This is a genomic window from Cyclobacterium plantarum, assembly GCF_011290685.1.
GTDB classification, from domain to species: Bacteria; Bacteroidota; Bacteroidia; order Cytophagales; family Cyclobacteriaceae; genus Cyclobacterium; species Cyclobacterium plantarum.
Genome location: NZ_JAANYN010000017.1, coordinates 1 through 91434 on the forward strand (window position 1 = coordinate 1; position 91434 = coordinate 91434).

Consider the following 91434-nt stretch of genomic DNA (forward strand, 5'->3'; position numbering starts at 1 on the left):
TTTTCGGGGTTTTTGAATTAAATTACCTCTATTTAATTCATTGTATATCAGTTTTTTAGGGATTCAGAAAGAAGCCCAAAGTAAGCATATATGGTCTGTAAACAAAAAAAGCAATCCAAATGGATTGCTTTCTGCTACTGATGTCAATGTTATGTTATGCGTTTACTACCTTCACATTCACTGCATTCAGACCTTTTCTTCCTTCTTTAAGATCGAAGGATACATCATCGTCTTCTCTGATTTCGTCTATAAGTCCAGAGACATGCACAAAATACTCTTTAGATGATTCGTCATCAATAATAAAACCGAATCCTTTGGACTCATTAAAAAATTTTACTTTTCCTGTGTTCATAATTGTAATTAATTGATTGTATTAATGGCAGTAAAGGTAAGGAAACTTTTTGCAAATAAAACAGTTATTAAAATTATTTTTTTGATTTTAAAGACTTCTTGAAAAGCAATTTTAACTTAATAATGCTCAAAATCAATAAATAGATTTTTTCCTATTTTTTATTTCATTAAATAAACTCCTTGTTCCTTACATTTATTTATTTCATCGGCTGGCCAAATTCCTGATTGCACTTCGCCGATATGCTTTTTTCTCAAAAGAAACATACAGGTTCTGGATTGACCGATCCCTCCTCCTATGCTTTGTGGGAGTTCTCCGTTTAATAATTTTTTATGAAAAAACAGATTTTTTCTTTTTTCTTCACCTGAAAGCGCCAGCTGCCTTTCCAAAGTGTCCGCATCCACCCGAACCCCCATGGAGGAAAGCTCAAAAGAATTTTTTAAAATGGGATTCCACACCAGAATATCCCCATTTAACCCCTTAAACCCTTCGGAATTGTAACTGCTCCAGTCATCATAATCAGGGGCCCTGCCATCGTGCTTTTCCCCATTGCTAAGTACATCTCCGATACCAATCAGAAAAACTGCTCCATGAGCTTTACAAGCCTGGTATTCCCTTTCCTTGGGGGTTAAATCCGGATATTGTTGCAAGAGTTCTTCTGCCTGAATAAAGGTAATTTTCTCAGGAAGCTGGGGGGAAATGTCCGGAAATGCGGCAAAGATAGATTTCTCCAGTTCCCTGAAGATACCATATATACTTTCTACCGTGGATTTTAAATAGTCCAGATTTCTTTGGGATGCTGTTATTTTTTGTTCCCAGTCCCATTGGTCTACATACAAGGAGTGCAGTGGAGAATAGTCTTCATCGGGTCTCAGGGCCCGCATGTCAGTTAAGATCCCCTCTCCGTCTTTTGCTTCCAATTCTGCCAATTGCCATCTTTTCCATTTGGCAAGAGACTGAACGACTACTGCAGAGGCATCCGACTGATTTTTGATAGGAAACCTGACAGGTCTTTCTGTACCGTTAAGATCGTCGTTGATTCCTGTCCCGTCCAATATGGCCAGTGGGCAGGAAATTTTTAACAAATTCAACCTTTCAGACATCATGACCGGAAATCGGGTTTTGATCAGGTCTATGGCTCTTTCTGTTTCTCTTCTATTCAATATGCATTTGTATTTCAGCTCACTGGATGCTGCCATTTTTTTCTAATTTTTCTTTTGACAAACTTAAAATCGGCGCAATATAAAAGAAAAGAATTGATTCCGGGACATGCCCTGCCCGATTCAGGTTTCTATGGTAGAAAGTTTATGTAGACGGGTTTGTGAATTTCAAAACGGTGGTCTGTGTTGGTCAGCATCCCGCTTTCAGGGTCCCTACTGAAAGCCAAAAGGGTATTGGAGTTTTGGTTCCCCACCACCAGGAATTTACCGTCCGGGGTAATGTTAAAGTTTCTTGGTGCATTGCCACCAGAGGAAATGGTTTGAATGTGCTTTAGTTTCCCCTGATCAACGATTTGAAAACCAATAATTTCATTTGCTTCTCCACGATTAGAGGCATAAAGGAATTTATCATATATCCTGACTTCAGCGGCGCCGACAGTACCGGTAAAACCTTGTTCAAGCAGGCTTTGGGTCTCTACATGTTCCAGGAATCCATCATCATAGCGGTAAACGCCTATTTCTGCAGTAATTTCATGGATCAAGTATAAGGTTTCACCAGCTGCGTCAAACACCATGTGTCGGGGACCTGCTCCTGGCTTTACCTGCAAACGGAAATGTGGGTCTTCAACCAATGGTTTTTCCTCATTGGGGTTAAAATTATATACCACTACCTCATCTGTCCCCAGATCGGCAACCAAAAGCCTGCCATCCTGAGGATGAAAAACAACCGCATGTACATGAGGTTGCTTTTGTCGGTTGGGATTTATACTGTTCCCTTTGTGGTTGACCACCTGAACGGCAGGTTGCAGCCTTCCCTCTGCTTCCACCGGAATAACTGAAAAGTTACCTTCCGAATAGTTTGCTGCAACAACAAATTTTTCTGATGGATCCAGGCTGAGGTAGCATGGAGCATCACCTGCAGCCGACACGGTGTTGATTTTGGAAATGTGGCCCTCATTCAATGCAAAAGAACTTACCTTTCCCCCCTCATCCCCGGCGGTTTCCTCTACTGAAAAAACCAGGTTTTGGGATTTATTGGCAATTACAAATGAAGGATTTTCAGGATCAGTCGCTGAAGAAAGTAAAATGAAGCCATTTTTCCCGGGATTAAACTCAAGCAGGTGAATCCCTTGTTCAGGAGTATCAGTATAGGTGCCTAACAAAAACAAATAGGAATCGGACATGTCGTTGGTTATTGTTTGGGATTTCCGGGTATTTGACTGACCACAGGCCATGGCTATCAATACCACAACTATCATTTTATTTATTTTCATCCTTCTTTTGGTCGTTATCACTTGAAAGTTCATGGCTTTTGGGGTGGTATTTGCCTTTCAGATCATCCAATTTTGACCCGGACCATAATTTTACTCCTGTAAAATAGGATGCCCTGCCAATCATATGGGCACCCACCGGGGCGGTAAGCAACATAAACAGGATAATGGCCATTACCCGGGAATAAATTCCGAATTCGTTGAAATAAATTCCTGCCGCCAGAAGCAGTAACCCAATCCCCAGGGTGGCGGCTTTGGTAGTGACCGAAATCCTCAGGTACAGATCTGGCATCCGTACTACTCCCACAGCTGCCAGTAATATAAAAACAGCTCCCAATGTACTCAGTCCCATGATTAAATAGTCATTCATTTTTTTCTCTTTTTTCAAGGTAATAGGAAAAAGCCACCGTTCCCAAAAAGGCGATTAATGCCATGATCATGGCAATATCCAGGAATGCCGGTTGGTCGGTATGTATGCTGTAAATGGTAATAATGCCTATTCCCGTGGTCAGCAAGAGGTCCAGTGACACCACCCTGTCAGAAAGTGTGGGACCAATAATAAACCGAATAAATATCAAAAGGGTAGATCCGGCCAAAACCGGTAAAATCACATAATATAGATAATCGTATACACTCATCTCAAAATCTCCAATAACTTGCGTTCGAATCCATTTTTTATATCTGCTATAAACTCTTCCCTGTCGTGTACATACATGGCATGCACGTAAAGCACCTCTCTATCATCTGATACATCCAGGCTCAGGGTTCCTGGTGTAAGAGTAATCAAATTGGCTAGCAGGGTGATCTCCAGATCTGTTTTTGCAGTAAGCGGTATTTGTATGATCCCGGGTTTCATGTAAAAACTGGGGGTGACCACATCATAGGCCACCTGAAGATTGGCCTTAATCAGTTCGTATAAAAAGAAAAAGACGAAGGCAATTAGTTTAGGGCCTCGGTAGAAATATTTGTTTTCTTCCCTTTCTTTGGAAATGAGCCACATCAGGAAAAAGCTCAGGATGAATCCAAAAACAAAATTTATGAACGAGAATGTTCCTGTCACCGCAAGCCATATGAAGGAGAGCAGGAGATTGCTTAGAAACCTGGTTTTTATCATTTTCCTTAGATTTAAATTCCCAAAACGGCTTGAATATATGGAGCTGGATCCATCAGATTTTCCGCTATTGTCATTGACAGGCGCATGATCCATTCTGCACCGAAACCAATGCCTAAAGAGATTACCGATAAAAAAGCAATTGAACCAATCATGGCTTTCTTTTTCAATGGTTTTAATTCTTCAAAGTATTTGATGTGTTTTTTCCTTGGCAATTCGGCTCCATCTTTCCAAAAAACGGCTGCCCATAATTTGGCTATGATGAATAAGGTAAGGAAACTTCCCAATATTATAAAGGCAATCATTAAAATATTTGAGCTTGCTATGGCACCCTTGATGAGCAGCAATTTTCCCCAGAAGCCGGAAAGTGGCGGTATCCCTACCAAAGAAAACAAAGGGATGGCCATCAACAGGCTCAACAGGGGCTGTTCTTTGTAAAACCCACCCAGTAATCGCATGGAGTAGGTGCCTTTAAATTTGAATATCAAGCCACTGACCATAAACAGGTTGGTTTTGACCATGATGTCATGAACCAGATAAAACACCGCCCCGGCTATGGCAATGGTACTGTAAATACCCAGACCGGCCAGCATAAAGCCAATATGGCAAATGATCAGGTAACTGAATACTTTCCGCATATTATTTTGGATCAATGCTCCCAGTCCTCCGGTAAGAATGGTCAACATGGCCATGATGGAAATTACCCAGGTAAGGAATTCATCCGGGATAAAGATCAGGGTGAACACCCGCAATAGGGCATATACACCCACCTTGGTTAATAAGCCCCCAAAAATAGCTGAAATGGCAGGTGGCGGCGTATGATAGGAAGCCGGGAGCCAAAAATATAATGGAAAAACTGCAGATTTGATCCCAAAACCTATCAGGAAGAGTATGGCTGTCACATTTACCAGTCCGCGATTTTCAACGGCTGCAACCTGAATCGAAAGATCTGCCATGTTCAAACTTCCCGTCAAACCATACAAAATGGCGATAGCGGTAAGGAAGATGACAGAAGCCAGCAAATTCATGGTGACATACTTGATGGCCCCCTCTATCTGGGCTTTTTCCCCTCCTATGGTGAGCAGTACAAAGGAAGAAATGATAATGATTTCAAACCAAACGTAAAGGTTGAAAATATCACCGGTAAGGAAGGCACCGCTTAAACCCATGATCAAAAGATGCAGAATAGGAAAATATCCGAATTTTATCCTTGCATTCCGTATACTCCCGACGGAAAACACACTGACAGCCAGTCCCGCAATTGCCGTTAGCAGCACCAGCAGTGCGCTAAAAGTATCGGCCACAAAAGTGATTCCGAAAGGGGCAACCCAACCTCCTGCCTGCATGGCCTGAATCCCCTCCTGATTTACTTTTAAAAGCAAAAGCAGGCTGATTAGCAAGGCAATCAGGGATCCGATCACAGAGATCAGCTTTTGAAGGTTTTTTCTGTTCCAGGAAAACATCAGAACCACTGCCACAAAAAGCTGGAAAATTACCGGTAAAACAATGTAGGGGTTGCTCATAAATCTTCGTCGGTTGCGTTCATTTCGTCCAGATCGTCTGTTTTAACTACTTTATAGGCTCTTTTAATGAGAATGATAGCGAATGCCTGCAGGCCAAAACTAATGACAATAGCGGTCAGAATAAGGGCCTGTGGAACAGGGTCAGCATATATTTCTCCCAGCATCTTCTCGGTATCGGCAATGATGGGGGGCTCTCCTTTTACAATTTTACCCAATAAAAAAATAAGCAGGTTGGCACCATTTCCGAGCAGGATCAAACCTATGATCAATTTCACAAGGCTCCTTCTGAGCATCATGTAAATGCCGGCCGCGTACAATAGTCCTATGATGATTACGAGTAAAATCTCCATGCTTACAAGCCTTCAGATATGGTGAAAATAATCGTGAGTGTCACTCCTATGACCACCAGGTACACTCCTGTATCAAAAAACAAAGCCGTACCAACCGAGCCAATCACAGGCACGGATTGCTTCATCCAAAGACCTGTCATAAAAGTATCCCCGAAAGCCAGAGGCAGGGATCCTGCCGTCAGGGCCAGCAACAATCCCACAGGCATGAGAAATCCGGGGTGAAATTTTATAATATTTTTGGTCTTATCTATCCCATTGGCAAAAGAATGAATCACGAAGGCGATAGCAGCCATCAGCCCGCCTACAAATCCTCCACCTGGAAGATAATGGCCTCTCAATAAAATAAACACTGAAAACAGTAACAGCAAAGGGAGCAGGTAAGCTGATGCAGTTTTAAATATAATTGTTTTCATATACTATTCTTTTTCTGTACTTCTTAGGTGTAATTTCAACAAGCCAAATACGCCAATGGCCGCTATGGCCAAAACAGTGATTTCGACCATGGTATCAAAACCCCTGAAATCAACCAATATAACATTCACAACATTCTTTCCTTTTCCAAGGATATAGGCATTTTCTGCGTAATACTGACTGGTCTCTTTGCTCACCGTCTCGTTCATCACTTCCAGGGTAAGGATACTGATAAGCGTTCCAAATGCCAGAGAAAGCAGACCATCCCGGACCCTGTCTCTGGTATCCGATAATTTTAAATATTTAGGTAAATTATACAGCACCAAAACAAATAAGATAACTGTCAGGGTATCAATGGAAAATTGAGTCATGGCCAGGTCAGGAGCTGAATAAAAAAGGAAGATGAGGCAAAATGAGTAACCCACCACTCCCATGGAAGCTACGGCCACAAGTCTGGACTTGGAAAATACCGTGAATAAAATGGCTACTGCCATAATTATTAAAACCACTGCCTCATAAAAAGTAACGGCTGTCATGGTGCTTGTATCTACATATAAGGTAATGCCGGTAAAAAGGCGGTAGGCCAGCATTAGCGAAATAAAACTCAAAATGGTAATCAAGTAGTATCGAAGGTAGCCATTTTGAAAAAATCTTGTCCATCCGCTACTGAATGTGGCAAATCCACTAGAGATCAACCTTACAATGGACTCCGGGGAAATGCCCTCAAATGCAGTGACTTTGGACAATAAGTTTTCGGATGGTTTTAAAATAAAGTAGAGTGCAGTTCCTGAACCTATAGTAATTACACTCAGGAGAAGAATCAAATTAAACCCATGCCACAACTGCAGGTGAAAATCGGGCTCTGTCCCCGTGAGACCAGCCACCACCGGTTGAATCAGGCTACTTTCCAATAAAAAAGGTGCCAATCCAAACAAAATACATAATATCCCAAGAATTAATGGGGGTGCATACATGGCAGGACCGGGAAGATGTAGGTGTTGGAATCGTTCAGGTAACTTTCCAAGAAAAGGCTTAATTCCTGCCAGGAAACCGGCAAACAATAGGGCTACATTGGTGATGATGGCAAGGATGGTCAGTGGCCATGCCAGATCACCCATACCCAGCGTGGCTGCATAAATCAGGTCTTTGCCAACAAAACCAAAAGAGGGAGGTATACCGGCATTTGAAATGGCCGCAAGCAGGGCAGCAATCCCCACCGGGAGCATGACCTTATTCAAACCCCCTAGCTGGCTCACATCCCGGGTTCCCGTTTCATGGTCAATAATTCCTGTCACCAGGAAAAGAGTGGCTTTGTACAAGGCGTGTACCAGAATAAAAACAGCAGCTGCCAAAAGGGCGGCAGAAGTCCCCAGGCCAATTAGAAACACCAATATTCCTAAAGCTGAAATGGTGGAATAGGCAAGGATTCCCTTCAAGTCCAGTCGGAACAAGGCATGAATGGCTGCATAAACCATGGTAATAGCCCCCACAATAATCAATGGGCCATTCCACCATTCGTGATTTCCCAACACCGGAGTGAAACGAGCCAGTAGATAAATCCCTGCCTTCACCATGGTGGCAGAGTGCAGGTAGGTGGAAACCGGGGTAGGTGCCTTCATGGCTCCGGGCAACCAAAAATGAAAAGGAAACTGGGCGGATTTGGTAAAGGCAGCCAAAAAAAGGAACAGCAGAATCCAACCATATAAGTTGTTTCCCTGAATGACTTCAGAAAGGGAGGACATGGCGGAAATCTGATTGAGCTGAGTGACATGACCTAGCCCTACCATAGCCGCCAAAAGGAATAAACCTCCAATACCGGTAATGGCCAATGCGGTAAGAGCGGATTTCCGGGAAGCCTCGCTGTCGTTATTGAAACCTATCAGAAAAAAGGAACTGATACTGGTGAGTTCCCAAAAGATAAATAAGGTGTAAATATTGTCCGATAATACCAGGCCAAGCATGGAAGCCATAAACATGGACAAGTAGGCATAAAAACGATCCAGAAAATGGTGTCCTTTCAGGTAAGCCGAAGTATAAATAAAAACCAGAGTTCCAATACCACTGATCAGCAGAACAAACAACATGGACAAGCCATCCAGGTAGAAATCAAGATTGACCCCAATGGAGGGGACCCACTGATAACTGATCCTTACGTGTCCATTATCCTGAATTTCAGGCAAGATAGAGAGAAAAAATACAAAAATCGAAAGCGGTAACAATGCCGCCCAAAGTGTGGATTTTGATTTTAGCCTACCCATGATCAGGGGGATTACCAAAGCAAAAACAAATCCAGAAATTACTGCGATTAACATCAGCGGTTGATTAAAATGTTGGTTTTCGAAAGCCTAAAATACAAAAAAATATTCGATTGGCGGGGAAGCCTTTGCCTGAATCCATGAGTGGGTCGCATGAGATAGACAATAAGATCCTGACAATAAGGAAAATAAATCCGTAATCTATTTTTGATATTGAAATTATGCCCTATAAATAATGCATAGAAGGAAAAAAATGTGCATTTTTGGATAATTGGAAAGATTAAAATTAATCCCATCAACCATGGCAAACATCTACGAAACTGAAGTTGCTAAGCGCTTTACCATCTATAACAGTCTGTTCTTAGATCTGCCCTTTGACCAGATATACAGAACAGGTACCTTGTTACCAATCTTATCTGAAGCATGTCAAAGCGGCTTTAAGAAAAACAAAACACCCAAAGAAATCATCCATCAGTTTTTCGAGGAACTCATGTCCGAGAAACCTGAGAAAGACAGACATGACCTCCTGTTCAAAATGGTTCAATACATTGAACGACAGGTAGTATTGTTTGATTCTATTGAAGATGCGGCTTTCGAAAAATTCAATGATATCAAGGGAAAGGGAACCATGAGCTCCCTGATTTCCCGCGCAGAAACTGACCATAAAAGGGAAGAGCTGATACAAAAACTGCAGAATTTTTCGGTCCGCCTTACTTTGACAGCGCACCCCACCCAATTTTACCCGGGAAATGTGCTGGCTATTATTACAGACCTGGAACAAGCAATCCGAAAGAATGATTTGGGCGACATTGATTTGTTGTTGAGGCAGCTGGGAAAAACACCCTTTATCAATAAGGAAAAGCCTTCTCCCTATGAGGAAGCTGTCAGCCTTACCTGGTTTTTAGAATATGTCTTTTATCCCGGTATTTCTGATATCATGATTCGGATGCTGAATCAATTGAATATTCCGCTGCATGACTGGGAAAACCCCAATTTGCTGAAAGTAGGCTTTTGGCCAGGGGGAGACAGGGATGGCAATCCCTATGTGACCCACGATATAACCAAAAAAGTGGCCGATAAGCTCCAAAACAGCATTCTGAAATGTTATTACAGAGACATTCGAAAAGTAAGAAGGAGATTGACATTCTATAATGTCGAAAGCCACCTTATCAAAGCGGAGAAAGGTATTTACAACACCCTTTTTGGAGGGCAGGGAGAAGTTTTTCAATCAAAAAATGATTTGCTGGATATACTTTACCAGGCAAGAAAAGGGATCATTGAAGATCATGGAGGCCTGTCTTTGGAACTTTTGGATGAATTCATTTTAAAAGTAAGGGTCTTTGGTTTCCACTTCGCAAGTATGGATGTCCGGCAGGACAGTAGAAAACATGATAGCCTTTGGGATGCCATTATCAGCAAAAGTGAAGGGGAACAAGCACTTGAAACCTACCATAAGGGCACAGAAGAAAGTAAGATAGAGAAAGTGTTGGCCACTGAAAAATTACCAGCTACTGCCTCTCTTGAGGATGATTTCCATAAAGAGATGCTTGAAAGCATCGCTTCCATCGCCTACATCCAAAAAAGCAATGGTCCTATGGGATGTCACCGGTACATTATATCCAATAATCAGTCGGCCCTTCATGTACTGGAAGTGTTTCAGCTTAATAAACTGATTTTAGCTAAAGACGGGGACCTGTTTCTGGATATTGTCCCCTTATTTGAAACTATCGATGACCTGGCTGCCGCTCCGGTTGTAATGAAATCTTTGTACCACAATAAAACATACAGGGACCATTTGCACAAGAGGGGCAACAAACAGACCATCATGCTGGGCTTTTCGGATGGGACAAAAGATGGAGGATACATCCGGGCCAACTGGTCCATTTTGCGGGCCAAAGAGGAATTGACTCTGGTTGCCAGAGAAGAAGGAATCGATGTGGTTTTCTTTGATGGTAGAGGGGGGCCTCCGGCACGTGGTGGTGGAAATACCCACAATTTTTATGCTTCCCTGGGACCAAACGTGGAAAACAGAGAAATCCAGATTACCATTCAGGGCCAAACCATCAGCTCTAATTATGGTAAACCTGTGAGTTGTGCCTATAACCTGGAGCAGCTACTCAGTGCCGGAATGGAAAGTCACCTGTATCCTTCCAGCGAAAACAGCCTTACCAAAAAACAAAAAGCCCTGATTGATGAAATGGCAGATATTAGCTACCAGGAATACAAGGAGCTAAAGAATCATCCTCAATTTGTGCCTTACCTGGAAAAGGTGACCCCACTGAAATTCTTCGGTATGACAAATATCGGATCAAGGCCGGTAAAGCGAAGCAAAGGGGGAAGCATGAAATTTGAAGACCTAAGGGCCATACCTTTTGTAGGTGCCTGGGCGCAGATGAAACAAAATATTCCCGGATTCTTTGGTGTGGGTAAGGCAATCGAAGAAATGGAGAAGAGGGGCAAATTGCAAGAAGTACAGCAATTGTATAAGGATTCCCTGTTTTTCAAATCCCTTTTAGGCAATTCCATGCAGTCCCTGGCCAAAGCCTTTTATCCTGCAACGGCTTATTTAAAGGAAGATGCCCAATTTGGGGGATTCTGGGAACTCATGTATGGTGAATACCAAAGGGCTTACGAACAAATCCTTAAAGTAGCTGGCATGAGCAACCTATTGGAGGACAGTCCATTGAGCAGAGAATCTATAGGGATTCGGGAAAAAATTGTATTGCCACTGATCACCATTCAGCAATATGCGATACAGACTATCCTGGAAAAAGGCAAGGAAGATGCTGACTTGCAGAAATTGATCCTTAGAACCATGTTTGGCATCATCAACGCCGCAAGAAATGCAGCCTGATGCCTGCCTCAGCAATAACAAAAAAGCCTTCGAAAGTAATTTCGAAGGCTTTTTTGTTATTAACCAATTCATGTATATGTTGAACGAACAGAACAAAAGGGTCAATAAAAAATTAGTCGCGAAAAATGAACATTGGTTTTTTTACAGATATAGAGCGGGTAATCGGGTTCGAACCGACGGCCTTCAGCTTGGGAAGCTGACGCTCTGCCAACTGAGCTACACCCGCTTGTCTGAATATAAAAATAAAACTTTTTTTTATTATTGTTTTGTGGAAGACGCTCTTTTTTTAAAAAAATTGAGTGGATCCATTTTGAATTCTAACTTATAATTATGCTACAGGTTACTTGTGCTGTCATCTGCAATGCTCAAAATGAAATCCTTGCCGTGCAACGCTCCGAAAAGATGCGAATGCCCCTGAAATGGGAATTCCCGGGAGGAAAACTCGAGGCAGGGGAAACAGAAGCGGAAGGCCTTAGCCGGGAAATCCGGGAAGAATTGGCCCTGAATATCCAACCGGAGATCAGAATGCAACCAGTTCACCATGATTATGGCGCATTTACCATTTGCCTGATACCTTATTGGGCCAGGATCGGGAAGGAGGAGGTAAAACTGAAAGAACATCTTGCCTATCGCTGGATACTTCCCAAAAACCTGCCGGGATTAGATTGGGCTGCCGCAGACCTCCCTGTGGTGCAACAAATTCTGAACAGCAAGCCCTGGTTTTTTTGAAGGAAAATACGTATCTTTTTGAAGTTCAAAACCTTTTTACAAACCAATACCTGAAAAATGGATCCCTACACCTCCTTTCAAGTCCCTACCGGGGATCGACCTAAGTATACCGGTAAAAAACTGGTCATGCTTTCCCCTGATGCCAGCATGAAAAATATTGATGCCGAAGCGTCGGGAGCGGCCTTGCGGTTGGCGCCTTCCAGTGCCTACAAAAGCCACGAAGAAGACTATATAAAAGCCTTTGAGGAGGGTGATGGGATAGTTTTCGAGAAATTTCGAATTGCCGTTATCAATGCCAACCACGAAGAACAAATCAAATCTCTGCTGTATGCCCGCAGAAGTTTTCAATATGAGGAACCCGAACGTTACCTTTATGCCCTTGATGGGCCCCGCAGCAGTAATTTTGGCGTATTGCTCTGGCAAATGCTTTGCCGTTTATTTGGCATAAAGAAAGATCCGCCTGAAATTGATCCGGATCCCGCTCCAAAAGATCCTCTGCCCGAAAGTCCTCCCGTTTTTGAAAACACCGGGGAGGCCTATTGGGGACTGCATGCCTTGGACACTTTAGCAAATTCTTTTACCGGCAAGGGAGTAAAGCTCGCAGTACTGGATACAGGAATGTACCTGGCCCATCCGGATTTTGCATCCAGGCAAATGGTGACCAAGTCTTTTATCCGGGGGGAATCTGTGGATGATATAAATGGACACGGAACACACTGCGCGGGTATTGCTGTCGGAGGCACCAGGGGCGAAAGCGGTATACGCTATGGTACTGCATCGGAAGCAAACTTATATGTAGGCAAGGTCCTTTCCAATGCAGGGGTAGGAAGCGATAGCGGCATCCTTGCTGGTATGGAATGGGCGGTGGAGGAAGGATGCCGGGTGATATCCATGTCCCTTGGTGCCTCTGTGGAGGAAGACAGCAACTATTCCAATATTTACAACGAGCTTGCCGGCATGGCCATGGATATGGGCACATTGATTATCGGTGCGGCAGGAAACGACAGCCGCCGATCTCAGGGAAGGATCAGTGCAGTAAACCATCCGGCCAATTGTCCCAATATCCTGGCAGTAGGTGCATTGGACCGGCGTTCGGAAATAGCCGACTTTTCTTGTGGCGGACTGAATCCAAATGGGGGACTGGTGGATATAGCTGGTCCGGGTGTGGAAGTTTTCAGCTCATGGAAAACTCCTCAGGAATATGCTATTCTTAGTGGTACCAGTATGGCTACCCCATTTGTGGCAGGGGTGGCAGCGCAGCTGTTGGAAGCCTTTCCGGAGGCCACAGCCCGTGAGGTTTGGGACAAACTCGTAGACCAAGCCAGACCTTTACCTTTGCCTGTCAGGGATGTGGGTGCCGGGCTGGTTCAATCTCCTAAATAAAAGAGGACAACTAAAATGAAAAGAAACTTTATTGCCTCCATTGAGCCCGGATCAGCAACTCATATCGAACAAATAGCTGAGAACCTGCGACAGAAAGGCTGTACCATAAACCGCATTTTAAAACTTGCCGGTGTGATCAGCGGCTCTAGCTCGGGAAAGGAGAAAGACCTGCAGGAGCTCAAAGTACAGGGTATTCGTTATATAGAAGAAGACCGTGAAGTCCGGGCTCTGGGAGGAAAGGATTAGTGATGTGGTACGGCCAGTTGGCTGAAAAATAGGATCATTTTTTTTATTAGATACAATTTTTGGAAAAGGAAAAATGACAATAAAGGGAAAAAATTAAAACTCATTCCTGTCAATTTTACCGTATATGCTTCCCTTTTTTTAAACCATATAAGACATATAAGGGAAAATTAGGCTCAGACTACGCCCAGAAAATAATCTGTGGAAATCTGTGCCTGTCTGTATCATACCCATTATATTCAAAGGATTACACGGATAAAATCAAAAAAATACTTATATGCTCTTCTATTCCTTATATGGTTCCTCTTTTTTTTACCATATAAGTCATATAAGGGAATTTTAGGCTTAGACTAGGCCCAGAAAATCATCTGTGGAAATCCGTGACCGCCTGTGTTAAACCCATATATTCAACGGATTTCACGGATAAAATCAAAAAAAACACTTATATGCTCTTCTATTCCTTATATGGTTCCTCATTTTTTTACCATATAAGACATATAAGGGAATATTAGGCTTAGACTACACATAGAAAATAATCTGTGGAAATCTGTGACCGCCTGTGTTAAACCATATATTCAACGGATTTCACGGATAAAATCAAAAAAAACACTTATATGTTCTTCTATTCCTTATATGGTTCCATTTTTTTTTACCCATATAAGTCATAAAAGGGAATATAAGGTTTAGATCTACAACCAGTAAAAATTCTATGAAAATCTGCCTTTTCTGTGGCGAATCCATCTTGACCAATACGGATAGGCTCATAATATAACCTTAAATGTCCTTCTATCCCTTAAATGGTTCCCCCTTTTTTTAAGCAAAGGAGGGCAATGTGGTGATAAAAAAGTTGCCTTACAAAGCCAAGTAATATTACCCGGAATTTTTGAAAATCTATTGAAAGCCGGTCACATACATACATTGCCAATAACATTTTAGCAGGTTGTATTTGTTTTGAGAATCCCGGATATTTGAGGTGATTGACAAAAAAAAACAGGTTAACGCAGGTGCCAGGACATGTTGGTACCCGATACAAAAACATTTGATCAGGCCAATCCCTGGCAGAGAAGGCACCGACAAAAAACGAAAAAAGGCAAACAGAAAATAATGAATATAAAAACTTTTCTGTATCTGATGGCGGGGGTATTCCTTTGTGTAAGCTTGCTGAGCGGAACCAGCCCAAAGGAAGTACCCAAACGAGGCAGGGTCACGGTATACCCAAACAGGCTGCTAAATTGGAATGATTTCATGATGGTGGATCTAATCCGTGGAAAAAGCACCATCAACGCCATTTGTCTCAGTTCCTGTGAAGTTGAAATACTAGATATCATCCGGGATAAGGAACATGTAGAATTAGCGATCAATGCCAAAATCAATCTTCAGAAAGAACTTACCCAGGTTACCCATGATTTTCTGGCACGTTCGGACCAGACTAAAAAAAAACAAGTCCTGCACCATGAAAACGGTCATTTTATTATTGCCCAGATTATAGGGTACCGTATCGTCAGAGATGTGAATGGCTTTAAGTTTGACCCCAAACGGTACAAATACCAGCTTAACGACATCATTAGGAATAACTTTAAAGATTGGAAAAGATTAGATTCGCAATATGATGCCCAAACAACGAAACCCACCAATAAGGAGATGCAGGACCGATGGGACAGATTTTTGCAGTCAGAAATGACCGCCCTTACAAAAGAAGTATATCATTGAGCTTATGAAGAGAATTGCAGAGAGAAAAAAACAGGAAAACATCGTTGAGTATATTCTTTATTTATACCGGATGGAGGACCTGATTCGTGCCTACAAATTTGATATCCGGGAGATCGAAAAGTATGTTCTCGGCCATGAGCGCATCAATGAAAGGGACCGGATAGAAAACCGGGATTGGCTGGAAAAGATGGCAAAGGCCATGGCTGATTTGGGAATCAAAGAGAAGGGTCATTTACCAGAAGCGCAAGGTTGGGTGGATGAATTGGCCAAAATCCACTGGGAATTAATCAAAGAGGACCCTGACTATTTTGCCATTTATAAAAAGACCCAAATGCATTTGCTATTATTGATTTCAGAAGCTGGAGATCAAAATCCAGGGCATGAAGTTCAGCTATTTATCAATACACTCTATGGCTTATTGCTTAGCAAATTAAGCGGGAAAAATGCACCTGAGGACATCCTGGAAGCTGCTGCGAAATTTGGAGATGCCCTGGCATATCTCAATGCGGTATTAATGAAAAGAAAGGCGAATACCTATTTAAATTAATCGGTTATGTCCAGGTATTCATAGACACTATGGTAGCAATTTTTTTCCTGTACATGATCTAAAAATGACTGGTAAAAAGGGTGATTGCCAATAGTGGCACTATCCCCTATAATGATTAATTTTCTCTTGGCCCTTGTGATTGCTACATTCATTCTTCGTGTATCGGCTAAAAAACCGATTTCTCCCCGTGAATTAGACCTGGTCAAACTGATAAGAATGATATCCTTTTCCTGCCCCTGAAATCCATCAACGGTACTTATCGTCATATTTTCTCCTAGCTGCCTTAAATATACCCAGGAATCATCCAAGTTTACCATGTCCCTGAGCAAGCTTACCTGCGCCCTGTAAGGAGCTATAACGCCTATTTTCCAGGGCTCATTTTCGGCATTGACCAGTCCCATTCTTTTCAGCAGATCTTTCAGTAGCCTGAGCACCATCAGTGCTTCTTCTTTATTGCTAATGCTAAAGGTTTCCTTGTCCTGGTACTCCATAAAACCACTTCCTGCTGTATCTATGTACTCCATCACACTTTCACCAGGTTTGAGGAAATGTGTATCCGTATTGGGAGCAGCTAACAAGGCTCCATTGTAAAACATTTTGTTGGAAAAGCTCATTATCGTTTCCGGCATCCGGTATTGCAGGGTTAACATCGTTGAGCAGTTGGAATTGTTGGAAATGGCCTTTTCAAAAAGTGTTTTCTGAAGGCCCCTGGCAGCCTCCCTTGATTTAATGGTAGGCGGAAGCTGGCAATGATCCCCGGCCATGACCACTTTTTCTGCATGTAGAAGTGGAATCCATGAAGCAGGTTCAAGTCCCTGAGCAGCCTCATCCAAAAAAACCACAGGAAAAATCCTACCTTTCAATAAGGAGGAGGCTGCTCCCACCAAAGTGCAGGCAATAACCTGGCTGCTTTCTAAAACAGCATGCACCATGTAATCATATAGGTGCCTGGCTTCCCCAAAACACCGGTTGGCTTCATTCATCTCCATTTTCCTCTTCTCCCTTTCGGATGGTCCAAAATGTCTTTTAAATTTTTTGGCATTTCTTCTGGCCTCCTCACCTGCTTTTTTTAATTTTTTGTAATCCTTATAGGCTGGGTGGGCAAGAACTCTTGCATCCAGCGTTTGTTGAATTATTCTATCATCTACCCTGGCAGGATGTCCCATCCTGAGTACATGTATCCCCTCTTCCAGAAGCTTTTCCACCAATAAATCCACAGCGGCATTGCTGGGCGCACAAACCATAACCTGTGAATACTGCTGGAGGGATGTACCAATGGCACGAACAAGTGTGGTGGTCTTGCCCGTTCCGGGAGGTCCATGTACGATCGCCAGGTCCTGAGCTCTATGAATTAAAGACAAAGCCTGGTTCTGACTTTCGTTTAGACCTGGCTCATGCATTTCAATCCTTTCGGATACAGCAGCATTTTTCTCCTCCAATAAAACATCCCTGAGGTATGCAAGGCGGTTGTTGTCGGCCAGGAGCACCTTTTCCATCGTGGAAGTCATCAATTTATAGGAAGTTTCATCAAACATCAGGTCCAGGCCCAATTTCCCATCATGAATCCAATCTGGCAGGTTTTCGGTATGGAGGCTTATGGTCATCTGATTTCTATTGACAGCGTTTACCACCCCGTTTACAAAACTGGCCCGAAGCTTGTGTTCATTATTGTTGGAAAAAAGCGAAATGGATTTCCCGGATTGAAAACTGTGGTTTTCCAATACTTCATGAACATTGATTTCAACAATCAGCTGATCTGAAAAGGCCCATCTTACTTTCACCAAATTCACTGGATACCAACACATTCCGGCTGCAATCTTCTCCTTAATGGATTTGCTGTAAGTCAAGTCTTGAAATTGTTTGCGATCCGCTTCCCATTCCTGTTGTAAAAGTTTGCTGGTATATGCTATTTCTTCTTTTATATTTGCCATTTGTATTTTCTTTTTCACAGGGCCAAGATTAGGAAAAACATTTCTATTTACTATCAAAACAGCCTAAAGACCGCATGAATTTTCTTGCACATGCTTATTTATCATTTGATCGACCTAAGGTACTGGTTGGGAATTTTATAGGAGACTTTGTTCGGGGCAATCTGGAGCAGCAATTCGAAAAGGAAATCGTGACTGGTGTATTGCTTCACCGGGAAATCGACTCCTTTACAGATAGCCATCCCCTGGTAAAAGAAGCCCAAACCTTACTCAAACCGGTTTTTAAACGATATGCTACTGTTATTACAGATATGTATTTCGATTATTTTCTTGCAAAAAACTGGCATCAATATGATGAGCGAAGTATAGAAAACTTTGCGCAATGGGTTTATGGGGTGATAAGTGCTCACAAAGAAATTCTTCCGGAAAAATTTCAATACCCCTTTAAATACATGCAAAAAGAAAATTGGCTGGTGGCATACGGGACAATGGAAGGACTTCAACGCTCCTTTACCGGATTGTCTTATCGTACAGCTTTTGATTCAAAAATGGAAAAAGCCCCGGAATTCCTTAAATTGCATCAGGACAAATTCGAAAATTATTTCAACCCCTTTTTCCAGGAATTAATTTTATTTTCAAAAACCAGATTAGATCAAATATCTCAAAAAAATGGTAAGTTGTAAACCAAAGAAAAGCACCTTTTTTGTACTTGGGCTGGTTGTGGTGCTTCTTTTTGCAGGCTTGAGCTATCTGTTATTCGATTTTTATTCCAGCAGGGAATTTCCCTTTCTGTTTTACCTTATAGGAAGTTCCATTATTACGGTGGTTTTATTATTGGTGTTGGTAAAAATGATGGCAGGATTTAAATTTCTGGCAGCAGGAAAAGACAAAGTCGAAATCTGGCTTCCGCTTAAAGGCCAAAGAAGGAAATATGACGTTGCGGACATTTTGGCCTGGCAGGAAGAGGAGGTAAAGGCTAACCAAAGGATTTTCAAACAACTGGTATTGGTATTTTCAGATAAATACTCCTTCTCCATCAGTAACCATGAACACCTGGGCTATGATGATTTAAAGAAGTATTTGGTTAAAAAAGCAGTTAAAAAACGGGTTAAAAGTTAAAAAAAATTGAATTGGCCTATCAAGCCTGCCAATCGAAACCATCCATCTCTTCAAGGCATGCTTTTAACAATTTAATACTTGCTGCGACGTCAGATTTATGAGCCATTTCAATCACCTGATGCAGGTGCCTGGTAGGAATAGAAATGGCTCCGGCAATCGCCCCATTTTTGCCCATTCTTTGCACACTGGCAGTATCTGTTCCTCCTGCGGTTAGTATTTCTGTCTGGAAAGGAATATTGCTATTGGAGGCCACTTTTTTCATAAAGGCCACCATTCTATAATCGCAAATGGCCGAGGAATCCATAATTTTTATAGCTGTCCCTTTGCCCAGTTCGGTAATTTTTTCATGTTCAGATGCCCCCGGTAAATCGAAGGCGATGGTGGTATCAAGTGCAATGCCAAAATCCGGATTTATGTGGTGTGCAGACACCTGAGCACCTCTCAAGCCCACCTCTTCCTGAACAGTAAAAGTAGCGTAGACATCATAAGCAGGAGATTTTAACTCCCTTAAAGTCTCCAACAAAATAAATACCGCAATCCTGTTGTCGATGGACTTACAATTGACGCAGTCACCCATTTCAATCAATGCCCTTTCTCTGGTAATGGGATCTCCTACCTGCACCCATTTTTCCACCTCTGATTTATTCATCCCCAAATCAATGAAATAATCAGTAAGTTTAGGTAGCTTGGTTTTTTCTTCTGCTGTCATTACGTGAATGGGCTTACTTCCCATCACTCCGATCAGATCTTTCTTTCCATGGATGATCACCCGCTGTGCGGTTAGGGTTTTGGGGTCAAATCCTCCCAAGGGGTGAAATCTTAAAAACCCATTTTCATCAATATGCGTAACGATAAAACCAATTTCGTCCATATGGGCAGCCACCATTACCCTTTTGTTATCCGGATTTCTTATGCCTTTTTTGACGGCGACTACATTGCCCAAATTATCGACATTAATTTCATCTACAAGGTCCCTGGCTTTCATCACCACGAAGTCCCGTATTTTTTTTTCAAAACCCGGAGCTCCGGGTAACTCGCAAATTTGCTTTAGCAGTTCTATGTTGATCATAAAAATGTCATTGAGTATTGGACTCTACTACTTATAAGCCCTGATTACTTTGCCTTCCATATAGTTGACAAAAGCCATATTTACCACGCGCATACCGCCATCCGTGGGGAAATCTCCTGTAAAATACCAGTCACCCCTGTGCGCTGGGCAAGACAGCTGCAGATTTTGTACCGTCTGGTAAATCACATGCACATCAGCTTCTATCTTTTCGGATGTGATAATCTGTGCGATTTTATTGGATATTTCCTGATCTGTAAAAGGAGCATAAATTTCCTTTACAAAATTGACTTGTGCATCCGGTTCTGCAATGCATTTGTCATACACTTCCTCCAACACATGTTCCATTTCCCTTTCCCTTAGCAAAGCCACAGCAGCCCTGAACGCAATGAATTCTTTCATTCGCGACATGTCAATCCCGTAGCAATCTGGAAATCTGATTTGAGGAGCAGAAGAAACGATGATGATCCTCTTCGGTTTTAACTTATCCAAAGTGGTCAGGATACTTTTCTCTAAGGTAGTTCCCCTCACAATACTGTCATCAATCACTACTATCGTATCCACTCCCGAACGAATTACCTCGTAAGTGGTGTCATAAACGTTTGAGACCATCACATCTCTGTCAGAGTCATTGGTAATGAAAGTTCTCAATTTGACGTCTTTGCTTACCAGCTTCTCCACTCTTGGTCTGAAATTCAGCAGGTCTTCCAGGTCTTCCAGGTGGGGTTTTCCTTCGATTAATATTTCCCTCCTCTTAGCACTAAGGTAATCCTCCAGTCCTTCTATCATCCCATAATAGGCAGTCTCCGCTGTATTAGGGATGTAGGAAAAAACGGTGTTTTTTAAATCAAAATCAATGGCTTTCAATATCTGGGGAACCAGAGCCCTGCCTAAATTTTTTCTTTCCTTGTAAATATCCGGGTCAGTGCCTCTGGAGAAATAAATCCGTTCAAAACTGCAGGACTTTTTCTCCCTGGGAGGAATGATTTCATGTTCGCCAAAAGACCCGTCTTTGTTAAAAATCAATGCATTACCTGGTTGAATTTCTTTTATTTGCTGATAATCTATGTTAAAAGCGGTTTTAATGGGTGGTTTCTCAGAGGCCACCACAATAATTTCATCATCGGCATAATAGTAGGCCGGACGTATCCCAGTAGGGTCCCTGACCACAAATCCCGCTCCATTGCCAATCAATCCCGCCATGGCATAACCCCCATCGAAATCCCGGCAACTCCTTCTCAGGATCCTGGCGACATCCAACTCTTGTTCGATGACTTCGGTAATCTCTTTGTTGGTAAAATGGCCTTTATACTTGTCAAAAATACGTTGGTTTTCTTCATCCAAAAAGTGCCCGATTTTTTCCATTACGGTGACGGTATCCGTTTTTTCTTTGGGATGCTGCCCTAATTTCACCAGGTTATCGAAAAGTTCTTCCACATTGGTCATGTTGAAATTTCCAGCCATAACCAGATTGCGACTTCTCCAATTATTTTGTTTTAAAAAAGGATGGCAGGTTTCTATGCTATTTTGCCCATGTGTACCATACCGAAGGTGTCCCAGCCAAACTTCACCTGTAAATGCGGCATTTTCCTTAATCCATTCCGCATCCAACAGTTTTTCGTCAGTCCCTAATTTTTTTACCTTTTTGTATTTCTTGTTTATTTTTTGAAATATTTTAGCAACTGCTTCCGATTCTACAGACCTATACCTACTGATATATCGTGTTCCGGGACGGGTATTGATTTTAATGTTTGCCAAACCTGCTCCGTCCTGGCCCCTATTAACCTGCTTTTGCATCAACACATATAACCTGTTGGCGGCATAAAAAGGTGTATGGTACTTATCAATGTAGTATTGTAACGGTTTCCTCAGCCGGATTAGCGCAATCCCACATTCGTGTTTGATCTCGTCACTCATAAGTATTAACGGGGTAAATTAAGAAACAAAGTTAAGTTTTTTTTCAGGAATAAAACCCTGAATCCCACCAAACTTAACAAAGGAAACAAAAAAAAATGCTGGATTTTGACGGATAGATAAAAGGAAGAAAATCGCCAAAAGCTATTCCCATAATGGGTACTTTTGAAGTTTGATTTGTTTGCCAAAGAATAATTTGGTTGTTTCCTCAAATGAAACAGTGTAATCGGAAACGAGAAAACGGTCCTCCATTCCGGAAACTTTCTTCGCCAATAACTGATGATATCCCAAAAATGAAGCTACAGACCTGGCAACCGTTTCAGAGGCATCAATAAGATCTATTTTTTCTTCATAAAAAGCCTGAATTTGTTTCTTTATAAGGGGGTAATGTGTGCAACCCAATACCAGGGCTTGAATATTCTTTAAGGCCGGCTGCGAGAGATAAGAAGCGATGATTTCCTTACTGATGTTCTCATTATGAAAACCTTCCTCAATCATGGGAGCCAATAAAGGGGTGGCCAGGGATTTAAGAACAATACCCACATCCAAATCATTAATTTTTTGTAAATAAACCCCTGAACTAATGGTTTGTTTTGTACCAATAAGCCCTACTCGCTGACCAGCATGTACCTCTCTGAGATAATTTACTACCGGATCAATGACGTTGAAGACATGTGCTTTCGTGGCCACATAGGCTTTAACCAATTCAAATGCTGCTGCTGAGGCCGAATTACAGGCAATTAATATCAATTTGCAGTTTTCCTTGATCAAAACATCTGCAATTTTGACTGAATAGGCCTGAATAGCTGCTGTACTTTTATCTCCGTAAGGTAAATGAGCCGTGTCTCCGAAATAAATGAGCTGCTCATCGGGCAAAAGTTTTTTAACCTCTTTTGCTACCGTTAACCCTCCGATCCCACTATCAAAAATCCCTATAGGTGCCTGTGCTTTTATGCCCATTTGTAACAATTCTTATGAAACAAAAAAAAGATTTTTTCGGAAATAACAAACAAAAACCCCCGGATTCACGCACCCGGGGGAATGCAAGCGAAGCGTTTAAAGTTAATAATGATAACAAAGTTAATAAAGTTTTCTGAAGCTGCAATAGTTACCCATTGTCCGCAATCTGGGTATTTACTACCCAATCCTTTGTAAGATTTAGGTCAAGAGTTTCTTTTAAAATGATGGCACAATTACTGCATATAAATCTTTAGAAAGGATAGGATTATGAAAGGAAGAATAAATTCAAAGGCGAAAATAAGCGGAGTTTCCGGATTGGTGATTCTTGCATTCATGTTGTATTTCAATATTTCGGACAAAAAATTAGATGCGGATATGAACAACCATTTTTTAAAAACCAACGTTTATGAACCTGTAGATTCCGATACGGTTTTCATTGCGGCAACAGATTTACCGAGCACGGTAAAACATGTCATTCAAACAGATAGCCTTATCAATAATTTAAAAATCACAACAGTTAAAAAAATATCCCAAAAAAACGACGATTATTATGATGTCTGCTTTTTGGACACGGATGACTTGAACATCATGGTCATGTACGATGAGGACGGAGGAGTAATTCTTCAGTAAATAAATCAAAAATTACAGCTAAGCCAACGATTACCAGAAAGCACTGATTGTAAAATCGGTGCTTTTATTTTATATTTAATTCATGATCACTTGTTTGGATAAAAATGTATGACAAAAATTCTCCTTATAGAAGACGACCTTACTTACTCAAAAATCATTAAAAACTTTTTGGAAAAAAACGGGTATGAAGTTTTGAGCAGTACAAAAGTTAAGGATGGATTGGGTCATATGGAAAAACACAAAATAGCACTTACCATCACGGATTACCGGCTTCCTGACGGTACTGGTATGGATGTACTTGACAAAATCATCCATGAATATCCCGAGACCCCCGTAATCTTGATCACCAATTATTCCGACATCCGTACAGCGGTCAAGTCCATGAAGATGGGTGCTTTCGAATACATTACCAAACCCATCAACCCTGATGAATTATTGCTAACGGTAAAGCAAGCACTTAAAAAAAACACAACTGATAAAACTTCATTTAAAAAAACCGAAAAGGATAAAAGTAAAAGGCCTTCCCCAGAATTGGACTACCAGATCGGACAAAGCAAGGAGGCGCTGCAAATCGAAAACCACATCGAACTTGTAGCTCCTACAGATTTAAGCATTATAGTCCTTGGAGAAAGTGGTACGGGAAAAGAATATATTTCCAAAAGGATCCACCAAAAGTCCAAAAGAGCCAACGGCCCCTTCGTTGCCGTGGATTGTGGTGCCTTATCCAAGGAATTGGCGGGCAGTGAACTTTTCGGCCATGTCAAGGGGGCCTTCACAGGAGCAATAGACCATAAGACAGGGCATTTTGAAAATGCCACCGGTGGAACCATTTTATTGGATGAAATTGGCAATCTGAGTTATGACATCCAAATCAAATTGCTTCGTGCCATTCAGGAAAGACGGATACGCAAAATCGGGGGCAATATGGACATACCCATAGATGTCAGGATTATAGCTGCCACCAACGATGATTTACAGGAGCTTGCCAGGTCAGGGCATTTCAGAGAGGATTTATTTCACAGACTGAATGAATTTAGCCTTAAAGCCCAACCTTTGAGAGAAAGAAAAGAAGATCTTCCTTTTTTTGCCCGCTTATTTTTGGAAAAAAGCAATGCCAGTCTTGATAAAAATGTTGCAGGTTTCAGCCCGGAGACAGAAAAAATCATGTTGGACTACCATTGGCCAGGAAACCTCAGAGAGTTGAAAAACATTGTACGAAGAGCAGTTTTGCTTACAGGTGAAGGTTTGGTTCAACCTGAGGTAATTCCCACAGAATTATTGGATAGCGAACCTTTACAACCGGCAGACATCCATTCTGCCAAAGACCTGAAATCCTCTTTTGAGGAGCAGGAAAAATTATTGATTATCAAAACCCTGGAAGAATTGAAATTTAACAAATCCAAAACAGCAAAAGTATTGAATATGGATAGGAAAACACTTTATAATAAACTTGAAAAATACGGACTGGATTAATCGGCTATAGCATATCCAAATCTTTCAGCCAGTTCTTCCAGCAAACCATTTATTTTCTCGGTTAGCAACCAAACCTTTTCCTGAATACCATCTTCCAGTCCCTGTTTCAGATCACATTCTATCGCTTTTGCAAGGCTTCGCTCTTTGAACTTCAATTGACCCAATCTACTGGAAAGCTGGTGGGCTATGGCTTGCACCTTCTGAAAATCACCTTCATCCGCTGCTTTATTGATCCGTATCAGGTCCAGCCCAGTCTGTGTATAGAATCCTTCAAGGATTTCTTTCAGCAATTCTTCATCACCCATGCAAAACTTCTTTATTTCTGTAAGGTCAAAATTCCCCGAAACCTTTTCCGGTAATTTTGCCTGCTGTGAAACAGTGGATTCTTCGGGCTTTACGGGAGTTGTCCCCCTTTTAAAGGATTTGATATGTGAGGTGATTTTTTCTACCAATTCAGCCTCATCAAATGGCTTCATTACCAAACCATCAAAACCAAATTTGATTAAATTTTCCTGCTCCCTGGCAAATACATTGGCTGTCATGGCCAAAATAGGAACATCATCATATTTTTGATTGGCTCTAAGCAGATCAAATACCTGATAGCCATCCACCTCTGGCATTTGAATATCCAATAAAATCAGATCGAAGGGTTCTTCTTTAAAGTTGCTTTTGAAATCCACCCCCCCGGAATGGGTGACAATATCTGCGCCTAACCTGCTTAGCATCAGCTTGACAAACTTCAATCCCATTTGGTCATCATCAACCAATAATATCCGAAGCCCCTCAATACGTTCAAGTTTGGCCGCAGGAATAGGTGATTCCTCCTTTTTATCCAGCAAGGTGGAAGGCAATGAAACGGTTATTGCTGTCCCCTTTCCCTGTTCGCTTCTAACGTTTACTTTTCCACCCTGCAGATCAACAAGTCTTTTGATGATGGCCATTCCAAGACCCGTTCCTCCAAATTTCCTGGAAACACTTCCATCTCCCTGATTAAATTCCTTGAATAAATTTCGCTGCAGGTCTGTTGACATTCCCATACCCGTATCTATTACCTGCAAAATAAGGTTTCCCTTATCCTCAAAATAAACCCTTACCAACACCTTGCCCTTCTCGGTAAATTTAACTGCGTTGGACAGCAGGTTATTCATGATTTGGTTAATCCTCAAATCATCGCCCAATAAAAACTTATTCACTGGCAAGAGGATCGAAAAGTCAAGTTTAATGCCTTTTTGCTGTGCTTTCTGCTTATAAAAAGAATGGAGATTCCTGAAGAAAATATCGGGATTAATGATCCCCTTTTGTATTTTTATTTTCCCTGCTTCTAATTTTGAAAAATCAAGAATATCATTGACTATCCCTAATAGTGTGCCTGACGCTAATTTAATCATACGTACATATTCCTGTTGGTCCGGATCAAGGGAGGTTTTGGAAATGGCATCATTGTACCCTTGAATAACATGCAATGGATTTCTGATTTCATGGCTCATACTTGCCAGAAAGTCCTGCTTGGTTTTGGCAAGGTTATCCGATTTTTTCTTGGCTTCGGAGAGCTTTGTCTGATAAGATTCTGATTTCTTTATCTCTTTAATGATACTAAAAATAAAGCCTGAAGAACCAATCACCCCTACAATAATCAGTAAGCCCAGCAATAATGAAAGCTTATAAGTAAGTTGATAAGCCGATGCATTTTCTGCTTTGGATTTTTGCAGGGCTTCGTGCTGCAATGAGGTGACAATATGCTGAATATTGATAATAAGGTTTCGGTTTTTCTCATTCAGTTCCTGTTCAAGCGTACTTAGCCGGGAACGAAGATATTTCTCTTCATTATTGATATCCAGTACCATTTGCCGTACTGCATAAATGATGGAGTCAGAACTGGAGAGTGAATTCGTGTCTTCCTGATCTATTCTATTTAGATTTAGCCGAAGCATACCCAGAATTTTTTCCATATCCTCCTTTCCTGCTCCGGCGAGGGCATCTCCAAAATCTTCTTGCCTATTGGATGGAAGAGGTTTTACCTCAGTTTTGGAACCTTTCTCATTGGAAGGAGGATTGATACCTATTCGAATCTTCCCCAAACTTTGGAGCCTGCTAAGTTCCTCTTTTCTTTTTATTTTTCTTTCAATGTTATTTAGGGCTTCTTTACTGAAATTCCTGTTGTAAAGGTTGGTTTTAACGTCTTTTAACCCCTTGTAAACCACCATCAATTCATTAACACTGTAATTGATCCGTTTTATCTGACCCAATTCAACCGTGTCAGCAGCCAATTTCTCCAAGTCCCGTATTTCCTCCTGGATTCGATTGTAGTAATTCAGGTTTTGACTGGTATCTTCTTCTACAAAAACACTGCGGGATTTATCAAGTTGATAGATGTCGGCCAATAATTGATTCAGGTTTCTGAGTTTTTTATTGGGTTCTGAAAGTGACTCGACAGATTCGAGTAATTGATTTACACTGTTATAAGTAATGACCCCGGCTCCCACAATCAGGCATATGGCCAGAAAAAAACCCAGGATTACTTTTATTCTCGCATTGAATCTCATAAATACCGGTATGTTACAAAGTTTCTGACACCCTTGGTCGAACTTAAGGCCATAAATGTAACCATAATTTACAGGTTTTTACATTTAACATGCTGTAGATGAAGTAGATTTATCGCCCCCTAATTTCCGCAATGATACTATGAAAGCCTTAACTTCAAAATAATATCTGGAAAATTTCAATCATTTTCCAAAGATACCTGATGAGTAAGGGATTCAAAGACATGATAAACTGCATAATAGGTGACAGGAACTGAGACAACCAAACCTATGCCAAAAATTAATGCCCCGGCAATATTGATCAATGCCAGAAAAAGTCCAAAGGTGAAAAATTTCAACCATTGTTTGTGGATGATTTTCCGGCTGTACCCCAGGGATTCCCAAAAATCCAAGCCAAAGAAAATACTTATTAAAACCCCAAACATAAAAGCTACCAAAAGGTATATTCCTGGCAAAATCAAGGCAAAAATGCCCAGAACTGTAATAAACTGCCCTACAACCCATACCAAAACTACAGGTATATAATAACCGAAACCTTTGAAAAAATCCGGGTATTTTACAGGCTCATGAAGGCTAACCTTGTTGGCCACTAAATAAAATCCGGCAAATAGTGGCCCTGCCAGGAAAAAAGAAAATACAAACAAAAAATCCGGAGCATAAAGCATAAATAAAAACTGAATCGATAGAATAAGCAAGGTGAATGAAACCGAATAAATGCTTACCATTTGGAACGTTTCCCAACCTTTGGAAAAAGCTTCTTTGATGTCAAATTCGTAATTTCCGTCCGTTAAAAGATCCAGGTGTTTTTTATCCATTGTGCGATTTACTAATAAACCAAAATTACCTGGTAATAGCTTCTAAGATGTCGTGTTTGGTAATTATATGTACCCGATGCCCCTCGTCCCTGACCAAAACGGCTTTTTCCTTTTCCACCATAGAGGAGAGTACATCAAGCGTACTGTCCAGCGCAACAAAATGCATAGAGTCTTCCATCACCTGATCCACTGTGGAATCTTTGATTTCGGGATTTTCAATTATTTTTAAAAGTAATTTATTATCCGTTAGGCAACCTACCACCTGACCATCCTCCATTACAGGAATCTGGGAAACACTTTTTTCATTCATTATGGCTATCGCATCCCTGACTTTATCCATTTTTCGAACTACTACAAGCTGATACGCCTCGTTTCTGGCATTTACAATATCCCTTGCAGAACGATAGGTTTTATTTTCCATAAATCCATGATTTCTCATCCACTCATCATTATAGACTTTACCGAGATACCTGGTACCATGATCGGGCAGCAATATCACCATTACATCCCCTTTCTTCAGATTTTCTTTGGCGTATTCCAAAGCTCCATGAACGGCGGAACCGCAGGACCAGCCGACAAATAACCCTTCCTCTCTGGATAGCCGACGGGTCATTACCGCTGCATCTTTGTCTGTTACCTTGATGAAATGATCTATGACAGAAAAATCTACGTTCTTTGGTAAAATATCTTCGCCAATACCTTCGGTCAGATAAGGATAAATTTCATTTTCATCAAATTCTCCTGTCTCCTTGTATTTCTTAAATACAGAACCATAGGTGTCTACGCCCACTGACACAAGTCCGTCAAACTGTTCTTTGAGGTATTTTGCAGTGCCTGACATGGATCCACCAGTACCTACTCCCGCAACAAAATGGGTCACCGTTCCGGCTGTATCCCTCCAGATTTCAGGCCCGGTGGTTTCATAATGCGCCTTCCAGTTGGAAAGGTTATCGTATTGATTGGGGTAAAATGAGTTGGGAATATCCTTATTAAGTTTCCTTGCTACCGCATAATAGGACCGGGGATCATCTGGTGAAACATTCGTTGGACAAACGATCACCTCCGCTCCCACAGCTTTCAAAATATCAATCTTTTCTTTGGACTGCTTGTCCGCCATGGTAAAGATACACTTGTATCCTTTTGCAATCCCTGCCAATGCCAGACCCATTCCTGTATTTCCGCTGGTGCCTTCAATGATTGTTCCACCGGGTTTCAAAACACCAGCTTTTTCAGCATCCTCTACCATCTTAATAGCCATCCGGTCTTTCATTGAATTTCCCGGGTTGAAATATTCAACTTTTACCAATACATCACCGGCGATCCCTTTGTTCAATTTGTTGAGCCGTACCAATGGTGTATTACCAATCGTATCAATAATGGAATTATATATCATCTGTTCTTTTTAAAGCAATTTAACAAAAAATAGGATAAACATCGAAGGAAACCCTATTTCCTAAAGATGTATAGCTGATAACCAACCCATTACTATTTCATCTTTATTATCTGTCAATAATCTTATTAAGGCGGTAATAACCTTTCCCCTACCAAATGTCATGACGGTGGGCGGGGAATCTCTCCTGATTGACATTCATCCCCCGGCTTGTCATTTGCCCAATGCACGATTAATCATAGTTCATTTAACACCGGCCAAAAGGTAAAGAACTGCCATCCTTATCGCAACCCCATTTTCTACTTGCTGTAAAATGATTGCATTATCCGAATCTGCCACATCCGAATTAAGTTCCACTCCTCTATTGATGGGGCCGGGGTGCATGATGACAATTTCTTTATCCAGCTGGTTCAATAGCTTTTTATTTATTCCAAAATAAAGCGAGTACTCCCTCAGAGAGGGGAAATATTTTATTTGTTGTCTTTCTAATTGAATGCGGAGAACATTCGCCACATCACACCACTGCAGTGCCTTAAATACATCCTGCTCAACTTTCACCCCCAGATCGCCGATATGCCTGGGCATGAGGGTCACTGGCCCGCAAACCATTACCTCTGCCCCTAATTTCTGAAGGCAAAAAATATTGGAAAGTGCCACCCTTGAATGAAGAATGTCACCAATAATGGCTACTTTTTTTCCTGCGACCTCCCCTAATTTCTCCCGAATGGAAAAAGCATCCAGCAAGGCCTGGGTGGGATGTTCGTGTGTTCCATCACCCGCATTGATAATATTGGCCCGGATATGTCTGGATAAAAAATGAGGTGCCCCGGGGCTTGAATGCCTCATGACTACCATATCCACTTTCATGGCCAATATATTATTCACGGTATCGATCAGGGTTTCTCCCTTCTTTACAGAACTGCTGCCAGAAGCAAAATTCACCACATCTGCAGAGAGTCTTTTTTCAGCCAACTCGAAGGACAATTTTGTCCGCGTGGAATTCTCAAAAAAAACATTGGCAATGGTAATGTCTCTCAGGGAAGGCACCTTTTTTATCGGGCGATTTAAAACCTCTTTAAAATTATCTGCCGTTTCAAAAATTAGTTGGATGTCTGTTTCGGTGAGTCCTTTGATCCCTAATAAATGTCTGGTGCTGAGCTGCTGCATGGGTATTATTTACTTTCTTTTTCAGTGATCCATATGGCATCTTCAGGAAAACCCTGAGACTGCCATTCTACACTTACATATTGGCTTTCAAGGGTATTGACCTGCCTCCCATAGTAATTAGGCCTGATCGGAAAATCCCTGGTATATTTTCTATCAATCAATACCATTAACTCTACCTTTAATGGCCTGCCGTATGCAATCATGGCATCCATTGCTGCCCTAACGGATCTTCCTTTATACAATACATCATCTACCAAAATCACTTTCTTGTTTTCAATTAAAAAATCTATTCTGGTCTCGTTGGCCTTTAGGGGAAGGTCCCGGCGCCGGAAATCATCCCTGTGGAAAGTAGCATCCAAATATCCATATTTCAGGTTCAACTGGCGGATTTCCCGCATGCGCTGAACGATCCTGTCCAACACCATGGCTCCTCTGGGCTGAAGACCTAAAAGCACCGTATTATCAAAATCATCGTGGTTTTCGATCAATTGGTGACAAAACCTGCTGATGATAATGGATATCTGGGTCTGATCAAGAACAAGTCTTTTTTGCATGATTTAACTTTGGGGCAAATATATAAATAATTTGTTTGGGCAAAACCGACCTAAATGAAATCATCGACTTTTATTTTAGTGAAAAAATTTACCTCCCTGCTTGTTGCTTTTCCATCCTTGTCCTGATAGCGGATCCGCTGCTTTCCGCTCAATAAATAATAGTTGTCATACCACCAAAGCAGTTGAAGACTGTCTTCTCTGGTGTCAGCAATCCTTTCATTCTCATTGATGAGTTCTATTTCAAAGGGTTCGTTCTCCATGACGACTTCCCCTCTTTTTATTTGGCTGAGGAGAATTTCCGTTTCATCCAAATACATGTAAAAGAGGTTATCCCCACTAAAACTCATTTCACCAAACTTAACCGGCTGATTTTTGCTGGCATTGTCCAGGTTTAGGGAATTGTCCCAAATGATGTTTCCATCCTCATCCAATAAAATAAATTGCGCTGCCAAATATTTGTACTGATTGGTTACCTGGTTGCTTCTGAACCTGGGATCCATCCACAATGGGTTGTACATGCCTCCGTAGCCACCCATCATGGGGTTTAAACGATAAAAGTTACTGGCATACATGCCATCCCTGGGTACATACCGGGAAGTTGAAGAAATAAAATGATCGTTGTAAATCAAATAATACCCATTTGAAGCATTGATTTCCCTGGTCACCACTACATTACTGATGGGAATATTTTTTCCCCGGTTAAGTCTTCTTTCAACTTTTCTCAACCTCCTTTCCCTGGTCTTTTCTGGTAAATAATTATAAAAATTTTCAAAATCAGAAACAGAATAAAACTTGTTTTCATACTCCCCAAACTGATTGATTTTGGAAAAATACAATCCCTGATAAGCTTCCTTCTTTCTTAGGCCATATGGGCCAATAAGGGCCTGCTTGTAGTTATAGGAAGATGTCAGTAACCCTTCAACTATTTCCATCGAAGGATCTTTAAGATCATCTATTTTGACTTCTCTCAATTTGTTGCCATTGGTGTCGAAAGTTAGAATGGATACAATTTTTTTCTTGTAAAAATCCCGTCTGCTCACTACTACATCAAAAACGTTGAGGTCAGGGTCTTTTCTCATCTGTAAAATTTTAGCATCCTTTTCAAAAAGACCCGGAACTGTGACCACCTCCTTACTGGGAATATCCAAAATCTGTATCACCGGCCTGAAATCATACTTACCCATGAAAACAGCTTTTTTATTGAATACCAAAAAATCCTGAAGCTCCATTTCCAAAATACTGGTGAGCAACATTTTATTCACAGCATGGTTTTTTAGATTAATTTCAAAAATGGCTTTTTCAGGATTATACTGGGAACCCTTATTGAACAAAACATATAGAAAATCCTCATCCAAATCAAAACCTAACAATTCATAAAAATCCTCCAACTCAATTTCCCTGGCAGAATCACCTTCTAGCTGGAAATCAGATGTCAGGTATTCAAAAATATTTTTCGTACCATAAGCAGTTTCAGACTTCATCCTAAATGCTACCATTCCCTGCTCCCTGGGCAGCACAAAGAAATCGTCCGCTGACCAATTGGTTTCAACCTCCATTCTTTGGGTAAATTGAACCTGACTGAATGCAGCAACAAAAAAGAAGAATAAGGCCAAAGACAATACCAAGGTTTTGTTAATCATATCTGGAGCGTTTTAATGATTTTTTTTATACCGATTATAGGGAAAGGCCAGCAATGCCTCAACAGACTATTTCCCATTACCAGGAAATAACCCGTGAATAATTTAGGGGAAAATAATCGACCAACAGGAATGCCGAAACCTGTAATTGGTATTTTCCACAACTGTCCATTAATTCCATCCTGACCTGAAAAGGAAGACCGGAAAATTTTCGACGATTTTGAGCCGTTATTCCCCATCTTATCAGCACAAACAATATTCCAAGTGGCTAAATTCATATGATTAAGTAAATTCTCCCCGGCATTCCTCTTTCCAGCCTGACCTCTTTCTTTATTTTTAACAATTGAATACCAATCTTTACCTATTTTATCTTTTCCGGGGATTATTCTCAGGTTGCTCATTGCCTCCATAAGATAAGGCGAATGATTTTATTTTAAAACAAATATTATGGACATTTGTCGTGTATTCACAAGATCGTAACCTACCTTGGATAACAAAAAAATTGTAAGTGTTTTAAAACAGACCATGCAGCTCATGGAGTTGCATGAAGAAAATGCTTTTAAAATAAGGGGCTACCAATCGGCCATCAACAGTATCGAGAGAGAAGGTAAACCTTTAGCTGACCTTGACACGAACCAACTTCAGGAATTTCCCGGGATCGGAAAAAGCCTTGCAGAAACCATTGAGAGCATCCGGCAATCCGGCACCCATCCTCAATTAGAAAAACTCCTGAAAGAAACTCCAGATGGCATCCTTGAAATAATGGAAATCAAGGGACTGGGCCCGAAAAAAATTAAAATACTTTGGAGAGAGCTGGAAATCACCTCCACCCATGAACTCATGGAAGCCTGCCAGTCAGGACAGGTGGCAAAAATCAAAGGTTTTGGCGAAAAAACGCAGGAAAGCATCATTCAGGCATTGGAATATAAGGCTTCCAATAAGGGCAAATGGTTATATGCGGATATAGAGGCCATTGCTGAGGACCTGCAAAAATTAATGGAAAAGATTGCGGATAAGGTATGGGTTGCGGCAGTCGGCCCCTATGGAAGGATGTCAGAAATCGTGGATGGTATTTCATTCCTGATTGGAACGGATCAGATGGAATCTGCATTAAAAAAAATCGCTGCCTTTGATGGATTGGTGGAGGAGCCCCTCTTGTCAAGCCCCTACAGGTGGCATGGCCATTGGAAGGAAGGAAACATACCTGTGACCATTTTTTTGACCGAAAAGGCAAACTTCCTGCGGCAAAAATTGCTTAAGACTTCCAGTCCGGACCATTTGCTGACTCCTTTGGAGGATGGTCATTCCCTTGGGCAACATTTTTACCAGTCAAGCTATACTACCGAGGAGGATGCCTATGAAAAGGCGGGTTTTTCGTATATCCCCCCTTCCTTGCGGGAAGGAAATGGGGAGCTTGATTGGATAAAGTCTCATTCTATTGGTGAATTATTGACCGAAAATGACCTTACAGGCCCCCTTCATAATCATTCTACCTACAGTGATGGCAGGCATAGCTTGAAGGAAATGGCTGAATACTGCAAGGAAGCGGGTTATGGGTATCTGGGAATTGCAGACCACAGCAAATCTGCATTCTATGCAAACGGTCTGGATGAGGATAGAATTTTACAGCAACATAAGGAGATTGATGCCATAAATGAATCCCTTGCCCCCTTTCGCATTTTCAAGGGTATAGAAAGCGATATTCTTATCGATGGGAACCTGGATTATTCTCCTGAGGTACTGGCTTCCTTCGACTATATTGTAGCTTCCATCCACTCGGGCCTGAATATGGATATAAAAAAAGCCACTGCCAGACTGGTAAAGGCCATTCAAAACCCATATACGACCATCCTGGGACACCCCACCGGGAGGCTATTGCTGCGCCGGGAAGGTTATCCCATTGATCATCGGGCTGTGATTGATGCCTGTGCCGAACACGAAGTAGTGATTGAAATCAATGCCAACCCCTGGCGACTGGACCTGGACTGGCGTTGGGTGAGGTATGCCATGGAAAAGGGTGTAATGCTGTCTATAAACCCAGATGCACATGAGAAAAAAGGGGTTGCCGATATGAAATATGGGGTGATCACAGGAAGAAAAGGAGGCCTTACAAAAACCATGACACTGAACACAAAAACCACGGAGGAACTATCTCAATATTTTGAAAACCGAAAAAGAAAAATCCAATGAACTGGAAAGAAATGAACGTAGATAGCCTGCTTCAAAAATCCTTTCTTTTTGGGTTAGCCGGTATAGTCTGTTGCATGATCCCGTTGGTTGTAATTGCCATGCAATGGAATGTAATCGCTTATAACAACCTTTTTACTGGCCTTGGTCTGGCTTTACAATTGTTTGGACTAAGTTTATCTGTACTTGTATTAAGGAGACGGAACATAGGTGAAATACAAAAAGAAAAGGCTAAAAAAATGGTTTTGGTCCTTGCAGTGGCCTTGTTGTTCTTTATTTTGGTGTGATGACAAAAAATTTCACCATGCCCATCTTTTTGATCTGTTGTTGTTTGGTCCTTGGCTGTGAGGAAAATTCCGTGGATATTGAATGGAAAGAAGGAGATATCTTATTCCAAAATGGGGATTGCGGAGATTTTTGTACTGCCATCAGAAAAGTCACCACTGCCTATGAGGGCCGGCATTTTTCTCACAATGGGCTACTTTTAAAAGAAAAAGGTCAATGGATGGTAATCGAGGCCATCCGGGAGGGAGTAAGCCTCACTCCCCTGGACACCTTTTTATTCCGTCACACAACACCATCAGGAAATCCAAGCGTGCACGTGGGCAGGTTAAAAAGCCCCAACAGAAAATTAATCCCTCTAGCCCTAAAGCATGCCAAATCATTGATAGGCAAACCTTATGACATGGCCTTTGACATGGAAAATGATGCGTATTATTGTTCGGAACTGATTCATTTGGCCTTTAAAAAAGCCAATAGGGGAAAAGGGATATTCCAAACCCCGCCCATGACCTTTAATGATCCAGAAACAGGTCAGGTATTTCCTGTTTGGAAAAAGCATTTTGAAGGTTTATCCCGGCCTGTTCCCGAGGGGGAGCCCGGACTTAATCCTGGTGGCATGACCCGGGATTCAGCGATCGAAATGATATTTAATTTAGAATCCCCGTAAGTAAGATTTTTCGAAAATGTTGGAGTAAATCCCTTAAAACCTTAACTTGATCTTAAGAGCAAACAAATTTCAATCTAGCCCAATATGAACCGAAGATCCTCATTTAAAAAAATATTGTCTGTAGCAGCAGCAGGGTTTGTAAGCCCAGAGATCCTTGCTTCCAACCAGTTTTCATTATTAAATAAAAAAGCTGACACTTCAGGCCCGCTTTATCTTTTTACAAAAGTCCTTCAATGGCTGCCGCTTGGCGAAATCCCGGATACTGTAAAATCCTTGGGTTTTGATGGGATTGACCTGCCGGTGCGAAAAAATGGTTTTTTCGATAAAGATGAAATCAAGAGCAAGTTACCTGGTATAGTCAGTGCCAGTGAAAACCTTAAACTCAGCAGGCCAGTCCTTACCACAGACATGAATGTCTACCAAATGAATGAAATGGATGAGTTTTTGAGGATGCTGGCAGGGGAAGGGATCCGGGATTATAGAATGGGATACCTTTCCTTCACTTCAAAAGACATCCTCGAAGAACTGAAGACCTTGAATGTTTCCATGCGAAAATTGGCTGATTTACATGAAAAACATGGCGTTAATGGTCATTACCAAAACCATGCCGGCAAAAGAGTGGGGGGTTCTGTGTGGGAAATCCACCACCTGTTGGATGGTATTCAGCCCGAGCATATTGGTATTCAATTTGACTTGCGACACGCTACCGTTGAAGGATATCAGTCTCATGAAAACGCCTACCGGCTGATTGCTGATAAAATCCGAAGTTTCGATCTGAAAGATTTTGTCTGGGGAAATCCGGAAGGAAAAGGGGATAAGCCTGTAAATGTACCCATGGGTGAAGGGCATGTCAATTTTAACTTACTTAAAGACCATCCGGGTTTCAAGGGAAAGCTTCCCAAAATCCTTCATGTAGAATACGACCTGGGAGGTGCAGAACATGGTAACAGCAAGCCCAGCGCATCAAAATCAACCATTCTATCTGCCATTAAGAAAGATGTTAACGTATGCCTTTCCCTGATGTCCTGAGATGCAATTTAGCTTAGTGCTTTGTTCAGTAATTCTTTTGCTTCCGGAGAATGCGGCATGGATAAAGCCTTTTCTTTCCCTTTAACGGACATTTTGTTCCAGGTTTTTTGGAGTATTCCCACAAGCTTTGGTTCCTCATGCTCATGTTTATGGATAAACTCCTTAAAATAATACTTCAAAAAAACCAGGCAAATCACATCCTCCAAGGCCTGTGTTCCGGGGTCGGTTTTTAATCTTCTTTTGTTTAACAAGTCATCTACTTTTTTTATATCCTCTTCAGTATAACCATTTTGCTCCATGATTTTCCCGGCCATTTCTCCATGGAACTGCTTGAGCTTGGTTCTCCAGAGCAGGTATCCTTTTCTGTCCATGGGGTAATCCTCCCTGGGAATAGCCCATCGCTTGATATGCTGGCATCTGGCAGCCAGGCGAAGTAGTTCATCCGAATCCGGGTAGGTTTCCATCAGCATTTCAGACATCCGGATACCATATATCAATTCTTTGGGAAAAGATTGCCCATTTACCAATTCCTGATGGGGGTCCTCTCTATTAATGGCATCAAAGTCTTCAAGGGTTTTTTTAAACCTGGCTTCCGTGCTTTTACTCATAGTTTTTATTGTTTTCAAAATAAATGTAGCAAAATAAAGTGAAATAGTACACCCCGTCTCTTTGACGCACGTTATCTAACGCTCGACGGCACTAGGTCACTCAAGCCATTTTTCAAACTCAAAACCCAGTCCCAGGGTCCTATATGGTGCTTTCCTCCCCCCAACCTACATTGAAGAGCAGGTTAAATCAGACTTTCCCGTGCATCTTTAAGAAATTTGTTTAATTTTGCACCAATTTAGCCAAATGTAAACCACTTGAAAAAACCTCAGCATGCCAAAAGACAGTAGCATCAAACATGTTCTTATCATCGGAAGCGGCCCAATAATCATCGGACAGGCCTGTGAATTTGACTATGCAGGATCACAAGCTGCCAGATCCCTAAGGGAGGAAGGCATAATAGTAACCCTGATCAATTCAAATCCTGCCACCATCATGACCGATCCGGTAACAGCAGACAATGTTTATCTGTTGCCACTTGAAAAAAAATCCATTGTACAAATTTTAAAGGAGCATCCGGACATAGACTGTGTGCTACCTACTATGGGAGGTCAGACCGCTCTAAACCTGGCCATTGATTGTGACAAAGCAGGTATTTGGGAAAGATTCAACACCAGAATGATTGGTGTGGACATAGATGCCATTGACACTGCAGAAAACCGGGAAAAATTTAAAGCCCTATTGGGTAAACTCGATATCAATGTCTGTATTGGGAGAACGGCTACTTCATTTTTGCAAGGTAAAGAGATCGCACAGGAAATTGGGTTTCCGCTCGTAATTCGACCTTCCTATACTTTGGGAGGAACCGGCGGAGGTTTTGTAGACGGTCCGGATAGTTTCGAGGAGGCGCTGAGTGCAGGATTAAAGGCCTCCCCCACCCATGAGGTACTTGTAGAACAAAGCATTTTGGGCTGGAAGGAATATGAGCTTGAGGTTTTGCGTGACAATATTGGCAATATGGTCGTCATCTGTTCCATTGAGAACTTTGACCCAATGGGGGTACATACAGGAGACTCCATTACAGTTGCCCCTGCAATGACGCTTCCCGATACGGTTTATCAGAAAATGAGAAACATGGCCATCCGCATGATGAATGGCATAGGGAATTTTGCTGGTGGATGTAATGTGCAATTTGCGGTAAGCCCCGATAATCAAACCATTATTGGAGTAGAGATCAACCCAAGGGTATCCCGATCTTCTGCTTTGGCTTCTAAGGCAACAGGATACCCGATTGCTAAGGTTGCAGCCAAGCTAGCTGTAGGTTATAACCTGGACGAGCTGAAAAATAGTATCACAGGCAACACCTCTGCCTATTTTGAGCCTGCCATAGATTATGTAATCGTCAAAATCCCAAGATGGAATTTTGATAAATTTAAAGGTTCTAACCGGAAGCTCGGACTTTCCATGAAAGCTGTTGGAGAAGTCATGGGAATTGGTAGGAATTTTCAGGAAGCCCTGCAAAAGGCCTGTCAATCTCTTGAAATTAAGAGGAATGGACTTGGAGCAGATGGCAAAGAGCTCAAAAATCAGGATGAAATATTGTACAGTCTGGCCAACCCCAGTTGGAACAGGTTGTTTCATATTTACGATGCCTTCAAATTGGGGATTTCATTCCGGACCATACAAGACCTGACCAAAATTGATAAATGGTTCCTCAAGCAAATTGAAGAATTGGTCCATTTGGACATTACCCTGGCAAAAGAAACACTTCAAAGCATCAGTTTTGATCTGATGAAAAAGGCCAAACACAAGGGCTATGCCGATCGGCAAATTGCCCATCTGTTGGGATGCCTTGAAAGCGAGGTGTTTTACAAGAGAAGAGATGAAATGGGAATTAAAAGGGTATTCAAATTAGTGGATACCTGTGCCGCCGAATTTGAGGCCAAAACCCCCTACTTCTATTCCAGCTTTGGAGATGAAAATGAATCTCCGGTTTCTGACAGGAAAAAAGTAGTGGTTTTAGGCTCTGGTCCAAACCGTGTAGGTCAGGGTATTGAATTTGATTATTCCTGTGTACATGGAGTATTGGCTGCGAAGGAATGTGGATATGAGACAATCATGATCAATTGTAATCCCGAGACGGTTTCTACAGATTTTGACGTTGCGGATAAACTTTATTTTGAACCCGTCTTTTGGGAGCACATTTATGAAATAATCTTACACGAAAATCCCATCGGGGTAATTGTGCAGTTGGGGGGACAAACGGCACTTAAACTGGCCGAAAAACTGGATAAGTACAATATACCTATTTTGGGAACCAGCTTCAAGGCGCTGGACCTGGCTGAAGACAGGGGTAGATTTTCCAACTTACTCAAAGAAAATGATATCCCCTATCCCGAATTTGGCACCATACACAGTACAGATGAGGCACTGGAGCTCTGTAAGACCATAGGCTTTCCCCTTCTCGTCAGACCTTCCTATGTACTTGGCGGGCAGGGAATGAAAATCGTAATCAACGAGAAGGAACTGGAACAACATGTGGTAGATGTACTTCGGGACATTCCCAACAACGAAATTCTACTGGATCACTTTCTGGAAGGAGCCATAGAAGCTGAAGCGGATGCCATCTGTGATGGAGAACATGTTTATATCATCGGGATCATGCAACACATAGAGCCCGCAGGCATCCATTCAGGAGATTCCTATGCAGTACTACCTCCTTACAATCTGGGGGACCTTGTCATCCGCCAAATAGAGACATACACTGAAAAAATCGCCCTTGCACTGCAAACCAAGGGACTGATCAACATACAGTTTGCCATCAAAAACGATAAGGTCTATATCATCGAAGCCAACCCAAGAGCTTCCAGAACTGTGCCTTTTATCTGTAAAGCCTATCAGGAGCCCTATGTCAATTTTGCCACCAAAGTGATGCTTGGAGAAAAGAAAGTAACAGACTTCAATTTTGCGCCAGTCAAAAAAGGTTATGCCATTAAAGAACCTGTATTTTCTTTTCACAAATTTCCCAATGTCAATAAAGAATTGGGACCTGAAATGAAATCTACAGGAGAAGCTATTTACTTCATTGATGACTTAATGGACGATTATTTTCTTAAAATCTTTGCTGAAAGAAATCTTTACCTTAGTAGGTAAACCTGGATTTATTCCCAATTCCCGGCCCTTTTAAACAGGGCCGGGCTATTTTTTACCTTTTTGTTTTGCAGGTTACAGATTGGTTTTTATATAATTTTTCCCTTAATATTGAATGGAAAAAAGGAATTATCCGTTAAAAAAATAGGTTAATGTTTAACTATTGGTCGGATTTCGTGCATTTTCAAAATTGGTCATCATGATTTTAAAAATAATAATCTTCTTTATTGCTTTGGGGTGGATCTTTTCAAGTTTGCTGCGGTACTTTTTGAATAGCAAACTGAAGAAGTTTGCCGATCAGGTTCAGGAAGCCCAAAGGGAAGAGGCCAGAAAAAAAAATAAACCCAAAGGTGGAAATGTAAATGTTGATTTTGTACCTGGAAAAGGCAAAAAAGGCACTTCCGGAAATATTTCTGGAGGAGATTATATTGACTATGAAGAAGTTAAGGACTAACCGTCTCAAGAAATAAAAAAATATATTTATCCCTCCTGAATTTCCTTTCGGGGAATTTTTATACATTTAGGCCATATTCTGAGAAATGAGGCCTTTTATTGCCATATCGCTGTTATTTTGTTTCATAGTCTATCATTTTGGGTACCATGTATTTCACAAAGTATACCAATACAAGATAGAAAAGGATTGGTCTGAAAGGGTATATCAGGAAGACTTCTCCAATAAGAAGGTCATGAAAATCCCCATGAAACTCCCCTATTCCTTTGATGAGGAAGGTTTTCAGCTGACAAATATTCCCTTTACCAAAGACGGTAAAGCCTATAGGGCCATACAAAAACGTTTTAAAGATGACACCTTTGAGTTGGTCTACGTTCCCGATATGGCCAAAATCAAATTGGAAATCAATACCAAGCAATGGATCCTTACAATCATACCTGAAAACGGTTCGGACTCCCAAAATGACCAGGTCATTTCACAAACTTCCTTAAAAGATTACATTAAACCACTTTTTCAATTTGTCTTTTCAAAACCATCAGTCAACAGGATGAATTGGAATAGTTTTTTTACCTGTTTTTGGATGGAAACCCTGATACCCTTTCCAAGTCCACCTCCCAGATTTGTTTAAAACACCAGGGAAACCTGTTCGAATTTATCCTTAAAAACAATTCGTGGTTTCCCTCCTCTTGTTTCCATAAACAACAAAAAGCCAAAGGTCAACAATCCTGCAATAATCAGGAATGCAATTTTAGAACCACCCCAATTCTCGTGGTGGAAAGCATTGCATCATTCCACCTGAAACAATTTCAGACATGGAAACTGGTTCCTGAAAGGGTTTGATAATTTGCGGAAAAAATGAATTTTCTGCTTTTTGAGGAAATCTCTATACGAATTACACCTGTTAGATTAAGGAGAATTTCTTTTCAAATCAAGCTTGCAGTGGCCCCGTAGGTGATGGATAAAAAAAGAGGAAAGCCAAATAACCAATCAAAAACAATCAAGAAAATACCCGACCAATGAAAAATATATACATTAAAAGTTTATTACTTGTATTGCTAGCAAGTATAATAATGGAAAACCACATCAAGGCCCAGGGATGTGTAGCCATAAGGCAATTTTCTGGAGTGGGAAATGCCCTGAATCAAGGGGAGCTCCTTCAAAAGGGTGACTGGAATTTTGTCACCAACTACCGGTATTTCAGGTCTTTCCGGCATTTTAAGGGCACACACGAAGAACCTGACAGGGTAGCCAATCATACAGAGGTAATCAACTGGTCACATGCCGTGGATTTTAATATCAGCTATGCCTTCAATAACCAATTATATGGTGCGATTTCACTTCCATTTGTTTACAATGAAAGGAGCTCTCTGTACGAGCATGGCCGGACTGAAAGACACGTTAGTTATTCTCAGGGAATAGCAGACATGAGATTGGGGTTGGGGTACTGGCTATTTAAGGGAGATAGGGCCAAAAATGGCAATATGGCATTTGGACTCAACCTAAAACTCCCCACTGGGAATTATGACGCCCGTAGCACTTTCTTCAATGTCGGTCCGGAAGGAGCGCCTGAAAGACGGCCCGTGGATCAGTCCATACAGCCCGGGGATGGGGGAGTCGGGCTAATCGTCGATATGCAGGGATTGCGTTTCCTGGGAAAGGAATTTGTCTTTTTTTACGATGGTTTTTACCTGATCAACCCCAGAGAAACCAATGGGACCAGGACTTTTCGTGAAACATTAAGTCCAATCTTATCCAACGAGTCCATAATGGCAGTACCTGACCAGTTCGCTTTAAGAGCAGGGGTTTTCAAATCCCTGTTTGTACACGGCCTGGGTCTTTCCCTTGGAGGAAGGGTTGAGGGCATTCCTGTAAGAGACTTAATCGGAGGAAATGAAGGCTTTAGAAGGCCAGGGTATGTGATATCCTTCGAGCCAGGTATCAGTTACATGATCAATAACTTCACCATCAACGTCAATGTGCCGGTAGCATTGCACCGCAACCGAACCAGAAGTGTGACGGATATAGCCGCTAGCACCCCTGACAATTACCGCCATGGGGATGCTGCATTTGCAGATTACTTGTTGAATGTAGGTCTGGCCTGGAGAATCGTCAAAAAAGAAACGCCAGTTTTCAATGAATTTTAATCATTTTCCCGCCCTGATTGATAGGGCGGGAATTTTATCTCCCCCCATTGGCCCGAAGGTCATTCCTGCAATTCTCATCCAGTTCGGGCACGGAATTCTGCATAAAATTGAGTACGTTACTGGTTTCTACAGCCCAATACATCAAACAATCCGCATTGTCACAATGGAACTCCCGATCTTGATCAGTATCTTCATGGGGCGTAACCATTTCAGTACCTATGTTTACCAAACCTAAAAGGTGTCCCAATTCATGCAGTGCCACGGTAGCTTCCAGGTTTCCTCTGCCCGGTTTTCTGAATCCACCTGAATTTTCGGCGATTCTTTTCCCGAAAAGGACCATACTGGTATTCCTGTATGCTGCCCCTATGGTAAAGTATTCCTCTTCATTTTGCATAAAAAAACCATCTACCACCAATAAAAACACAGATACTGTATTGCCGTCATTATAGCTCTCCCTGTAGCGGTTTTCCAATTCGGCAATTTTATCGGTTGTATAAAATTCCTCCCCTTCAGCTGGTATCTCCCTTTCAGTAACCCGGATGCCTTCAGGTTTCAAGGTAAGCTCCTGAAGGAAATCCCTCATCTCGCTAACCATAAAACTGGTTGGTTTGAAGCCCTCCATATATACAATTTCCAATTCCAAGGCAGTAAACCGGTCGTCAGAAAGTAAAAAATTAGCAGATTTGCCCACATCCCACCTGGAGGCCCCTATTCCTACAAAAGGGTCCTCTCTAATTGGTTCTTCACATCCCTGAAAAAGGAGAGCCAAAAAAGCGAATAGTATTAATTTATTTCGTATAAATTTCATCTGGCAAAATTAAACCTGTCTTTTGTAACGGCAAAACCCTTAAGACCCGTACATGGTTTTCAAAAAGAAATGATTTATCCCCAATGTACCCGGACCAAAAGTAAAGCGACCACTAAAAATCAACATTAAAATATACTATATTAAGTTAAAAATTGTTTAAAAAGTAAATGTTTCACGTTATCATTATAAACTCCAGCACATGAAAAAATTATTTGTAATTTTATTTCTTTTGGGCTTTGGACAAGTAAATGCCCAGGTTTTATCTATCGGTCCAAAATTTGGCGTCTCCCAAGGTGACGTAAAGGTAATGGATGGGTTTAAGGGTGAAGATTCTAAAATGGGTTATCACGTAGGTGCCTTTGCCAGGATCAATTTGCCTGTTATTTTCTTACAACCCGAAGTTTTGTACACCAATACTGGCGGATCATTCTCTAACAACACCTTCAATTATGATGTCAATTTTGACCGATTAGATGTCCCTCTAATGGTCGGGATGAAGTTAGGTGGGCTCTTCAGGATTCAGGCGGGACCTGTAGCCAGTTATTTGATCAATGGAGACATGACTGCTGACAATGGGACAAGGCAAAAAATCATTCCCCCTAAGGAGGAGTTTACCTTTGGATATCAGGCAGGAGTAGGTTTGGATATTGGAAATTTTTTGATGGATTTAAAATATGAAGGAGGGCTGACAAACTCTGTCAATAATTTCGGCCAGGTTCCTACCGACCAAAGACAAAACCAACTTATACTTTCCCTGGGATTCAATCTCTTTTGATCATTTAAACTGACAAAGTCCACCTTAACATTGAATCAATGTTAAGGTGGACCTATTTTTTTAGGCCATTTTCCTGACTTCCACATCTTTTGTCAGACTTTTCTTGGCCAAAATGATCAAAGCAAAGGAAAGCACAAAAAGAATGGTTGCAATAATAGAAAGGACATAAGCATCTTTCTGAAAATTCTGCCAGGCAAACAAACCCAGGGAACTAAGGGTGACAGTAAACATGAAAAACATCGGGATAGTAACAAAGGTGGGATTGATTTTTTTCTTGATCAACCAAACGGAAATGGTCAACAATGCCAGTGCAGCCAGGAGTTGATTGGCAGATCCAAATATGGGCCATAGTGTGGTAAACCCCCCACTTCCCAATAATAAAACAGAAAGCACTACCACTACACTCGTAGATAGATACCTGTTTTGGGATAATTTCTTTCCTATGGGTTGTTCCACATCCTCAAAATATTCCTGAAGGGTAAACCTGGCCAGTCTGGTGCAGGTATCCAGTGTTGTCAAAGCAAAAGCAGACACGGTTAATGCCACAAAGCCTATGGCAAATGGCTCGGACACACCCATGGCTGAAATGATATTCCCCAATCCATCGGCGAAAAGAGGAACAGGGCCTTCCTCCCCCAATCTGGACAAATAATCCGTCCTGCTCAGGACAACCACGGCTCCCACTGAAATAATGGCCAAAAATGATTCTATCAACATGCCACCAAACCCAACTATTTTGGCATCCCCTTCCCTGTCAATTTGCTTGGAAGTAGTGCCTGAGGCAACCAGGGAATGAAATCCACTTATGGCGCCACATGCTATGGTCACAAAAAGCACGGGAAACAAATAGCCAAGGTTTTCATCTGTTACATGAATTTCCGTATCCATTACTATGGTAGGATTGGCCACAAAGACCCCTACAATAGCTGCCAGAATCAAACCGTACAACAGAAAACTATTCAGGTAATCTCTGGGCTGTAACAACATGGACACAGGGGTAACGGAAGCGATAAATGCATAAATCAACAGTATATAAACCCAGGTTTGATAGTTCAACACGAAAGGAATTTGCATTCCCAGGTAAACAAAATAATACATTACCGCAACACCAATAATGGAGGCTATTAAAAATGCACTTTTCCTATGTCCCGTGACTTTGGTAACAAACCCAAACACCACAGCCAACCCAATGAACAAAATGGAAGCCGAAGCCACACCTGGGTTGCTGATAAAGGTTTTGGCAATAATATCCGCAAATACGGCAATGATCAGGATCAGGGTCGAAAAGCTGAATAAAATAAACAACCTTTTCCCCTTTTTACCAATATTGTTTTGAATGATAACACCTATGGATTTTCCATCATTTCTCAGTGATGCCACCATACTTCCCAGGTCATGTACTGCCCCAAAAAATATTCCCCCTATCAAAATCCATATAACGGCTGGTATCCAGCCAAAAGTAATGGCAATGATTGGCCCAACTATAGGACCTGCACCTGCGATGGAGGCAAAATGGTGTCCGAGCACAACAATCGGCTTACTGGGCACATAATCTACCCCGTCATTTAGCCGATGTGAGGGGGTGAGATTATCATTATTGATTTTAAACTTTTTGAAAACATACTTACCATAGATGAAATAAGCACCGGTCAGAATGATGGCTGAAAAAACAAATAAATAGGTGAGTTGCATGATCTGGTCTTAAGTTAATGTTTAAAGATAATGAGAAAATTGATTTCATCAGAAATAAACCCTAATTTAAAAAAATATCAGGTTTAGGCATAAGCTTCGCAGTTTGGCGAAGGGCATATTAAATTATCCAACCTATCTAACAGCAAAATCATTAAATTTTAAAGCATGGAAAAAGAAACCCTTGTTTTTATTGGGATAGCACTTGGATTGTTGGTGTTCAGCCATATTTTTCTTTGGTTGTTATTTCCAAAACTGGCCAGGCTGATTTACAGACCTACCTCCGAAAAGGGAAAAAATGCCATGAGAAAATTTTCCACCGCATTAAAATGGGGACTCTTTTTTGCCGTATTCCCCATTATCGAACCTCTCTTCTCTCCACCTGATTTAAGCCACTTTGGTAAGGAGCCTTTTTTTATAGTCCTTGCCATCATCACTTTTTCCTGGATACTTATTGAGCTGTCCAATGTATTGAGGCATGCTTTTTTGGAGAACTTCAATTCAAACAAAGAGGACAATTTAAGAGAAAGGCGATTGCTCACTCAGGTAGCCTTTGTCAGAAAGCTTTTTATTATAATAGTTGTTATCCTTGCTTTTTCAGCCATATTGATGAATTTCGAATCAGCCCGCAAACTAGGTGCGGGCTTGTTGACTTCTGCAGGTATTGTAGGTATCATTGTTGGTTTGGCTGCACAAAAATCCATCGCCAATTTATTGGCAGGGTTTCAAATTGCTTTCACACAACCCATAAGAATTGATGATGTAGTGGTGGTAGAGGATGAATGGGGGAAAATTGAGGAGATCAACCTGACTTATGTAGTGGTCAGGATATGGGATCAGAGAAGGTTGGTGCTACCTATCAACTATTTCATTGAAAAGCCATTCCAAAATTGGACCAGGACTACTGCTGATATCTGGGGGACAGTATTCATGTATGTAGACCATACCATTCCGGTGGAGGATTTAAAAGTCAAGCTAAAAGAAATATTGGATGGCAGCTCCTTATGGGATAAAAAGGTGCAGGTACTTCAGGTAACCGATTACACAGAAAAAACAGTAGAAATCCGTTGCCTGATGAGTGCCAGAGACAGCCCTACGGCCTTTGATCTCAGGTGTTTGGTTAGAGAAAAAATGTTGGAATACCTCCAGCAGAATTACCCAGGGTCCCTGCCAAAATCCCGGGTTTTATTGTCCGGTGAGGAAGAAAAAAAATGAGATGAAAAATTGTATTCGGAGCGAGAATACAGATTTTGGTTTTATTTAACGGATAATACCCATAAATTTGAATTCCCAAATTACTTTTGGGCTAATTTAAACAAAACTTTATGGCTTGGTTTAAAAGGAAAGATGCCGGGATCAAAACTTCCACAGAGGAAAAAAAAGACACTCCTGACGGACTATGGTACAAGACCCCAAAAGGGAATATCATCCACACCCGGGAATTGAAAAACAACTCTTATGTCTGCCCAGACGATGACTATCACGTAAAAATTGGTTCCAAAGAATATTTTGAGATACTCTTTGACGACAACCAATTCAAGGAACTGGACAAAGACATGACCTCGGGTGATCCGCTAAATTTTGTGGATAGCAAACCCTATACTACCAGAATTAAAGATACCATCGCCAAAACAAACCTAAAGGATGCTGCCCGGACGGGAGTTGGCAAAATCAATGGTCTTGACCTCATTATCACCTGTATGGATTTCAACTTCATTGGCGGTTCAATGGGATCAGTGGTAGGAGAAAAAATATCCCGGGCAATTGATTATGCCTTGAAAAACAAAATCCCTTTCCTGATGATTTCCAAGTCCGGTGGTGCCAGAATGATGGAGGCCGGGTTTAGCTTGATGCAAATGGCGAAAACTTCCGCCAAGTTGGCTTTGTTGGACGAAGCGGGAATTCCCTACATTTCATTGATGACGGATCCTACCACTGGAGGGGTAACAGCCTCTTACGCCATGCTTGGCGATTTTAATATTGCCGAACCGGGAGCATTAATAGGATTTGCCGGTCCAAGAGTGATAAGGGAAACCATTGGCAAGGATTTACCAAAGGGATTTCAAAGTTCCGAATTTGTTTTGGAACATGGATTTCTTGATTTTATCATCGACCGACGTCAGTTGAAAAACAGAATGTACACTTTGCTAAACTTATTGCGCAATTAAGCGGTTAATAAGCCAGGATATTCGGATTAAAATATTCCCTTATTGCGGTGGATTTGTTGAATAATAAATATATTTGTGTCATTCATTCACCGGTTTATTATACTGATAAAAATAAAATTCTATTAAATGAGTTCAGTAATCATAACTTCGATAGTAGCTTTCACCTTTATTATTTTGCTACTGGTATTTGTACTTCTTTTTGCACAATCCAAATTGGTGGCTTCCGGAGACGTGAAAATCATCATCAACGGCGACGAAAAGAACCCTTTGGTGGCCTCTGCGGGATCTACACTACTTTCCACGTTAGGGAACAAAAAAATATTTCTCCCTTCAGCCTGTGGCGGAGGTGGCACATGTGCCATGTGCAAATGCACCATTGAAGAAGGTGGTGGTGAAGTTTTACCCACGGAGGAAGGACACCTTAGCAGGGCAGAAAAGCAAAGTAATGTGAGACTTTCCTGCCAGGTGAAGGTAAAAAACGATATGAAAATCCGAATTCCTGAAGAGATATTCGGTATCAAAAAATGGGAGTGCGAAGTGGTCTCCAATTACAATGTTTCGACCTTCATCAAGGAGTTTAAGGTAAAGCTTCCAGAAGGTGAAACACTTGATTTTGAACCGGGAGGATACATACAAATAGATGTCCCTCAAGTGGTTGTTAATTTCAAGGATATGGATATTACACCACATCCTGAACTGGAACATCCTGAAGATGTTTACCAAAGTGACTGGGATAAATTTGGTCTGTGGGACTTGGTAATGAAAAACGATGAAGAACTTTTCAGGGCGTATTCTATGGCCAATCACCCTGCAGAAGGAAATATCGTAATGCTAACCATCAGGATTGCTACCCCACCCTGGGACAGGGCCAACAACAAATGGATGGATGTTAATCCGGGCGTGTGTTCTTCTTACGTTTTCTCCCGCAAACCGGGTGATAAAGTAACCATTTCAGGACCATATGGTGAATTCCATATCAATCCTACCCAGAGGGAAATGATTTATATTGGTGGTGGAGCAGGAATGGCACCATTGAGATCGCATTTATTTCATCTATTTCATACGGAAAAAACCGATCGTAAAGTTTCTTACTGGTATGGAGGAAGGTCTAAAAAGGAATTGTTTTACACCCCACACTTCAGAGATATAGAAAAGGAATTTCCAAATTTTAATTTTCACATCGGTCTCTCTGAGCCGCTTCCCGAGGATAACTGGAAAGTCAAAAAATCTCTGGATGATAAGGAAGGGGATGGATACGTAGGATTCATTCATCAGGTACTCTACGACAACTATCTGAAAGATATAGAGGAGCCGGATGAGATTGAATATTACCTTTGCGGTCCTCCACTAATGAATTCTGCAGTATTGAAAATGCTGGACGATATGGGAGTCCCCAATGAAAACATAAGATTTGACGATTTCGGAGGTTAATTTAAAATGAGTCCCGTTAATTGCTAACGGGACTTTTTTAATGCAGGTATTTTCAATAAATTTGATCTTCAATTTTAAAGATTATCAATGGATCTTGAGGCATTTTTCGAACCCATTCAGCCAGCCATCTTAAACAAAGAATACGGTCACAATGCATTTTTTCATCACATACATTGCCATGGAGAAACCTTTCCGGAAATAAAAGGGATTCAGATTGCTCTTGTTGGAATCGAGGAGTATCGCGGTGCTGATAATGATCAGGTGGAAAACTCCTCTTTGACTACAAACCAGATAAGAAGTAAACTCTATCCCCTAAAAAAAGGACAGAACAACTACTGCATAGCAGATCTGGGCAATATCAAAATTGGACAAAGCAGAGAAGAAACACTATCGCTGATCAGTTCAATCGGAGAGTTATTGTTGAAAATGGAAGTTTTGCCTATTTTTGTAGGAGGAAGTCATGACCTGGATCTGGGCCAATACCGCTCCTATCAGCCAATGAAAAAACTGGTTAGCCTGCTTACCGTTGATGCTAAAATGGATATGGAGGACAAGGGCAAGCCCATGGAGCTTCACTCCCAGGACATTATTTTAAACAAGCCCAATTATATGTTTAATTATTGTCATCTGGCCTATCAGAGTTTTTTAACGGATCCGGAATTGGTCACTACACTTGAAAAACTTTATTTTGACCATGTAAGGTTGGGACAACTCAGGGATAGCTTCAAGGAAACAGAACCCCTAATCCGGAATGCGGACTTGCTGAGTTTTGATGTATGCGCTATTCACGCATCAGATGCCCCAGGGGCCATTGATGCCCAGCCTTTTGGGCTAAGTGCGGAGGAAGCCTGCCAGATTTGCTGGTTTGCCGGAATGAATGAAAAATTAAGTTCAATGGGCATTTATGGGTACCATGGAAAACTGGACGACGGCAGGTCCAAAACAGCCTCCGTGATAGCGACCATGATTTGGTACTTTATTGAGGGTTTTTACCAAAGGAAGGACAGTTTATCCTTCAAAAGCAGTGATTACATCAAATATACTGTATCTTTAGATTCAAAACCTTCTATATTGCATTTTTATAAAAGCAAGTTGAGCGGTAAATGGTGGATGGAAATCCCTAAAAATAAAACTGAAAAATATAAAAGAGACACCATCATCCCTTGCAGTTATCAGGATTACCTTACTGCGCAACAAGGAGAGATTCCTGAAAGGTGGGTCAATTCCCAACTAAAACTCTACTGATTGAATGCAGCTTATTGTCGGCCTTATGATACACGTGTTGTTTAATGGTAAAATATGATTGCCATTTCAAAATCCCAGTTGGCCTTGAGAAACGGGCAGGATAAGCCTGAAATCTGGATAGCCTTCCAGGGAAAAGTTTATGATCTCGCCAGTTCAAGGCTTTGGAAATCCGGCAGGCACTATGAGCACTGGGCAGGGCAGGATCTTACTGAAGAATTGAAAAGTGCACCCCATACAGCCCATGTTTTTGATAAATTTGAACCTATAGGATACCTGAAATAAATGATTCTAATTGCAGACAGTGGTTCAAGCAAAACCGATTGGCGGGTAATCGGGAAAGATGACAACATCTCTCAGTTCAGGACCATCGGATTTAACCCCTATTATCAAACCAGAGAGGACATGGTTGCAGGTTTAAACAACCCTCATTTGCTGGCTTTAAAATCTCAGGTCAGCCAGATCTATTTTTATGGGTCCGGTTGTACCTCAGCGGCCAATAAAGCATCCGTTGCACAAGCCATCCATAGTATATTTCCACTCACTGAAATACATGTTGATCACGACCTTATGGCTTCTGCCAGGGCTACCTGTGGACACCAGGCCGGCATAGCCTGTATTCTGGGTACCGGATCCAACAGCGGTGACTACGATGGGGAAAACATTGTCTCAAGCAGGCCTTCCCCCGGTTATTTATTGGGTGATGAAGGTGGTGGAGTATATATTGGAAAGCATTTTCTTCAGGATTTTATTTATGATGACATGCCTGAAGAAATCCGCAAGGAGTTTATCAAGGTCTATAACCTAACGATATTCGAGATTCAGGACAACGTTTACAAAAAGCCCTTTCCCAACCGGTACATGGCTGGTTTTTGTAAGTTTATTTCACAACACAAATCCAATCCTTATTGCTATAACCTGATTTATAATGCCTTTAGGGATTTCTTTCACAGGCATGTAATGAGGTATGAAAACTATCAAAACAAGCCTGTGAACTTTGTAGGATCAATCGCATACTATAATAATGACATTCTGAGAAAAGCCGGAAAGGACCTGCAAATTCAAATCAATACCATCATCGAAACCCCGATTGCCGGGTTGACCCTTTATCATCAAGAAAAAATATGAGTACCACAGAAAGTTCTTCTTTTTACGATCACCTGGAAAAAATGTCAGTAAGTGAATTGCTGGCAAATATGAATAAAGAGGATCAAACTGTTCCATTGGCAGTAAATAAAGCTTTACCACAGCTGGAGGCATTAATAGATGCGATCGTACCAAGAATGGAAAAAGGCGGCCGCCTCTTTTACATAGGTGCTGGCACAAGTGGGCGATTGGGTATTTTGGATGCTTCGGAATGTCCCCCTACCTACGGGGTCTCTCATGAAATGGTCATCGGCATTATTGCCGGTGGGGACACAGCCATCCGAAAAGCAGTAGAAAATGCGGAGGATGATCCACAACAGGCCTGGAAAGATATTCAATCATTTGGATTCAACGCACAAGATACAGTAATTGGAATTGCTGCTTCAGGTACTACACCATATGTAATCGGAGGAGTTAAGGCTGCTGAATCGGCAGGCTTGCTCACAGGTTGTGTTACTTGTAATACCAATAGCCCCCTGGCAGCTGCAGTGAGGTTCCCGGTTGAGGTAGTGGTGGGGCCTGAATTCGTAACCGGTAGTACGCGCATGAAATCAGGAACTGCACAAAAACTTTGTCTTAACATGATCTCTACCAGTGTCATGATCAAACTCGGAAAGGTCAAAGGAAATAAAATGGTGGACATGCAGTTATCTAATAAAAAACTGGTTGATAGAGGCACAAAGATGATCATGGAAGCGACTGGGTTGGGAGAAAAAGAAGCCCATGATTTGTTGAACAAATATGGATCCGTAAGAAACGCAGTCGCCGCTCATGAAAAAAAAACTGATGCCTAAGGGTATCAGATAAAACCTTCATCTATTTTTCTGGCATCTGTAACATATTCTCTAAACTTACTTTCCTCTCCAAGTTTACAAATTAAAAGTACATTTTCACTATCGCTGATCAGGTAATCTTTTAAACCCTGAATGACCACCAGCTTGTCCTGAGGAAGTTGAATGAAACAGTTTTCCGTATCGTACAATAGCGCTTTACCTTTTACACTATTTTGTTCATTGTCCTTATCAGAAATGTCATACAGATTTTGCCAGGAACCCAGGTCTGACCAGCCAAAATCACCCAATACCATAAAAAACTCATCGGATCTCTCTAAAATGCCATGGTCAATGGAAATATTTTTGATCAGGCTGTAAGCCTTGTTCAGAAACAGGTGCTCCTTTTCAGTGCAAAAGTAAATTTCACCTTCCTCAAAAACTTCAGCCATTTCCGGTAAATACTTTTCAAAAGCATTGATGATACTTTCATTTTTCCAAATAAAAGTCCCCGAATTCCAAACGAAATCTCCACTTTCCAAAAAAGTGGTGGCCAGGGAAAAGTCAGGCTTTTCGGTAAAGGTTTTTACTTTTTTAACCTGCTTCCCATTATCGGGGAAATACTGAATATAACCATAGCTGGTATCTGCCCTGTTTGGCCTGATACCGATAGTAACCAGGTTTCCAGATTCGGAAGCGCCCTCTATAGCCAGATCTATGGCTTCAAAAAAAGCCTGTTCATTAAAGATCAACTGATCGGATGGACTGATCAGCACCATGGCATTTGGGTTCAATTTTTTGATTTTATAGCTGGCCAGTGCAATAGATGCTGCAGTATTCCTTCGCAATGGCTCAACGAGTATCTGGTTTTCAGGTATTTGTGGTAATTGTTCTTTTACCAGGGAAAGGTATCTTTTATTGGTCACCACAATAAACTGATAAGGTTCGAAGGCATCTTTAAACCTATCATAGGTCATTTGAAGCAAAGACTTGCCGGTACCAAGTAAATCCAAAAACTGTTTGGGCTTGTGGTGCCTGCTAAACGGCCAGAATTTAATTCCGATACCTCCTGCCAAAATCACTACATATTTGTCCCTTGTCTCCATAATTTATACAATTCCTTCCTTCATCAAATCATGAATATGGATAAACCCGACAACCGAATTACCTTCCATTACTACCAATTGTGTAATATTAAAATCCCTCATCAATCCCAGTGCTTTTACCGCATACTCCCCGGCATCGATCGTTTTCGGATGACTGGTCATGATTTCAACCGCCTTTATCCGTGTCAGGTCAGGGTCACGCTGAAGCATTCTTCTCAGGTCTCCATCCGTTATGATGCCCAGCAACTGCTTATCAGGTCCAACCACAGCTGTCGCCCCAAGCCTTTTACTGCTTATCTCTACAATTACATCCTTTAAGTTCGCATTCACTGTAATGACAGGCAGCAAGGAATCATCCATTACATCTCCAACTTTCAGGTACAGCTTCTTGCCCAGGGCACCTCCCGGATGAAACCTGGCAAAAGATTCGGCAGTAAAACCCCTGGCTGTAAGTAAGCAAACTGCCAGGGCATCTCCCATGGCCATTTGGGCTGTAGTACTGCTGGTTGGAGCCAGCTTATTCGGGCAGGCCTCTTCCTTTACACCTGCATACAACACGTAATCTGCTTGCCTGGCCAAATAACTGGATTCGTTACCCACCAAGGCTATCAGCTTGTTTCCAAGTTGCTTAACCAAAGGTACCAGCACTTTAATTTCGGGAGTATTGCCGCTTTTAGATATGCATATTACAAAATCTTCTTTTTTAATCATACCCAAATCACCATGAATTGCATCGGCAGCATGCATAAATAAAGAAGGTGTTCCTGTAGAATTGAGTGTAGCCACAATTTTATTGGAAATGATGGCACTTTTGCCAATACCGGTGACCACCACCCGTCCTGAGTGCTGAAAAATATCTCGTACACAAGCCTCAAAATCCTCTCCAATATAAGGTATTAAATTTATAAGGGCATCGGCCTCGTTTTGAAGTACATTTATTGCCGTGGTTTTAATATTTTTTAGTAAATTCAATTTTGCAGTTGTTAATTGTTAATTTTGTACAAAGGTAGGAAAGTTTTACCTTAAACTTTAATGATTGACTGAGAGCAACTCATTAAACTATTTATATAGTGGATAACGCAGTAAAAGATAATCTGAAAAATATTTTTGGTTTCAATCAGTTCAGAGGAAACCAACAATTCATAGTAGAAAATATACTTAAGGGGAAAAACACTTTTGTTATAATGCCTACAGGGGCAGGGAAATCCCTTTGCTACCAATTGCCAGCCGTTTCAAAAAAGGGGACTGCTATCGTCATTTCTCCTTTAATTGCGCTGATGAAAAATCAGGTGGACCAACTGAACAGTTTTGGCATTAATGCCCATTTCCTTAATTCCACCCTGAGCAAATCCGAATCGAACAGGGTAAAGGGTGAAGTAACGGCCGGTCTTACCAAATTGCTATATGTGGCTCCCGAGTCGTTGACCAAAGATGAAAACGTCCAGTTTTTAAAAAACTCGGATATTAGCTTTGTTGCCATTGATGAGGCCCATTGTATTTCGGAGTGGGGTCATGATTTCAGGCCAGAGTACCGAAAGATAAAATCAATTATTGCCCAGATCGGGGACAAGCTCCCGGTCATCGCACTTACAGCTACAGCCACGCCAAAGGTTCAGCAAGACATACAGCGAAACCTTCAAATGGAGGAAGCTGACCTTTTCAAGTCTTCATTTAATCGGACCAATCTTTATTATGAGGTCAGACCGAAAATGAAGAATGACACCAAAAAGGAAATCATCAAATACATTAAGTCACAAAAAGGCAAATCGGGGATCATCTATTGTCTGAGCAGGAAAAAAGTGACAGAAATAGCCGACCTTTTAAAGGTGAACGGGATCAATGCCGCCCCGTATCATGCCGGACTTGATGGTCACGTCAGGATAAAAAATCAGGATGACTTCCTCAACGAAGAAGTAGATGTCATCGTGGCCACCATCGCTTTTGGAATGGGCATAGACAAGCCAGATGTAAGGTATGTCATCCATTATGATGTACCCAAGTCCCTCGAAGGCTATTACCAGGAAACCGGTAGGGCCGGAAGAGATGGCCTTGAAGGTCACTGTCTAATGTTTTACCGGTATGAAGATATTGTAAAACTGGAAAAGTTCAATAAAGACAAGCCTGTCAATGAACGCGAAAACGCCAAAGTCCTGCTCCAGGAAATGGCAGCCTATGCTGAAAGTTCAGTTTGCAGGAGAAGGTTTTTGCTTCATTATTTCGGGGAAAACCTGGGAAAAGATTGTGGCTTTTGTGACAACTGTAAAAAGTCAAAAGAAACCTTTGATGGTCAGGATGACATCATTACTGTAATCAAAGCTGTAAAGGAAACCAATCAAAGGTTTAGTATGGATCATATCGTAAGTATGATTCGGGGAGAAAAAGACGATTACATAGAGAGCTATGACCATGATAAACTCTCCACTTTTGGCCTGGGTAAGGACAAAGATACGATCCATTGGAAAACAGTAATTAGACAAACCATGATTTATGGTTTGCTTGATAAAGACATAGAAAATTACGGTGTCCTTTTGCTATCAGATAAAAGTGAAGCTTATTTAAAGGAACCTTACCCTATTAAGATCAGTAAAAATCATAATTTTGAGGAAATGGCTGAAAACATATCTTCTGAAGAGCTGAACAATGTGGGCAAAGCTTATGATGAAAAGCTTTATGAATTGCTGAAAGCGGAACGAAAAAAAGTAGCAAAAGTCAAAAACCTCCCTCCTTATGTCGTCTTTCAGGATCCGTCACTGGAGGAAATGGCTACCGTTTATCCTACCTCAAAGGAAGAACTGGCCCAAATCAATGGGGTAGGAATAGGAAAAGTAACCAAATTTGGTGCTAGCTTCCTGAAATTGATTGAGAAATATGTAGATGAGAATGAAATTATCACAGCGTCAGATGTGGTAGTAAAAACCGCCGGAACGCGGTCCAAAGTTAAGATCACCATCATTCAGCAAATAGACCGAAAAATTGACCTTGACGAAATTGCAAATAACCTGAATATCAGCATGAGCGAATTGCTTCATGAAATAGAGCAGATTATCTACAGTGGGACAAAATTAAACATCAATTATTACATCCAAAACATCATGGATGATGAAAGAGAGGATATTCTCCATGATTATTTCATGACGGCCGATACTGACAAAATCCGGGAAGCCATGGCGGAATTAGAGGAAGATGATTTTTCTGAGGAGGAAGTAAGGGTTTACCGGATAAAATTTATTTCAGATCACGCCAACTAAAAGAAATACTACAAATGAACATATTGCTTATTGGAAGCGGTGGCAGGGAACACGCCTTTGCCTGGAAAATAAAACAGAGTACACATTGTGAAAAATTATGGATTGCTCCTGGCAATGCCGGAACTCAGGCCCTTGGGGAAAATATAGACCTATCCGCCAATGACTTCGAAGGAATTAAGCATTTTTGCATTACAAATGACATCCATTTACTCGTAGTTGGACCAGAAGAGCCATTGGTAAAGGGTTTAAGAGATTTTTTGGCCCTGGACCCTAAAACTGCCTCCCTTCCCATCGTGGGGCCAGGTAAGGCAGGTGCACAGCTCGAAGGTAGTAAGGATTTTTCGAAGGCATTTATGAACCAATATGGGATCCCTACCGCTTCCCATGCCACGTTCACACAGGCATCTTTACAGGAGGGTATTGCTTATTTAAAAACGCAAAAATTGCCGATTGTCCTTAAAGCGGATGGCCTGGCGGCTGGCAAGGGTGTTTTGATTTGTAACAGCCATGAAGAAGCTGAAAAAAGCTTCAAAGACATGCTGGTAGGACAGAAATTTGGGGAAGCCTCAACAAAAGTGGTAATAGAAACTTTCCTTAAAGGAATAGAGCTTTCCGTATTTGTAGCCACAGATGGAGAAAGCTATAAAATTCTTCCTGAAGCAAAAGATTACAAGAGAATCGGTGAAATGGATACCGGACCAAACACCGGGGGTATGGGAGCCATTAGCCCGGTTCCATTCGCAGATCAGGCTTTTATGGAAAAAGTCGAAGAAAAAGTTATTAAGCCTACCGTTCTCGGGTTAAAAAATTCAGGAATAGATTTCAGGGGTTTTCTTTTTATAGGTCTTATGAATATGGATGGGGAGCCCTTTGTCATCGAATACAATGTCAGAATGGGAGATCCGGAAACCCAGGCTGTGTTACCTAGAATTGAAAGCGACTTTGTATCCCTGTTGAGTGCCATTGCTGATAAGAAATTGAGAGATTATAATTTAAAAACCACTGCCACCAAAACAGCAACAGTGGTAATGGTAGCCGGAGGATATCCGGAAGTCTATGAGACGGGCAAGGTCATATCAGGCCTGGAAAAAGATACGCTCAAACAAGCCATCACCTTTCATGCGGGCACCAAAACAAGGCATCCGGAAGCCATCGTTACCAATGGTGGAAGAGTACTAGGAATTACCGGGTTAGGAAATACAATCGAGGATGCGATTAAGCATGCCTACGAAAGAGTAAATCAGATCAATTGGGAGAAAGTAAATTACAGGAAAGATATCGGTCAGGATATTCTTCATTTAAGTGATTGAAAACCCATTTTCACGAGGAGGCAACTCCCTTAAATATAGATGAATTATGTCAGGATGTACAAACTGTAGCACCGGAACGACAGCTGTAGGCGGCTGTCAAAATAACGGCAGTTGCGGTACCAGCGATTGTAATAAAATGAATGCCTTTGATTGGTTATCCCATATGGGCATACCCGAAATAGATAAATTTGACATTGCAGAAATTAAATTTAAAGGAGGAAGAAAAGATTATTTCAGAAATTCGGGCCTTTTGCCACTCACTACCGGAGACCCGGTGGTGGTGGATGTACCCAACGGGCACCACATTGGTTACGTGTCCCTGCAAGGTGAGTTGGTAAGACTTCAGATGCAGAAAAGAAAAATCAAAAACGATGACAATATTCTTAGCATTTACCGGGTAGCGACCCAAAAAGACCTTGATAAATGGCAGGAAGCCAAAAACCGGGAAATCCCTACCATATACAGGAGCAAACAAATCATTGAGGAACTCAAACTGGGAATGAAACTATCGGATGTGGAATATCAGGCAGATAATTCAAAAGCCACTTTTTATTATTCCGCTGATGACAGGGTTGATTTCAGGGAATTGATCAAGATTTTGGCTTCAGAGTTTAAAATAAGGGTTGAAATGAGGCAAATTAGCCTCAGGCAGGAAGCGGGCCGGTTGGGAGGCATTGGTGTTTGTGGCAGGGAGCTCTGTTGCTCCACCTGGATCCACGATTTTAAAAGTGTCACTACTTCAGCAGCAAGATATCAGAACCTTTCCCTGAATCCGAGTAAATTGTCCGGCCAATGCGGTCGGTTGAAATGCTGCCTGAATTTCGAACTGGATAGTTACCTGAGTGCATTGGAAGATATTCCCAATGTTGAGAAGCCACTGCTAACGGAAGCGGGACCCGCCAAGCTCCAAAAAACAGATATTTTCAGAAGACTCATGTGGTTCAGTTACAATGATGACAACAACTGGCACTCCATAGATTGTGACAGGGTCAAATTGATCCTTGAACAAAACGAAAAAGGAATCACTCCTTTCAACCTAAAGCAGGACAAGGCATTTGAGGGAGAGTTTGACCAAAGCAAAAACAACCAGGACCTGGAGCTATTGGACAAGAAATTTGCTCAATCCAAAAGGAAAAAGAAGCGAAAACCCAAATCAAGAAAACCCAACATGACCTCAGGTGAAGCTGGAACAGCCAGACCTGATCAGCAAGAAAAAAGGGGCAGAAATCAAAAAAGCAATCGCAACCATAAAAGAGGAAATAAAAATCAAAAGGATAATCCATCCCAAATCCAGGCCGATAATGGGTCGCAAGGACCAAAAAGTAAAAATGATGGTCATCCGAATAAAAGGCGTAGGCCCAACCGAAACCGGAATCCAAAGAACAATCCAAACCAGGGGAAGTCTGATGATAACTAAATGCCTGTCCCCCATTTTATACTTTCTCGGCATGCTTTTTTTGCTTTCCGGCTGTAATGGAGACAGGTTGTACGAATCCTTTGAAGACTTTCCAAACCAAAGTTGGCTGGTATCGGATACAGTTTCATTTTCGCTGGATTCACTACCTCCCGCTGTTTCAAAAATGCTATCTGTAGGCATCAGGTACAACGACAGCTACGAATACCATAACCTGTACCTCCGTTACTTACTCAGGGACAGCCTGAATAATGTAATGTTGGATTCACTGGTCAACCTGCAACTGTTTGATTCCAAATCAGGTCAACCTCTGGGATCAGGATTTGGCAACAGAAGGACACTTTATGATACTTTACCTGCAAATCAACTTGCAACACCAGCAAGGGTGGAGTTCATCCAATACATGAGAAAAGACACCTTGACTGGCATTGAATCGGTAGGCTTGAAAATATCGGAGATTAGGGATTAAAACTGCAACATGCATTTTTTTCAGGGTAAAGGAATAAGAGCCAGACAGCTAGTATTGTGTGCCATGTTTTTATGCCTTATTAAAATTTCCTTGCGCTATTTTGGTTTGCAGCAAATCTTCCCTATCTAACCAATATTGCCTGCTAAACAAAAACACAATGTTCCAATTTCTGGAAGTCAATAGCTGAGGATGATAAACAAATGCCTCTTTTGCGGTTTTTGCAGCAAAAAACCTTTGGTCATCCGTAAGTATTGCCGCCACGGCTTTTCCGTTTTCTTTAACTTCCAGATCCATCACTTTAACGTATGGGTTTTCTTCCACTTCATGATTTCCATAAGTCCCTACAAGTCTGTTTTTTAATGACCATTGGTTGCCATAACCTTTCACATCTAGGCTGGCCTTTTCAGGAATTTCACCTTCTTGAATTTTAGCAGCATAGGCTAAATATTCACTTAACAATCTGGTTCCTGGATTATTCAAGTGTTTATCCTTGAAATCGCTTGCTTTAAGACTGGTGATTAGAATATTTTCCTTTCTGGCTCTGGTTACCGCAACATTCAAACGATTCTCCCCCCCTTTTCTGGATAATAGCCCAAAATTGGCTGTAAACCTTCCTTCCGGATTTTTGGCGTATCCTACGGAAAAGATAACCCTGTCAAATTCATCCCCTTGTACATTTTCTATGTTTTTTACTTTGATATTTTTATCCATTCTCAGATGTTCATCTTCCTCTAAAAGGGTTATGATCAGAATCATCTGGTAATAATTGAAAGTAATGACACCCAGGGAATCCAAAGGATATTTGGCTCTTAGTTTAACCAATTGTGACAAAGCCTCCTTCGCTTCAATAAGGTTGGTCTGGTTTTCCCAGATCCCATCAGTTGAAATTAATTTGACACCCTGCTCATTGCTATTCAATACCTTCCTGTCGGGCAGCATGTAAAGCCTGTCCTCATAGAAGTGTTTGTTGGAAAAATGAATCAGCGGCAGGGTCGCACTTCTATAGTGAGTGCTGAGGTGAAAAGTGGGGAAAAATTTGCTTACCATATCCAATAAGGCATCAATTTCCAGCTCCATACCATCATCCTCAGATTGAATTCTGGTTTGGTAAAGATCGTATGGCTGAAGCTGCTGACTGTCACCAGCAACAACCACTTGTTTTCCCCGCATCATCATGGGCAATCCCCTTTCAAAATAACATTGGCTGGCTTCATCAAAAATCACCAAATCGAAATCCTGCTCAAGAGGAAAAAGGGCTGATGCAGTCTCCGGTGACGCCAACCAACAGGGTACCAATCTGAATATTTCATCTTTGTAATAAGCAATCAACTTTTTCACAGACCAGATCTGCTTCTTTTTACCTACCTGATGGGCCAGCTCCCGGTAAGTAATAAGATTGTTCAGGCGATTGTATTCTAATTGTTGACAAACCCCCTCCCGAAGCCGCATCTCCACAATAAAGCGGGCAGTCTTCAACTTTTCCTCAACAGAGAATTCAAAATCAGCGATATAACTTTTGATTTGAGGTCCATAGATTTCTTTCAAAATCGGGTATTTTGCCTCTAAATGCCCTATCCAACTTATCTTCAAACTGGATAAAAATATTTGTTTGAGGCTGGCAAAATCCCTTTCAGGAAATGCGTCAATAATTTTTTCAACCACCTTTTTCTCGACCTCGTTCATCTGGTTTCTTAACCGGTCAAACCTAATCAACTCATCTACATCCCGGGCAATATTTTGATTCACTTCCTGCAGCTTTTCTTCATCAGGTGAACTAAGCAAATGTTTAATCTGAATCACACTGAGGTATTTCCTCCAATTTCCAAAATGGTCTTCTACCCAATCATTGATTACGGTAATACCCTCTAATAGTGTTTGAAAATGTTGGTAGGAAAATTGAGGTTTGTAAAAATACGAGGCCAAAACACCCAAATCATGCATGATAAATCGTGCTTTTAAAGCTTTTACCAGGACGCCGGCCATTTGATTAAAAGAATGGATAGTAAATGGTTTTTCAGGCAACTCTACCCAGGTCTTTTGGGCCAAGAGTGTATATTGGTGATTAAGGTTCATTCTGTTTTCCAACCTTTGAATCAATATCCTGATATCTTCCTTACTTTTTTTCAATCCATTTTGCTCCAGAAGCGAAATTACAGTTCCATATTTCTTGGCATCCAGGCTGACCGCCATCTTTCCGTACCATGATTCGAGTTTTTTGGAAGCCTGAACGGCTTTTTTCAGGACTCCTTCCACTTCTTCATCTCCAATTTCCCATTCTACTCCCTCCTCCCCAAACAATTTACGCACCATTTCTACTTTACTCTCCAGCCAAAGGTGGTCCAGTGATGCTGGATCATGTGGCATAAAAACCTTGAATTTCTCGTATATTTCCGGGCTGTTGATACTTTGCATTAATGCTTCAATCTTTTCCTTTTGTTGAAAAGATTGATAAATCAGTCCATATTCAAAGGTATCGGCCAACATGCTATCCAGGTCTTTCTTGGCTGTAAGTTTTACCGAAGATAATTCTTGAAAAGTGGCCTCTACACCTTTAAAAGCTTCGGGACCAAACACCGAAAAATCTACTCTATGGAGCCAAAACGAGGAAGAAACCTGAAATTTATTAAAGAAAAACTGATATTGTTCAAAATTATTAAGAAAAACATCCAGGTCATCCAACCTGAAAGCCCGGTAATATTGGGTCATGTCTACTCCTTCATCAGCAGAATCTGATGTAAGGTAGAGTTCCTTCGCCGGAACGCCGCAATCTACTACATCAAAAAGCGCCTCTTTATATTCCTCAAAAAAATCCGTATGCTTTTCAATATTCCTGCACATTTGACCGAAAGTCCGCTCAAGTTGGATAGCATCCAGAGAATTATTGAGGCTTTGATAATTTTCAAGGGAGCTGATTTGGTGATCGATTTTCTTGTACAGTTCTTTTCTATCTCCCCTGTAATCATGAACCAGGGCGGAAAAATTTGCCATACCCTGAGCAGACAAACGCTGATAAACCACATCCAGAGCTGCTCTTTTTTGAGATACGACCAACACTTTTTTACCTCTTGAAGTAAAATCTGCAACCAAATTGCAAATCAATTGGGATTTTCCTGTACCCGGAGGCCCTTGCACTACACAGGATTGCCCTGATTTTACATGTTTGATCACCTCTTCCTGACTTGCGTCCATCGGAAAGGTATTGTATAGATTGCTTTCAAGGCTTAGTTGGCTGGTTGTAGTAACATTTCCAAAACTATCAGAAAACAATTCCTCCAGATTTTGCTGAGTTGATTGCCGGATCAGTTGCTCATAATCATCCATCAGGAAAGAGTTTTTTTGAGAAAACTGACCCAGAATGGCATAAGGCTGAAGCCGAAGCAGCCCTGTTTCTGAATATTTTTGAAAATCATCTTTATTCAGATCGGGAAAAAACTCTAGTTTATCCTGGTAAATTTCCCTGTTAAAATTAAGTTCAACCTGATTTTTTAAATAGTGATACAAGTCGGTACGAAAACCCATGGGTTCCTTACTGAAATCTTCCATCGAAAGCTCCAGCCATTCTTTATCAAATGGTCTTCCCAAAGCCTGGCTATAGGCAAGCAGAAAAGATGGGTTTAGAAAAGGAAGCTCACCCAGGCTTTTTCTCAGGTACCAGGTTTTATCTTCAAGTACAAGCTCCACCGGAAAAAAAATCAAGGGACAACGGATCAACTGTTCATTCAGTAATCTACCCTCTACAAAAGGCCAACCCACAAACAAACTTTTTTCCCCTGTTTCTTCAATGGCAAAGCGCACATGGTGAAGCAGGCGTTTTAGCCTGGTGGATAGCTGATTGACGTTCTTATCCCGGGAGTCGAGCTCCTGAATTAGTGGAATATTTCTTTTTCTTCCCAGCAATTCATTGATGTAAAAAAAAGAAGGATGATTGTTCAAAAAATGAAAATCCTTGAGATCAATCATTTGGCTTTGAATGATTTTCGGAAGAAAAATAGATCGATTGTTGGAAGAAAGATCCACCAAGCGGTTTAAATAAACCTTAAAAATATCTTTTAGCATGAAACTTTACTTAAAGGGTGAATCTTTTTCCTTGGCCATGTGGTTGTACACCACTTGATCCATTAATCCGGGTACCCATTTATTCAAAAATGAAGCCAGTTTACCTTCACGGGTAAGGACCAGATCTCTCTTCCTTCTGCGAAGGGCTTTTAAAATGGCAGCTGCCACCTCCTCCGATGTCATCATTTTATCTTCATCTCTGGGGGATTCTTTTTGTGTACTTCCATCTCCCAGCAAAGCATTGTTTCGGATATTGGATGCGGTAAAGCCCGGGCATACCACCAAAACATGAACCCCTAATTTCATCAACTCCGTCCTAAGTGATTCAAAAAAACCATTCATGGCAAATTTACTGGCGGTATAGGCGGTTCTGGCAGGTGTGCCCCTGAACCCATTGATGGAAGACACGCCTATTATCGCCCCTTTGTTTTTTACAATATCATTCATACAATATTTGGTGGCATATACGGTACCCCAAAAGTTGATGTCCATGACCCGGTGAAAGACTTTCAAATCCAAATCACTGAACAATGCCCGCATACTGACACCCGCATTGTTGATCAAAATATCAATACTTCCAAATTTTTCCCTTACATCCTCTGCCATCTTTTCATTTTGGACAGGATCCGCAGCATCACAAATTCCCCCGGCACATTTGATACCCTCTTTTTGAAGCATCAGCAGCGTTTCATCCAATTTTACCTGACTCCTACCTGTAATCCAAATTCTGGCCCCTGCTTTACCAAAAATTTTGGCACAGGCAGCACCAATGCCGGAGGTGGCCCCCGTAATGATTACAACTTTGTCTTTTAAATCCATATGTATTTTTTTTCAAGGTATGCAAAAACCTGAAACCATTCAGGACAAATTTAATCCCTTTGACCGAAAATGATTAATTTTGCAACCTATGTCAAGAAAAATGAAGAATAAGGTCCTTCAAAGGCTGAAAATAGAAAGAATAGCCAGTGAGGGAAAATGCGTGGGCCATCATGATGGAAAAGTTGTTTTCGTAAGCAATGTGGCTCCCGGAGATCTTGTAGATGTAAGGGTGACCAAAGGGAGGAGCAGTTTTATGGAAGCAGAGGCCATCAAAATTCATGAATATTCGGACAACAGAGTAAGCCCCTTTTGCGAACATTTTGGCACATGCGGAGGCTGCAAATGGCAACATATCTCTTATGAGCTCCAAATGACCTACAAAAGGCAGCAGGTTGTGGATCAATTCCAAAGAATTGCCAAAGTCCCTCTTCCGGAAGTCATGCCCATTATCGGTGCCAAAGATACCCGTTATTACAGAAATAAACTTGATTTCACCTTTTCCAATAACCGCTGGCTTACCCGGGAAGAAATCGATTCCGGCGAAAATTTTGAAAGAAATGCCCTGGGTTTTCATGTCCCAAAAAGATTTGATAAAATAGTGGATATAAACCATTGTTACCTTCAAGGCGGCATTTCCAATGAAGTCAGAAATGAATTGAGAACTTTTGCTTTAAAAGAAAACCTGACTTTTTACGATATCATCAACCAAACCGGCTTGCTCCGAAACCTCATCATCAGGAGCACCTTAGATGGACAGACCATGGTGATTGTACAATTTGGGGAAGATGACCCGGCTGGGATAGACAAAACCATGGGCTTTCTGAAGGAACGTTTTCCCGAAATCACCTCTCTGTTATATATTGTGAACCTAAAAAAGAATGAAACCTTTCTGGACCTGGACGTCCATACTTATGCCGGGAAAGATTTCATAGAAGAAAGCATGGAAGGGCTCAAGTTTAAAATCAGACCTAAATCCTTCTACCAAACCAATTCTCTTCAAGCCTACCGCTTGTATCAGGTGGCACGGGAATTTGCGGGGTTGACGGGAAATGAAACGGTTTACGATCTTTATACCGGAACAGGCACCATCGCTAACTTCGTTGCCGCCAATGCCAAACAGGTAATTGGCATAGAATACGTAAGCCCGGCCATTGAGGATGCCAGAGAAAATGCCCTGCACAATCAGCTTTCAAACACCCTGTTTTATGCCGGCGATATGAAAGATGTATTGACTGAAGATTTTGTAAGCCAGCACCAAAGGCCAGATGTGGTCATTACCGATCCCCCAAGGGCAGGAATGCATGAAGACGTGATTCAAATGCTGCTGAAATTATCAGCTCCGAAAATCGTATATGTCAGTTGCAATCCGGCAACCCAAGCCAGGGATGTGGCCTTGCTTTCGGAAAAATACCAGGTGAATCGCATACAGCCTGTGGATATGTTTCCACAGACTTACCATGTAGAAAATGTAGTTTTATTAGATTTGAAAGAGCAATGATGATCAGTAACGAAAATGACCCGGAATTAAACGGAAAATACCTGGGGACTATCAGCAGCGACTTTATTAAAATTTGTGAAAACCTCAAAGAAGCTTCTTACCAGGTTAGAAAAAGAGGGTTTTCAGAATTCCCCATTTTTCCAATCAGCAAGACAGAGCAACCCATAGGACAGCTTTTCTTAAGCAAAGCCGAGAAGCCTATCGATTGGAATTATTATATCACTTACCTCGATGAGTTTATACAGAGAAAACTCATTCTGGAAGAGACATTGGAAGAGTTCAAGGCTACTTACAAGGATCCTGATGAGTTTTGCTGCCTGTTTGTGGTGGATGAAACGTTCACCAATTTCCTTTATATCCCCTACCCAAATGAATGATAGATTGGGTTTTGCCTTTGATTATCCTTTCCTGTTAAAAATGCTGCCAGCCCTGGGCATTGAGGGGAACGGCGGCTCCGCTTTTGGTGATCAACACCTTGCCATCCTTCTGTGCTGTCACATGACCAATAAAATGGATGTCCGGATGTTTCTCCAATAAACCAAAATCCTTTTGGTCAATGGTGAAGAGCAATTCATAATCCTCTCCCCCATTCAAAACACAGGTGATTGGATCCATGTTGAATTCAAGGGCAGTATCGTAGGTCTGCTTGTCTATAGGCAGTTTGTCTTCATATATGGCCACCCCTACCCCGGATGCCCTGGAAATGTGAAAAAGCTCTGAAGCCAAACCATCTGAAATGTCCATCATACTGGTAGGCACCAGGTGTAAATCCCTGAACTCATGAATGATGTCCATTCGGGCATCAGGTCTCAGCTGCCTGCCGGTAATGTAGGAGTATTTTTCCAACTGAGGCTGCATTTTGTGATCAGAGAGGAAAACCTGCTTTTCCCTTTCCAAAACCTGGAGGCCCATAAAAGCCCCGCCCAGATCCCCTGTTGCACAAATGATATCATTTACTTTAGCTCCTGACCTGTAACTGATTTCCTCCTTTCTCGCCTCTCCGATTGCCGTTACTCCAATGATTAACCCAGACCTTGATGCTGTGGTGTCTCCTCCTACTAAATCGAGGTTATAATGTATAGCGGCCAGGTTGATTCCCTCATATAATTCCTCCACCGCCTCAAGGGAAAACCTGTTGGATAGACCCAGGCTTATTGTCACCTGCGTGGGAACGGCATTCATGGCGGCCACGTCGCTGACATTTACCGCAACCGCTTTAAAACCCAGGTGTTTTAGTGGCGTATAGGACAAATCAAAATGAACTCCTTCCAGCAGCATATCAGTAGTCACCACCCGCAGCAAGTCTGTTGGCGCAAGTACCGCCGCATCGTCACCTATTCCCTTTAAAGAGCTGGCATGTTTCAATTGGACATTTTCGCTTATTTTATCAATAAGCCCAAATTCACCCAGGGTTCCTATCTCTGTTCTTTTATCCTTATCCATAAGCATTTTTGTCCTGACACAATTCCACCAATACTCCATTGGTGGATTTTGGATGCAAAAATACGATTAATTTATTATCTGCCCCATCCTTTGCTGCTTCATTCAAAAAAGTAAAGCCTTCAGCTTTTAATCTTTTTACCTCTTCCCTGATATTCTCTACAGCAAAAGCCAGGTGATGAATACCTTCCTTTTGCTGCCTTAAAAACCGGGCAATGGGACTTTCTTCATCAGTAGCTTGCAAAAGCTCCACCTTCAGGTCCCCTGACTGAAAAAAGGACACCTTGACTTTTTCCCCTTCAACAATTTCTTGTTTATAAGCTGCCCTGCCCAGTAATTTTTCAAAGACCTGATTAGAGGCATCCAAATCATTTACTGCTATGCCGATATGTTCTATTTTCATCATGATTTTATTATCTTTGTTTGTTGAGCAAATAAAGATAATGGAATTAATTTTCAACCTTGTTGGTTTAAAAAGTATTCAGCAAGCCATAAATTTAAATTGAAAAGATATGATCATCGTTTCAGAAAAAGCCAAGGATCGTATCCTTGAATTAAGACAGGAAGAGAACAGAAATACTGATGAAAATATCAGAGTATCTGTCAAAGGCGGAGGTTGTTCAGGATTGATGTACGATTTGGGATTTGATAATACCACTTCAGAAACAGACCATGTTTTTGAAGACAAAGGGGTTAAAATCATTGTAGACAGAAAGAGCCTCTTATATCTTGCGGGTACAACTTTGGAATTCAGTGATGGATTAAACGGCAAAGGTTTTCAATTTGTCAATCCCAATGCGTCCAGAACCTGTGGTTGTGGGGAAAGTTTTTCCATTTGATATTCCTCAGAATCTTGCAAAAAATCCAGACCGGGTTAATCCTGATTCCGGTTTGGGTTTTATTTTTTTGGTTCAAAATATGAATACACCTGTTGCAGAAAACGCAGCTGGGCTTTTCTTCAGATTTACTTCAAAAACGCCTCTTTTATTTGAATGATGAAAATTCTTTTAATCGAGGATCAAATAGAACTTTCGGACAATATTACAGAATTTCTGGCCTCCGTAGGGATTTTTTGCGATGCCTGTACCAATTGCTTCGATGCACAAGACAAGTTACTGATCAACAGCTATGACAGTATTGTCCTGGACATTATGCTTCCTGACGGGACTGGTCTGGAATTAATTGATGTGATTAAAAAAAACCAATCAAAGTGTAATATTCTCATAATCTCGGCTAAAGGGTCCCTGGGTGATAAAATTGAGGGTCTTGAACTTGGAGCAGATGATTACCTTACCAAACCATTTCATTTGGCTGAACTACATGCCAGATTAAAAGCACTATACCGTAGAAACCAATTGGGTGGGTCTGATGTCCTGACCTTTAATGAAATTCAGGTTAATCCTGAAAACTTACAGGCATTGATCAACCAAACCTTGCTGGACCTGACCAAGAAAGAATTTGACTTGCTTCTTTTCTTTTTGACCAACAAAGACCGGGTACTTGGCAGGCAAGCCATTGTACAACATTTATGGGGTGATTACACCGATGACCTGGCCAATTTTGACTTTGTTTATCAGCATATCAAAAACCTCAGGAAAAAAATCTGTCAGGCCGGAGGCAAGGATTACATAGAAACAGTCTATGGAATAGGCTATAAATTTAACACCTCCCCAGAAAAATGAAATTAATCAATCAATTTACCATTTGGTATCTTGGCATATCCATCATCGTATTTTTGATCGGAGGCCTGCTAATTTTCTACAAACTGGAATCAGAAATCGATTTCGAGCAAGGTAAGGAGCTGGAAAGACAACTGGACCGGTATGCCAAAAAAATGGAAACACTGGAAAATCCTGAAAGGCTCCGAAAAGATCGATTGGAAATCAAAGAATTGCCCGCCGATCAAGCCATGATACCTTTCCAATCCGGAGATACCCTGGCTTGGCATGAGCCCTTGGAACAGATAGAAAGACAAGTTAAAGCCGGTAAATCCTACCTGGTCAATGGCAGGCATTTTTATATGTCTACCTATAATATCATGATTGAGTCTAATGACATTACCGAAACCGTGGTTCAAACCATGGTAGCCATTTTTTTAATGCTCTTGATTTTTATAGCGGTAACGAGCCGGTTGGTTTCAAAAAGAATCCTCCAACCTTTTCACCAAAGTCTGAATAGAATTAAAAACTTTAGTTTTAAAGATAACCAACCACTGGAATTTGAACCCACAAAAACCGAAGAATTTGAAAAGCTACACGATTTTTTGAATAAAATGTCCATCCGGCTTTTGAGTGATTACAAGGTGGTTAAAGAATTTTCAGAAAACCTTTCCCATGAAATCCAGACCCCTATCGCTGTAGCTTCCGGTAAGCTAGAACTCCTGCTTAATAGCCCCATAAACAACCAGCAAGCCAACTGGATAGCGGCAGCCTATAATGCCAATGAAAAAATGACTAAAATCGTTAATTCGCTGGCCACTTTGGCAAAATTGGAAAATCAGGAATTTGAAGGCTCCCAATCTATAGACCTATCGCGGTTGATTGCAGATTGCCTCAAAGAGTATGAAGAACTAATGGGCATCAAAAACATTACCCTTCATCAACAATTAACTCCTTCTGTAAAAATTGACATGCACCCCAATATGGCCGAAATGCTCATCAACAACTTGCTAAGCAATGCCATTAAACACAATGAAAGCCCTGGATACATCTACCTGGAGGTTAATAATAAATGCTTGATTATCAAAAACAAAGGACCCAAACCAACAGGTAATGTCACCGAATACCTGAAAAGATTTAAGAAGGGTAATCCTATGAGTGAATCAATTGGATTGGGCCTGTCTATTGTACAACAAATCTGTAGGATTCATGGTTACATCTTGGACTATACTTTTATCAATGAGGAGCATCAGATTACCATTCAACTTCAAAATTGATTCAAATTGTATACCTAAACTTGTAACGAATCAAGAACAGATATGAAACCAACTAAATTATTTTCCATTGTTTTTTCGCTGACTAGTTTATTCTTTACCAATATTGGATTTAGTCAAAATGAAACTTACAACATTACGGGTAAATTGACAGCTAATGACAGCAAAGATCCCCTCTCTTTTGTTCAGGTAGCCCTTTTTGAACCTGGAGAAAGCCGACCTGTAGCCTTCTCAGATTCAGATGACAATGGCAATTTTTCCATAAATGCGGCAAGAGGAGAATATCTGCTCCGGTTTTTTCTGATTGGATATGATGAAAAAGAATTGGAAATCAACCTGGACCGTAACCGAAGTCTTGAAACCATTGAGTTAATCTCTGAAAACCAGGATTTGGAAGAAGTGGTCGTTCAATCTTCAAAATTCCCTATCCGATCAGATGCGGAAGGGCTCACCATAAATCCCAGTCAAAATCTTTCTAACCTTGGTGGGACCCTACTTGACATTTTAAGAAATACCCCCTCTGTGAGTGTTTCTGAAGACGGAGCCATTACCCTGAGAGGAAGTTCGGGAACAAATATTTTGATCAACGGAAGAAACTCTTCTTTAACGCAGAATCTGGACCAGATTCCGGCAAGTGCCATCGAACAAATTAAAATTATCAACAACCCCAACGCCAGATATGATGCCGAAGCTGAAGCCGGCGTCATAGATATAGTGCTAAAAAAAGGGGAAAACCTGGGAACACATGGCAATGGGGAACTTACTTACGGCACAAGAGGTCGAACAAATGCGGGCGTCAACATCAATCACCGTACCTTAAAATACAACGTTTTTGCAGGTTACAACTTCAGAAGATGGAGGTCCATTGGCGAAAGGAGAACCGAGCGTGAGATTTTTGAGGATGAAGAAACTTTAAACCAAAACACCAACTCTACTGATGAAAACATAGGACATAACCTTAATTTTGGAGCTGATTATTACTTTGGAAATAACATTATCAGCTATGAAGGTTTTTTTCAGTCCAGTGACGACAGTCAAATCAATACATTATATTCAGAACTCCGGGAAAATGAAACCAATGATTTGGTATTGGAATATGTAAGAAGAAATCGGGAAACGGAAGCTGATGACGGTTTTGACAATGCGCTGATATATGAAAGGACCTTTGAGGATAAGGACAAGACCTTTAAAGTAATTGCAAGCAATTCCTACAGAAACCAGTATAAGATTCAAAACATTGATATTTTTAGAAATGCCAGCGAACCTCTGGAAGAAAACCTGAATGGAATGGAACGTGCTTTTACAGACGAGAAAAGATATGTATCCATATTTCAGGCAGATTTTACAAGCCCCCTGTCTTCAGATGCCAAAATTGAAGCTGGATTAAAATCAAATATCAGAAAATTTGACAACGATTATATTTACACGCGATTCGAGGAGAATATTCAGGATTTTGTAGAAGACAGCAATGTCAGTAACCGGTTCATTTATCAGGACCAAATCCATGCAGGGTATTTCATTTACTCTAACACTTCTCCCAAGTTTGATTATACCTTGGGATTGAGGGGCGAATATACATTTGTGGACACCTTTTTGGAAAATACAGGCGAGTCCAACCAACAAAATTATTTCAACTTGTTTCCCAGTCTTCAAACCTTATACAAAATTAACGAAGAGAATTCCCTAAAACTATCCTATAGCAGAAGAATAGACCGACCCACCGCCTGGAGGTTGAATCCATTCCCTGATATCACAGACTCCCTGAGTGTTAGAAGGGGAAATCCAAACCTGCAGCCAGAAATGATCCACTCATTAGAATTTGGACATCTGGCAAACTTTGAGAATTCCAGTCTGACCACTAATTTATTTTACCGTCATGTAGGTAACCAATTGGATTTTGTTACGATCATAGAAGACGGTATATCTTATTCCCAACCTGCTAATCTGAACACAGCAGAATCATATGGAATAGAATTTATAGGTATTACAGACATTACCCCATGGTGGAATATCAATGGAAGTTTTACCGCGTTTCAACTAAAAGTAGATGGCTCAAATATAGGCGAGGAATTTGTAAACCAGGGATTTGCCTGGAACACCAAATTGATGAACAGTTTTACACTGCCGATGGGATTCAGTTTCCAATTGGTCGGCAACTATGAATCTGCGGAAATTGAAGCGCAAGGCAGGGATCTTTCTCAATATTATGTTGATGCAAATTTTCAAAAAAGCTTTTGGGAAAACAAGGGAGCACTTTCGGTAAGTATAAGAGATATTTTTGATACCCGCAGGTTCGCTGGCAACAGCCTGACAAATACATTCAGGCAATCCTTTTATGCCAAAAGAGAGACCAGGTTTGTAATGGTAAGTGCAAAATACCGCTTTTAATCACCTTTAGGTTAATTTCAATTGGAAAAGCCTGGTTATTTCTACCAGGCTTTTTTTTATCTCATTTTGAGAAAATTAATATTTACTTTTATGATGGAGGTCATTTTTTATACCCTCTTTTTTGGTTTTTAGGTTTCTTATGTTTTAATCCAATTTTATTTTATCTTTGTGGATAATTTAAAACAGCTTTCGGCTTGATGAAAATAAAATTCATCAAATTTGAATAGAGATAATACACCCAACATTACCTCCAATTCATTAAAAACCTAATCTTTATTTGTATGAAAAGAAGTTTACTCATTGTGATGATGGTGTTATTGGCATGGCCAATGACAGGATGGACCCAGAGTAGAACCTTAACCGGACAGGTGATATCCGGAGAGGACAACCTAACCTTACCTGGGGTCAATGTAAGAATAAAGGATACCAATAGGGGTACCGTCACTGATATTGATGGTACCTTTAGCATTCCGGTTTCAAACGGGGAGACCCTGGTTTTCTCCTATATTGGTTTCGTTAACCAGGAAGTTGAAGTAGGAAACCAAAATACACTTAACATTACCCTGCAACCTGATGCCCAAACATTGGGAGAGGTGGTAGTTGTGGGCTATGGTAGTGTAACCCGTGGAGATCTCACCGGAAATGTGGCCTCACTCAAAGGCTCGGAAATTGCCAATGTCCCTGTACCCACTTTTCAAGAAGCCCTTCAGGGAAGAATGTCAGGTGTATTCGTAGAATCTTCCAGTGGAAAAGTAGGTGAAGGAGTCAAAATCCGGGTAAGGGGTACCTCATCCATTTCCGGAGGAAATGAGCCTTTATATGTGATTGACGGAATTCCGGTCACCTCTTCCGGGACCATCGGGAAAAGTAATCCATTGGCAGATATAAACTTCAATGACATTGAATCCTTCGAAGTGTTGAAAGATGCTTCTGCTGCGGCTATTTATGGTGCCCGGGCCTCTAATGGCGTGGTACTGATTACCACAAAAAGCGGCACCTCAGGTAAGACCAAATTTAATGTGGGCATTCAAAGGGGAGTCAGTAGCCCTACCCGAAGGAATGAATTCCTAAATTCCGCCCAATACATTGAGTTGATGAGAGAGTCGGGATATAACAATGACCTGGCCAATGGGCTTGATCCGATCAACAATCCTGCTGATTACGAAGATTCCGACCTTGAATTTGTGGAAGGTCGACTGGACAGGTATGCAGGCCATACGGACTGGAGAGAGGGCAATGTGAACACAGATTGGCAAGAGCAGGCCTTTAATCCTGATGCCGGAATAACCAATGTAAATTTTTCAGCCAGTGGAGGAGACGAAAAAACCAGATTTTATTTCTCTACAGCCTATGACAAGCAAGAGGGCATCATGATCCGGAACAATTTTGAGCGGATTTCCGGCAGATTAAATCTGGACCATAAAGTTTCGGATCGTTTTTCTTTGGGAGCCAATTTCAGTTTGGCAAGAACCGAAACAACCCGTTTGCCGGAAGATAACCAGTTCAACAATCCCATTCAGTTGGTAGCTTTGGCACCCATTACACCAATCAGAGATGAAAATGGTGTCCTCTACGATCGACCTACCACCACCTATTACAATAACCTGATCGATTCGGAAAATGCCAACTGGCTGACTACCAGTTTCAGGAACATCAACAGCATCTTCGGAGAATATGTATTCAGTGAAAAACTGAAATTCAGATCCGATTTTGCGGTAGACATTATCAATCAAAACGATGAACGCTTTTTCGGATCCAGAACCATTACCGGTCAGGGAACCAATGGCTTTGGCACTTCCAGATGGGCAAGGATTGTCAATTACAATACCAACAATTATTTCACCTATACCAATACCTTTTCTGACAGGCATCAGCTGGAGGCAGTTGCCGGGATGTCCTTCCAAAAAACAGAAGACAATTACACCAGGGTAGATGGACAGGAATTTCCGCTGGATGAATTGAAAACACTTGAATCAGCTGCTGAAATTGTGGAAGGTACTTCTACCTTTACCAATTTTTCTTTCCTTTCCTATTTTTCAAGGATCAACTACAAGCTGGATAACAAATACCTGATGACTGTAAGTGCGAGGTACGATGCTTCCTCCAGGTTTGGAGAAAATAACAAGTACGGCTTTTTCCCGGCAGCTTCGCTGGGATGGATCCTTACTGAGGAAGAATTCTTGCGGGGATCCGAAGGTCTGAGCTTGTTAAAGTTAAGAACCTCCTACGGCTTAACCGGGAATGCAGAGATTGGTAATTTTGATCACCTTGCATTGTTCAGTGGTGCTTTCTATGGCCTTGAACCAGGATTGGAACCTACTCAAATTACAAACCCAGATTTGAACTGGGAAACCACAGCTCAATTTAATTTGGGTGTTGAATTTGGTTTGTTTAATGATAGAATCACCGGAGAACTAGATTATTATGACAAGCAAACAAGTGGTTTACTATTATTACTTCCACTTCCGGGAACTACTGGTTTTGCAACTTACCGACTAAATACAGGAAAAATGCAAAATTATGGGTTTGAATTGGTACTAAACTCAGCAAATTATGCTGATCAGAATTTCAGTTGGAACACCTCCTTTAATTTTGCCCGAAACATCAACCGGGTCCGGGAACTGGCCGAGGACCAGAATTCAATACCTCCCTCCTCTTCCCGATTCCTTAACGGTATATTCATTGGAGAATCAATTGGCGTTTTTTACGGGCCCAATTATGCCGGAGTTGATCCAAGTAATGGCGATGCACTCTATTACAGCAATGAGGAGTTGACAGAAACAACCAATGATTACAATGAAGCAGCAAGAATGGTTGTTGGAGACCCGAATCCTGATTTTATTGCTGGCATTACCAATAACCTCAGGTATAAAGACTTTGAACTTTCATTTCTTTTCCAGGGAGTTTTTGGAAACGAGATCTACGAAGGTGGCGGAGGATTTTATGCTGCCAATGGCGATTGGTTTGACAACAGTACTGCTAGGCAATTTAACCGATGGCAAAACCCCGGGGATATTACCAATATTCCTCAGGCCCGATTGGGAACGTGTAATGGGTGCAACGCATCCAGTAGATATATCTCCGACGGTAGCTATGTAAGGTTAAAAACATTCTCGCTAGGCTACAACTTACCGGGCAGTTTGGTTGACAAAATGAAGGTCAGCAATGCGAGGGTTTATCTTATGGCGCAGAACCTGCTGACCTTTACCAACTATATGGGATGGGACCCTGAGGTAAATGCAGACTACCTGGGAAGCACCACTTCTGATGCCAATGTTTTCCAGGGCAATGATTTTTATTCAGCTCCCCAAGCAAAAACGATTTCCCTGGGGCTCAATGTAGGATTCTAAAAACAGAGAACAATGAAATTCAAAAATATACAACTTCAGCTATTAATGAGCGCATGCCTACTCCTCTTTTCTTGTGACCACCAGTTAGAACTCACACCTGCCCAGGGTGTGGAGCCTGATATTGCTCTTGGCAGTAGTACTGCAATCACACGAGTTCTTACAGGTGCATATTCAGGTTTAAGAAATCAGGAATTATTGGGAGGCAGGACCATCCTCTATGCCGAAATGCTTGGCGCCAACAACGAGATTCGTTGGGAGGGGACTTTTAACCAACCTCGGGAAATGTACAATAAAAGTATTTTCACTAACAATTCGTACATAACTAACACCTGGCTTAGGGCCTACAGTACAATAAACACAATCAATAATGTACTGGAAGTAATAGACCGAGTTAATGAATCCGATAGGAATAGAGTACGCGGAGAAGCCCTGTTTCTAAGAGGTGCGGTCTATTTTGAATTGGTTAAGCTATACGGACTACCTTACGCCGCTGGCAATACCGAAACGAATCTGGCGGTACCCATCATGTTAAATCCGACTCTGGCCTTAGAGGAAGTAACTTTTGACTCCCGAAATACTGTAGAAGAGGTTTACCAGCAGGTATTGGAGGATTTGGAAACGGCTGAGAGCCTACTCCCTGAAAGTAATGGTTTTTTTGCCAGAAACTACGTGGCTTCGGCTTTGCTTTCCAGGGTTTATTTGCAGATGGAACGCTTCGAAGATGCGCGAGATGCAGCGAACCGCAGCATTACTGTTGCTACAGAAAATGGCAAATCTTTGATAGATGACTATATGTCCGCTTTTAATAACCCAGCCGATACCCAGGAGGATTTGTTTGCCATACAGGTAAATGCACAAGATCCAGATAATGCCATGCACCTGTTTTATTCCACTCCTGATTTTGGTGGCAGGGATGGAGATGTCACCATTCTGCCCACTCATATCAACCAATACGAGGAAGGCGATGAAAGGCTGGAACAATTTGTAGAAAGAGCTGGCGAAATACGAACAGATAAATGGAGAGACCAATTCCGGAATGTTAAAGTAATCCGGCTGGCAGAAATGTACCTTACCAGAGCTGAAGCCAATTTCAGAGAGGGTACTTCAGTAGGAGCTACTCCGCTGGAGGACATCAATAGAATTAGGGCAAGGGTCAACTTGCCCGCCAAGTCCAGCTTGAGCCTGGAAGAAATCCTGATGGAACGAAAACTGGAATTGGCCCATGAAGGGCATTATATCCATGATATCAAACGGACGAGAGGAGAAATCCAGGACAATAATACCGATGATTTACAATACAATTATGATGATCCCAGGATGGTCCTACCCATTCCTCAAAGGGAAATGGATGCGAATCCTGAGTTGGTTCAAAATCCCGGATACGGGGGGTAATCAATAAGCTAAAACCAAAAAGATCACTTCAATATTGAAGTGGTCTTTTTTTATGGCCTTTTCTGAAAATTACAGCACATTGATTACCTTTGGCCTATCAAAAACCCCCTAATAAATATTTATGCCGGAACAAATCAAAAAGATAACGCTAAATGACCTTCACGAATCTTTGGGTGCAAAGATGGTTCCTTTTGCTGGTTATAATATGCCTGTAAGATATAGCTCGGATATAGCTGAGCACCTATTGGTTAGAGAGAAGGTTGGAGTTTTTGATGTTTCCCATATGGGAGAATTTTTAATAAAAGGGCCCAGAGCGCTAGACTTGATTCAAAAAGTCACCTCAAACGATGCAGAGAAACTTTCCATAGGGCAGGCCCAATATTCCTGCCTTCCCAATGAAACCGGAGGAATAGTAGATGACCTCCTGGTTTACAGGATAGATGATAGCAGCTACATGCTGGTGGTCAATGCCTCCAACATTGCCAAAGACTGGGAATGGATCAAAAGCCACAATACCATGGGTGCTGAAATGGAGGATATCTCTGATGATATTTCCCTTTTTGCAGTTCAGGGCCCCATGGCTTTGCCAACCCTGGAACCGCTTACTGATGTAAATATAGCTGATATACCCTTCTATCATTTCAAATCAGGTACCCTTGCTGGTGCAAAGGATGTGATCATTTCGGCAACAGGATACACCGGTGCAGGAGGATTTGAATTATATGTGAGGAATAAGGACGCAGGAAAGGTCTGGGAGGCTATATTTGAAGCCGGTCAGAAATACGGCATTCAACCCATTGGTCTGGGTGCAAGAGATACCCTCAGACTGGAAATGGGCTATTGCCTGTATGGAAATGACATTACCGCATCGACCTCACCCATTGAAGCCGGTTTGGGATGGATTACCAAATTCACTAAAGACTTTATCAATCATGAAGCCTTAAAAGCACAAAAGGAGAATGGAGTAAAAAAGAAGCTGGTAGGTTTTACCTTACAAGATAAGGGTATACCCCGAGCCCATTATCCTATCGTCAATAGGGAAGGTGAACCAATCGGTGAGGTTACTTCTGGCAGCATTTCTCCAAGTATGGGAATCGGCATCGGCCTGGGATATGTCGATACTGCCTATGCCAAACCTGGTACCGGAATTGCGATATCGATTAGAAAGAAAAATATTAAAGCTACGGTAGAAAAACTCCCCTTACTCAAAAAATGAGCACAATAGAAACCTGCCTCAGTCCGGAATTGATTCACCTGCACCAAATCAAGGGCAAAATCGTTGTGGTGGTAGATATTTTCAGGGCAAGTTCCACCATGGTCACTGCCCTTGCGAATGGAGTTCAATGTATACTGCCTGTAAGAGATCTTGAGCAATGCAGGGCCTATAAAAAAGAAGGTTGGAAAATTGCCGGAGAACGAAATGGGCAGCAAGCCGATGGATTTGATTTGGGAAACAGCCCTCTGGCTTATACAAACCGCCAATTGTCAGGCGAAAAGATTGCAATGACTACCACAAATGGAACAAGAGCCATTTCACTCGTTCAAAATGAGGCATCAGAAGTACTTATTGGTGCCTTTCTTAACATCAATGCGCTTGCCAATTACCTGAAAGCTATGAATAATGATATCCTCGTGGTTTGTGCTGGCTGGAAAGGGAGATTCAATGTGGAAGATGCCCTATTTGCAGGGGCATTCTCAATGGCTATTGGCAGGAAGCATGAATGTGATGCTACATTGGCCATGGAAGCATTGTTTCAAAGTTCCAAAAACAATTTAGCCGGATTTCTTCAAAAAGCCTCTCATGCCAAAAGACTTCAAAACCATCATCTGGAGAAGGATATTGATTTTTGCCTTACCCTAAACCAGTATGATGAAATCGTCTTTCTGCAAAACAACCTGTTAAAGTTAAAATAAGAAGAAGCCGTTTCCAGATGGAAACAGCTTCTTCTTTGATTGATTATTACATTTCGGGTAGGATCACTGAGTCAATTACGTGTACCATTCCATTGGTCGCTTCAATATCGGCAGCTGTTACTGTAGCTTCGTTGATCATGGCTTTACCACCAGACAACATCACTTTGATTTTCTGACCCTGAACTGTTTCCACTTCCATACCATTCTCCAAATCGGATGCCTTGATACTTCCAGACACTACATGATAGGTAAGGATTTTGACCAATTGATCTTTGTTTTCTGGCTTCAATAGGTTTTCAAGCGTTCCCGCAGGAAGTTTTGCAAAAGCATCATTGGTTGGTGCAAACACAGTAAACGGACCATCGCCTTTCAAAACATCTACCAGGCCGCCAGCTTTTACCGCTGCAACCAGAGTTGACAGAAAATCAGTTCCGGCAGCCAACTCAACAATGTCTTTGTCTGCCGCTTTTTTTACAGGTTTTTTTTCATCATCATTGGCAAATACTGTTGCTGACAACAGCAATGCCATTACGAATACACTCATTAATTTTTTCATGGTAAGTTGATTTAATTGTTACAATAAGGAAACCAGAAATAAAACAGAATGTTTACAAAAATTTTTATAATAAATCAAAATAAAAGTTTGATTTACAGATTATAAACGTATACCATCAGCTTTTGATTGTTGAATCCAAATTGGCGCATCTCCAATTCAAAATAATTTTAAAGAATAGTTGAATACCAACAAAATTCAAACAGGATTGACTTTTAAAAAGTATAAATTTAAATTTTTTATAATAAAATCAGTCCACTCCACAATGGCAATTTTATTTTATCAAAAACGATACCCATGCAATGAATAGGCACCCATATTGGCCTCAATAGGAAAAAAATACAATTCGTTTATTCCAGAATTTCCTTCAGGCGCTGCAGACCTTCTTCAAAATCATTTCCAATCAGGCTTTCCATATCCATAAAAGCCAACATGGCATTCATCGGGTAATCCATGTGGCCTTCAAATCCCCAAATAACCTTGGTTTGATTTGCATTGACCTCCTCAAACTCCATATAGGCTAAGTCTGAAGCTTCAAAAGGCTCCTTAAAGCGAAGGGCATAATCAATACGTTTGCCTTTGTCGATTCCAATTATTTCCTGTTCTCCCACTCCTACATCAGGGTTCTCACTTTCCCAGCCTGCAATAAATCCAACCTGTCCATCCGATCCGGTATAGGTCTTTTTCATCGTTGGATCCTTTAATGACCAGGTGGAGAAATTATCCTGGTTTTTCAACTTGCTCACATAGTTATATACTTCTTCGTGGGGTTTATTGATGGTAATCTCTCTTTCCACAGTATAGTCTTTTTGGATAAAAACAGCCATTACCAACGGAATCGCAATCAGCACCAATAGGATGATTAGAATTATTTTTAAAATTTTCATGGTTTTTAAATTTTAATTTGAAGAAAACAGAAAGTAATCAACTGTAAACCAATCAAATATAAAAAATATTTGATTGGTTTTTCTATTCTATCCCAATAAAAATCTAGCTGCTTTTGTAAGCCAGGTAATCCCCTGTGTCAATAGGAATCAAATGGTCTATATACCCAGCATGTAGATAGGCCCATGCATCCAATTGAGATCCGTCGGGCAACCTTACCAGCATTTGTTTTCGTTCGAAAGTCACTCCTGTCTCCAATAATTCCCCTACCCCTTCATAATCATCCAATATGGATAAAAGGTTGGAGTTTTCCGTAAAGACGTAAATATCACCAACGATTTGTTGATCATGTTTATCGGAGCACACTGCAACAGGATAAGGCCCCAGATCAAACAATAAGCCAAAAATATACCCTGTGCTGAGAAAATTGGCCTTTTCCTCCAAAAATTGACCCATTGGGTGATTAAAACCCCTTCTCAAGGTACCGTAAACAAATAAATTTGTCTTTCCGGTCACTGTATCTACTTTTGATGCCGGTTGATCAATACTTCCATGACTTCTTCCAATTCATATCCTTTGGCTTCCAGCAAAACCAAATAGTGAAACAAAAGGTCAGCAGCTTCCCCCATAAACAATTCCTTGTTATCGTCTTTGGCTTCAATCACAATTTCAACAGCTTCTTCCCCTACTTTCTGGGCCACTTTATTGATTCCGGCAGCAAATAGGGATGAGGTATATGATTTACTTGAAGGCTTGCTTTTCCGCTCTTTAATGACCTGTCTCAGCTCATCAATAAAAAAAGTTTTACTGTTATTCTCGTGGGCAAAGCAGGTATCATCCCCTTTGTGACAAACCGGCCCTTTGGGATTTACCTGAATCAAAAGTGTATCGGCATCACAGTCCAATTCCATTTTTTGAATCATTAAAAAATTGCCTGAAGTCTCCCCTTTGGTCCAAAGCCTTTGTTTGGTCCGGCTGAAAAAGGTCACTTTTCCACTTTCCAGAGATTTATCCAATGCCTCTTTATTCATGTAGCCCAACATGAGCACCTCTTTGGTGTTTATATCCTGAATTATGGCCGGAACCAGGCCGTTTACCTTTTCAAAATCTATAGTCAAATTATCCATCATTTTATCAATAGCATCTTTCAACAGGTAACTTCCCTGTTTCCTTGCTAATCATTAGTTTTATAGTCTTATACTAATCCCTTCAGCCTGCAGGTATTTTTTTAACTCAGGAATAGGAATTTCCTTAAAATGAAAAATACTTGCGGCCAGTGCAGCATCTGCTTTTCCGGAGGTAAATACATCCTTGAAATGATGCATTTTACCCGCACCTCCTGAAGCAATTACTGGTATGCCCAACATGGCCGAAAGTTCACTTGTAATTTCATTGGCAAAACCATTTTTCACGCCATCATGATCCATGGAGGTAAGCAAAATTTCTCCTGCTCCTCTCTCTGCGACTTGCTTAGCCCATTTCTGTGTTTGAAGAAGAGTTGGCCTTCGACCACCGTGTGTGTGCACAAAGTCGACTCCATCCATGTTTTTGGTATCTATGGCTACCACTATACATTGGCTGCCAAATTCTCTTGCCATCTCGTCCACTATACCCGGATTTTTCACCGCAGCAGAATTGATGCTGATTTTATCTGCCCCTGCATTTAACAAGGCCTTAATATCGTCCACAGTGGAAATCCCTCCGCCTACCGTGAAGGGAATATTTACTGTTTTGGCCACTTTCGTAACCAACTCCACCAGTGTTTTTCGTTTTTCTACAGTAGCCGTAATATCCAGAAACACCAATTCATCGGCTCCTTCATCGGCATAAACTTTCCCAAGCTCTACAGGGTCGCCGGCATCCCTCAGCTCCAAAAAATTTACCCCCTTTACGGTTCTCCCCTCCTTGATATCCAGACAGGGTATGATTCTCTTTGTCAACATATTAATTCTGAACAAAAGTACTGAGTTCCGCTAAACTTATCTTCCCTTCATAAAATGCCTTACCAATGATGGTGCCATATACGCCCGCTTTTTCCAAATCCTCCAGATCCTGAACTGTAGCTACTCCCCCGCTTGCAATCAGGCGTATCTCCGGAATCTCCTCCATTATTTCTCTGTAAAGCGCCAAAGAAGGCCCCTGAAGCAAGCCGTCTTTCGCAACATCGGTACAAATCACATATTGCACTCCTCTCTGGTGATAATCTTTGATAAAGTCCATTAAATCCATGGCAGTCGTTTCCTGCCAACCCGAAATTGCGATCTTCCTGTTTCTGGCATCCGCACCTAATATCAGGCGATCGCCTCCATAAGTCTGTAGCCAATTGGTAAATAAATCCGGGTTTTTAACGGCAATGCTTCCCCCGGTGACCTGCTCGGCACCAAGTTGAAATGCCAGTGCAATGTCCTCATCCGATTGTACTCCACCTCCAAAATCCACTTGCAGGGAAGTGGACTGGCAAACCCCTTTCAGAACATCTTTGTTGACGATCCTTTTCACTTTTGCCCCATCCAGATCTACCAGGTGCAACCTTCGGATACCTGCAGCCTCAAACCTTTTTGCCACCTCTATAGGATCAGAGGCATACTCCTTTTTTTGATTGTAGTCTCCCTGGGTAAGGCGAACACATTTTCCATCGATGATATCAATTGCCGGAATAATTTCCATTATAAATTCAGAAAGTTGGTTAAAATCTTTTCTCCCGCTAAGCTGCTTTTCTCAGGATGGGCCTGCATGGCATAATAGTTATCCCGCTGCAGCAAAGCTGAAAAATCCGTTATATAGTGCGAAGTAGCGATGGTAAATTCAGGATCAACAGCTGCATAATAACTGTGCACATAATAGACATAAGCAGATTCATCCAATCCTGCCAACAAGGGAGAATGCAGGTTTTGTAAATTATTCCACCCGATATGAGGTACCTTGTCCAATGGTGGGAATTTCTTTACCTGTATCGGAAATATACCCAAACATTGGGTATCATATTCTTCAGAAAACTCACAAAGCAGCTGTAATCCCAGACAAATCCCAAAAAAGGGCTGTTCCAAAGACTTGATCAATTGGTCCAGATTCCTCTCTTTCAGGTATTTCATGGCAGTACTTGCCTCACCTTGACCAGGAAAGATGACCTTGTCTGCTTTTTGTATGGTTTCCCAATCATCTGTTAAGGTAGCGTTGGCTCCCAACCTTTCCATGGCATACAAGACTGACTGCACATTCCCTGCATTGTATTTGATTACTGCTACTTCCATTTTTGTTTGTACCGGGTGGACAAATTTAACTTTTTATAATCGTCCGCTAAATTACAGCATTTAGCCTTAGGGGCGAAGGTTTAACCCGAAATATGCATTAGGAAATAATAACTTTTAACGCTTACATTTGAAATTGGAACTGAACTAAAAAATAAGCAACCGCAAGAATAAATTTTGAAAAATCGCATCGCCCTGATCATTTCCCGCATTGCGCACCCTATTAGCCTCATATTGACATTTATGGCTTATACTTTTTTTTCTATTCATTCGCTATGGAAGGCTTCCTGGACCCTCGCAGGTATTACTGCAATTGGCATTATACCCCTGGTTATATGGAACCAAAGCAGAACCAAAAAAGGGATCTATACCAATTTTGATGTCTCTGTAAGGAAAGATCGCTATTCCATGTTTGCCCTCGTAACGGTACTTACCCTATTGGTCATACTTTTTATCCGGACCAGCAACCAACCCTGGCAGGTGTTCGCCGGAAGCCTGGTATTGCTTCTATTGGTGGTAACTTCGTTTGTTTTGAATTTCTGGTTGAAAGTATCTCTCCATATGGCCGTGGCCTTTTATGTTTCCCTTGGCTTGTGGCAAATCCATCCCCTACCGGCACTATTGCTGCTCATGGCCATTCCCTTTATCGCGTGGTCCAGAATACAGCTGGACAGACACAAAACCGACGAAATACTCATCGGTGGAATGGTTGGACTGTTATGTGGTGTATTATTGTTATGGGTCACCTGAACAGAAAATTACTGTAGGAAAGAAAATTGAACTTTTCGGTCAAAATTCCAGTGGATCTTTATTTTATGGCATTATTTTTAAATTCTGTTTCAAAAGGAAGTAAAAATCCAGTAATTTTAAAATTATTAATCAATAAAGACATGATGATGAAAAAATTTCAATTACCAATACTGTTCCTTCTGACCTTACTCATTTCAAACCATACTGTCAAAGCTCAGGAGACCAATGAAATACAAGGAAGATGGGACCTAACCGTAAACATGGATGGACAGGAGGTGCCCTCCTGGCTGGAAGTAAAGTTATCAGGGATCAGAACGTTGGTAGGCTATTTCGTGGCCCACAACGGTAGCGCAAGACCCATTAGCCGGGTGAATTACCAGGATGGTGAAATCAGCTTTTCTATTCCTCCCCAATGGGATGATTCAGATAGAGACATGGTATTTGAAGGAAAACTGGATGGCGGGCAATTGTCCGGAACCATTACCAGCAGCATGGGAAAAAAACACAGCTTTACAGGAGAAAAGGCTCCCTTAATGATCAGAGAGAATGCGCCAAAATGGGGCAAAACAATTGAGTTGTTCAATGGAAAAAACCTGGATGGATGGCATGCCGACAAATCACAGAACCAATGGGAAGTCATAAATGGTATCCTGACCAGCAAAGAGGCCGGGGCCAACCTGATTTCAGACCAGGAGTTTGAAGATTTTAAGCTTCATGTAGAATTTCGCTACCCTGAGGGAAGCAACAGCGGGGTGTACCTGAGAGGCAGGTACGAGGTACAAATTGAAGATAATAAAGGCACTCCGCCTTCTTCCATATATTTTGGTGGGGTCTATGGATTTTTAACTCCAAATGAAATGGTGGTAAAATCTCCGGGAGTCTGGCAAACCTTTGATATAACCCTTGTGGGCCGTAGGGTAAGCATCGTTGCAAACGGTAAAGAAATTATTTGCGATCAGATCATTCCCGGTATTACCGGAGGAGCTCTGGACAGTGATGAAGGTCAGCCCGGGCCTTTGATGCTTCAGGGAGATCATGGTGCTATTGAATTCCGAAAAATAGAGATTACTCCGGCAAAATAAGACCCTTCCTAATACTAACCGAAAGCCAACATCCATTAAACTAAGGATGTTGGCTTTTTTAATTATAAAATCCAATAAACTTTTTTGAATAAGATTTTTTCCCGGTATCTATTTTTTGTGGAAAACTTATCGTATAGAAGGAATAGGTACCTGATAGGCTGCCAAATCAAATACAAAAAAACTACACAAAATGGAATTGAGTCCGGAAAACATATTGATTATTGGTTCACTACTGCTGATCACCAGCATATTGGCCAGTAAGACTGCAGGCAAAGCAGGCATACCCATTTTGCTGCTTTTCCTGGGCATTGGGATGTTGGCAGGCTCTGATGGGATTGGTGGAATCGAATTTGAGGACCCCGGGGTAGCCCAATTTATGGGTATTCTCGCTTTAACCTATATTTTATTTTCAGGGGGTCTGGATACCAAGTGGCAAGCCATTAAACCCGTTTTGGGTCCGGGACTGATGTTATCCACACTGGGTGTATTGTTAACAGCCATAGCTGTTGGCTTGTTTTCTTATACCCTTTTTGACTTTTCACTTCTGGAAAGTTTATTGCTGGGTGCTATCGTTTCCTCAACGGATGCGGCAGCCGTATTTTCAATTCTAAGGGCCAAAAGTATAGGTCTTAAAGGAAACCTTAGACCCTTATTGGAACTTGAGTCAGGAAGCAATGACCCAATGGCCTTTTTCCTTACGATTGGGTTGACATCGCTAATCTCTGTGTCCGGGTTTACCTGGCCTCAGTTAATTCCTGTATTTTTCCTTCAAATGTTTGTCGGAGGATTGGGTGGTTATATGATGGGAAGAGGAATTGTATTGTTGGTAAACAAGATAAATCTTGAATACGAGGGCCTTTATCCGGTACTCATGCTGGGTCTGGTAATCATGACTTACGCCCTGATTGATCTATTGGAAGGTAATGGGTTTTTAGGCGTATATGTAGCTGCACTTACAATTGGTAATGGGAAAATGCTTCATAAAAAAAGTCTCATTAAGTTTTTTGATGGGGTAGCCTGGTTGATGCAAATCATCATGTTTATTACCCTGGGCCTATTGGTATTTCCATCGCAGGTTATTCCGGTTATGGGATTTGGATTTGTTATAGCATTGTTTTTGATTTTTGTGGCTCGCCCATTAGGAGTATTTATTTCTCTCGCATTTTTTAAATTCAAACTCCGGGAAAAAGCATTTGTCAGTTGGGTAGGCCTTAGGGGAGCTGTACCTATTGTTTTCGCTACTTTCCCCTTGATCGCAGGGATTGATAAATCCAGTATGCTTTTTAATATAGTGTTCTTTATTGTTTTAACTTCGGTAGCTTTACAGGCAACCACCCTTTCTTATGCCGCCAGGTTGCTTCATTTATCTGTTCCGGAAGGATTGAAGAGACGATCTCTGCTGGACCTTGAATTGTCAGAGGACTTTAAAAATGCCCTGATAGAGGTGGAACTGCCTGAAAATGCAAGTGTAGACGGGAAGAAAATTGTGTCATTAGATTTTCCCAAGACCTGCCTGATTGTCCTGATCAACCGGGGCAATAAATTCATTACCCCAAATGGTTTAACAGAGCTTCATTCAGGTGACAAATTAATGATCATGATGAATTCGGAAGATGAAGACGAAAAAATAAAATTGGCTTTGGGCATCTGAAAATAAAACTTATTTTCAACTCCGGCGTAATAGTCGGTATTAGAGGTTCTATTAAATCCATGGTAAAAATAGTCAAACCATTTGTAGGTGTTTGCCTGGCCATTTTGATGGTCTTTCAAGCTTATTTTTCAGGTTCTGCTATTTCTATCCATTTAGCAGAATTTTCGAACACAGTATCCTACGAACCAGCCTACGATGATTTTTCAGGGCCCATTGCGCTGACAAATGAAGGGTTACAAACCCAATCCCAGTTACCAAAGAATATTTTTGACGGAGGAGATCTTTTGGTATCCCCTCTCCCCCAAATTTTAATACATTTTGGGCGTAGCATTCAAAGCTCATTTTCAAATGCCCGCACTGTAATTATCAAATTTGGCATCAGAGAGGCCCTCTTCCCTAGTCATTACTTCTGGTAGCCCTAACTTTTTCCCCTCCTGCACAAAACTTTTGTTGCAGGAAATAACCTTTCCCCGCAGGTTAAAGGTATTTCTTTCAAAAATTCCATCCGGAAGATCATGATTTGATCCTTCCAGAAACACAATAACATCATGTTTGATTTAGATATAATCACACTTTCCATGGCAATGGTGGCCATCATTGCCTTCATTATGCCTTTTTACATCAATAATAAAAAGGTAAAAGCAAAAGTTGCATTGGCAGAAAAACTCCTGGCTGATTTTGCAAAAAATCAACAACTTAATATTCAGGTGAAAGACCTGTGGAGAAACAAATATTTCATTGGTATAGACCCCCAAAAAGGAAAGCTCATTTATTCAGAAGACATCAATTCATGCTTACCTGTTCTGATTGATTTACATTTGATTGGTCATGTGCGAATAAAAGAAGAATCCCACAAAGTGGTAAGCCCAACATCGACCAGAAAGGTGATCGATAAATTGGAGCTCTCATTTTACTCGGAAAAGGCTGAGCTGTTTCATAACATAGAGTTTTATGACGGGGAAAAATTTTCCGATCTTTTGGGAGAAACCATTCTGATCAAGAAATGGGAAAACGAAATAATGGCGTGCATGCAGCAGCTAACCAAAAAAGCTTCTATCTTATGAAAACCATAGCCAAAGAGGAACTGCTCAACTTCCATTATTCAAAAATGGAGGTTTTGTCTGAGCCAATCGAGATTACAAAAAGAAATATGGACCTGCAAAGGGCCATGCTATTGGGAAATACAGCCCATGGAAAAGTAAAAATCACTTTTCTTGACTTTCAACATAATTTATTTCAAGTGGAAACCACTATATGGGCAGTTACCGAAGAGATTGTATGTCTGAAAGGAAATCTTTTCATCCCAAAAAACGCCATAATTGAAATTGATTGAGTTTAAATATTCTTGAGAGGGAGACTAAAATTGAATCTCCCTCTCAGGTTATACTTAAAATAAAAAAATCATCCTAAATTATTGGTTGAAATAAAAAAATACCGATTATGGAAATATTCCTCCTTACAGAAACATGGATTGCCCTTTTAACCCTTACCTTTCTGGAAATAATCCTTGGTGTCGACAATATCATTTTTATTTCCATTATTTCGAATAAACTTCCGAAAAATCAGCAAGCCAAAGCCAGAAACCTGGGATTGGGGTTTGCCTTGTTATTTCGAATATCGCTTCTGTTAGGTATTTCCTTTATCATCCAATTCACCCAACCCCTTATTTCTATTTTTGGGTTTGATTTAAGTGGCAAAGATTTGATTTTGGCTTTGGGTGGACTTTTCCTGCTGTTCAAATCCACAATGGAGATCCACCATAAAATGGAAGGGAAGGCAGAAGAGGTGAAACCCAATTCGGCAAAACAGATTTCTGGAGTAATCTTTCAAATCATATTATTGGATATTATTTTTTCTTTCGACAGTATCCTCACGGCAGTAGGCCTGGTAGATGAGATCATTTTAATGATCATAGCCGTGGTAGTCGCTTTGGGTATCATGATGGCTTTTGCCGGTAGCATTAGCAGGTTTGTAAATAAAAACCCAACCCTACAAGTACTTGCCCTATCTTTTTTGATTTTAATAGGATTCATGCTTTTAGTTGAAGGTTTCCATATAGAAGTACCGAAAGGCTATATCTATTTTGCCGTATTCTTTTCTTTAGGAACTGAATTGGTAAACATGAGAATAAGGCGAAAAGCCGACAAAAGAAAGGTAAAACTCAACCCCAGAATTATTGAAAAAGAAGTGAAATAAAACTTCACATCAACTACCCTTTTAATATGCTTGGTAAAAAAACAGAACCATATAAGTGGAGCTGTTTTTGATTTTTTCTGTATTAATCCGTGTAATCTGTGGTGGGAATATAGGATGCTCCACAGATAAACCCTGATTTCCACAGATTTTTTTTCTTGC

The 91434-nt window shown here is 41.3% G+C and carries 84 protein-coding genes and 1 tRNA gene; 47 read left to right on the forward strand and 38 right to left on the reverse strand.

Going from position 1 to position 91434, the window contains the following annotated elements:
• Positions 1-154: 154 nt before the first annotated feature.
• The 10 genes from G9Q97_RS23225 to G9Q97_RS23270 form a co-directional block, all read right to left on the reverse strand.
• The gene (locus tag G9Q97_RS23225) at positions 155-352 is read right to left on the reverse strand and encodes a cold-shock protein (RefSeq protein ID WP_014020889.1); all 198 of its coding nucleotides are present in this window, start codon (positions 350-352) and stop codon (positions 155-157) included.
• A gap of 158 nt (positions 353-510) precedes the next feature.
• A complete protein-coding gene (gene asnA, locus G9Q97_RS23230) occupies positions 511-1548 on the reverse strand; it encodes an aspartate--ammonia ligase (RefSeq protein WP_166151421.1) in 1038 nt (345 codons plus the stop codon).
• A 92-nt stretch (positions 1549-1640) separates the two neighbouring features.
• On the reverse strand, positions 1641-2783 hold the full coding sequence (locus G9Q97_RS23235; protein ID WP_166151423.1) for a lactonase family protein: 1143 nt from the start codon (positions 2781-2783) through the stop codon (positions 1641-1643).
• On the reverse strand, positions 2770-3150 hold the full coding sequence (gene mnhG, locus G9Q97_RS23240) for a monovalent cation/H(+) antiporter subunit G (RefSeq protein ID WP_166151425.1): 381 nt from the start codon (positions 3148-3150) through the stop codon (positions 2770-2772). Before mnhG ends, G9Q97_RS23235 begins: the two co-directional genes overlap by 14 nt.
• A complete protein-coding gene (locus G9Q97_RS23245) occupies positions 3143-3418 on the reverse strand; it encodes a cation:proton antiporter (RefSeq protein WP_166151427.1) in 276 nt (91 codons plus the stop codon). Before G9Q97_RS23245 ends, mnhG begins: the two co-directional genes overlap by 8 nt.
• On the reverse strand, positions 3415-3894 hold the full coding sequence (locus tag G9Q97_RS23250; protein WP_187357748.1) for a Na+/H+ antiporter subunit E: 480 nt from the start codon (positions 3892-3894) through the stop codon (positions 3415-3417). Before G9Q97_RS23250 ends, G9Q97_RS23245 begins: the two co-directional genes overlap by 4 nt.
• Before the next feature lie 11 nt (positions 3895-3905).
• Positions 3906-5414 carry a proton-conducting transporter transmembrane domain-containing protein gene (locus tag G9Q97_RS23255; RefSeq protein ID WP_166151436.1) on the reverse strand — a complete coding sequence of 503 codons (1509 nt, stop codon included), beginning with the start codon at positions 5412-5414 and terminating at the stop codon, positions 3906-3908.
• The gene (locus G9Q97_RS23260; RefSeq protein ID WP_166151438.1) at positions 5411-5764 is read right to left on the reverse strand and encodes a Na+/H+ antiporter subunit C; all 354 of its coding nucleotides are present in this window, start codon (positions 5762-5764) and stop codon (positions 5411-5413) included. The genes G9Q97_RS23255 and G9Q97_RS23260 overlap by 4 nt, the downstream gene beginning before the upstream one ends.
• Positions 5765-5766: 2 nt before the next feature.
• The gene (locus tag G9Q97_RS23265) at positions 5767-6177 is read right to left on the reverse strand and encodes a Na+/H+ antiporter subunit B (protein ID WP_166151440.1); all 411 of its coding nucleotides are present in this window, start codon (positions 6175-6177) and stop codon (positions 5767-5769) included.
• A gap of 3 nt (positions 6178-6180) precedes the next feature.
• Positions 6181-8487 carry a putative monovalent cation/H+ antiporter subunit A gene (locus tag G9Q97_RS23270; RefSeq protein WP_166151442.1) on the reverse strand — a complete coding sequence of 769 codons (2307 nt, stop codon included), beginning with the start codon at positions 8485-8487 and terminating at the stop codon, positions 6181-6183.
• A 244-nt stretch (positions 8488-8731) separates the two neighbouring features.
• Between G9Q97_RS23270 and G9Q97_RS23275 the strand changes: the two genes are divergently transcribed.
• Positions 8732-11284 carry a phosphoenolpyruvate carboxylase gene (locus tag G9Q97_RS23275; RefSeq protein ID WP_166151444.1) on the forward strand — a complete coding sequence of 851 codons (2553 nt, stop codon included), beginning with the start codon at positions 8732-8734 and terminating at the stop codon, positions 11282-11284.
• Between the two features lie 153 nt (positions 11285-11437).
• Here the strand turns inward: G9Q97_RS23275 and G9Q97_RS23280 are convergent.
• Positions 11438-11510 (reverse strand) — tRNA-Gly (locus G9Q97_RS23280).
• A 104-nt stretch (positions 11511-11614) separates the two neighbouring features.
• Between G9Q97_RS23280 and G9Q97_RS23285 the strand changes: the two genes are divergently transcribed.
• The 5 genes from G9Q97_RS23285 (at position 11615) to G9Q97_RS23305 (ending at position 15896) form a co-directional block, all read left to right on the forward strand.
• Positions 11615-12013, forward strand: a complete 399-nt coding sequence (locus tag G9Q97_RS23285) for a (deoxy)nucleoside triphosphate pyrophosphohydrolase (protein ID WP_166151446.1) — start codon at positions 11615-11617, stop codon at positions 12011-12013.
• A gap of 57 nt (positions 12014-12070) precedes the next feature.
• Positions 12071-13396 (forward strand): S8 family serine peptidase, encoded by a 1326-nt coding sequence (locus G9Q97_RS23290; protein ID WP_166151448.1) that lies wholly within the window; start codon positions 12071-12073, stop codon positions 13394-13396.
• Positions 13397-13411: 15 nt separating this feature from the next.
• The gene (locus G9Q97_RS23295) at positions 13412-13642 is read left to right on the forward strand and encodes a hypothetical protein (protein WP_166151450.1); all 231 of its coding nucleotides are present in this window, start codon (positions 13412-13414) and stop codon (positions 13640-13642) included.
• Between the two features lie 1101 nt (positions 13643-14743).
• Positions 14744-15349, forward strand: coding sequence for a DUF922 domain-containing protein (locus G9Q97_RS23300; RefSeq protein ID WP_166151452.1), 606 nt, complete (start codon positions 14744-14746; stop codon positions 15347-15349).
• Between the two features lie 4 nt (positions 15350-15353).
• Positions 15354-15896, forward strand: coding sequence for a DUF4924 family protein (locus tag G9Q97_RS23305; RefSeq protein WP_166151454.1), 543 nt, complete (start codon positions 15354-15356; stop codon positions 15894-15896).
• Here G9Q97_RS23305 and G9Q97_RS23310 read toward each other — a convergent pair.
• Entirely contained in the window at positions 15893-17827 is a 1935-nt protein-coding gene (locus G9Q97_RS23310) for an AAA domain-containing protein (RefSeq protein ID WP_166151456.1), read from the reverse strand. The two genes, G9Q97_RS23305 and G9Q97_RS23310, sit on opposite strands and share 4 nt — an antisense overlap.
• Before the next feature lie 74 nt (positions 17828-17901).
• Here G9Q97_RS23310 and G9Q97_RS23315 point away from each other — a divergent pair, with 74 nt between their 5' ends.
• Together G9Q97_RS23315 and G9Q97_RS23320 are read left to right on the forward strand one after the other, a co-directional pair.
• Positions 17902-18507, forward strand: coding sequence for an acyl carrier protein phosphodiesterase (locus G9Q97_RS23315; RefSeq protein WP_166151458.1), 606 nt, complete (start codon positions 17902-17904; stop codon positions 18505-18507).
• Positions 18494-18943 carry a hypothetical protein gene (locus tag G9Q97_RS23320; protein WP_166151460.1) on the forward strand — a complete coding sequence of 150 codons (450 nt, stop codon included), beginning with the start codon at positions 18494-18496 and terminating at the stop codon, positions 18941-18943. The genes G9Q97_RS23315 and G9Q97_RS23320 overlap by 14 nt, the downstream gene beginning before the upstream one ends.
• A gap of 19 nt (positions 18944-18962) precedes the next feature.
• On the opposite strand, the gene G9Q97_RS23325 is transcribed toward G9Q97_RS23320, so the two are convergent.
• From G9Q97_RS23325 to murI, 3 genes are all read right to left on the reverse strand, one after another.
• Positions 18963-20012: a M42 family metallopeptidase gene (locus tag G9Q97_RS23325; RefSeq protein ID WP_166151462.1), complete on the reverse strand. Its 1050-nt coding sequence runs from the start codon at positions 20010-20012 to the stop codon at positions 18963-18965.
• Positions 20013-20039: 27 nt separating this feature from the next.
• On the reverse strand, positions 20040-21926 hold the full coding sequence (locus G9Q97_RS23330; protein ID WP_166151464.1) for an amidophosphoribosyltransferase: 1887 nt from the start codon (positions 21924-21926) through the stop codon (positions 20040-20042).
• Positions 21927-22067: 141 nt separating this feature from the next.
• A complete protein-coding gene (gene murI / locus G9Q97_RS23335) occupies positions 22068-22883 on the reverse strand; it encodes a glutamate racemase (RefSeq protein ID WP_166151466.1) in 816 nt (271 codons plus the stop codon).
• A gap of 267 nt (positions 22884-23150) precedes the next feature.
• Here murI and G9Q97_RS23340 point away from each other — a divergent pair, with 267 nt between their 5' ends.
• Both G9Q97_RS23340 and G9Q97_RS23345 read left to right on the forward strand, forming a co-directional pair.
• Positions 23151-23513 (forward strand): hypothetical protein, encoded by a 363-nt coding sequence (locus G9Q97_RS23340; protein ID WP_166151468.1) that lies wholly within the window; start codon positions 23151-23153, stop codon positions 23511-23513.
• Between the two features lie 108 nt (positions 23514-23621).
• Positions 23622-24986, forward strand: a complete 1365-nt coding sequence (locus G9Q97_RS23345) for a sigma-54-dependent transcriptional regulator (RefSeq protein WP_166151470.1) — start codon at positions 23622-23624, stop codon at positions 24984-24986.
• Here the strand turns inward: G9Q97_RS23345 and G9Q97_RS23350 are convergent.
• From G9Q97_RS23350 to G9Q97_RS23380, 7 genes are all read right to left on the reverse strand, one after another.
• On the reverse strand, positions 24983-27529 hold the full coding sequence (locus G9Q97_RS23350; protein WP_166151472.1) for an ATP-binding protein: 2547 nt from the start codon (positions 27527-27529) through the stop codon (positions 24983-24985). The genes G9Q97_RS23345 and G9Q97_RS23350 overlap by 4 nt on opposite strands.
• A 176-nt stretch (positions 27530-27705) precedes the next feature.
• Positions 27706-28341 carry a DUF2189 domain-containing protein gene (locus G9Q97_RS23355; RefSeq protein WP_166151474.1) on the reverse strand — a complete coding sequence of 212 codons (636 nt, stop codon included), beginning with the start codon at positions 28339-28341 and terminating at the stop codon, positions 27706-27708.
• A gap of 25 nt (positions 28342-28366) precedes the next feature.
• Positions 28367-29734 (reverse strand): cystathionine beta-synthase, encoded by a 1368-nt coding sequence (locus G9Q97_RS23360; protein ID WP_166151476.1) that lies wholly within the window; start codon positions 29732-29734, stop codon positions 28367-28369.
• A 240-nt stretch (positions 29735-29974) separates the two neighbouring features.
• The gene (locus G9Q97_RS23365; protein ID WP_166151478.1) at positions 29975-30898 is read right to left on the reverse strand and encodes an aspartate carbamoyltransferase catalytic subunit; all 924 of its coding nucleotides are present in this window, start codon (positions 30896-30898) and stop codon (positions 29975-29977) included.
• 5 nt (positions 30899-30903) lie between these two features.
• Positions 30904-31452: a bifunctional pyr operon transcriptional regulator/uracil phosphoribosyltransferase PyrR gene (gene pyrR, locus G9Q97_RS23370; protein WP_166151480.1), complete on the reverse strand. Its 549-nt coding sequence runs from the start codon at positions 31450-31452 to the stop codon at positions 30904-30906.
• Positions 31453-31502: 50 nt separating this feature from the next.
• Positions 31503-33092: a transcriptional regulator gene (locus G9Q97_RS23375; RefSeq protein WP_246255842.1), complete on the reverse strand. Its 1590-nt coding sequence runs from the start codon at positions 33090-33092 to the stop codon at positions 31503-31505.
• A complete protein-coding gene (locus G9Q97_RS23380) occupies positions 33089-33499 on the reverse strand; it encodes a hypothetical protein (protein ID WP_166151482.1) in 411 nt (136 codons plus the stop codon). The genes G9Q97_RS23375 and G9Q97_RS23380 overlap by 4 nt, the downstream gene beginning before the upstream one ends.
• A gap of 76 nt (positions 33500-33575) precedes the next feature.
• On the opposite strand from G9Q97_RS23380, the gene G9Q97_RS23385 reads away from it, so the two are divergent.
• The 4 genes from G9Q97_RS23385 to G9Q97_RS23400 all read left to right on the forward strand — a co-directional run bounded on the left by G9Q97_RS23385 (position 33576) and on the right by G9Q97_RS23400 (position 37254).
• Positions 33576-35279, forward strand: a complete 1704-nt coding sequence (locus tag G9Q97_RS23385; RefSeq protein ID WP_166151484.1) for a helix-hairpin-helix domain-containing protein — start codon at positions 33576-33578, stop codon at positions 35277-35279.
• Positions 35276-35563: a hypothetical protein gene (locus tag G9Q97_RS23390; RefSeq protein WP_166151486.1), complete on the forward strand. Its 288-nt coding sequence runs from the start codon at positions 35276-35278 to the stop codon at positions 35561-35563. The genes G9Q97_RS23385 and G9Q97_RS23390 overlap by 4 nt, the downstream gene beginning before the upstream one ends.
• Positions 35563-36225 (forward strand): YiiX/YebB-like N1pC/P60 family cysteine hydrolase, encoded by a 663-nt coding sequence (locus G9Q97_RS23395; protein ID WP_246255843.1) that lies wholly within the window; start codon positions 35563-35565, stop codon positions 36223-36225. Before G9Q97_RS23390 ends, G9Q97_RS23395 begins: the two co-directional genes overlap by 1 nt.
• Positions 36226-36309: 84 nt before the next feature.
• Positions 36310-37254: a sugar phosphate isomerase/epimerase family protein gene (locus G9Q97_RS23400; protein ID WP_166151488.1), complete on the forward strand. Its 945-nt coding sequence runs from the start codon at positions 36310-36312 to the stop codon at positions 37252-37254.
• Positions 37255-37262: 8 nt separating this feature from the next.
• Here the strand turns inward: G9Q97_RS23400 and G9Q97_RS23405 are convergent, their stop codons facing one another.
• Positions 37263-37862, reverse strand: coding sequence for a DUF4202 domain-containing protein (locus G9Q97_RS23405; RefSeq protein ID WP_166151490.1), 600 nt, complete (start codon positions 37860-37862; stop codon positions 37263-37265).
• A 271-nt stretch (positions 37863-38133) separates the two neighbouring features.
• On the opposite strand from G9Q97_RS23405, the gene carB reads away from it, so the two are divergent.
• The 4 genes from carB to G9Q97_RS23425 all read left to right on the forward strand — a co-directional run bounded on the left by carB (position 38134) and on the right by G9Q97_RS23425 (position 43545).
• Positions 38134-40953, forward strand: a complete 2820-nt coding sequence (gene carB / locus G9Q97_RS23410) for a carbamoyl-phosphate synthase large subunit (protein ID WP_166151492.1) — start codon at positions 38134-38136, stop codon at positions 40951-40953.
• A gap of 196 nt (positions 40954-41149) precedes the next feature.
• Complete coding sequence (locus tag G9Q97_RS23415; RefSeq protein ID WP_166151494.1) at positions 41150-41404, forward strand: DUF4834 domain-containing protein; 255 nt, start codon at positions 41150-41152, stop codon at positions 41402-41404.
• Between the two features lie 85 nt (positions 41405-41489).
• On the forward strand, positions 41490-42029 hold the full coding sequence (locus G9Q97_RS23420) for a hypothetical protein (RefSeq protein WP_166151496.1): 540 nt from the start codon (positions 41490-41492) through the stop codon (positions 42027-42029).
• 442 nt (positions 42030-42471) lie between these two features.
• Entirely contained in the window at positions 42472-43545 is a 1074-nt protein-coding gene (locus G9Q97_RS23425; protein ID WP_246255844.1) for a hypothetical protein, read from the forward strand.
• A gap of 34 nt (positions 43546-43579) precedes the next feature.
• Here G9Q97_RS23425 and G9Q97_RS23430 read toward each other — a convergent pair whose 3' ends face one another.
• Positions 43580-44353: a hypothetical protein gene (locus tag G9Q97_RS23430; RefSeq protein ID WP_166151500.1), complete on the reverse strand. Its 774-nt coding sequence runs from the start codon at positions 44351-44353 to the stop codon at positions 43580-43582.
• A 199-nt stretch (positions 44354-44552) separates the two neighbouring features.
• On the opposite strand from G9Q97_RS23430, the gene G9Q97_RS23435 reads away from it, so the two are divergent.
• On the forward strand, positions 44553-45128 hold the full coding sequence (locus tag G9Q97_RS23435) for a porin family protein (RefSeq protein WP_166151502.1): 576 nt from the start codon (positions 44553-44555) through the stop codon (positions 45126-45128).
• Positions 45129-45188: 60 nt separating this feature from the next.
• Here the strand turns inward: G9Q97_RS23435 and G9Q97_RS23440 are convergent, their stop codons facing one another.
• Positions 45189-46820: a carbon starvation CstA family protein gene (locus tag G9Q97_RS23440; protein WP_166151504.1), complete on the reverse strand. Its 1632-nt coding sequence runs from the start codon at positions 46818-46820 to the stop codon at positions 45189-45191.
• Between the two features lie 165 nt (positions 46821-46985).
• Here G9Q97_RS23440 and G9Q97_RS23445 point away from each other — a divergent pair, with 165 nt between their 5' ends.
• The 7 genes from G9Q97_RS23445 (at position 46986) to murQ (ending at position 53598) form a co-directional block, all read left to right on the forward strand.
• Complete coding sequence (locus G9Q97_RS23445; RefSeq protein ID WP_166151506.1) at positions 46986-48032, forward strand: mechanosensitive ion channel family protein; 1047 nt, start codon at positions 46986-46988, stop codon at positions 48030-48032.
• Between the two features lie 110 nt (positions 48033-48142).
• Positions 48143-48985: an acetyl-CoA carboxylase, carboxyltransferase subunit beta gene (gene accD, locus G9Q97_RS23450; protein WP_166151508.1), complete on the forward strand. Its 843-nt coding sequence runs from the start codon at positions 48143-48145 to the stop codon at positions 48983-48985.
• Between the two features lie 126 nt (positions 48986-49111).
• The gene (nqrF, locus tag G9Q97_RS23455; protein ID WP_166151510.1) at positions 49112-50416 is read left to right on the forward strand and encodes an NADH:ubiquinone reductase (Na(+)-transporting) subunit F; all 1305 of its coding nucleotides are present in this window, start codon (positions 49112-49114) and stop codon (positions 50414-50416) included.
• Positions 50417-50503: 87 nt separating this feature from the next.
• A complete protein-coding gene (locus G9Q97_RS23460) occupies positions 50504-51661 on the forward strand; it encodes a formimidoylglutamase (protein ID WP_166151512.1) in 1158 nt (385 codons plus the stop codon).
• Positions 51662-51715: 54 nt separating this feature from the next.
• On the forward strand, positions 51716-51943 hold the full coding sequence (locus G9Q97_RS23465) for a cytochrome b5 domain-containing protein (protein ID WP_166151514.1): 228 nt from the start codon (positions 51716-51718) through the stop codon (positions 51941-51943).
• The gene (locus G9Q97_RS23470) at positions 51944-52786 is read left to right on the forward strand and encodes an N-acetylglucosamine kinase (RefSeq protein WP_166151516.1); all 843 of its coding nucleotides are present in this window, start codon (positions 51944-51946) and stop codon (positions 52784-52786) included.
• Positions 52783-53598 (forward strand): N-acetylmuramic acid 6-phosphate etherase, encoded by an 816-nt coding sequence (gene murQ, locus G9Q97_RS23475; protein WP_166151518.1) that lies wholly within the window; start codon positions 52783-52785, stop codon positions 53596-53598. Before G9Q97_RS23470 ends, murQ begins: the two co-directional genes overlap by 4 nt.
• Before the next feature lie 5 nt (positions 53599-53603).
• Here murQ and G9Q97_RS23480 read toward each other — a convergent pair whose 3' ends face one another.
• Complete coding sequence (locus G9Q97_RS23480) at positions 53604-54680, reverse strand: mannose-1-phosphate guanylyltransferase (RefSeq protein WP_166151520.1); 1077 nt, start codon at positions 54678-54680, stop codon at positions 53604-53606.
• 3 nt (positions 54681-54683) lie between these two features.
• Positions 54684-55652, reverse strand: coding sequence for a KpsF/GutQ family sugar-phosphate isomerase (locus G9Q97_RS23485; RefSeq protein WP_166151522.1), 969 nt, complete (start codon positions 55650-55652; stop codon positions 54684-54686).
• Between the two features lie 98 nt (positions 55653-55750).
• Here G9Q97_RS23485 and recQ point away from each other — a divergent pair, with 98 nt between their 5' ends.
• Genes recQ through G9Q97_RS23505 form a run of 4 tightly spaced genes read left to right on the forward strand, consistent with a single transcriptional unit; the run spans position 55751 to position 61121 of the window.
• Positions 55751-57928, forward strand: a complete 2178-nt coding sequence (recQ, locus tag G9Q97_RS23490; protein ID WP_166151524.1) for a DNA helicase RecQ — start codon at positions 55751-55753, stop codon at positions 57926-57928.
• Positions 57929-57942: 14 nt separating this feature from the next.
• Entirely contained in the window at positions 57943-59238 is a 1296-nt protein-coding gene (gene purD, locus G9Q97_RS23495) for a phosphoribosylamine--glycine ligase (protein ID WP_166151526.1), read from the forward strand.
• Positions 59239-59284: 46 nt separating this feature from the next.
• Positions 59285-60655: a PSP1 domain-containing protein gene (locus G9Q97_RS23500; RefSeq protein WP_166151528.1), complete on the forward strand. Its 1371-nt coding sequence runs from the start codon at positions 59285-59287 to the stop codon at positions 60653-60655.
• A complete protein-coding gene (locus G9Q97_RS23505) occupies positions 60645-61121 on the forward strand; it encodes a gliding motility lipoprotein GldH (protein WP_166151530.1) in 477 nt (158 codons plus the stop codon). The genes G9Q97_RS23500 and G9Q97_RS23505 overlap by 11 nt, the downstream gene beginning before the upstream one ends.
• Before the next feature lie 69 nt (positions 61122-61190).
• Here the strand turns inward: G9Q97_RS23505 and G9Q97_RS23510 are convergent, their stop codons facing one another.
• Together G9Q97_RS23510 and G9Q97_RS23515 are read right to left on the reverse strand one after the other, a co-directional pair.
• Positions 61191-65177: an AAA domain-containing protein gene (locus tag G9Q97_RS23510; RefSeq protein ID WP_166151532.1), complete on the reverse strand. Its 3987-nt coding sequence runs from the start codon at positions 65175-65177 to the stop codon at positions 61191-61193.
• A gap of 6 nt (positions 65178-65183) precedes the next feature.
• The gene (locus G9Q97_RS23515) at positions 65184-65996 is read right to left on the reverse strand and encodes an SDR family oxidoreductase (protein WP_166151534.1); all 813 of its coding nucleotides are present in this window, start codon (positions 65994-65996) and stop codon (positions 65184-65186) included.
• Between the two features lie 88 nt (positions 65997-66084).
• On the opposite strand from G9Q97_RS23515, the gene rlmD reads away from it, so the two are divergent.
• Positions 66085-67494, forward strand: coding sequence for a 23S rRNA (uracil(1939)-C(5))-methyltransferase RlmD (gene rlmD / locus G9Q97_RS23520; RefSeq protein ID WP_166151536.1), 1410 nt, complete (start codon positions 66085-66087; stop codon positions 67492-67494).
• Positions 67494-67871 (forward strand): hypothetical protein, encoded by a 378-nt coding sequence (locus G9Q97_RS23525; protein ID WP_166151588.1) that lies wholly within the window; start codon positions 67494-67496, stop codon positions 67869-67871. Before rlmD ends, G9Q97_RS23525 begins: the two co-directional genes overlap by 1 nt.
• A gap of 34 nt (positions 67872-67905) precedes the next feature.
• On the opposite strand, the gene thiL is transcribed toward G9Q97_RS23525, so the two are convergent.
• Together thiL and mce are read right to left on the reverse strand one after the other, a co-directional pair.
• Positions 67906-68937: a thiamine-phosphate kinase gene (gene thiL / locus G9Q97_RS23530; RefSeq protein ID WP_166151538.1), complete on the reverse strand. Its 1032-nt coding sequence runs from the start codon at positions 68935-68937 to the stop codon at positions 67906-67908.
• Positions 68930-69340 (reverse strand): methylmalonyl-CoA epimerase, encoded by a 411-nt coding sequence (mce, locus tag G9Q97_RS23535; protein ID WP_166151540.1) that lies wholly within the window; start codon positions 69338-69340, stop codon positions 68930-68932. The genes thiL and mce overlap by 8 nt, the downstream gene beginning before the upstream one ends.
• Positions 69341-69446: 106 nt before the next feature.
• Between mce and G9Q97_RS23540 the strand changes: the two genes are divergently transcribed.
• From G9Q97_RS23540 to G9Q97_RS23575, 8 genes are all read left to right on the forward strand, one after another.
• Positions 69447-69773, forward strand: a complete 327-nt coding sequence (locus tag G9Q97_RS23540) for a HesB/IscA family protein (protein ID WP_166151542.1) — start codon at positions 69447-69449, stop codon at positions 69771-69773.
• Positions 69774-69926: 153 nt separating this feature from the next.
• A complete protein-coding gene (locus G9Q97_RS23545; RefSeq protein ID WP_317168808.1) occupies positions 69927-70616 on the forward strand; it encodes a response regulator transcription factor in 690 nt (229 codons plus the stop codon).
• Complete coding sequence (locus tag G9Q97_RS23550) at positions 70613-71869, forward strand: sensor histidine kinase (protein WP_166151544.1); 1257 nt, start codon at positions 70613-70615, stop codon at positions 71867-71869. Before G9Q97_RS23545 ends, G9Q97_RS23550 begins: the two co-directional genes overlap by 4 nt.
• 42 nt (positions 71870-71911) lie before the next feature.
• Positions 71912-74254 carry an outer membrane beta-barrel family protein gene (locus tag G9Q97_RS23555; RefSeq protein ID WP_166151546.1) on the forward strand — a complete coding sequence of 781 codons (2343 nt, stop codon included), beginning with the start codon at positions 71912-71914 and terminating at the stop codon, positions 74252-74254.
• Between the two features lie 281 nt (positions 74255-74535).
• A complete protein-coding gene (locus G9Q97_RS23560) occupies positions 74536-77604 on the forward strand; it encodes a SusC/RagA family TonB-linked outer membrane protein (RefSeq protein ID WP_166151548.1) in 3069 nt (1022 codons plus the stop codon).
• Positions 77605-77616: 12 nt separating this feature from the next.
• A complete protein-coding gene (locus G9Q97_RS23565; protein ID WP_166151550.1) occupies positions 77617-78996 on the forward strand; it encodes a RagB/SusD family nutrient uptake outer membrane protein in 1380 nt (459 codons plus the stop codon).
• A gap of 121 nt (positions 78997-79117) precedes the next feature.
• Positions 79118-80212: a glycine cleavage system aminomethyltransferase GcvT gene (gene gcvT / locus G9Q97_RS23570; protein ID WP_166151552.1), complete on the forward strand. Its 1095-nt coding sequence runs from the start codon at positions 79118-79120 to the stop codon at positions 80210-80212.
• Complete coding sequence (locus G9Q97_RS23575; protein ID WP_166151554.1) at positions 80209-80910, forward strand: 2-phosphosulfolactate phosphatase; 702 nt, start codon at positions 80209-80211, stop codon at positions 80908-80910. The genes gcvT and G9Q97_RS23575 overlap by 4 nt, the downstream gene beginning before the upstream one ends.
• 46 nt (positions 80911-80956) lie before the next feature.
• Here G9Q97_RS23575 and G9Q97_RS23580 read toward each other — a convergent pair whose 3' ends face one another.
• The 7 genes from G9Q97_RS23580 to hisH form a co-directional block, all read right to left on the reverse strand.
• Entirely contained in the window at positions 80957-81466 is a 510-nt protein-coding gene (locus G9Q97_RS23580; RefSeq protein ID WP_166151556.1) for a fasciclin domain-containing protein, read from the reverse strand.
• A 347-nt stretch (positions 81467-81813) separates the two neighbouring features.
• Complete coding sequence (locus tag G9Q97_RS23585; protein WP_166151558.1) at positions 81814-82350, reverse strand: SRPBCC family protein; 537 nt, start codon at positions 82348-82350, stop codon at positions 81814-81816.
• 103 nt (positions 82351-82453) lie between these two features.
• The gene (locus tag G9Q97_RS23590) at positions 82454-82864 is read right to left on the reverse strand and encodes a gamma-glutamylcyclotransferase family protein (RefSeq protein WP_166151560.1); all 411 of its coding nucleotides are present in this window, start codon (positions 82862-82864) and stop codon (positions 82454-82456) included.
• Between the two features lie 5 nt (positions 82865-82869).
• Entirely contained in the window at positions 82870-83475 is a 606-nt protein-coding gene (gene hisIE / locus G9Q97_RS23595) for a bifunctional phosphoribosyl-AMP cyclohydrolase/phosphoribosyl-ATP diphosphatase HisIE (protein ID WP_166151592.1), read from the reverse strand.
• Positions 83476-83535: 60 nt separating this feature from the next.
• The gene (gene hisF, locus G9Q97_RS23600; protein WP_166151562.1) at positions 83536-84291 is read right to left on the reverse strand and encodes an imidazole glycerol phosphate synthase subunit HisF; all 756 of its coding nucleotides are present in this window, start codon (positions 84289-84291) and stop codon (positions 83536-83538) included.
• 1 nt (position 84292) lies between these two features.
• On the reverse strand, positions 84293-85015 hold the full coding sequence (hisA, locus tag G9Q97_RS23605; RefSeq protein ID WP_166151564.1) for a 1-(5-phosphoribosyl)-5-[(5-phosphoribosylamino)methylideneamino]imidazole-4-carboxamide isomerase: 723 nt from the start codon (positions 85013-85015) through the stop codon (positions 84293-84295).
• Entirely contained in the window at positions 85015-85599 is a 585-nt protein-coding gene (gene hisH / locus G9Q97_RS23610; protein WP_166151566.1) for an imidazole glycerol phosphate synthase subunit HisH, read from the reverse strand. Before hisH ends, hisA begins: the two co-directional genes overlap by 1 nt.
• Positions 85600-85773: 174 nt before the next feature.
• Here hisH and G9Q97_RS23615 point away from each other — a divergent pair, with 174 nt between their 5' ends.
• The 7 genes from G9Q97_RS23615 (at position 85774) to G9Q97_RS23645 (ending at position 91275) form a co-directional block, all read left to right on the forward strand.
• Positions 85774-86346 carry a hypothetical protein gene (locus G9Q97_RS23615; RefSeq protein WP_166151568.1) on the forward strand — a complete coding sequence of 191 codons (573 nt, stop codon included), beginning with the start codon at positions 85774-85776 and terminating at the stop codon, positions 86344-86346.
• A gap of 140 nt (positions 86347-86486) precedes the next feature.
• Positions 86487-87428: a 3-keto-disaccharide hydrolase gene (locus G9Q97_RS23620; protein ID WP_166151570.1), complete on the forward strand. Its 942-nt coding sequence runs from the start codon at positions 86487-86489 to the stop codon at positions 87426-87428.
• Between the two features lie 190 nt (positions 87429-87618).
• On the forward strand, positions 87619-89079 hold the full coding sequence (locus G9Q97_RS23625; RefSeq protein WP_166151572.1) for a potassium/proton antiporter: 1461 nt from the start codon (positions 87619-87621) through the stop codon (positions 89077-89079).
• Between the two features lie 59 nt (positions 89080-89138).
• Positions 89139-89495 (forward strand): hypothetical protein, encoded by a 357-nt coding sequence (locus G9Q97_RS23630; protein WP_166151574.1) that lies wholly within the window; start codon positions 89139-89141, stop codon positions 89493-89495.
• 132 nt (positions 89496-89627) lie between these two features.
• Complete coding sequence (locus G9Q97_RS23635; RefSeq protein WP_166151576.1) at positions 89628-90143, forward strand: hypothetical protein; 516 nt, start codon at positions 89628-89630, stop codon at positions 90141-90143.
• A complete protein-coding gene (locus tag G9Q97_RS23640; protein ID WP_166151578.1) occupies positions 90140-90412 on the forward strand; it encodes a hypothetical protein in 273 nt (90 codons plus the stop codon). Before G9Q97_RS23635 ends, G9Q97_RS23640 begins: the two co-directional genes overlap by 4 nt.
• Before the next feature lie 107 nt (positions 90413-90519).
• Positions 90520-91275 (forward strand): TerC family protein, encoded by a 756-nt coding sequence (locus G9Q97_RS23645; RefSeq protein WP_166151580.1) that lies wholly within the window; start codon positions 90520-90522, stop codon positions 91273-91275.
• Positions 91276-91434: the final 159 nt, after the last annotated feature.

What these genes read in the sequence shown, in the direction of transcription:
- G9Q97_RS23315 (WP_166151458.1), top strand. Translation starts at nt 17,902, where the DNA reads ATGAATTTTCTTGCACATGCTTATTTATCATTTGATCGACCTAAGGTA.
- G9Q97_RS23560 (WP_166151548.1), top strand. Translation starts at nt 74,536, where the DNA reads ATGAAAAGAAGTTTACTCATTGTGATGATGGTGTTATTGGCATGGCCA.
- G9Q97_RS23275 (WP_166151444.1), top strand. Translation starts at nt 8,732, where the DNA reads ATGGCAAACATCTACGAAACTGAAGTTGCTAAGCGCTTTACCATCTAT.
- G9Q97_RS23270 (WP_166151442.1), bottom strand. Translation starts at nt 8,487, where the DNA reads ATGTTAATCGCAGTAATTTCTGGATTTGTTTTTGCTTTGGTAATCCCC.
- G9Q97_RS23405 (WP_166151490.1), bottom strand. Translation starts at nt 37,862, where the DNA reads ATGAGTAAAAGCACGGAAGCCAGGTTTAAAAAAACCCTTGAAGACTTT.
- G9Q97_RS23330 (WP_166151464.1), bottom strand. Translation starts at nt 21,926, where the DNA reads ATGAGTGACGAGATCAAACACGAATGTGGGATTGCGCTAATCCGGCTG.
- G9Q97_RS23295 (WP_166151450.1), top strand. Translation starts at nt 13,412, where the DNA reads ATGAAAAGAAACTTTATTGCCTCCATTGAGCCCGGATCAGCAACTCAT.
- G9Q97_RS23430 (WP_166151500.1), bottom strand. Translation starts at nt 44,353, where the DNA reads ATGAAATTTATACGAAATAAATTAATACTATTCGCTTTTTTGGCTCTC.
- G9Q97_RS23540 (WP_166151542.1), top strand. Translation starts at nt 69,447, where the DNA reads ATGATCATCGTTTCAGAAAAAGCCAAGGATCGTATCCTTGAATTAAGA.
- G9Q97_RS23465 (WP_166151514.1), top strand. Translation starts at nt 51,716, where the DNA reads ATGATTGCCATTTCAAAATCCCAGTTGGCCTTGAGAAACGGGCAGGAT.
- G9Q97_RS23575 (WP_166151554.1), top strand. Translation starts at nt 80,209, where the DNA reads ATGAGCACAATAGAAACCTGCCTCAGTCCGGAATTGATTCACCTGCAC.
- carB (WP_166151492.1), top strand. Translation starts at nt 38,134, where the DNA reads ATGCCAAAAGACAGTAGCATCAAACATGTTCTTATCATCGGAAGCGGC.
- G9Q97_RS23635 (WP_166151576.1), top strand. Translation starts at nt 89,628, where the DNA reads ATGTTTGATTTAGATATAATCACACTTTCCATGGCAATGGTGGCCATC.
- G9Q97_RS23435 (WP_166151502.1), top strand. Translation starts at nt 44,553, where the DNA reads ATGAAAAAATTATTTGTAATTTTATTTCTTTTGGGCTTTGGACAAGTA.
- G9Q97_RS23415 (WP_166151494.1), top strand. Translation starts at nt 41,150, where the DNA reads ATGATTTTAAAAATAATAATCTTCTTTATTGCTTTGGGGTGGATCTTT.
- G9Q97_RS23345 (WP_166151470.1), top strand. Translation starts at nt 23,622, where the DNA reads ATGACAAAAATTCTCCTTATAGAAGACGACCTTACTTACTCAAAAATC.
- rlmD (WP_166151536.1), top strand. Translation starts at nt 66,085, where the DNA reads ATGTCAAGAAAAATGAAGAATAAGGTCCTTCAAAGGCTGAAAATAGAA.
- gcvT (WP_166151552.1), top strand. Translation starts at nt 79,118, where the DNA reads ATGCCGGAACAAATCAAAAAGATAACGCTAAATGACCTTCACGAATCT.
- G9Q97_RS23285 (WP_166151446.1), top strand. Translation starts at nt 11,615, where the DNA reads ATGCTACAGGTTACTTGTGCTGTCATCTGCAATGCTCAAAATGAAATC.
- G9Q97_RS23320 (WP_166151460.1), top strand. Translation starts at nt 18,494, where the DNA reads ATGGTAAGTTGTAAACCAAAGAAAAGCACCTTTTTTGTACTTGGGCTG.
- G9Q97_RS23290 (WP_166151448.1), top strand. Translation starts at nt 12,071, where the DNA reads ATGGATCCCTACACCTCCTTTCAAGTCCCTACCGGGGATCGACCTAAG.
- purD (WP_166151526.1), top strand. Translation starts at nt 57,943, where the DNA reads ATGAACATATTGCTTATTGGAAGCGGTGGCAGGGAACACGCCTTTGCC.
- G9Q97_RS23310 (WP_166151456.1), bottom strand. Translation starts at nt 17,827, where the DNA reads ATGGCAAATATAAAAGAAGAAATAGCATATACCAGCAAACTTTTACAA.
- G9Q97_RS23555 (WP_166151546.1), top strand. Translation starts at nt 71,912, where the DNA reads ATGAAACCAACTAAATTATTTTCCATTGTTTTTTCGCTGACTAGTTTA.
- G9Q97_RS23525 (WP_166151588.1), top strand. Translation starts at nt 67,494, where the DNA reads ATGATCAGTAACGAAAATGACCCGGAATTAAACGGAAAATACCTGGGG.
- G9Q97_RS23380 (WP_166151482.1), bottom strand. Translation starts at nt 33,499, where the DNA reads ATGGAGGCAATGAGCAACCTGAGAATAATCCCCGGAAAAGATAAAATA.
- hisIE (WP_166151592.1), bottom strand. Translation starts at nt 83,475, where the DNA reads ATGGATAATTTGACTATAGATTTTGAAAAGGTAAACGGCCTGGTTCCG.
- G9Q97_RS23550 (WP_166151544.1), top strand. Translation starts at nt 70,613, where the DNA reads ATGAAATTAATCAATCAATTTACCATTTGGTATCTTGGCATATCCATC.
- nqrF (WP_166151510.1), top strand. Translation starts at nt 49,112, where the DNA reads ATGAGTTCAGTAATCATAACTTCGATAGTAGCTTTCACCTTTATTATT.
- G9Q97_RS23445 (WP_166151506.1), top strand. Translation starts at nt 46,986, where the DNA reads ATGGAAAAAGAAACCCTTGTTTTTATTGGGATAGCACTTGGATTGTTG.
- G9Q97_RS23425 (WP_246255844.1), top strand. Translation starts at nt 42,472, where the DNA reads ATGGAAAACCACATCAAGGCCCAGGGATGTGTAGCCATAAGGCAATTT.
- G9Q97_RS23300 (WP_166151452.1), top strand. Translation starts at nt 14,744, where the DNA reads ATGAATATAAAAACTTTTCTGTATCTGATGGCGGGGGTATTCCTTTGT.
- mce (WP_166151540.1), bottom strand. Translation starts at nt 69,340, where the DNA reads ATGATGAAAATAGAACATATCGGCATAGCAGTAAATGATTTGGATGCC.
- G9Q97_RS23350 (WP_166151472.1), bottom strand. Translation starts at nt 27,529, where the DNA reads ATGAGATTCAATGCGAGAATAAAAGTAATCCTGGGTTTTTTTCTGGCC.
- G9Q97_RS23645 (WP_166151580.1), top strand. Translation starts at nt 90,520, where the DNA reads ATGGAAATATTCCTCCTTACAGAAACATGGATTGCCCTTTTAACCCTT.
- G9Q97_RS23375 (WP_246255842.1), bottom strand. Translation starts at nt 33,092, where the DNA reads ATGATTAACAAAACCTTGGTATTGTCTTTGGCCTTATTCTTCTTTTTT.
- G9Q97_RS23630 (WP_166151574.1), top strand. Translation starts at nt 89,139, where the DNA reads ATGGTAAAAATAGTCAAACCATTTGTAGGTGTTTGCCTGGCCATTTTG.
- G9Q97_RS23515 (WP_166151534.1), bottom strand. Translation starts at nt 65,996, where the DNA reads ATGGATTTAAAAGACAAAGTTGTAATCATTACGGGGGCCACCTCCGGC.
- pyrR (WP_166151480.1), bottom strand. Translation starts at nt 31,452, where the DNA reads ATGCAAAAAAGACTTGTTCTTGATCAGACCCAGATATCCATTATCATC.
- thiL (WP_166151538.1), bottom strand. Translation starts at nt 68,937, where the DNA reads ATGGATAAGGATAAAAGAACAGAGATAGGAACCCTGGGTGAATTTGGG.
- G9Q97_RS23255 (WP_166151436.1), bottom strand. Translation starts at nt 5,414, where the DNA reads ATGAGCAACCCCTACATTGTTTTACCGGTAATTTTCCAGCTTTTTGTG.
- G9Q97_RS23440 (WP_166151504.1), bottom strand. Translation starts at nt 46,820, where the DNA reads ATGCAACTCACCTATTTATTTGTTTTTTCAGCCATCATTCTGACCGGT.
- G9Q97_RS23325 (WP_166151462.1), bottom strand. Translation starts at nt 20,012, where the DNA reads ATGATCAACATAGAACTGCTAAAGCAAATTTGCGAGTTACCCGGAGCT.
- G9Q97_RS23340 (WP_166151468.1), top strand. Translation starts at nt 23,151, where the DNA reads ATGAAAGGAAGAATAAATTCAAAGGCGAAAATAAGCGGAGTTTCCGGA.
- G9Q97_RS23580 (WP_166151556.1), bottom strand. Translation starts at nt 81,466, where the DNA reads ATGAAAAAATTAATGAGTGTATTCGTAATGGCATTGCTGTTGTCAGCA.
- G9Q97_RS23355 (WP_166151474.1), bottom strand. Translation starts at nt 28,341, where the DNA reads ATGGATAAAAAACACCTGGATCTTTTAACGGACGGAAATTACGAATTT.
- G9Q97_RS23545 (WP_317168808.1), top strand. Translation starts at nt 69,927, where the DNA reads ATGATGAAAATTCTTTTAATCGAGGATCAAATAGAACTTTCGGACAAT.
- hisA (WP_166151564.1), bottom strand. Translation starts at nt 85,015, where the DNA reads ATGGAAATTATTCCGGCAATTGATATCATCGATGGAAAATGTGTTCGC.
- G9Q97_RS23260 (WP_166151438.1), bottom strand. Translation starts at nt 5,764, where the DNA reads ATGGAGATTTTACTCGTAATCATCATAGGACTATTGTACGCGGCCGGC.
- G9Q97_RS23360 (WP_166151476.1), bottom strand. Translation starts at nt 29,734, where the DNA reads ATGATATATAATTCCATTATTGATACGATTGGTAATACACCATTGGTA.
- G9Q97_RS23395 (WP_246255843.1), top strand. Translation starts at nt 35,563, where the DNA reads ATGACAAAAAATTTCACCATGCCCATCTTTTTGATCTGTTGTTGTTTG.
- G9Q97_RS23245 (WP_166151427.1), bottom strand. Translation starts at nt 3,418, where the DNA reads ATGAGTGTATACGATTATCTATATTATGTGATTTTACCGGTTTTGGCC.
- G9Q97_RS23640 (WP_166151578.1), top strand. Translation starts at nt 90,140, where the DNA reads ATGAAAACCATAGCCAAAGAGGAACTGCTCAACTTCCATTATTCAAAA.
- G9Q97_RS23505 (WP_166151530.1), top strand. Translation starts at nt 60,645, where the DNA reads ATGATAACTAAATGCCTGTCCCCCATTTTATACTTTCTCGGCATGCTT.
- G9Q97_RS23470 (WP_166151516.1), top strand. Translation starts at nt 51,944, where the DNA reads ATGATTCTAATTGCAGACAGTGGTTCAAGCAAAACCGATTGGCGGGTA.
- G9Q97_RS23400 (WP_166151488.1), top strand. Translation starts at nt 36,310, where the DNA reads ATGAACCGAAGATCCTCATTTAAAAAAATATTGTCTGTAGCAGCAGCA.
- mnhG (WP_166151425.1), bottom strand. Translation starts at nt 3,150, where the DNA reads ATGAATGACTATTTAATCATGGGACTGAGTACATTGGGAGCTGTTTTT.
- G9Q97_RS23265 (WP_166151440.1), bottom strand. Translation starts at nt 6,177, where the DNA reads ATGAAAACAATTATATTTAAAACTGCATCAGCTTACCTGCTCCCTTTG.
- hisH (WP_166151566.1), bottom strand. Translation starts at nt 85,599, where the DNA reads ATGGAAGTAGCAGTAATCAAATACAATGCAGGGAATGTGCAGTCAGTC.
- G9Q97_RS23225 (WP_014020889.1), bottom strand. Translation starts at nt 352, where the DNA reads ATGAACACAGGAAAAGTAAAATTTTTTAATGAGTCCAAAGGATTCGGT.
- G9Q97_RS23620 (WP_166151570.1), top strand. Translation starts at nt 86,487, where the DNA reads ATGATGATGAAAAAATTTCAATTACCAATACTGTTCCTTCTGACCTTA.
- G9Q97_RS23250 (WP_187357748.1), bottom strand. Translation starts at nt 3,894, where the DNA reads ATGATAAAAACCAGGTTTCTAAGCAATCTCCTGCTCTCCTTCATATGG.
- G9Q97_RS23625 (WP_166151572.1), top strand. Translation starts at nt 87,619, where the DNA reads ATGGAATTGAGTCCGGAAAACATATTGATTATTGGTTCACTACTGCTG.
- G9Q97_RS23235 (WP_166151423.1), bottom strand. Translation starts at nt 2,783, where the DNA reads ATGAAAATAAATAAAATGATAGTTGTGGTATTGATAGCCATGGCCTGT.
- murQ (WP_166151518.1), top strand. Translation starts at nt 52,783, where the DNA reads ATGAGTACCACAGAAAGTTCTTCTTTTTACGATCACCTGGAAAAAATG.
- hisF (WP_166151562.1), bottom strand. Translation starts at nt 84,291, where the DNA reads ATGTTGACAAAGAGAATCATACCCTGTCTGGATATCAAGGAGGGGAGA.
- G9Q97_RS23390 (WP_166151486.1), top strand. Translation starts at nt 35,276, where the DNA reads ATGAACTGGAAAGAAATGAACGTAGATAGCCTGCTTCAAAAATCCTTT.
- G9Q97_RS23500 (WP_166151528.1), top strand. Translation starts at nt 59,285, where the DNA reads ATGTCAGGATGTACAAACTGTAGCACCGGAACGACAGCTGTAGGCGGC.
- G9Q97_RS23480 (WP_166151520.1), bottom strand. Translation starts at nt 54,680, where the DNA reads ATGGAGACAAGGGACAAATATGTAGTGATTTTGGCAGGAGGTATCGGA.
- G9Q97_RS23305 (WP_166151454.1), top strand. Translation starts at nt 15,354, where the DNA reads ATGAAGAGAATTGCAGAGAGAAAAAAACAGGAAAACATCGTTGAGTAT.
- asnA (WP_166151421.1), bottom strand. Translation starts at nt 1,548, where the DNA reads ATGGCAGCATCCAGTGAGCTGAAATACAAATGCATATTGAATAGAAGA.
- G9Q97_RS23510 (WP_166151532.1), bottom strand. Translation starts at nt 65,177, where the DNA reads ATGCTAAAAGATATTTTTAAGGTTTATTTAAACCGCTTGGTGGATCTT.
- accD (WP_166151508.1), top strand. Translation starts at nt 48,143, where the DNA reads ATGGCTTGGTTTAAAAGGAAAGATGCCGGGATCAAAACTTCCACAGAG.
- G9Q97_RS23460 (WP_166151512.1), top strand. Translation starts at nt 50,504, where the DNA reads ATGGATCTTGAGGCATTTTTCGAACCCATTCAGCCAGCCATCTTAAAC.
- G9Q97_RS23365 (WP_166151478.1), bottom strand. Translation starts at nt 30,898, where the DNA reads ATGCAGCAGCTCAGCACCAGACATTTATTAGGGATCAAAGGACTCACC.
- murI (WP_166151466.1), bottom strand. Translation starts at nt 22,883, where the DNA reads ATGGGCATAAAAGCACAGGCACCTATAGGGATTTTTGATAGTGGGATC.
- G9Q97_RS23585 (WP_166151558.1), bottom strand. Translation starts at nt 82,350, where the DNA reads ATGAAAATTTTAAAAATAATTCTAATCATCCTATTGGTGCTGATTGCG.
- G9Q97_RS23420 (WP_166151496.1), top strand. Translation starts at nt 41,490, where the DNA reads ATGAGGCCTTTTATTGCCATATCGCTGTTATTTTGTTTCATAGTCTAT.
- G9Q97_RS23565 (WP_166151550.1), top strand. Translation starts at nt 77,617, where the DNA reads ATGAAATTCAAAAATATACAACTTCAGCTATTAATGAGCGCATGCCTA.